This window comes from Streptomyces sp. NPDC086989, from assembly GCF_044745505.1.
Lineage (GTDB): Bacteria > Actinomycetota > Actinomycetes > Streptomycetales > Streptomycetaceae > Streptomyces.
Map to the genome: position 1 here is coordinate 338,808 of NZ_JBIVAL010000003.1, position 113,233 is coordinate 452,040.

At 71.2% G+C, this 113,233-nt stretch carries 104 protein-coding genes and 3 tRNA genes (2 of these 107 only partly in view); 50 read left to right on the forward strand and 57 right to left on the reverse strand.

Annotated features, from left to right (window positions below; all coding sequences use genetic code 11):
- The 3 genes in view from ACIPK4_RS08250 to pdhA (ACIPK4_RS08260) are tightly spaced (at most 31 nt apart) and all read right to left on the reverse strand, a layout consistent with a single transcriptional unit that may run on beyond the window.
- Positions 1-1,198, reverse strand: partial view of a dihydrolipoamide acetyltransferase family protein gene (locus ACIPK4_RS08250; protein ID WP_402310618.1) — the 5' portion only. Its footprint begins 278 nt before the window's first position; the window shows 1,198 of its 1,476 coding nt (coding positions 1-1,198); it begins with the start codon at positions 1,196-1,198; the stop codon falls past the left edge of the window.
- A gap of 31 nt (positions 1,199-1,229) precedes the next feature.
- Complete coding sequence (locus tag ACIPK4_RS08255) at positions 1,230-2,210, reverse strand: alpha-ketoacid dehydrogenase subunit beta (RefSeq protein WP_054227295.1); 981 nt, start codon at positions 2,208-2,210, stop codon at positions 1,230-1,232.
- A complete protein-coding gene (gene pdhA, locus ACIPK4_RS08260; RefSeq protein WP_054227294.1) occupies positions 2,210-3,424 on the reverse strand; it encodes a pyruvate dehydrogenase (acetyl-transferring) E1 component subunit alpha in 1,215 nt (404 codons plus the stop codon). The genes ACIPK4_RS08255 and pdhA (ACIPK4_RS08260) overlap by 1 nt, the downstream gene beginning before the upstream one ends.
- Before the next feature lie 325 nt (positions 3,425-3,749).
- Here pdhA (ACIPK4_RS08260) and ACIPK4_RS08265 point away from each other — a divergent pair, with 325 nt between their 5' ends.
- Positions 3,750-4,412, forward strand: a complete 663-nt coding sequence (locus ACIPK4_RS08265; RefSeq protein ID WP_402310163.1) for a response regulator — start codon at positions 3,750-3,752, stop codon at positions 4,410-4,412.
- Positions 4,413-4,635: 223 nt separating this feature from the next.
- Here ACIPK4_RS08265 and ACIPK4_RS08270 read toward each other — a convergent pair whose 3' ends face one another.
- Positions 4,636-6,228 (reverse strand): protein kinase, encoded by a 1,593-nt coding sequence (locus tag ACIPK4_RS08270; RefSeq protein ID WP_402310165.1) that lies wholly within the window; start codon positions 6,226-6,228, stop codon positions 4,636-4,638.
- A gap of 230 nt (positions 6,229-6,458) precedes the next feature.
- On the opposite strand from ACIPK4_RS08270, the gene ACIPK4_RS08275 reads away from it, so the two are divergent.
- From ACIPK4_RS08275 to ACIPK4_RS08320, 10 genes are all read left to right on the forward strand, one after another.
- On the forward strand, positions 6,459-8,153 hold the full coding sequence (locus ACIPK4_RS08275; RefSeq protein WP_402310167.1) for a protein kinase: 1,695 nt from the start codon (positions 6,459-6,461) through the stop codon (positions 8,151-8,153).
- 118 nt (positions 8,154-8,271) lie between these two features.
- Entirely contained in the window at positions 8,272-8,958 is a 687-nt protein-coding gene (locus tag ACIPK4_RS08280) for a hypothetical protein (RefSeq protein ID WP_402310170.1), read from the forward strand.
- Between the two features lie 108 nt (positions 8,959-9,066).
- Positions 9,067-9,726: a PadR family transcriptional regulator gene (locus tag ACIPK4_RS08285; RefSeq protein ID WP_402310173.1), complete on the forward strand. Its 660-nt coding sequence runs from the start codon at positions 9,067-9,069 to the stop codon at positions 9,724-9,726.
- 29 nt (positions 9,727-9,755) lie between these two features.
- Positions 9,756-10,538, forward strand: coding sequence for an ABC transporter ATP-binding protein (locus ACIPK4_RS08290; protein WP_376197018.1), 783 nt, complete (start codon positions 9,756-9,758; stop codon positions 10,536-10,538).
- A complete protein-coding gene (locus tag ACIPK4_RS08295; protein ID WP_402310177.1) occupies positions 10,535-13,357 on the forward strand; it encodes an FtsX-like permease family protein in 2,823 nt (940 codons plus the stop codon). Before ACIPK4_RS08290 ends, ACIPK4_RS08295 begins: the two co-directional genes overlap by 4 nt.
- A gap of 93 nt (positions 13,358-13,450) precedes the next feature.
- Positions 13,451-13,984, forward strand: coding sequence for a bacterial proteasome activator family protein (locus ACIPK4_RS08300; protein ID WP_054227285.1), 534 nt, complete (start codon positions 13,451-13,453; stop codon positions 13,982-13,984).
- 179 nt (positions 13,985-14,163) lie between these two features.
- Entirely contained in the window at positions 14,164-15,033 is an 870-nt protein-coding gene (locus tag ACIPK4_RS08305) for an NTP transferase domain-containing protein (RefSeq protein WP_402310180.1), read from the forward strand.
- Positions 15,030-16,343, forward strand: coding sequence for a molybdopterin molybdotransferase MoeA (locus ACIPK4_RS08310; protein ID WP_402310183.1), 1,314 nt, complete (start codon positions 15,030-15,032; stop codon positions 16,341-16,343). The genes ACIPK4_RS08305 and ACIPK4_RS08310 overlap by 4 nt, the downstream gene beginning before the upstream one ends.
- Positions 16,331-17,431 (forward strand): potassium channel family protein, encoded by a 1,101-nt coding sequence (locus tag ACIPK4_RS08315; RefSeq protein ID WP_376197007.1) that lies wholly within the window; start codon positions 16,331-16,333, stop codon positions 17,429-17,431. Before ACIPK4_RS08310 ends, ACIPK4_RS08315 begins: the two co-directional genes overlap by 13 nt.
- A 59-nt stretch (positions 17,432-17,490) precedes the next feature.
- Complete coding sequence (locus tag ACIPK4_RS08320; RefSeq protein WP_402310186.1) at positions 17,491-18,468, forward strand: NAD(P)H-quinone oxidoreductase; 978 nt, start codon at positions 17,491-17,493, stop codon at positions 18,466-18,468.
- Between the two features lie 104 nt (positions 18,469-18,572).
- On the opposite strand, the gene ACIPK4_RS08325 is transcribed toward ACIPK4_RS08320, so the two are convergent.
- From ACIPK4_RS08325 to pdhA (ACIPK4_RS08335), 3 genes are read right to left on the reverse strand one after another with little or no spacing between them, the layout of a single operon-like run.
- Complete coding sequence (locus ACIPK4_RS08325; RefSeq protein WP_402310189.1) at positions 18,573-19,904, reverse strand: dihydrolipoamide acetyltransferase family protein; 1,332 nt, start codon at positions 19,902-19,904, stop codon at positions 18,573-18,575.
- Positions 19,904-20,902, reverse strand: a complete 999-nt coding sequence (locus tag ACIPK4_RS08330) for an alpha-ketoacid dehydrogenase subunit beta (RefSeq protein WP_054227281.1) — start codon at positions 20,900-20,902, stop codon at positions 19,904-19,906. Before ACIPK4_RS08330 ends, ACIPK4_RS08325 begins: the two co-directional genes overlap by 1 nt.
- Entirely contained in the window at positions 20,899-22,035 is a 1,137-nt protein-coding gene (gene pdhA / locus ACIPK4_RS08335; protein ID WP_054227318.1) for a pyruvate dehydrogenase (acetyl-transferring) E1 component subunit alpha, read from the reverse strand. Before pdhA (ACIPK4_RS08335) ends, ACIPK4_RS08330 begins: the two co-directional genes overlap by 4 nt.
- A 202-nt stretch (positions 22,036-22,237) precedes the next feature.
- Between pdhA (ACIPK4_RS08335) and ACIPK4_RS08340 the strand changes: the two genes are divergently transcribed.
- Positions 22,238-22,804, forward strand: coding sequence for an Lrp/AsnC family transcriptional regulator (locus ACIPK4_RS08340; RefSeq protein WP_402310193.1), 567 nt, complete (start codon positions 22,238-22,240; stop codon positions 22,802-22,804).
- A gap of 35 nt (positions 22,805-22,839) precedes the next feature.
- On the opposite strand, the gene ACIPK4_RS08345 is transcribed toward ACIPK4_RS08340, so the two are convergent.
- Both ACIPK4_RS08345 and ACIPK4_RS08350 read right to left on the reverse strand, forming a co-directional pair.
- Complete coding sequence (locus ACIPK4_RS08345) at positions 22,840-23,430, reverse strand: TetR/AcrR family transcriptional regulator (RefSeq protein WP_054227280.1); 591 nt, start codon at positions 23,428-23,430, stop codon at positions 22,840-22,842.
- Positions 23,427-24,959, reverse strand: coding sequence for a 3-hydroxyacyl-CoA dehydrogenase (locus ACIPK4_RS08350; RefSeq protein ID WP_402310196.1), 1,533 nt, complete (start codon positions 24,957-24,959; stop codon positions 23,427-23,429). The genes ACIPK4_RS08345 and ACIPK4_RS08350 overlap by 4 nt, the downstream gene beginning before the upstream one ends.
- Positions 24,960-25,126: 167 nt before the next feature.
- Here ACIPK4_RS08350 and paaN point away from each other — a divergent pair, with 167 nt between their 5' ends.
- Positions 25,127-26,809 (forward strand): phenylacetic acid degradation protein PaaN, encoded by a 1,683-nt coding sequence (paaN, locus tag ACIPK4_RS08355; RefSeq protein WP_402310199.1) that lies wholly within the window; start codon positions 25,127-25,129, stop codon positions 26,807-26,809.
- On the opposite strand, the gene ACIPK4_RS08360 is transcribed toward paaN, so the two are convergent.
- The 3 genes from ACIPK4_RS08360 to ACIPK4_RS08370 are packed head-to-tail and all read right to left on the reverse strand — an operon-like array spanning position 26,806 to position 29,515.
- Entirely contained in the window at positions 26,806-27,549 is a 744-nt protein-coding gene (locus ACIPK4_RS08360; RefSeq protein WP_402310201.1) for a TrmH family RNA methyltransferase, read from the reverse strand. The genes paaN and ACIPK4_RS08360 overlap by 4 nt on opposite strands.
- Positions 27,546-28,781, reverse strand: a complete 1,236-nt coding sequence (locus ACIPK4_RS08365) for an HTTM domain-containing protein (protein WP_402310204.1) — start codon at positions 28,779-28,781, stop codon at positions 27,546-27,548. Before ACIPK4_RS08365 ends, ACIPK4_RS08360 begins: the two co-directional genes overlap by 4 nt.
- Positions 28,766-29,515, reverse strand: a complete 750-nt coding sequence (locus tag ACIPK4_RS08370; protein WP_402310206.1) for a DUF5819 family protein — start codon at positions 29,513-29,515, stop codon at positions 28,766-28,768. The genes ACIPK4_RS08365 and ACIPK4_RS08370 overlap by 16 nt, the downstream gene beginning before the upstream one ends.
- Positions 29,516-29,650: 135 nt before the next feature.
- Between ACIPK4_RS08370 and paaA the strand changes: the two genes are divergently transcribed.
- The 6 genes from paaA to ACIPK4_RS08400 all read left to right on the forward strand — a co-directional run bounded on the left by paaA (position 29,651) and on the right by ACIPK4_RS08400 (position 34,719).
- Positions 29,651-30,658, forward strand: a complete 1,008-nt coding sequence (gene paaA, locus ACIPK4_RS08375) for a 1,2-phenylacetyl-CoA epoxidase subunit PaaA (RefSeq protein ID WP_054227276.1) — start codon at positions 29,651-29,653, stop codon at positions 30,656-30,658.
- Positions 30,655-30,939 (forward strand): 1,2-phenylacetyl-CoA epoxidase subunit PaaB, encoded by a 285-nt coding sequence (gene paaB, locus ACIPK4_RS08380; protein ID WP_030857641.1) that lies wholly within the window; start codon positions 30,655-30,657, stop codon positions 30,937-30,939. The genes paaA and paaB overlap by 4 nt, the downstream gene beginning before the upstream one ends.
- A complete protein-coding gene (paaC, locus tag ACIPK4_RS08385) occupies positions 30,936-31,706 on the forward strand; it encodes a 1,2-phenylacetyl-CoA epoxidase subunit PaaC (protein WP_054227275.1) in 771 nt (256 codons plus the stop codon). Before paaB ends, paaC begins: the two co-directional genes overlap by 4 nt.
- On the forward strand, positions 31,700-32,245 hold the full coding sequence (gene paaD, locus ACIPK4_RS08390; protein WP_402310211.1) for a 1,2-phenylacetyl-CoA epoxidase subunit PaaD: 546 nt from the start codon (positions 31,700-31,702) through the stop codon (positions 32,243-32,245). The genes paaC and paaD overlap by 7 nt, the downstream gene beginning before the upstream one ends.
- Positions 32,246-33,373, forward strand: coding sequence for a 2Fe-2S iron-sulfur cluster-binding protein (locus ACIPK4_RS08395; RefSeq protein WP_402310214.1), 1,128 nt, complete (start codon positions 32,246-32,248; stop codon positions 33,371-33,373). It abuts the gene before it with no gap.
- Positions 33,374-33,576: 203 nt separating this feature from the next.
- Complete coding sequence (locus tag ACIPK4_RS08400; protein WP_402310216.1) at positions 33,577-34,719, forward strand: acyl-CoA dehydrogenase family protein; 1,143 nt, start codon at positions 33,577-33,579, stop codon at positions 34,717-34,719.
- A 46-nt stretch (positions 34,720-34,765) separates the two neighbouring features.
- Here the strand turns inward: ACIPK4_RS08400 and ACIPK4_RS08405 are convergent, their stop codons facing one another.
- The 6 genes from ACIPK4_RS08405 to ACIPK4_RS08430 all read right to left on the reverse strand — a co-directional run bounded on the left by ACIPK4_RS08405 (position 34,766) and on the right by ACIPK4_RS08430 (position 40,333).
- Complete coding sequence (locus ACIPK4_RS08405; RefSeq protein WP_215014523.1) at positions 34,766-35,110, reverse strand: rhodanese-like domain-containing protein; 345 nt, start codon at positions 35,108-35,110, stop codon at positions 34,766-34,768.
- Positions 35,111-35,181: 71 nt separating this feature from the next.
- On the reverse strand, positions 35,182-35,994 hold the full coding sequence (locus ACIPK4_RS08410; RefSeq protein WP_402310219.1) for a J domain-containing protein: 813 nt from the start codon (positions 35,992-35,994) through the stop codon (positions 35,182-35,184).
- Between the two features lie 97 nt (positions 35,995-36,091).
- Positions 36,092-37,558 carry a DUF2252 domain-containing protein gene (locus ACIPK4_RS08415; protein ID WP_402310221.1) on the reverse strand — a complete coding sequence of 489 codons (1,467 nt, stop codon included), beginning with the start codon at positions 37,556-37,558 and terminating at the stop codon, positions 36,092-36,094.
- Between the two features lie 67 nt (positions 37,559-37,625).
- The gene (locus tag ACIPK4_RS08420; protein WP_402310224.1) at positions 37,626-38,285 is read right to left on the reverse strand and encodes a response regulator; all 660 of its coding nucleotides are present in this window, start codon (positions 38,283-38,285) and stop codon (positions 37,626-37,628) included.
- Between the two features lie 8 nt (positions 38,286-38,293).
- Positions 38,294-39,958, reverse strand: coding sequence for a sensor histidine kinase (locus ACIPK4_RS08425; RefSeq protein WP_402310620.1), 1,665 nt, complete (start codon positions 39,956-39,958; stop codon positions 38,294-38,296).
- A gap of 292 nt (positions 39,959-40,250) precedes the next feature.
- Positions 40,251-40,333, reverse strand: a tRNA-Leu gene (locus tag ACIPK4_RS08430).
- Between the two features lie 292 nt (positions 40,334-40,625).
- Between ACIPK4_RS08430 and ACIPK4_RS08435 the strand changes: the two genes are divergently transcribed.
- From ACIPK4_RS08435 to pknB, 6 genes are all read left to right on the forward strand, one after another.
- On the forward strand, positions 40,626-41,438 hold the full coding sequence (locus ACIPK4_RS08435; RefSeq protein WP_402310226.1) for an FhaA domain-containing protein: 813 nt from the start codon (positions 40,626-40,628) through the stop codon (positions 41,436-41,438).
- 10 nt (positions 41,439-41,448) lie between these two features.
- Positions 41,449-41,952, forward strand: a complete 504-nt coding sequence (locus ACIPK4_RS08440) for an FHA domain-containing protein (protein ID WP_054227266.1) — start codon at positions 41,449-41,451, stop codon at positions 41,950-41,952.
- 141 nt (positions 41,953-42,093) lie between these two features.
- Positions 42,094-43,557 carry a Stp1/IreP family PP2C-type Ser/Thr phosphatase gene (locus tag ACIPK4_RS08445; RefSeq protein WP_054227265.1) on the forward strand — a complete coding sequence of 488 codons (1,464 nt, stop codon included), beginning with the start codon at positions 42,094-42,096 and terminating at the stop codon, positions 43,555-43,557.
- A gap of 34 nt (positions 43,558-43,591) precedes the next feature.
- Positions 43,592-45,016, forward strand: a complete 1,425-nt coding sequence (locus ACIPK4_RS08450) for an FtsW/RodA/SpoVE family cell cycle protein (protein WP_054227264.1) — start codon at positions 43,592-43,594, stop codon at positions 45,014-45,016.
- Positions 45,013-46,482, forward strand: coding sequence for a peptidoglycan D,D-transpeptidase FtsI family protein (locus tag ACIPK4_RS08455; protein ID WP_402310231.1), 1,470 nt, complete (start codon positions 45,013-45,015; stop codon positions 46,480-46,482). The genes ACIPK4_RS08450 and ACIPK4_RS08455 overlap by 4 nt, the downstream gene beginning before the upstream one ends.
- A 213-nt stretch (positions 46,483-46,695) precedes the next feature.
- Positions 46,696-48,720: a Stk1 family PASTA domain-containing Ser/Thr kinase gene (gene pknB, locus ACIPK4_RS08460; protein ID WP_402310234.1), complete on the forward strand. Its 2,025-nt coding sequence runs from the start codon at positions 46,696-46,698 to the stop codon at positions 48,718-48,720.
- Positions 48,721-48,801: 81 nt separating this feature from the next.
- On the opposite strand, the gene ACIPK4_RS08465 is transcribed toward pknB, so the two are convergent.
- The 6 genes from ACIPK4_RS08465 to ACIPK4_RS08490 all read right to left on the reverse strand — a co-directional run bounded on the left by ACIPK4_RS08465 (position 48,802) and on the right by ACIPK4_RS08490 (position 52,783).
- Positions 48,802-49,521: a class E sortase gene (locus ACIPK4_RS08465; protein WP_054227261.1), complete on the reverse strand. Its 720-nt coding sequence runs from the start codon at positions 49,519-49,521 to the stop codon at positions 48,802-48,804.
- A 13-nt stretch (positions 49,522-49,534) separates the two neighbouring features.
- Positions 49,535-50,209: a class E sortase gene (locus ACIPK4_RS08470; RefSeq protein ID WP_402310237.1), complete on the reverse strand. Its 675-nt coding sequence runs from the start codon at positions 50,207-50,209 to the stop codon at positions 49,535-49,537.
- A 131-nt stretch (positions 50,210-50,340) separates the two neighbouring features.
- Positions 50,341-50,979 carry an aminodeoxychorismate/anthranilate synthase component II gene (locus ACIPK4_RS08475; RefSeq protein ID WP_054227260.1) on the reverse strand — a complete coding sequence of 213 codons (639 nt, stop codon included), beginning with the start codon at positions 50,977-50,979 and terminating at the stop codon, positions 50,341-50,343.
- Complete coding sequence (locus ACIPK4_RS08480) at positions 50,976-51,152, reverse strand: hypothetical protein (RefSeq protein WP_030011120.1); 177 nt, start codon at positions 51,150-51,152, stop codon at positions 50,976-50,978. The genes ACIPK4_RS08475 and ACIPK4_RS08480 overlap by 4 nt, the downstream gene beginning before the upstream one ends.
- A gap of 91 nt (positions 51,153-51,243) precedes the next feature.
- Complete coding sequence (locus ACIPK4_RS08485) at positions 51,244-52,023, reverse strand: class E sortase (protein WP_402310241.1); 780 nt, start codon at positions 52,021-52,023, stop codon at positions 51,244-51,246.
- Positions 51,995-52,783, reverse strand: coding sequence for a DUF881 domain-containing protein (locus tag ACIPK4_RS08490; protein WP_376204790.1), 789 nt, complete (start codon positions 52,781-52,783; stop codon positions 51,995-51,997). The genes ACIPK4_RS08485 and ACIPK4_RS08490 overlap by 29 nt, the downstream gene beginning before the upstream one ends.
- A 91-nt stretch (positions 52,784-52,874) precedes the next feature.
- On the opposite strand from ACIPK4_RS08490, the gene crgA reads away from it, so the two are divergent.
- Positions 52,875-53,129, forward strand: a complete 255-nt coding sequence (gene crgA / locus ACIPK4_RS08495; RefSeq protein ID WP_030857683.1) for a cell division protein CrgA — start codon at positions 52,875-52,877, stop codon at positions 53,127-53,129.
- Between the two features lie 153 nt (positions 53,130-53,282).
- Here crgA and ACIPK4_RS08500 read toward each other — a convergent pair whose 3' ends face one another.
- Both ACIPK4_RS08500 and ACIPK4_RS08505 read right to left on the reverse strand, forming a co-directional pair.
- Entirely contained in the window at positions 53,283-54,158 is an 876-nt protein-coding gene (locus ACIPK4_RS08500) for a rhomboid family intramembrane serine protease (protein ID WP_402310245.1), read from the reverse strand.
- A 109-nt stretch (positions 54,159-54,267) separates the two neighbouring features.
- Positions 54,268-54,795: a peptidylprolyl isomerase gene (locus ACIPK4_RS08505; protein ID WP_376204797.1), complete on the reverse strand. Its 528-nt coding sequence runs from the start codon at positions 54,793-54,795 to the stop codon at positions 54,268-54,270.
- A gap of 175 nt (positions 54,796-54,970) precedes the next feature.
- Between ACIPK4_RS08505 and ACIPK4_RS08510 the strand changes: the two genes are divergently transcribed.
- The gene (locus tag ACIPK4_RS08510) at positions 54,971-55,663 is read left to right on the forward strand and encodes a DUF5324 family protein (RefSeq protein ID WP_402310248.1); all 693 of its coding nucleotides are present in this window, start codon (positions 54,971-54,973) and stop codon (positions 55,661-55,663) included.
- Between the two features lie 76 nt (positions 55,664-55,739).
- On the opposite strand, the gene ACIPK4_RS08515 is transcribed toward ACIPK4_RS08510, so the two are convergent.
- Positions 55,740-56,213 carry a LysM peptidoglycan-binding domain-containing protein gene (locus tag ACIPK4_RS08515; protein ID WP_402310251.1) on the reverse strand — a complete coding sequence of 158 codons (474 nt, stop codon included), beginning with the start codon at positions 56,211-56,213 and terminating at the stop codon, positions 55,740-55,742.
- A gap of 126 nt (positions 56,214-56,339) precedes the next feature.
- On the opposite strand from ACIPK4_RS08515, the gene ACIPK4_RS08520 reads away from it, so the two are divergent.
- Positions 56,340-56,864 carry a GNAT family N-acetyltransferase gene (locus ACIPK4_RS08520; protein WP_402310253.1) on the forward strand — a complete coding sequence of 175 codons (525 nt, stop codon included), beginning with the start codon at positions 56,340-56,342 and terminating at the stop codon, positions 56,862-56,864.
- 72 nt (positions 56,865-56,936) lie between these two features.
- Here the strand turns inward: ACIPK4_RS08520 and ACIPK4_RS08525 are convergent.
- Positions 56,937-57,009: transfer RNA gene (locus tag ACIPK4_RS08525), tRNA-Ala, on the reverse strand.
- 161 nt (positions 57,010-57,170) lie between these two features.
- On the opposite strand from ACIPK4_RS08525, the gene ACIPK4_RS08530 reads away from it, so the two are divergent.
- Together ACIPK4_RS08530 and ACIPK4_RS08535 are read left to right on the forward strand one after the other, a co-directional pair.
- Positions 57,171-57,719 carry a helix-turn-helix domain-containing protein gene (locus tag ACIPK4_RS08530; protein ID WP_402310256.1) on the forward strand — a complete coding sequence of 183 codons (549 nt, stop codon included), beginning with the start codon at positions 57,171-57,173 and terminating at the stop codon, positions 57,717-57,719.
- A 47-nt stretch (positions 57,720-57,766) separates the two neighbouring features.
- Positions 57,767-59,071, forward strand: a complete 1,305-nt coding sequence (locus tag ACIPK4_RS08535; RefSeq protein WP_402310258.1) for a serine/threonine-protein kinase — start codon at positions 57,767-57,769, stop codon at positions 59,069-59,071.
- Positions 59,072-59,119: 48 nt separating this feature from the next.
- On the opposite strand, the gene ACIPK4_RS08540 is transcribed toward ACIPK4_RS08535, so the two are convergent.
- From ACIPK4_RS08540 to dnaA, 11 genes are all read right to left on the reverse strand, one after another.
- A complete protein-coding gene (locus ACIPK4_RS08540; protein WP_402310622.1) occupies positions 59,120-60,424 on the reverse strand; it encodes a hypothetical protein in 1,305 nt (434 codons plus the stop codon).
- A gap of 121 nt (positions 60,425-60,545) precedes the next feature.
- Positions 60,546-60,680: a DLW-39 family protein gene (locus tag ACIPK4_RS08545; RefSeq protein WP_208809277.1), complete on the reverse strand. Its 135-nt coding sequence runs from the start codon at positions 60,678-60,680 to the stop codon at positions 60,546-60,548.
- A 144-nt stretch (positions 60,681-60,824) separates the two neighbouring features.
- A tRNA-Ile gene (locus tag ACIPK4_RS08550) sits at positions 60,825-60,898 on the reverse strand.
- A 94-nt stretch (positions 60,899-60,992) separates the two neighbouring features.
- A complete protein-coding gene (locus ACIPK4_RS08555) occupies positions 60,993-61,688 on the reverse strand; it encodes a DUF3566 domain-containing protein (protein WP_376196408.1) in 696 nt (231 codons plus the stop codon).
- Positions 61,689-61,691: 3 nt separating this feature from the next.
- Positions 61,692-64,295, reverse strand: a complete 2,604-nt coding sequence (gene gyrA, locus ACIPK4_RS08560; RefSeq protein WP_402310261.1) for a DNA gyrase subunit A — start codon at positions 64,293-64,295, stop codon at positions 61,692-61,694.
- 41 nt (positions 64,296-64,336) lie between these two features.
- A complete protein-coding gene (gene gyrB / locus ACIPK4_RS08565) occupies positions 64,337-66,358 on the reverse strand; it encodes a DNA topoisomerase (ATP-hydrolyzing) subunit B (protein WP_402310624.1) in 2,022 nt (673 codons plus the stop codon).
- Positions 66,359-66,765: 407 nt separating this feature from the next.
- Complete coding sequence (locus tag ACIPK4_RS08570) at positions 66,766-67,293, reverse strand: DUF721 domain-containing protein (RefSeq protein WP_054227248.1); 528 nt, start codon at positions 67,291-67,293, stop codon at positions 66,766-66,768.
- Positions 67,290-68,426, reverse strand: a complete 1,137-nt coding sequence (gene recF / locus ACIPK4_RS08575; RefSeq protein ID WP_402310264.1) for a DNA replication/repair protein RecF — start codon at positions 68,424-68,426, stop codon at positions 67,290-67,292. Before recF ends, ACIPK4_RS08570 begins: the two co-directional genes overlap by 4 nt.
- 114 nt (positions 68,427-68,540) lie before the next feature.
- Positions 68,541-69,476 carry a phosphogluconate dehydrogenase (NAD(+)-dependent, decarboxylating) gene (gnd, locus tag ACIPK4_RS08580; RefSeq protein ID WP_402310267.1) on the reverse strand — a complete coding sequence of 312 codons (936 nt, stop codon included), beginning with the start codon at positions 69,474-69,476 and terminating at the stop codon, positions 68,541-68,543.
- Positions 69,477-69,640: 164 nt separating this feature from the next.
- Positions 69,641-70,771 (reverse strand): DNA polymerase III subunit beta, encoded by a 1,131-nt coding sequence (gene dnaN / locus ACIPK4_RS08585; RefSeq protein ID WP_402310270.1) that lies wholly within the window; start codon positions 70,769-70,771, stop codon positions 69,641-69,643.
- An 887-nt stretch (positions 70,772-71,658) separates the two neighbouring features.
- A complete protein-coding gene (dnaA, locus tag ACIPK4_RS08590) occupies positions 71,659-73,443 on the reverse strand; it encodes a chromosomal replication initiator protein DnaA (protein WP_402310273.1) in 1,785 nt (594 codons plus the stop codon).
- 355 nt (positions 73,444-73,798) lie between these two features.
- Between dnaA and rpmH the strand changes: the two genes are divergently transcribed.
- The 9 genes from rpmH to ACIPK4_RS08635 all read left to right on the forward strand — a co-directional run bounded on the left by rpmH (position 73,799) and on the right by ACIPK4_RS08635 (position 80,243).
- Positions 73,799-73,936 (forward strand): 50S ribosomal protein L34, encoded by a 138-nt coding sequence (gene rpmH / locus ACIPK4_RS08595; protein ID WP_018547628.1) that lies wholly within the window; start codon positions 73,799-73,801, stop codon positions 73,934-73,936.
- Between the two features lie 21 nt (positions 73,937-73,957).
- Positions 73,958-74,332 carry a ribonuclease P protein component gene (gene rnpA / locus ACIPK4_RS08600; protein WP_082411060.1) on the forward strand — a complete coding sequence of 125 codons (375 nt, stop codon included), beginning with the start codon at positions 73,958-73,960 and terminating at the stop codon, positions 74,330-74,332.
- Complete coding sequence (gene yidD / locus ACIPK4_RS08605) at positions 74,329-74,610, forward strand: membrane protein insertion efficiency factor YidD (RefSeq protein ID WP_078613072.1); 282 nt, start codon at positions 74,329-74,331, stop codon at positions 74,608-74,610. Before rnpA ends, yidD begins: the two co-directional genes overlap by 4 nt.
- Positions 74,611-74,613: 3 nt before the next feature.
- A complete protein-coding gene (gene yidC, locus ACIPK4_RS08610) occupies positions 74,614-75,717 on the forward strand; it encodes a membrane protein insertase YidC (protein ID WP_376196414.1) in 1,104 nt (367 codons plus the stop codon).
- Positions 75,718-75,732: 15 nt separating this feature from the next.
- Complete coding sequence (locus ACIPK4_RS08615) at positions 75,733-76,245, forward strand: R3H domain-containing nucleic acid-binding protein (RefSeq protein WP_054227241.1); 513 nt, start codon at positions 75,733-75,735, stop codon at positions 76,243-76,245.
- 114 nt (positions 76,246-76,359) lie between these two features.
- On the forward strand, positions 76,360-77,100 hold the full coding sequence (rsmG, locus tag ACIPK4_RS08620; RefSeq protein ID WP_082411059.1) for a 16S rRNA (guanine(527)-N(7))-methyltransferase RsmG: 741 nt from the start codon (positions 76,360-76,362) through the stop codon (positions 77,098-77,100).
- Between the two features lie 246 nt (positions 77,101-77,346).
- Positions 77,347-78,432 carry an AAA family ATPase gene (locus ACIPK4_RS08625; RefSeq protein ID WP_402310278.1) on the forward strand — a complete coding sequence of 362 codons (1,086 nt, stop codon included), beginning with the start codon at positions 77,347-77,349 and terminating at the stop codon, positions 78,430-78,432.
- Positions 78,429-79,520, forward strand: coding sequence for a ParB/RepB/Spo0J family partition protein (locus ACIPK4_RS08630; protein WP_402310281.1), 1,092 nt, complete (start codon positions 78,429-78,431; stop codon positions 79,518-79,520). Before ACIPK4_RS08625 ends, ACIPK4_RS08630 begins: the two co-directional genes overlap by 4 nt.
- A 105-nt stretch (positions 79,521-79,625) precedes the next feature.
- Complete coding sequence (locus tag ACIPK4_RS08635; protein WP_402310284.1) at positions 79,626-80,243, forward strand: GNAT family N-acetyltransferase; 618 nt, start codon at positions 79,626-79,628, stop codon at positions 80,241-80,243.
- Positions 80,244-80,338: 95 nt separating this feature from the next.
- On the opposite strand, the gene trxA is transcribed toward ACIPK4_RS08635, so the two are convergent.
- The 7 genes from trxA to ACIPK4_RS08670 form a co-directional block, all read right to left on the reverse strand.
- Complete coding sequence (gene trxA, locus ACIPK4_RS08640; RefSeq protein WP_402310287.1) at positions 80,339-80,680, reverse strand: thioredoxin; 342 nt, start codon at positions 80,678-80,680, stop codon at positions 80,339-80,341.
- Positions 80,681-80,736: 56 nt separating this feature from the next.
- Complete coding sequence (trxB, locus tag ACIPK4_RS08645) at positions 80,737-81,696, reverse strand: thioredoxin-disulfide reductase (protein ID WP_376196418.1); 960 nt, start codon at positions 81,694-81,696, stop codon at positions 80,737-80,739.
- A 138-nt stretch (positions 81,697-81,834) separates the two neighbouring features.
- The gene (locus tag ACIPK4_RS08650; RefSeq protein WP_402310290.1) at positions 81,835-82,779 is read right to left on the reverse strand and encodes an anti-sigma factor family protein; all 945 of its coding nucleotides are present in this window, start codon (positions 82,777-82,779) and stop codon (positions 81,835-81,837) included.
- Entirely contained in the window at positions 82,776-83,477 is a 702-nt protein-coding gene (gene sigM / locus ACIPK4_RS08655; protein WP_402310292.1) for an RNA polymerase sigma factor SigM, read from the reverse strand. Before sigM ends, ACIPK4_RS08650 begins: the two co-directional genes overlap by 4 nt.
- 92 nt (positions 83,478-83,569) lie before the next feature.
- Positions 83,570-85,309: a protein kinase family protein gene (locus ACIPK4_RS08660; protein WP_402310295.1), complete on the reverse strand. Its 1,740-nt coding sequence runs from the start codon at positions 85,307-85,309 to the stop codon at positions 83,570-83,572.
- A gap of 117 nt (positions 85,310-85,426) precedes the next feature.
- Positions 85,427-87,601, reverse strand: coding sequence for a murein biosynthesis integral membrane protein MurJ (murJ, locus tag ACIPK4_RS08665; protein ID WP_402310298.1), 2,175 nt, complete (start codon positions 87,599-87,601; stop codon positions 85,427-85,429).
- A 46-nt stretch (positions 87,602-87,647) separates the two neighbouring features.
- Complete coding sequence (locus ACIPK4_RS08670) at positions 87,648-89,915, reverse strand: DUF6049 family protein (protein ID WP_402310299.1); 2,268 nt, start codon at positions 89,913-89,915, stop codon at positions 87,648-87,650.
- 184 nt (positions 89,916-90,099) lie between these two features.
- Here ACIPK4_RS08670 and ACIPK4_RS08675 point away from each other — a divergent pair, with 184 nt between their 5' ends.
- A complete protein-coding gene (locus ACIPK4_RS08675; protein WP_402310302.1) occupies positions 90,100-91,542 on the forward strand; it encodes a CCA tRNA nucleotidyltransferase in 1,443 nt (480 codons plus the stop codon).
- 53 nt (positions 91,543-91,595) lie between these two features.
- On the opposite strand, the gene ACIPK4_RS08680 is transcribed toward ACIPK4_RS08675, so the two are convergent.
- The 3 genes from ACIPK4_RS08680 to ACIPK4_RS08690 all read right to left on the reverse strand — a co-directional run bounded on the left by ACIPK4_RS08680 (position 91,596) and on the right by ACIPK4_RS08690 (position 94,702).
- On the reverse strand, positions 91,596-92,861 hold the full coding sequence (locus ACIPK4_RS08680) for an MFS transporter (RefSeq protein WP_402310303.1): 1,266 nt from the start codon (positions 92,859-92,861) through the stop codon (positions 91,596-91,598).
- 106 nt (positions 92,862-92,967) lie between these two features.
- Positions 92,968-94,050 carry an inositol-3-phosphate synthase gene (locus tag ACIPK4_RS08685; protein ID WP_054227229.1) on the reverse strand — a complete coding sequence of 361 codons (1,083 nt, stop codon included), beginning with the start codon at positions 94,048-94,050 and terminating at the stop codon, positions 92,968-92,970.
- 49 nt (positions 94,051-94,099) lie between these two features.
- Positions 94,100-94,702: a PadR family transcriptional regulator gene (locus tag ACIPK4_RS08690; protein WP_054227228.1), complete on the reverse strand. Its 603-nt coding sequence runs from the start codon at positions 94,700-94,702 to the stop codon at positions 94,100-94,102.
- Positions 94,703-94,976: 274 nt separating this feature from the next.
- Here ACIPK4_RS08690 and ACIPK4_RS08695 point away from each other — a divergent pair, with 274 nt between their 5' ends.
- Positions 94,977-97,568: a transglycosylase domain-containing protein gene (locus ACIPK4_RS08695; protein ID WP_402310306.1), complete on the forward strand. Its 2,592-nt coding sequence runs from the start codon at positions 94,977-94,979 to the stop codon at positions 97,566-97,568.
- An 87-nt stretch (positions 97,569-97,655) separates the two neighbouring features.
- Positions 97,656-99,116, forward strand: a complete 1,461-nt coding sequence (locus tag ACIPK4_RS08700; RefSeq protein ID WP_402310309.1) for a glycosyltransferase family 87 protein — start codon at positions 97,656-97,658, stop codon at positions 99,114-99,116.
- 27 nt (positions 99,117-99,143) lie between these two features.
- On the opposite strand, the gene ACIPK4_RS08705 is transcribed toward ACIPK4_RS08700, so the two are convergent.
- The 3 genes from ACIPK4_RS08705 to ACIPK4_RS08715 all read right to left on the reverse strand — a co-directional run bounded on the left by ACIPK4_RS08705 (position 99,144) and on the right by ACIPK4_RS08715 (position 101,808).
- Positions 99,144-100,175 carry an alanine racemase gene (locus ACIPK4_RS08705; RefSeq protein ID WP_054227225.1) on the reverse strand — a complete coding sequence of 344 codons (1,032 nt, stop codon included), beginning with the start codon at positions 100,173-100,175 and terminating at the stop codon, positions 99,144-99,146.
- A gap of 69 nt (positions 100,176-100,244) precedes the next feature.
- Entirely contained in the window at positions 100,245-101,363 is a 1,119-nt protein-coding gene (locus ACIPK4_RS08710) for a peptidoglycan bridge formation glycyltransferase FemA/FemB family protein (RefSeq protein ID WP_054227224.1), read from the reverse strand.
- Between the two features lie 130 nt (positions 101,364-101,493).
- Entirely contained in the window at positions 101,494-101,808 is a 315-nt protein-coding gene (locus tag ACIPK4_RS08715) for a hypothetical protein (RefSeq protein ID WP_054227223.1), read from the reverse strand.
- A gap of 249 nt (positions 101,809-102,057) precedes the next feature.
- Here ACIPK4_RS08715 and rpsF point away from each other — a divergent pair, with 249 nt between their 5' ends.
- The 4 genes from rpsF to rplI all read left to right on the forward strand — a co-directional run bounded on the left by rpsF (position 102,058) and on the right by rplI (position 103,753).
- A complete protein-coding gene (rpsF, locus tag ACIPK4_RS08720; protein ID WP_004950685.1) occupies positions 102,058-102,348 on the forward strand; it encodes a 30S ribosomal protein S6 in 291 nt (96 codons plus the stop codon).
- Positions 102,349-102,420: 72 nt separating this feature from the next.
- Positions 102,421-103,008 (forward strand): single-stranded DNA-binding protein, encoded by a 588-nt coding sequence (locus ACIPK4_RS08725; RefSeq protein ID WP_054227222.1) that lies wholly within the window; start codon positions 102,421-102,423, stop codon positions 103,006-103,008.
- Between the two features lie 43 nt (positions 103,009-103,051).
- Positions 103,052-103,288: a 30S ribosomal protein S18 gene (gene rpsR / locus ACIPK4_RS08730; RefSeq protein ID WP_005315025.1), complete on the forward strand. Its 237-nt coding sequence runs from the start codon at positions 103,052-103,054 to the stop codon at positions 103,286-103,288.
- A gap of 18 nt (positions 103,289-103,306) precedes the next feature.
- Positions 103,307-103,753, forward strand: coding sequence for a 50S ribosomal protein L9 (gene rplI / locus ACIPK4_RS08735; RefSeq protein ID WP_030292603.1), 447 nt, complete (start codon positions 103,307-103,309; stop codon positions 103,751-103,753).
- Between the two features lie 135 nt (positions 103,754-103,888).
- Here the strand turns inward: rplI and ACIPK4_RS08740 are convergent, their stop codons facing one another.
- Complete coding sequence (locus tag ACIPK4_RS08740; RefSeq protein ID WP_402310315.1) at positions 103,889-105,226, reverse strand: MATE family efflux transporter; 1,338 nt, start codon at positions 105,224-105,226, stop codon at positions 103,889-103,891.
- Positions 105,227-105,678: 452 nt separating this feature from the next.
- Between ACIPK4_RS08740 and dnaB the strand changes: the two genes are divergently transcribed.
- Positions 105,679-107,145 (forward strand): replicative DNA helicase, encoded by a 1,467-nt coding sequence (gene dnaB / locus ACIPK4_RS08745; protein WP_402310626.1) that lies wholly within the window; start codon positions 105,679-105,681, stop codon positions 107,143-107,145.
- 9 nt (positions 107,146-107,154) lie between these two features.
- On the forward strand, positions 107,155-108,540 hold the full coding sequence (locus tag ACIPK4_RS08750) for a serine hydrolase domain-containing protein (RefSeq protein ID WP_402310317.1): 1,386 nt from the start codon (positions 107,155-107,157) through the stop codon (positions 108,538-108,540).
- 60 nt (positions 108,541-108,600) lie between these two features.
- On the opposite strand, the gene ACIPK4_RS08755 is transcribed toward ACIPK4_RS08750, so the two are convergent.
- Both ACIPK4_RS08755 and ACIPK4_RS08760 read right to left on the reverse strand, forming a co-directional pair.
- Positions 108,601-109,062, reverse strand: a complete 462-nt coding sequence (locus ACIPK4_RS08755; protein ID WP_402310320.1) for a GNAT family N-acetyltransferase — start codon at positions 109,060-109,062, stop codon at positions 108,601-108,603.
- Positions 109,063-109,077: 15 nt separating this feature from the next.
- Positions 109,078-109,965 (reverse strand): GNAT family N-acetyltransferase, encoded by an 888-nt coding sequence (locus ACIPK4_RS08760; RefSeq protein WP_402310321.1) that lies wholly within the window; start codon positions 109,963-109,965, stop codon positions 109,078-109,080.
- Between the two features lie 91 nt (positions 109,966-110,056).
- Between ACIPK4_RS08760 and ACIPK4_RS08765 the strand changes: the two genes are divergently transcribed.
- Positions 110,057-110,704 (forward strand): HAD family hydrolase, encoded by a 648-nt coding sequence (locus ACIPK4_RS08765; RefSeq protein ID WP_402310323.1) that lies wholly within the window; start codon positions 110,057-110,059, stop codon positions 110,702-110,704.
- Complete coding sequence (locus ACIPK4_RS08770) at positions 110,608-112,029, forward strand: globin domain-containing protein (protein ID WP_402310326.1); 1,422 nt, start codon at positions 110,608-110,610, stop codon at positions 112,027-112,029. The genes ACIPK4_RS08765 and ACIPK4_RS08770 overlap by 97 nt, the downstream gene beginning before the upstream one ends.
- A gap of 46 nt (positions 112,030-112,075) precedes the next feature.
- Here the strand turns inward: ACIPK4_RS08770 and ACIPK4_RS08775 are convergent, their stop codons facing one another.
- Complete coding sequence (locus tag ACIPK4_RS08775) at positions 112,076-112,555, reverse strand: NUDIX domain-containing protein (RefSeq protein ID WP_054227216.1); 480 nt, start codon at positions 112,553-112,555, stop codon at positions 112,076-112,078.
- An 86-nt stretch (positions 112,556-112,641) separates the two neighbouring features.
- A protein-coding gene (locus tag ACIPK4_RS08780; protein ID WP_402310329.1) for a LysR family transcriptional regulator crosses the window boundary here: on the reverse strand, positions 112,642-113,233 show its 3' portion. Its footprint extends 314 nt past the window's final position; the window shows 592 of its 906 coding nt (coding positions 315-906); its start codon lies off the right edge, out of view; the stop codon is at positions 112,642-112,644.

A 113,233-nucleotide genomic window follows, 5' to 3' on the forward strand; every position in this document is an offset into this window, starting at 1 on the left:
CCGGGGACGTCTTGCCTTCGCGGGCCGTGGCGACCAGCTCGGACAGGGCCGTCGACAGCTCGGGCAGCGTCTTGGCGTGCGCGTCCTTGATGTTCGGGACGATCAGGCCGCGCGGGGTGGCCGCCGCGATGCCCAGGTTGACGTAGTGCTTGAGCACGATCTCCTGGGCCGCCTCGTCCCAGGAGGCGTTGACCTCCGGGTTGCGGCGGACGGCCACCAGCACCGCCTTGGCGATGAGCAGCAGCGGGTTGATCCGCAGTCCGGCCAGGTCGGGGTCGGCCTTGAGCTCCTGGACCAGCTTCATCGTGCGGGACACGTCGAAGGTGATGAACTCGGTGACGTGCGGCGCGGTGAACGCGGAGTTGACCATGGCCTGGGCGGTGACCTTGCGGACGCCCTTGACCGGGATGCGGGTCTCCCGCGCCGACGCCTCGCCGGCCGCCGCCGGGGCGACCGCGGCGGCCTGTGCCTGGACCGGCACCGCGGCGGGCGCCTGGGCGGCCGCGGCCTGCGGGGTGAGTGCGGCCGCCGCGGCGGCGTGCACGTCCTCGCGGGTCACGACCCCGCCCTCCCCGGTGGGCACCACGGAGGCCAGGTCGATCCCGAGGTCCTTGGCGAGCTTGCGCACCGGCGGCTTCGCCAGCGGACGCTCGCCGGCGCCGTGGCCGTTCCCGTTCAGCGCGGGGGCCGGGGCGGCCTCCGGCTGGGCCGGAACGGCGGGCAGCGCGGCCGGTGCGGCCACCGCGGCGGTGCCGTTGCGGTCGGCGCCGGTGCCGGGTACGGCCTTGCGGGGGCGGCGCTTGGTGGAGGCCTGGGAGACCCCGTAGCCCACCAGGACGGGCTGGCGCGCGGCGGGGGCCGGCTCCTCGGCGGGCGCCGGGGCCGCGGCGGGTGCCGGGGCCGCGGCGGGTGCCGGGGCCGCGGCGGGTGCGGCGGCCGGTGCGGCGACGGCCGCGGCCGGGGCCTCGGCCTCCGCCGGGCCCGTCTGCACCGAGATGATCACCTGGCCGACGTCGACCGTGGTGCCCTCCTCGAAGAGGAGCGCGTGCACGGTGCCGTCGAACGGGATCGGCAGCTCGACGGCCGCCTTCGCCGTCTCGACCTCGCAGACGACCTGCCCGTCGGTGACGGTGTCACCGGGCTGGACGTACCACTTGAGGATCTCGGCCTCGGTGAGGCCCTCGCCCACGTCGGGCATCTTGAATTCGCGGATGGTCACAGGGCTCTCCTCAGTACGCCAGCGAGCGGTCGACGGCGTCGAGCACCCTGTCCAGGCCCGGCAGGTACTCGTCCTCCAGGCGGGCCGGCGGGTACGGGGCGTGGAAACCGCCCACGCGCAGCACCGGCGCCTCCAGGTGGTAGAAGCACCGCTCCGTGATGCGGGCGGCGATCTCCGCGCCCGTGCCCAGGAACACCGGGGCCTCGTGGACGACCACGAGCCGGCGCGTCTTCTCCACGGAGACCTGCAGCCCGTCGAAGTCGATCGGGGACATCGAGCGCAGGTCCACGACCTCCACCGACTTGCCCTCCTCGGCCGCCGCGGCCGCAGCCTCCAGGCAGACCTTCACCATCGGGCCGTAGGCCGCCAGGGTGATGTCCGAGCCCTCGCGGGCGACCCGCGCCGTGTGCAGGGAGTCCGGGATCGCGTCGGTGTCGACCTCGCCCTTGTCCCAGTAGCGCCGCTTCGGCTCGAAGAAGATCACCGGGTCGTCGCTGAGGATCGCCTGCTGGAGCATCCAGTACGCGTCGCTCGGGTTCGACGGGGAGACCACCTTCAGGCCCGGGACGTGCGCGAACAGCGCCTCGGGGGACTCCGAGTGGTGCTCGACCGCGCCGATGCCGCCCGCGTAGGGGATGCGCACGACGACCGGCATCTTGACCTTGCCCAGCGCCCTCGCGTGCATCTTCGCGAGCTGCGTGACGATCTGGTCGTACGCCGGGAAGACGAACCCGTCGAACTGGATCTCCACCACGGGGCGGTAGCCGCGCAGCGCCAGACCGATCGCCGTGCCGACGATGCCGGACTCGGCGAGCGGGGTGTCGATGACCCGCTCCTCGCCGAAGTCCTTCTGGAGGCCGTCGGTGATGCGGAAGACACCGCCCAGCTTGCCGACGTCCTCACCCATGATCAGGACCTTCGGGTCCGTCTCCAGGGCCTTGCGCAGGGACTCGTTGAGCGCCTTCGCGATCGACATCTTCTCGACAGCCATCAGTGACCCTCCTCGAAGGACGCGAGGTAGGCGGCGAACTGGGCGCGCTCCTCGTCGACGAGCGCGTGCCCGTCCGCGTAGACGTTCTCGAAGATCGCCATCGTGTCCGGGTCGGGCATGGCGCGCACGACCTCGCGCACCCGCTTGCCGAGCGCCTCGCTCTCGGCCTCCAGGGCCTCGAAGAAGGCCTCGTCGGCGCCGCCGCTGGCCAGCAGGTAGGTCTTCAGGCGCAGGATGGGGTCCTTCGCCTCCCAGGCCGCCGTCTCCTCGTCCCGCCGGTACTTCGTCGGGTCGTCGGAGGTGGTGTGCGCGGCCATCCGGTACGTGAACGCCTCGACCAGGGTCGGGCCCTCGCCGCGGCGCGCCCGCTCCAGCGCCCAGCGGGTGACCGCCAGACAGGCCAGGACGTCGTTGCCGTCCACGCGGATGCCGGGGAAGCCGAAGCCCTGGGCGCGCTGGTAGAGCGGCACGCGCATCTGGCGCTCGGTGGGCTCGGAGATCGCCCACTGGTTGTTCTGGCAGAAGAACACCACGGGGGAGTTGTAGACGGCCGAGAAGGTGAACGCCTCGGCGACGTCGCCCTGGCTGGACGCGCCGTCGCCGAAGTAGGCGATCACCGCCGAGTCCGCGCCGTCCTTGGCCACGCCCATCGCGTAACCGGTCGCGTGCAGCGTCTGCGAACCGATGACGATCGTGTACAGGTGGAAGTTGTTGGTGTTCGGGTCCCAGCCGCCGTGGTTCACACCGCGGAACATGCCGAGCAGGTTGGTCGGGTCGACGCCGCGGCACCAGGCCACACCGTGCTCGCGGTAGGTCGGGAACACGTAGTCGTCGTCGCGCAGCGCGCGCCCGGAGCCGATCTGGGCGGCCTCCTGGCCGAGCAGCGAGGCCCACAGGCCCAGCTCGCCCTGGCGCTGGAGGGCGGTCGCCTCGCCGTCGAAGCGGCGGGTCAGGACCATGTCGCGGTACAGCCCGCGCAGGTCCTCGGTCGTGATGTCCTCGACGAAGGAGAGGAACTCCGCGGCGTCGGGATTGTCCGCTGCGCTGACCCGTTCCCCTTCGGGCGTCAGCAGCTGTACGAGCTGGGGCTCGGCGTTCTGCGCGGTGGCGGCAGCCTTGGCAGCGGGGGCCTTGGCGGCGCTCGCCGCGCCTGCCGCCCGCTTGGTGCCGCTGCTGCGTCGCGGCTTGCGCGCGGCAGTGCTCTCCACGGTCACGTGTTGCTCCTCCGTCGGTCCGGCTCCCGGGTTCTCCGGGGTCCAGTGCGGCTCACCCGTATCCGTACCAGCGCACGGGGTGGGTGCGCTTCGTGTGCGGATGCGAGCGTGACAGGTGCCCCGGCAAGTGCCCTGCGCAATGCACGTTACCCAGTACGCCGCATAACTGCGAAACCCCACTTGACCTGCGTTTTTGCTTGGATTTCCAAGTAAATGCACAGCGCGGGGAACAACCACTGGTCACAGCCTTGCAGGGGGCCGGAACAACGGCACGTTATCCCGGGTAACGACGGCAGGGAAGGGGTGAGTGTGTGAAACTGAGTTCGTGCGCGAAGACGGAAAAATCAAGGTATTCCTCCTGGACGACCACGAAGTGGTACGCCGCGGTGTCCATGAGCTCCTTTCGGTCGAAGAGGACATCGAGATCGTCGGCGAGGCGGGCACCGCCGCGGATGCCCTGGTGCGCATTCCCGCCACGCGGCCCGACGTGGCCGTGCTCGATGTGCGCCTGCCGGACGGCAGCGGGGTCGAGGTCTGCCGTGAGGTCCGCTCCCAGGACGAGGACGTCAAATGCCTGATGCTCACCTCGTTCGCCGACGACGAGGCGCTGTTCGACGCGATCATGGCCGGGGCCTCGGGCTACGTGCTCAAGGCGATCCGCGGAAATGAGCTGCTGGGCGCCGTACGGGACGTCGCGGCCGGCAAGTCGCTGCTGGACCCCGTCGCCACCGCACGGGTGCTGGAACGGCTGCGCGACGGCAAGAACGGCAAGGGCGACGACCGCCTGGCCCACCTCACCGAGCAGGAGCGGAAGATCCTCGACCTGATCGGCGAGGGCCTGACGAACCGCGTCATCGGCGAACGGCTGCACCTGGCCGAGAAGACCATCAAGAACTACGTCTCCAGCCTGCTGTCCAAGCTGGGCATGGAGCGCCGCTCCCAGGCCGCCGCGTACGTGGCCCGGCTCCAGGCCGAGAAGCGAGCCTGACCCGCCTCCGTTCGCGGAACTGTTCGGTCCGGTCCCGCATTTCCCGGACGGCGCGGTGTTCGACCCCGTCGACATGCGAATCGAGCCCCAGTTCGTCACCGTGCACCCGCTGGCAGGAAATCCGGACCGGGAGTACGAGCACGCCCTCTGAGCTGCTCGTACGCCGATACACGCGGACGGGCCCGGCGGAATCGAATTCCGCCGGGCCCGTGCGCGCCGCGCGTTAGTTCCCGTCGCCCAGCGGGTCGGGGGTGGACCCTCCCCCCGTGCCGCTCGACTTCGACGGCGAGGACGAAGGCGACTTCGAAGCCGACGGCGAGGCCTTCGAGGCGGACGGCGACGGCGAGAAGGACGGCGACGTCGAAGGGCTGGCGCTCGGCGTGAACTTGCTGCTGCGGGTCGGGTTCGGCGTGAAGTCGTCCGACGAATGCGTCGACGGCGTATCGCGCGACGGGGTGCTCTGCTGCTCGGACGGGGTGCTCTGCTGGCTGCTCGAAGAACTCTGGACGGTCTTCGGGGTCTTGTCGTCCGTGTGCTTGTTGGACACCGAGTTGACGGCGTAGGCCACGCCGCCCGCGATCGCGACGATCGCCAGCACCGCGAACAGCCACAGCTTCCAACGGCCGCCGCCGCGGTCCTCGTAGCCGTCGTAGCCGTCGCGGCCGCCCGGTCCACCGCCGTGGCCGTGGTTGTCGTACCCGCCCCCGCCGGGGAAGGCCGAACCGTCGTCGGGGTTCAGCGGCGGCACGATCGGCTGCTGGAACTGCGAGGTCGTGGCGTGCGCCGGATAGTTCTGCTGCCCGCCCGCCGGACCCATCGGCATGGCCGTGGTCTGGGCACCGCCGCGCCCGTGGGGCAGGGCCATGGTGACCGGGCCGGTGTTCCAGGTGCCCGTGTTCGGCCCCTGGTCGTGCAGCATCTGGAGCGCGTACTGGACCAGCCCGCGCATCTCCTCGGCGCTCTGGAACCGGTCGTCCGGGTCCTTGGCGAGGGAGCGCATGACGAGGCCGTCGAGCTCCTGCGGGATCTGGTGGCCCTCCGGCAGCTGCGAGGGCGGCACGGGCGCGTCCTGCACGTGCTGGTAGACCACCGAAAGCGGGGTCTCGCCGGTGAACGGGGGCCGCAGCGCGAGCAGTTCGTACAGCAGGCAGCCGGTCGCGTACAGGTCGGAGCGGTGGTCGACGGCCTTGCCCAGCGCCTGCTCGGGCGACAGGTACTGCGGGGTGCCCATGACCATGCCGGTCTGGGTCATCGTCGACTGGGCGCCGTGCAGGGCGCGCGCGATGCCGAAGTCCATCACCTTGACCGCGCCGGCGTCCGTGATGATCACGTTCGCGGGCTTGATGTCGCGGTGCACGATGCCGTGCTGGTGCGAGTACGCGAGGGCTTCCAGCACGCCCGAGACGATGATGAGCGCCTGCTCGGGGCCCGGGGCCTCGGCGCTGATCAGCAGGTCGCGGATGGTGCGGCCCTCGACCAGCTCCATGACGATGTACGGCACCGTGTTGGGGCCGACCTTGTCCTCGCCGGAGTCGTACACGGCGACGACGGCGTGGTGGTTGAGCCCGGCGACCGACTGTGCCTCACGCGTGAAGCGGGCCTTGGAGACCGGGTCCTCCGCGAGGTCGGCGCGCAGCAGCTTCACCGCGACGGTCCGGCCCAGCCGGACGTCCTCGGCGGCGAACACCTCCGCCATGCCGCCGCGGCCCAGGCGGTGGGTGAGCCGGTAACGGCCGTCGCCGACCAGACCGCCGGCGCCCCAATGCTCAGGACCGTCGGCCATCCCGGCGCCGTTTCCCTCGGGTTCGGGTGCCATCAGTCCTCGCCGTCGTCTCTCTCGGCCGCCGCTTCGCGGTAGGTCCTTTTTCCGTGTGCTCCGATGAACGCTACAGCCTCGCAACAGGTCGCCGTCCGGACATCCGCATGTGTACGGGTGTGGTCACGGAACGGGTACCCGGCTTGACGTGTGCTTGCCCTCCGGCAGACTGGGCGCGACATGCGCTCAGCCAGACGCGTAGGGACACATCCCGAGGGGAAGCAACAGTCATGAGCCAGGACGGCACTCAGGGCCAGTACGCAGGCGGCTCTCTGGCCGGTGGCCGTTACCAGCTAAGGGACTTGCTCGGTGCGGGTGGCATGGCATCCGTCTACCTTGCGTACGACACCGCGCTCGACCGCCAGGTCGCCATCAAGACCCTGCACAGCGACCTCGGCCGCGAACAGTCCTTCCGCGAGCGCTTCCGCCGCGAGGCCCAGGCTGTAGCGAAACTGTCGCACACGAACATCGTCTCGGTATTCGATACGGGCGAAGGAGAAGTGACGTTCAGCGGTCCCGGGGCGGGCGACGCCGCGGTGATGCCGTACATCGTCATGGAGTACGTCGAGGGACAGCCGCTCGGCTCCGTGCTGGAGGCGGACATCCGCCAGTACGGCGCGATGCCCGCCGACAAGGCGCTGAAGGTGACGGCCGACGTACTGGCCGCGCTGGAGGTCAGCCACGAGATGGGCCTGGTCCACCGCGACATCAAGCCCGGCAACGTGATGATGACCAAGCGCGGCGTGGTCAAGGTCATGGACTTCGGCATCGCCCGGGCCATGCAGTCGGGGGTCACCTCGATGACGCAGACCGGCATGGTCGTCGGCACCCCCCAGTACCTCTCGCCGGAGCAGGCGCTGGGGCGCGGCGTGGACGCCCGCTCCGACCTGTACTCGGTCGGCATCATGCTGTTCCAGCTGCTGACCGGCCGGATCCCGTTCGACGCGGACTCCCCGCTGGCCATCGCCTACGCCCACGTACAGGAGGAGCCGGTCGCCCCGTCCTCCGTCAACCGGTCGGTCAGCCCGGCGATGGACGCCCTGGTGGCGCGGGCGCTGAAGAAGAACCCGAACGAGCGCTTCCCCACGGCCGCCGCCATGCGCGACGAGATCGCGCGGGTGCTGGCGGCCGGCCAGACCGGCGCCCCGGCCATCGTCCCGGGCGCGCACACCGGGTCGAGCGGCGCGGGCGTCGGCTCGGCCGTGTTCCCGCCGGTGGACTCCGGGTTCCAGGCGCCGCCGGCGCACTCGCTGCAGCAGCCGTACGCGCCGACCCCGACGCCCTCCCCCTACGCCCCGCAGACCCCGCCGCCGGTGGCCCAGCCGCACGGTCAGGGCGGGTACGCGTACCCGCCGCAGCAGCAGGTCGCGCACCAGCAGCAGTACGCGCCGCAGACGCCTCCGCCGTTCACCATCTCGCCGTCGGCCGGCACGGGCCCGTCCACCCAGGGCGGCCGGGCCGGCGCAGCCGGCGACAAGCGGAACATGCCCGTGGTGGTCGGCGCGGTCCTGGTGGCGCTGCTGGCGGTCGGCGGTCTGATCGCGGCCATCGCGTCGGGCGGCGACGACGACAAGGACAAGGCGGGCGGCGGGGGCGCCTCGCCCTCCACCTCGGCGTCGGCCTCGGCCAAGGGCGGCTACAAGGGTCCGGACACCTCGCGCACGATCGACTCGGCCAAGTGCAAGGACCCGGTCAAGTACTTCAGCGACGCGACCAAGTACACGGCGCCCGACCTGCGCTACAAGAACCTGCTCTCGGTAAAGGAGTGCATCCAGGCCTCCGGCGGCAAGTACAAGATCGTCGAGAAGGACGAGGCCGTGTACGGCAAGGACACGGTCCTCGACCAGAACCCGCGGCCCGGCGACAAGATCGACAAGGAAGGCACGGAGTACACGCTGACCGTGTCGACCGGCAATCCGGAGTAGTCCGCGCGACACACCCGGCATCCCGGGCGACCCTGATGGGGCGCCCGGGATGCCCGCTTTGCCCCATTATGTAAACCTGAGCAGAACATCTCGGCTGCTCGGGACGGGAGGGGCCCCCGTGACTCAACGCCTCCGCGCGCAGCGCTGGCTGGCCGGGGCCGCGGTGGCCGCCGCGCTGTCCTCCGCCGCCCCCGCCGCGTCCGCCGCCGCGTCCCCGGCCGGCCGGGCGACCACCGTCCGCCCGCTCTCGCCGGCCGCCCCGGCCGCTCCGGCCGCCTCCGTCGCGGCGCGCGGAAGAGCCCCCGGCAGGGCCCCCGCGAAGACCCCCGACACCGCGCCGCGGACCGACGACGCCGACACGGACCCCCTGGCCGACGTACCCCACGAGGCGTACGAGGAACTCGCAGGCAGCGCCGCCGGGGTCGGGCGGGAGCGGCCCGGGCGGCCGGCGGCGGAGCCCGCGAACCCCGACACCGTGCTGGCCGCCCGCCCCGTCCTCCCGGCGCGCCCGCAGCACCTTCCGGCCGAGCCCGGCCGGGTGCCGCGGAACCGGCAGGACCCGCAGGTGCCGCGGATGCCGCGGGTTCCGCAGGTGCCGCAGGTGCCGCCGCCCCAGCGGGTCCCGCCGGTTCCGCCCGTTCCGCGGGACCCGCAGAGCCCGCCCCCCGTGGTCACCGCGATCGGCACCGGGCCGAACGAGCGGGCCGCCGACCTGGCCGCGCACCTACTGCCGCTGGGCACCGGGTTCGCCCTGATGGGGCTGGGTCTGGGCTATCTGGGGATGCGGCTGCGCAAGGGCCTCTGAACCCCGGCCCGCCGCCTCCCGCCGCCGCACCCGAGGCGGCCTCTCCCCCTTGCGGCCTACGTCCCAGGATGGTTGCGCGGTCGGACATACTCGGTATACATACTGAGTATGTCTATCCGCCACGGCCTTCTCGCCCTGCTGGAAAGGGGTCCTCGGTACGGCTCACAGCTGCGTACCGAGTTCGAATCCCGCACCGGCTCCACCTGGCCGCTCAACGTCGGGCAGGTGTACACCACCCTCGCCCGCCTGGAGCGCGACGGCCTCGTCGCGCCCGGTGGCGAGGACGCCGCCGGGCACACCCTCTACGCCATCACCGGCTCCGGACGCGCCGAGCTGTACCAGTGGTACGAGCGTCCGGTGGACCGCACCAACCCGCCCCGCGACGAGCTGTCCATCAAGCTCGCCATGGCCGTCGGCGCCCCCGGCGTGGACATCCGCGCCGTGATCCAGGCCCAGCGGCACGCCACCATCAAGGCGATGCAGGACTACACCCGGCTCAAGGCGCAGGCGCTCGCCGCGATCGAGAGCGGGAAGACCCGCGAACGCGACGACGTGGCCTGGCTGCTGGTCCTGGAACAGCTGATCTTCCAGACCGAGGCCGAGGCCCGCTGGCTCGACCACTCGGAAGCGCGCCTCGTACGGCTCTCCCTGCCGGCCGACCGGAGAGCCGAGCCGGAACCGCCCCAGGCCGCCGAAACCATCTCCGACGCCGTCCCCGACGCCGTCACCGCACCGCGGCGCCGCTCCTTCCGCGCTCCGCGGAGCTGACGCCACCACCGTTCCCAGGGGGGATCCCCATGCCTGACCAGCAGTCCGCACCCCACATACCGCCCGCTCAGCCGGACCGGTCCGCACGACCCGTCCTCCAGCTCGACAAGCTCGTCCGCACCCACGGCAGCGGTGCCACCGAGGTGCACGCCCTGCGCGGCATCGACCTGGCCGTGCACCCGGGCGAACTCGTCGCCGTCATGGGCCCCTCCGGTTCGGGCAAGTCCACGCTGCTCACCCTGGCCGGCGGCCTCGACACGCCCACCAGCGGCCGCGTCGTCGTCGAGGGCACCGACATCACCGCTGCGAGCCGCAGGGAACTGGCCGCACTGCGCCGCCGCAGCATCGGGTACGTCTTCCAGGACTACAACCTGATCCCGGCCCTCACCGCCGCCGAGAACGTGGCCCTGCCCCGTGAACTCGACGGGACCTCCGCCCGCAAGGCCCGCGCCTCCGCGCTGGCCGCCCTGGAGGAGATGGGCCTCGGACAGCTCGCCGACCGCTTCCCCGACGAGATGTCCGGCGGCCAGCAGCAGCGCGTGGCCATCGCCCGCGCCCTCGTCGGCGACCGCCGCCTGGTCCTCGCCGACGAACCGACCGGCGCCCTCGACTCCGAGACCGGCGAATCCGTCCTCGCCCTGCTGCGCTCGCGCTGCGACGCCGGCGCCGCCGGGATCCTCGTCACCCACGAACCGCGGTTCGCCGCCTGGGCGGACCGCGTGGTCTTCCTGCGCGACGGCAGCGTGGTCGACGAAACCCTGCGCAGCAGCGGCGCCGACTCCCTGCTGTCCGGTCAGGCGGGCGGCCGGTGAAGTCCTCGTACCACGCATGGGTCGCGGCGATCCGGATCGCCCGCCGCGACGCCTGGCGCGCCAAGGGCCGCAGCGCCCTCGTCCTCTCGATGATCGCCCTGCCGATCATCGGCGTGAGCGCCGCCGACCTCACCGTGCGCAGCGCCGAGCTCTCGCCCGGACAGAGGGTGACCCGTCAGATCGGTGCGGCGGACGCCCGGCTGAGCGGATCCCAGCTCACGGGTCCCGTCTACCAGGACGTCGAGGGCAGGAACGCCGTGCCCGTCGGCGGCTTCGACAAGTACACCCCCGCCGCGGAGCCGGACCCGAACGTCCTGGCCTCCGCGATCCCGGCAGGCGCGCAATCCCTCAAGGACAGTACGGCGCACACCAAGATCCGCACCCGCTACGGCCTGCTGGACACCGACCTGCGGGAGATCGACTCGGCCAGCCCGCTGGTCAAGGGCATGATCGAACTGAAGCGGGGACGGCTGCCGCAGGAAGCGGGCGAGGTCATCGCCACACCCGCCTTCCTGGAGGAGTCCGGGTTCTTCGTGGGCTCCGAGTTCCGCGCACGCGGCTCGGAGACGTGGTACCAGATCGTGGGCGCCTACGAGCTGCCCTCCGAGCTGAAGAAGACCGAGGTCATCGCCCCGCCCGGCACCCTGCTGGCCCCGCTCGACAAGGCCTTCCAGGCCGCCGGGGTCCCCGGGGTGGTCGCCACCGACAGCTACCTGGTCAAGGTCGGCGGCGACGGTTTCACGTGGAACACGGTCAAGGCACTCAACGCGAAGAGCGTGCAGGTGGTCTCCCGCGCGGTGTACGTCGACCCGCCCGCCGAGTCCGACGTGCCGTACATCGCCCAGCAGAAGGAGCTGGGCTACTACTCCCCGCACAACGGGCTCCCGACCACCGAACTGGCCGTCCTGGCCACGGTCGTCGGCCTGGCGATGCTGGAGATCTGCCTGCTGGCCGGACCGGCCTTCGCCGTCGGCGCCCGGCGCTCGCGCCGCCAGCTGGGCCTGGTCGGCGCCAACGGGGGCGACCGGCGCCACATCCGGGCCGTCGTGCTCTCCGGAGGACTGGTCATCGGCGCCGCGGCCGCCCTCAGCGGCACCGTCCTCGGCATCTCCCTCACCCTGGGGCTGCGGCCGGTGCTGGAGGAGTACCTGGGCGCGCGCTTCGGCGGCTTCACGTTCCGCCCGCTGGAAATCCTCGGCATCGCCCTGCTCGCCGTCGTGACCGGCCTGCTGGCCGCGGTCGCCCCGGCCGTCACCGCCTCCCGGCAGACCGTGCTGGCCTCGCTGACCGGCCGCCGCGGGGTCCGCCGGGCCAACCGGGTGCTGCCCGTCCTCGGCCTGATCGCGCTCGCCGCCGGCGCCGCGATCGCCCTCTACGGCACGGCCTCCCGGATGGGCTCCACCGTCGTCGCGGGCGGCAGCGCCATCGCCGAGCTCGGCATCGTCGCCCTCACCCCGGTGCTGGTCGGCCTGTTCGGGCGGCTCGGGCGGTGGCTGCCGCTGTCGCCGCGGCTGGCGCTGCGCGACGCCGTCCGCAACCGGGGCCGTACGGCCCCCGCCGTGGCCGCCGTGCTGGCCGCCGTCGCCGGCACCGTCGCCGTGGCCACGTACCAGCACAGCTCGGAGATCCAGGCGCGCCACGAGTACGTCGCCGACCTCCCCGACGGGGTGGGAATGGTGGCCGTCCACGAGCTCGGCCGCAGCAAGGACATGGGTGCCGTCCGCGAGGCGGTGACGCAGGAACTCCCGGTGTCCGTACGGGCGGACGTGGGCTACATCTCGTACGGAAAGCCCGGGTGTGAGCGGTTCACCGGCACCGAGGGCTGCGGCCGGGTCGACATCATGCGTCCCAGGGAGCAGCGCTGTCCGCTGTACGAGGCCAAGGACGGGATCGACTCGTTCAGCGCCGCGCAGCGCAAGGAGCTGCGCAAGGACCCGCGTTGCGCGTACAACCGCCACCCCGTGCAGTTCACCGCGGTGGTCGCCGACGAGAAGCTGCTGACGGCGCTCGCGGTCACCGATCCGGGCGCGGTCTCCGCCCTGAAGGAGGGCAAGGGCGTCTCGTTCGACCGGCGCAACGTCAAGGACGGCAAGGTCACCGTCCGGCTGATCGACAACAAGCACGACGTCTTCGAGCCGGGCGTCGATCCGCAGGGGGAGGACAAGGTCTTCGCCGTCCACCAGGCACCCGACACCGCCGAGGGGTACGGTCTGGAGCTCATCCTGCCGCCCGCGGCGGCACAGAACGCCGGACTCACGGTCCTGCCCTACGCCTCGTACTTCACCCTGGACGGCACGGCCACCAGCCGGCAGAAGCAGCGGGTGGCGGCGCGGATCGACCAGATCGGTGTGGAGGCCCCCGTCACCATCGAGGCCGGCTACCAGGCCGAACCCGACATCACGGGGCTGGCCCTGACCGTCTTCGCGGGCCTGGTGACCATCGGCGCGGCCGGCATCGCCACCGGACTCGCGCAGGCCGATGCCGAGGCCGATCTGAAGACCCTGGCGGCGGTCGGCGCCCCACCGCGGGTGCGGCGCACGCTCAGCGGCTTCCAGTGCGGCGTGGTGGCCCTGATGGGCGTGGTGCTGGGTTCGGCGGCGGGCATCCTCCCCGGGGTGGGCCTGCGGCTCGTCCAGCGGCGGGAGACCGAGCACCTCATCGCGGTGTCCGGCTTCGCGAACGACTCGGTGTACGTGCCGATCGCGATGCCGTGGGGGACCCTCGCCGGGCTGCTCGTCGTCGTCCCGCTGGGCGCGGCCCTGCTGGCCGCCCTGGTCACCAAGTCCAGCGGCGCCGTGGCGCGGCGCGAGGCGGGCTGACGGTCACGGTGCGTTCTCGCCCCCGTACAGGGTGGATCACGCCCGTACGGGGGCACACCGAGTGAGTACGACGGTGTGCGAGAGAATGACGGCATGGAGATGCCGAGGAGTGAACGGTCGCAGGACAGCCCCCCGAACGGCCTGATCGTGGGACAGGACGGGATGCCGGTCGGCGGCGCCGATGACGAGTCGCGCGAGGTCCCGGTGACGGAGATGGTCGAACAGCCCGCCAAGGTCATGCGGATCGGCAGCATGATCAAGCAACTGCTTGAAGAGGTGCGCGCCGCACCTCTGGACGAGGCCAGCCGGGTCCGTCTCAAGGACATCCACGCAGCGTCCGTGAAAGAGCTGGAGGACGGTCTGGCCCCCGAACTGGTCGAGGAACTGGAGCGCCTCTCCCTGCCGTTCACGGAGGAGGCCATCCCGTCCGAGGCGGAACTGCGCATCGCGCAGGCCCAGTTGGTGGGCTGGCTCGAGGGACTGTTCCACGGCATCCAGACGGCCCTGTTCGCGCAGCAGATGGCCGCGCGGGCCCAGCTCGAACAGATGCGCCGGGCCCTGCCGCCGGGCGCCCCGACGGACGAGGAGGACGGTCACGGGGCCATCCGCTCCGGCCCGTACCTGTAAGCAGTGCCCCCACCCAGGGCCCGGCGAGGCCGGGCCCCGGGCGCGCCTCCGCCAGGGTCCGGACATGCCTCGGACGGGCGCCGGACGTGCCCCGCGGCGTGCCCCCGGACGCCTCTCCGGACGAGACCCCGGTAAATGCAGTGCCCCGCAGGGGACATGGCCCGCGCATACTCGGGGGTATGACCTACGACGCGATCGTCCTGGCCGGCGGAGCGGCCCGCCGCCTCGGAGGCGCGGACAAACCCGCCCTCCACGTGGGCGGCCGCGCCCTGCTCGACCGCGTCCTCGACGCCTGCACCGACGCCTCGACCACCGTCGTGGTCGGGGGCCGCCGCCCCACCGCGCGCCCGGTCCACTGGACCCGGGAGGACCCGCCCGGCGCCGGCCCGGTGGCCGCCCTGGACGCCGGTCTGCGCGCGACCACCGCCGAACTGGTCCTCGTGCTCTCCGCCGACCTCCCGTTCCTCGACCGGGCCACCGTCGAGGCCCTCCTGCGCGCCCCCTCCCCCGCCGGCGACGGCGCTCTGCTGCGCGACCCCGACGGCCGCGACCAGCCCCTCGTCGCGGCCTACCGCGCCGAACCGCTGCGCCGCGAGATCGCCCTTCTGGCGACCGAGCACGGCGGCCTCTCCGGGCTCCCCCTGCGCGCCCTCACCGCCGAGCTGGAGCTGGCCAAGGTGACCGATACTGCGCCACTCGCCTCCTTCGACTGCGACACCTGGGACGATCTCGCCGTCGCCCGAGCCCGGATCAGGGAGCATGGAAAAGTGCTGGACCAATGGATCACCGCCGTCAAGACCGAGCTGGGCATCGACCTCACCGTCGACACCAAGACCCTGCTCGACCTCGCCCGTGACGCCGCACACGGCGTCGCCCGGCCCGCCGCCCCCCTGACCACCTTCCTGGTCGGATACGCGGCGGCCCGGGCCGAAGCCACCGGCGCCGACCCCGTCGCCGCCGTCGCCGAGGCCTCCCGCAAGGCCGCCGACCTGGCCCTGCGCTGGGCCGCCGAGGCAGCGCCCGAAGCCCGAGAGAACGGCTCAGGATGACCCCCACCGACGCCGACCACGCCCTCCGGGCCCTCGACGAGGCCCTGGCCCTGGTCAGCCGCGACCCCCGCCCCGGAGCAGCCGGAGCCCACCGCGCCGCCTCCTGGCCGGACGCCCGGGAGACCGCCGCGCGCGCCGGATCCGCCGGCCTGCCCCGCACCCACCGGGTGCCCTTCGCGGACGCGCTCGGCGAGGTGCTGGCCCAGCCCCTGGAGGCCCTCACCGACCTGCCGTCCTTCGACACCTCCGCCATGGACGGCTGGGCGGTCGCGGGCCCCGGCCCCTGGACCGTGCGCCCCGGCGGCGGGGTCCTGGCCGGCTCCGACCGCCCCGAGCCGCTGGCCGACGGCGAGGCCGTCCGGATCGCCACCGGCGCCCGCATCCCCGCCGACACGACCGCCGTGATCCGCAGCGAGCACTCCCACGAGTCCGGCACCCAGCTCCACGCCGACCGGGCCGTCCTCACCGGCCAGGACATCCGCGCGCGGGGCCAGGAGTGCCGCTCGGGCGACCTGCTGCTGCCCGCCGGCTCGCTCGTCACCCCCGCCGTCCTGGGCCTCGCCGCGGCCGCCGGGTACGACGAGCTCACCACCCGGCCCCGGCCCCGCGTGGAGATCCTGGTGCTCGGCGATGAACTGCTCACCGAGGGCCGCCCGCACGAAGGCCTGATCCGTGACGCCCTGAGCCCCATGCTCGGCCCGTGGCTCACCCGGCTCGGCGCCGAGGTCACCGCCACCCGGCGGCTCGGCGACGACCCGGCCGGAGCCAAGGCCCTGCTGGACGCCGTCACCGGCTCCGACGCCGATCTGGTCGTCACCACCGGCGGGACCGCCTCCGGCCCCGTCGACCACGTCCACCCCGTCCTGCACGAGGCCGGTGCCGAACTGCTGGTCGACGGGGTCGCCGTACGCCCCGGACACCCCATGCTGCTGGCCCGGCTCGGGGGCGGGACCCCCGGCCGGGACGCCGTCCGCCACCTCGTCGGACTGCCGGGCAACCCGCTCGCCGCCGTCTCCGGGCTGCTGACCCTCGCCGAACCGCTGCTGCGCGCCCTGGCCGGCCGCCGCCAGCGCCCCCGGTACACGGTCCCGGTCCAGGGCGACGTGCCGGGCCACCCGTACGACACCCGGCTCGTGCCCGTCCTGCTGACCGACGAACACGCCGTGCCGCTGCGCTACAACGGTCCGGCGATGCTGCGGGGCGTGGCCGCCGCCGACGGCCTGGCCGTCGTACCCCCGCACGGTGCGCGCAACGGGCAGGACCTGGAGATCCTCGATCTGCCGTGGGTCTCCGGAGGATGTTTCACGTGAAACTGCACGGCCAGGACGCGATGGCCCGCGGCGCCGACGAGAAACTCGTCTCACGGCGCATCAAGCTGCCCAAGCGCGTCGTGGAGAAGCCCCTGCGGCAGGTCGGCAAACGCCTGCTGATGGCGCTGTTCGTGCTGTTCCTGACGGTCCTGATCGTGTGGCTCGACCGCGACGGCTACCACGACAACGCCAACGAGCAGGTCGACCTGCTCGATTGCGTCTACTACGCCACGGTGACCCTGTCGACGACCGGCTACGGCGACATCGTCCCGTACAGCGACAGCGCACGGCTGACCAACATCCTGCTGATCACCCCGCTGCGCGTGCTGTTCCTGATCATCCTGGTCGGAACCACCCTGGAAGTCCTGACCGAGAAGACCCGGGAAGAGTGGCGGCTGAACCGCTGGAGGAAGAACTTGCGCGAGCACACGGTCGTCGTCGGCTTCGGCACCAAGGGGCGCTCGGCCCTCCAGACGCTGCTGACCACCGGCCTCCAGAAGGAGCAGGTCGTCATCGTGGACCCGAGCGCCAAAGTGATCGACATGGCCAACGCGGAGGGCTTCACCGGGGTGGTCGGCGATGCCACCCGCTCCGACGTCCTGCTCCGCGCCGAACTCCAGAAGGCCCGTCAGATCGTCATCGCCACCCAGCGGGACGACACCGCCGTGCTGGTCACGCTGACGGCCCGGCAGATGAACCGGGGTGCGAAGATCGTCGCGGCGGTCCGCGAGGAGGAGAACGCCCCGCTGCTGCGCCAGTCGGGCGCCGACGCGGTCATCACGAGCGCGAGCGCGGCGGGCCGGCTGCTGGGGCTCTCCGTGCTGAGCCCCAGCGCGGGCACGGTGATGGAGGACCTGATCCACCAGGGCAGCGGACTGGACCTGGTGGAGCGGCCCGTGCGGAGGGCCGAGGCCGGCAAGGGCGTACGGGAGACCGAGGACCTCGTGGTGAGCGTGCTGAGGGGCCACCGGCTGCTCGCGTACGACGACCCGCACGCGAGCCCGCTCCAGCTGACGGACCGTCTCATCACCATCGTGCGGGCGTCACCGCCCTCGTCCCCGCCGGTGACCCTGGGACCCGCCGACTGAGGACTGGCCCGACATCCGGTAGCCCGGCCGTCGGCATGCGGTGGCGTAACCTCCGGGCCATGCATGCGATCACCATCGAAGAGCCCGGCGGCCCCGAGGCCCTCGTCTGGGCCGAGGTACCCGATCCGGTGGCCGGGGAGGGCGAGGTCCTCGTCGACGTCGCGGCGAGTGCCGTCAACCGCGCCGACATCCTCCAGCGCCAGGGGTTCTACGACCCCCCGCCCGGCGCCTCCCGCCACCCCGGCCTGGAGTGCTCGGGACGGATCGCCGCCCTCGGGCCGGGGGTGTCCGGCTGGGCGGTGGGCGACGAGGTCTGCGCCCTGCTCGCCGGCGGCGGATACGCGGAGCGCGTGGCCGTCCCCGCGGGCCAGCTGCTGCCGGTCCCGGCCGGCGTGGACCTCGTGGCGGCGGCCGCGCTGCCCGAGGTGGCCTGCACCGTGTGGTCGAACGTGTTCATGGTGGCCCACCTGCGCCCCGGCGAGACGGTCCTGGTGCACGGCGGCTCCAGCGGCATCGGCACGATGGCGATCCAGCTGGCCAAGGCGGTCGGCGCGACGGTGGCCGTGACCGCCGGCGGCCCGGAGAAGCTGGCCCGCTGCAGGGAGCTGGGCGCGGACATCCTGATCGACTACCGCGAACAGGACTTCGTGACGGAGCTGCGGGCCGCGACGGGCGGCGCCGGAGCGGACGTGATCCTGGACATCATGGGCGCCAAGTACCTGGCCCGGAACCTGGACGCGCTGGCCGTGAACGGGCGGCTCGCGGTGATCGGGCTCCAGGGCGGCGTGAAGGCCGAACTCAACCTGGGCGCACTGCTGTCGAAGCGGGCGGCCATCACGGCGACCTCGCTGCGCGCACGGCCCCTGGAGGAGAAGGCGGCCATCGTCGCGGCGGTACGGGAGCACGTGTGGCCGCTGGTGGCGGCGGGCCGGGTCCGCCCGGTCGTGCACGCCGCGTTCCCGATGCGGGAGGCGGCCGAGGCGCACCGGACCATGGAGTCGAGCACCCACGTGGGCAAACTCCTGCTGACCACCTGACGGTCTGACCACCTGACGACCCTGACCGTCTGGCCGTCCGGCCGCGTGATCGCCGGACCGCCCGGTCCGGGGCCCCCGTGCCACCGGGGCCCCGGACCGGTGGGTCACAGGGAGCGCAGCAGGACCGCCGGGGACTCCACGCAGTCGGCGACGTACCGCAGGAAGCCGCCGGCCGTGCCGCCGTCGCACACCCGGTGGTCGAACGTCAGCGACAGCTGTACGACCTGCCGGACGGCCAGCTCGCCCTGGTGCACCCACGGCTTCGCCACGATCCGGCCCACCCCGAGCATCGCCGCCTCCGGGTGGTTGACGATCGGCGTGGACCCGTCGACGCCGAACACCCCGTAGTTGTTCAGGGTGAACGTGCCGCCCGTCAGGTCCGCCGGGGCCAGCTTCCCCGTCCGGGCCAGCTCCGTGAGCCGGGCGAACTCCGCCGACAGCGATTCCGGGTTCCGCGTCCCGGCGTCCCGGACGACCGGGACCACCAGGCCGCGCTCGGTCTGCGCCGCGAAACCCAGGTGTACGGACGGCAGCCGCACGATCTCGTTGGCCGCGAGGTCCACCGTCGAGTTCAGCTCCGGGTACTTCGCGAGCGCGGCCGTGCAGATCCGGGCCAGCAGTGCCAGCACCGAGATCTTCGGCCCGCCCACGGCGTTCATCGCGGCCCGGGCCGCCATCAGCTCGGTCGCATCGGCGTCGACCCAGCACGTGGCGTCCGGGATCTCCCGGCGGCTGCGCGACAGCTTCTCGGCCACCGCGCCCCGCAGGCCCTTCAGCGGGATCCGCTCACCGGCCACCGCGCCGGCCACGGGGGCGGAGGCGACGGGGGCGGCCGCCGGCTGCGGCGCGCGCAGCGCCGCCTCGACGTCGGAGCGCAGGATCAGACCCTCGGGCCCGGAACCGCGCAGCGCGCGCAGGTCGATCCCGTGGTCCCGGGCGATCTTGCGCACCAGCGGCGAGATCACGGCCACCGGACCGGCGGTCGCGGCGGGAGCCGCGGCAGAACCCGCGACGGGAGCCGCGGCAGGTGCGGCGACGGGAGCGGCCGTGGGTGCGGGAGCCGGGGGAACCGGCGCTGCGGAGCCAGGTCGCACCCGCCTCCGACGCGCCGTGCGCGAGTGGTCCGTCCCGTAGCCGACCAGGACGTTGCCGGAGCCGGAATCCCCGGACTCCGCCGCCTCGTCCTCGCCCGCACCCACCGCCACCGTGATCAGCGGTGCTCCGACGGGGAGTTCCGTGCCCTCCTCCCCGAACCTGGCGGTGACCACACCGCCGTAGGGGCACGGCACCTCCACCATCGCCTTGGCCGTCTCGACCTCGACCACCGGCTGGTCGACGGCGACGACGTCGCCGACCGCCACCAGCCAGCGGACGATCTCGGCCTCGGTCAGTCCCTCCCCGAGGTCGGGGAGCTTGAACTCCATTACCTGCGGCATCAGTTCTCCCACTGCAGGCGGGCCACGGTGTCCAGGATCCGGTCCACACCGGGCAGATGGTGCTTCTCCAGCATCGGCGGCGGGTACGGGATGTCGAAGCCCGTCACCCGTAGCACCGGCGCCTCCAGGTGGTGGAAGCACTTCTCCTGGATGCGGGCAACGATCTCCGCGCCCGGCCCGGCGAAGCCGCCGGCCTCGTGGACCACCACGGCGCGCCCGGTTCGGCGTACGGAGGCCACGACCGTGTCCTCGTCGAACGGGACGAGCGAGCGCAGGTCCACGACCTCCAGGTCCCAGCCCTCCTCGCGCGCCGCCTCGGCCGCCTCCAGGCACACCGGCAGGGAGGGGCCGTAGGTGATCAGCGTCGCGCTGGTGCCGGTACGCCGGACGAGTGCCTTCCCGATCCCCGGCACGGCCGCCGGCGTCTGCGGGTTCCACTGCGCCTTCGACCAGTACAGCCGCTTCGGCTCCAGGAAGACCACCGGGTCGTCGCTCGCGATCGACGCGCGCAGCAGCCCGTACGCGTCCTCGACGGTCGCCGGGGTCACCACGTGCAGGCCGGGGGTGGCCACGTAGTACGCCTCGGAGGAGTCGCTGTGGTGCTCCACCCCGCCGATTCCGCCGCCGTACGGCACCCGGATGGTGATCGGCAGCGGCATGGCGCCGCGCGTGCGGTTGCGCATCTTCGCCACGTGCGAGATCAGCTGTTCGAACGCCGGGTACGCGAACGCGTCGAACTGCATCTCCACGACCGGCCGCAGCCCGTACATGGCCATGCCCACCGCGGCGCCCAGGATCCCGGCCTCCGCGAGCGGCGTGTCCGTGCAGCGCTCCTCGCCGAACTCCTTCGCGAGGCCGTCCGTGATCCGGAAGACCCCGCCCAGCGTCCCGACGTCCTCGCCCATGACGTGGACCGTCGGGTCCTCCGCCATCGCGTCGCGCATGGCCCGTCCCAGGGCCTGCGCCATCGTCGCCGGCTTCACGGCCACCGTGGTCACGACTGCTCCTCCGCCTCGAGCTCGGCGCGCAGCATCTCCGCCTGTTCGCGGAGCCGGCCGGTCTGCTCCGCGTAGACGTTCTCGAACAGGTCCATCGGGTCGAGCACGGGCTCGGCGTTCATCCGCTCGCGCAGCGTCGCCGCCATCGCCTCGGCGGCGTCCTTGGCCTCCTGGACGCCTGTCGCGTCCAGGATCCCGCGGGCGGTCAGCTCGCGCTCCAGCAGATCCACCGGGTCGTGCGCCTTCCATGCCTCGACCTCGGCGTCACCGCGGTAGCGGGTCGCGTCGTCGGCGTTCGTGTGGGCCTCGATGCGGTACGTGACCGCCTCGATCAGCGTCGGCCCGCCACCGGACCGGGCCCGCCGGACGGCCTCGGACAGCACCTCGTGCATGGCCGCGACGTCGTTGCCGTCGACGAGACGGCCGGGCATCCCGTACCCGACGGCCTTGTGGGCCAGGGTGGGGGCGGCGGTCTGCTTGGCCAGCGGCACGGATATCGCGAAGCCGTTGTTCTGGACGAGGAAGACCACCGGGGCCTGCCAGACGGCGGCGAAGTTCAGCGCCTCGTGGAAATCGCCCTCGCTGGTGCCGCCGTCGCCGACCATGGCGAGCGCGACCACGTCGTCGCCGCGCAGGCGGGCCGCGTGCGCCAGACCGACCGCGTGCGGCAGCTGGGTGGCGAGCGGGGTGCTCAGCGGTGCGATGCGGTGCTCGCGCGGGTCGTACCCGGTGTGCCAGTCGCCGCGCAGCAGCGTCAGTGCCTGGACGGGGTCGAGTCCGCGCGCCACGGCCGCGAGGGTGTCGCGGTAGCTCGGGAAGAGCCAGTCCTGCTCCTCCAGGACCAGGGCGGCCGCGATCTCGCAGGCCTCCTGCCCGACGGTGGAGGGGTAGACCGCGAGGCGGCCCTGCCGGGTCAGGGCGGTGGCCTGTGCGTTGTAGCGGCGGCCGCGCACCAGCTCGGCGTAGCAGCGGCGCATCAGCTCGGGATCGAGCTTCTCCGCGGCCGGCGTGCCCAGCACCCGGTACGGCTCGGGGTCCGGGAGCAGCGGAGCGGCATCCGTACGGGGCCTCCAGGCGGGCGGCGGGGTGGATCGGTGGGACGCACCGGCACCGGGCAGCTCTTGGACCGTCATGGCGGCGTACACCTCCTCGTGGGAAGCGGGCAGGGCGGTGCCTGGGGGTCCCGCCGACGGTGGCCGGGGGAGTGAGGCGCCTCACCAACCGATTGTTCGGTCGATGGCGCAATTTGGCTACAGGCGGCTCCAGGCTGTGGACAAAGTGGCGCCGGGGCCCTGGGATGGGTGCAGGACGTCCAGGAGAGGGAGGCAGTGGGCAATGCCGGATGAACAAATGGCCGCATCGGGTTCCACGCCGGGATCGGCGCCGGTGCCGGCGGGCGGCGCGCCGTGCGCCCCACAGGCACCACCGCGCCCCCTGGACCCCATCGACCGTTCCATCATGCGCTTGCTCCAGGCGGACGGCCGCGCGTCGATACGGTCGGTGGCCGAGCAGGTCCACGTGTCCCGCGCGAACGCCTACGCCCGGATCAACCGGCTGATCGACGACGGGGTGATCCGCGGGTTCACCGCCCGCGTCAACCACGAGAGGGCGGGCCAGGGCGCCTCCGCGTACATCACCCTGAAGATCGTCCAGAACTCCTGGCGCACGGTCCGGGAGAAGCTCCGCGAGCTGCCGGGCGCGGCCCACATCGCGCTGGTCAGCGGCGACTTCGACGTCCTGCTGCTGGTCCACACCCCGGACAACCGCACCCTGCGCGAGCTGGTCCTGACCCGCCTCCAGTCCATCCCGGAGGTCCTGTCGACCCGCACGCTCCTGGTCTTCGAGGAGACGGACCTGCTGGCACCGGGCCCGGGCAGCGGCCCGGCCATCTCCGAGGAGTAGCCGCGCCGCGTCCGCCGGGGACTGCGGGACGGCCCTCAGCCGCGGACGGTCCGCAGACCGTCCAGAGCCATGTGGACGACCGCGTCGGCCAGCTGGTCCGCGGTCGTGCCGGGGTGCGGGCGGTACCACTCCACCAGCGAGTTCACCATCCCGAACAGCAGGCGGGTGGCGAGCCGGATGTCCACGTCCGCCCGCAGGTCCCCGTCCGCGGCCGCGGCCTTCAGCAGCTCCGCGACCTGGTGGTCGAACTCGCGGCGCCGCTCCAGGGCCCAGCGCTCGGTCCGGGTGTTGCCCCGCACCCGCAGCAGCAGCGTCACGTACGGGAGCTCGGCGACCAGGACCTCGACCGTGCGGCGCGTGACGTACTCGACCCGCTCTACCGCCCGGCCGCGTACCGCGCCCGGCTCCTCCAGTACGGCGAAGAGCCCGTCGAGCGCACGGCTGACGGCGCGCTGCAGGAGCTCCTCCTTGCCGGCCACGTGGTGGTAGATCGAGGACTTCGAGATGCCCGCCGCCTTGGACAGGTGCTCCATGGAGGTGCCGTCGTAGCCCCGCTCGTTGAAGACCTGGACGGCGACGGACAGCAGGGTCTCGGGGGTGTAGGTGTCCCGCCTGGCCGTCGTCATTCGGTCTCCTCCACGGGGCTCTCGTCGCCCTCTTCTCCACCCTCGGCGTAGCCGAGCTTGAAAAGCGCCAGCGAGGGCGCGTAGCGGCCGCCGGGACAGCGCTCGTCGAGGTGGTGCAGCAGGTCGTACGCCCAGTCCCGGCCGAGCCGCTCGTGCCATTCGGACGGGCCCAGCGGGTAGTTGACGCCGAGCCGCATCGCCGTGTCGATGTCCTCGGCGGTGGCCGCGCCGCGGGCGACGGCGTCGGCGGTCAGGTCGATCAGCATCGCGACCGTACGGGCCACGATCATGCCGGGCACGTCGCCGATGACGGAGACCTTCTTGCCGAGCTTCTGGAACAGGCCGACCGCCTCGGAGAGCGTCCGCTCGCTGGTGTCCTCGCCGGCGGAGAGCGCGATCCGGGTGGCGCCGCGGTAGTCGAGCGCGAGGTCGAAGTAGACGACGTCGGCGAACTCGATCGAGGTCTTGCCGTCCGCGAGCACCAGCTGGCCCTCGCCGGGCAGCTGGATGTACGGGCCCCCGTGCTCTGTCTCCGTGACGGCGATCCCGGCCTCTTCCAGGAGCTCGACCAGCCCGGCGGCCGGACCGAGGTCGCCGACCACGGTGACCTTGTCCGGAGCGGCCTCGGGACCGGCGGTGTGCGGGGCCGCGGCCTCGGCGTCCGGGCCGTACGGGAACCAGCCGTGGCCCGTCTTGCGGCCCAGGCGGCCCGACTGCACCAGCCGGCGCTGCGCGAGCGACGGGGTGAACTTGGGGCTCCGGAAGAACGACTCCCAGACGGAGCGGGTGACGGCCTCGTTGACGTCCTGCCCGATCAGGTCGGTCAGCTGGAACGGGCCCATCTTGAAGCCGCCGCTCTCGCGGAGCACGGCGTCGATGGTGGCCGGGTCGGCGCCCTGCTCCTCGTAGACCGCGAAGGCCTCGGCGTAGAAGGGGCGGGCGATCCGGTTGACGATGAAACCGGGGGTGTCGGCGCAGCGGACCGGCGTCTTCCCCCAGCCCAGCACGGTGCGGTACGCGAGCTCGGCGGCCGCCGGGTCGGTCGCGAAACCGCTGACCACCTCGACGAGCGGGAGCAGCGGAGCCGGGTTGAAGAAGTGCAGGCCGAGGAAGCGGCCGGGGTGCGCCAGGCCGGCGGCGAGCTCGGTGACGGAGAGGGAGGAGGTGTTGGTCGCCAGCAGGGTGTCCGGCGCGACCACGCCTTCGAGGGCTTCGAAGACCGCGCGCTTGACGGCGACGTCCTCGACGACGGCCTCGACGACGAGGGCGGCACCGGCGAGGTCGGCGACGGCGGAGGTCGCACGGATCCGGCCGATCGCGTCCTCGGCCGCGGCTCGGTCGAGGCGGCCCTTCGCGACCATGCGGTCGACGCGGTCCTGGACGATGGCGACGCCGCCGGTGGCCAGGTCGTCGCTGATGTCGTAGATCAGCACCGGGTGACCGGCGAGGAGGGCGACCTGGGCGATGCCCTGCCCCATGGTGCCGGCGCCGACGACCGCCACAGTGCGGGACCGCTCGATTGCTGTCATGTCCTGATCCTCCCGCACCGGGTTGTCCACAGGTCCGCCGGGCCCTCTTGTCCCGACCGATCGTTCGGTTACTCTAACTCCAGTCTGCTCTTCTTCACCCGCCCCTGCCTGATCTCAGTCTGCGACCCAGCCTGATCTTGCCCGGCTCAACGAGGAGTTGGTCCCTGATGGCCGCCGAGCTCACCGTCCCCCAGCTGTCCGACAAGCACAGCTCCACCCTGGAGCAGGCCCTGGCGGCCATCCGCAGCCGCGCCTACTGGTCCCCGCATCCCGAACACCCCAAGGCCTACGGCGAGAGCGCCCCGGCCGACGGGCTCGCCGCGTTCGAGGCCGTCCGCGGCACCCGCCTCGACCTGGGCCAGCCCGGCACGGACGGCTGGACCGGCGCGGAGGTGTCCCCCTTCGGCCCCGAGCTGGGCGTCGAGTACCCGCACGTCGACCCCGACGTGCTGCTGCCCGCGATGAAGGCCGGCATGGGCGCCTGGCGCGACGCCGGACCCGAGGCCCGCGCCCTGGTCTGCATCGAGATCCTGGCCCGTATCGGTGCGCGGACGCACGAGTTCGCGCACGCGGTCATGCACACCAGCGGCCAGGCCTTCATGATGGCGTTCCAGGCGGGCGGCCCGCACGCACAGGACCGCGGCCTGGAGGCGGTGGCGTACGCGTACGCGGAGCAGACCCGCGTCCCGGCCAGCGCCGACTGGTCGAAGCCGCAGGGCAAGAAGGACCCGCTGGAACTGGGCAAGACCTTCACCGCCGTCCCGCGCGGCATCTCCCTGATGATCGGCTGCAACACCTTCCCGACCTGGAACGGCTACCCGGGCCTGTTCGCCTCGCTGGCCACGGGCAACGCGGTGCTGGTCAAGCCGCACCCGCGGGCCGTGCTCCCGCTGGCGCTGACCGTGAAGGTGGCCCGCGAGGTCCTCGCCGAGGCCGGGTTCGACCCGAACCTGGTGGCGCTGGCCGTCGAGCGGCCGGGCGAGGGCATCGCCAAGACGCTGGCCGTCCGCCCCGAGATCAAGCTGATCGACTACACCGGCTCCACCGAGTTCGGCGACTGGCTGGAGACCAACGCCCGCCAGGCCCAGGTGTACACGGAGAAGGCCGGCGTCAACACGGTCGTCGTCGACTCCACCGACAACTACAAGGGGATGCTCTCCAACCTGGCGTTCTCGCTGTCCCTCTACAGCGGCCAGATGTGCACCACCCCGCAGAACCTCCTGATCCCGCGGGACGGCATCGAGACGGACGCCGGCCACAAGTCGTACGACGAGGTCGTCGCCGACCTCGCGGCGTCGGTCGGCGGCCTGCTGGGCGACGACGCCCGCGCCAACGCGCTGCTGGGCGCGCTGGTCAACCCGGACGTCAAGGCCCGCCTGGAGGCGGCCGCCGCCCTCGGCGAGGTGGCCCTGGCCTCGCGCGAGGTGGCGAACCCGGAGTTCCCGGACGCGGTGGTCCGCACCCCCGTCATGGTCAAGCTGGACGCGGCCAAGCCGGACCCGGAGGCCCCGTACCTCTCCGAGTGCTTCGGCCCGGTCTCCTTCGCGGTGGCCGTGGACTCCACGGCGGACGCGCTGGAACTGCTGCGCCGCACGGTGCGCGAGAAGGGCGCGATGACGGTCGGCGCGTACACGACGTCGGCGGACACCGAGCGGGCCATCGAGGAGGTCTGCCTGGAGGAGTCGGCGCAGCTGTCGCTGAACCTCACCGGCGGGGTCTACGTCAACCAGACCGCGGCGTTCTCGGACTTCCACGGCTCGGGCGGCAACCCGGCGGCCAACGCCGCCCTCTGCGACGGTGCGTTCGTCTCGAACCGCTTCCGCATGGTGGAGATCCGCCGCCAGGCCTAGTCGGCCCGGGGCCCTCCCCAGTGGAAGAGGGCCATGGCCACGCTCGTGGCCAGGTTGTAGCTGGACACCTGCGGCCGCATCGGCAGGGACACCAGGTGATCGGCCCGGGCGCGCAGCTCGGGGGAGATCCCGTGCCGCTCCGAGCCGAAGGCCAGCAGGGCGTCGTCCGGGAGGGTGAGGGCGCGGATGTCCTCGCCCTCCGGGTCGAGCGCGTAGAGCGGCCCGGCGGGCAGGGTGTCGAGCTCCACCCGGTCCACGGTGGTGGCGTAGTGCAGCCCGGCCCCGGCCCGGACCACGTTCGGGTGCCAGGGGTCGAGGTCGCCGCGGGTCACCACGCCCGTGGCACCGAAGCCCGCGGCCAGCCGGACGACGGCACCGACGTTGCCGAGGTTGCGCGGGTTGTCGAGCACCACGACGGGCGCCGTCCGCGGCTGCCGGTCGAGCCGGGCCCGCCCCGCGGCCCGGTCGGGCCGCACCGCCAGCGCCGCGACCCCGGTGGGGTGGACGCGGGGCAGGAGCGTGCGCAGGTCGGCCCTGCGCACCAGCCGCCCGACCTCGTCCGCGACGTCGGGAGCCAGCTCGCCGGCCAGGGCCCGCACGGCGTCCGGATCACCGGCGACCACGTCCCGCACGTCCGCCCCGAAACGCAGGGCGTGCTTCAGGGCGTGGAACCCGTCGAGGACCACGAGGTCCCCCCGCTCGGCCGCGCCCTGCCACTCCCGCCCGCTCAGCTCACTCATACCGCCGAGCCTACGGTCCCCCGGCCTGCACCTTCCCCGCCCGGCCGACCCGGTTCCCCCGCCTCCGGGGCGGGCCGCGCACCGGCAGCCGCGGGGGCCGCGGCCGGGGCCGGCACGGCCGCCCGCACCCGGCCGGCGGCCTTGGCGCCGAGCCAGACCAGGAACCCGGTCGGCAGGAACACCGCGTCGGCGGCGATCATCGCCATGGAGAAGAACGGCAGCCCCAACAGCACCGCGATCCCCGCGTGCTCCATCATCATCAGCGCCAGCAGCACGTTCTTCACCCGCCGGTTGAACACCGTGAACGGAAACGCGACCTGCACCACCACCGTCCCGTAGGACAGCAGCATCACCAGCGTCCCGCTCCCCGCCAGCACCGCCGACAGCCCCGGCCACGGCGTGAAGTAATCCAGTCCGAGCGGGTAGTACAGCGCGGTCCCGTCCTGCCACCGCGTTCCCTGGATCTTGTACCAGCCGGCCGTCGCGTAGATCAGGCAGACCTCCGCCATGATCACCAGCATGCCCGCGTTGTGCACCAGGTTCGCCAGGACGTCGAGGACCGCCCGCCCCTCCCCCTTGGGCTCGTACCGGTCCACCATCCACCACACCGCCGACACGACCCACAGCGCCGCGAACGCCGCCAGCCAGCCATAGCCGAACGACGCGGTCACCGCCCCGTACGCGAACACCGCGCCCAGCACGACCCACAGCACCGGTCCGGCCGCGCCCTCCGAGGCCGACCCCCGCAGCCGTGCGCGGCGCGCGTCCAGCGACCACACCTGCGCGCACCGGGTCAGCACCAGGTACATCGCCATCAGGTGGATGACGTTGTCCCCGCCGTCTCCCATGAACACGCTGCGGTTCTGGAGGGACAGCACCCCGATCATGAACACGACGGACGTCGCACGCGTCCGCCAGCCCAGCATCAGCAGCAGACCGGAGAGCACCGACACCGCGTACACGGTCTCGAACCAGAGCCGCGAGTCGGACCACATCAGCACCGTGAAGGCGTGGTTCGAGGCGATCAGCCGCTCCGCCAGCGCGAAGCTCCAGGGTCCGTGCGGCCCGTACAGCTCGCCGCGGTTCGGGAACTCCCGCAGCAGGAAGAGCAGCCAGGTCGCCGAGAAGCCGATGCGCACGACGGCGCTCTGGTGGGGGCCCAGCGCCCGCCCGCTGACCTGCGCGACCGCCCGGCCGGCGGCGGCGCGCGCCCGCCTCAGACCGTCCACCACGGCAGCTCCCGGTAGTAGGTCCTGGTGTCGGTCTTCTCGTCGCTCCACGGCGGCGCCGGCACCGCCCGCGTCGCCGAGCGCAGCTGGATCCGCACGATCTCGCCCCGCACGCCCCCGTCCTGCGTGAGCCGCCTCAGCGCGATCCGCCGCAGGTACTGCTCCGACAGTTCGCCGCGCTCGCCGATCGGCCTGTTGTCCTCGTCGTGTGAGCCGGTGAAGAAGTCCCAGGCCCGCCGGAGCTCGTTCTGGCGGGTGTGGCTCGGCAGCAGGCCGTGCCGGATCTGCGCGGCGTCCTGCGCGGAGAGGTCGTGCCAGTCGCCGGAGACCGGCTCGCCGCCGGGGGCCGAGCGGGTCTCCGCCCGCGCCTCCACCGCGATGTTCTGCTGGAGCGGGTTGGGTGCGAAGAGCTTCCAGTTCTGTTCGAACTCGGGATAGATCCAGTCGTCGACCGTCTGCGCGTGCTGCTTGCTCACCGTGTTGGACGGGGCGACGTGCAGGAAGACCAGGGCCAGGTGTCCGCAGGCGGCGAGGCCCACGGCGGCCAGTGCGAGGGCCGTGACGACGCGGTACGGGGCGGACAGACCGGCTATTCCGGGAGCCCGCTGCGCCGCCGGGCGGGCCGCGGGACCGGCCGGCGGATCGACGGGACCGGCCGGCGGAACGACCCGCGGAACGACCGGCGGAACGACCGGCGGAACAGCGTCTTCCGCGGGCTCGCGCTCGTTCGAATCCATCCCGCCCCGATCGTCCGGCGTCCACAGGGTCCACCTCAGAGGTTGACACCCTACGGGCCGCCGACCCACCATTGAAGAGTACGAACCGAACGATCGGTCGGTCGGGCGGTCAACAATCTCTGGCAGGGGGCCGGGATGGTGGCAGTGACCCCGGAAACGGGGCAGGACTCAGGCCTCGGGGCTGACCTCGGGGCACAGCTCGCGGCAGCCTTCGACGCCGCCGTGGCGGCCGACGAGCGCGTCGAGCCGCGTGACTGGATGCCCGAGGCGTACCGCGCCTCGCTCGTCCGCCAGATGGCCCAGCACGCCCACTCCGAGATCATCGGCATGCAGCCCGAGGCCAACTGGATCACCCGCGCGCCCTCGCTGCGCCGCAAGGCGATCCTGATGGCCAAGGTGCAGGACGAGGCCGGGCACGGCCTCTACCTGTACAGCGCCGCGGAGACCCTCGGCACCAGCCGCGACGAGCTGCTCGACAAGCTGCACTCCGGCAAGCAGAAGTACTCCTCGATCTTCAACTACCCCACGCTGACCTGGGCCGACGTCGGTGCGATCGGCTGGCTCGTGGACGGCGCGGCGATCACCAACCAGGTGCCGATCTGCCGCTGCTCGTACGGGCCGTACGCCCGCGCGATGGTCCGGATCTGCAAGGAGGAGTCCTTCCACCAGCGCCAGGGCTTCGAGCTCCTCATGGCCCTGTCCAAGGGCACCGAGGCGCAGCACGCGATGGCGCAGGACGCGGTGAACCGCTGGTGGTGGCCCTCCCTGATGATGTTCGGCCCGCCCGACGACGAGTCGGCGCACTCGGCGCAGTCCATGGCGTGGCGGATCAAGCGGCACTCCAACGACGAGCTGCGCCAGCGCTTCGTGGACATCGCCGTTCCGCAGGCGGAGGCCCTGGGCCTGACCCTGCCGGACCCGGACCTGAAGTGGAACGAGGAGCGCGGGCACCACGACTTCGGCGCGATCGACTGGGCCGAGTTCTGGGACGTGCTCAAGGGCAACGGCCCCTGCAACGAACAGCGGATCGGCCAGCGGCGCCGGGCGCACGAGGAAGGCGCCTGGGTCCGCGAGGCGGCCGCGGCGTACGCGGAAAAGCACAGTGCACAGAGCACGGCGAGGAACGAGGAGGCACGGGTATGACGCAGAACTGGCCCCTGTGGGAGGTGTTCGTGCGTTCGCGCCGCGGCCTCTCGCACACGCACGCGGGCAGCCTGCACGCACCCGACGCGGAGATGGCTCTGCGCAATGCTCGCGACCTCTACACCCGGCGCAACGAGGGCATCTCGATCTGGGTGGTCCCCTCCACCGAGATCACCGCGTCCTCCCCGGACGAGCGGGACCCGTTCTTCGCCCCCTCGGCGGACAAGCCGTACCGGCACCCGACCTTCTACGAGATCCCCGAGGGGGTGCACCACCTGTGAACGGCACCGATGTCACGGCTTCCGATGTCACGGCTTCCGGCGTCACGGCTTCCGATGTCACGGCGTCGGCGGCCCTCGCGCTGGGGGACGACGCCCTGATCCTCTCCCACCGCCTCGGCGAGTGGGCGGGCCACGCCCCCGTCCTGGAGGAGGAGGTCGCCCTCGCGAACATCGCGCTCGACCTGCTCGGCCAGGCCCGCCTCCTGCTGTCCATGGCCGGCGACGAGGACGAGCTGGCGTTCCTGCGCGAGGAGCGGTCCTTCCGCAACCTCCAGCTGGTCGAGCAGCCGAACGGGGACTTCGCCCACACCATCGCCCGGCAGCTCTACTTCTCCTTCCACCAGCACGAGCTCTACGCGCAGCTGGCCGCCGGTGACGGCCCGTTCGCCCCGCTGGCGGCCAAGGCCGTCAAGGAGACCGCGTACCACCGCGACCACGCCGAGCAGTGGACCCTGCGGCTCGGCGACGGAACGCAGGAGAGCCGCGCCCGCATGCGGACCGCCCTGGACGCCCTGTGGAAGTACACCGGCGAGATGTTCCAGCCGGTGGACGGGATCGACGGCGTCGACTGGGCCGCCCTGGAGGAGCGCTGGCTGGCCGCCGTGGGCGGCGTCCTGGAGCGGGCCGGGCTCGCACTCCCCGAGGGCCCGCGCACCGGAGCCTGGGCCGCCGGAGCCGGCCGCCAGGGCCTGCACACCGAGCCCTTCGGCAGGATGCTCGCCGAGATGCAGCACCTGCACCGCAGCCATCCGGGGGCGTCATGGTGACGGACGCGCCCCGCGCCACGGCCCCGGCCGGCGACCCCGCGGCCACCGAGGCCGTGACCCGCCTGGAGGCGGAGCTGGCCGCGATCGCCGGCTCCGTGCCGGACCCCGAGCTGCCCGTGCTGACCCTCGCCGAGCTCGGCGTGATGCGCGGCGTGCGGATGTACGAGGACGGCCACGTCGAGGTCACCCTGACCCCGACCTACACGGGCTGCCCCGCCATCGAGGCCATGTCCGCCGACATCGAGCGGGCCCTGACCGGCCACGGCATCCCGGACGTGCGGGTGCGCACCGTCCTGGCCCCCGCCTGGTCGACCGACGACATCAGCGCCGAGGGGCGGCGCAAGCTGGCCGAGTTCGGCATCGCCCCGCCGCGCCCGCACGCGGCCGGCGGGCCCGTCCCGGTCGCCCTCTCGGTCCGCTGCCCGAACTGCGGGTCGACCGAGACCGAACTGCTCAGCCGGTTCTCCTCCACCGCATGCAAGGCGCTGCGCCGCTGCACCGCCTGCCGTGAACCGTTCGACCACTTCAAGGAGCTGTAGATGGCCGCGTCCACGCCGTCGCCCACGTCGGGCTCCGGGCGCCCCGGGCGCCACGGCGCCTTCCACCCGCTGACGGTGGCGGCCGTCGACCGGCTCACCGACGACTCCGTGGCGCTGACCCTGCGCGTCCCCGAGGAGCTGCGCGGCGAGTACCTGCACGCCCCCGGCCAGCACCTCACGCTGCGCCGGCGCACCCCTGAGGGCGTGGAGGTCCGCCGTACCTACTCGATCTGCTCGCCCGCCCCGGATCCCGCGGGTCCGGGTCCGGCGGCGCTGCGGGTCGGTGTGCGGCTGGTGGAGGGCGGCGAGTTCTCCACGTTCGCCCACAAGGAGATCGCCGCCGGGGACGTGCTGGACGTGATGGTCCCGGCCGGGCGGTTCGTGCTGGAGCCGGCCGCCGCCCCGGCCGCCGGGCACTACGCGGCGATCGTCGGCGGCAGCGGCATCACCCCGGTGCTGTCGATCGCCGCGACGCTGCTGGCGGCGCGTCCCGACGCCCGGTTCTGTCTGGTCCGCAGCGACCGGACGGCCGCCTCGACGATGTTCCTGGACGAGGTCGCCGACCTCAAGGACCGCTTCCCGGACCGGTTCCAGCTGGTGACCGTGCTGTCCCGCGAGGAACAGGAGGCCGGGCTGCCCTCCGGCCGGCTCGACGAGGAGCGGCTGAAGGCCCTGCTCCCCGCGCTGCTGCCCGTCGCGGAGGTGACGGGCTGGTTCCTGTGCGGCCCGTACGGGCTGGTCATCGGCGCGGAGCGGGCGCTCGGCACCCTCGGCGTGGTCCGGACCCGGATCCACGAGGAGATCTTCCACGTCGAGGACACCGCTCCGCCGGCCCCGGCCGCGGCGCCGTCCCACGTCCGGGTCACGGCCCGCCTCGACGGCCGCTCCGGGACCTGGCCCGTCCAGGACGGCGAATCCCTGCTCGACGCCGTGCTGCGCAACCGCGCGGACGCCCCGTACGCCTGCAAGGGCGGGGTCTGCGGCACCTGCCGGGCGTTCCTGGTCACGGGCGAGGTCCGGATGGACCGGAACTTCGCGCTGGAGGCGGAGGAGACGGAGGCCGGGTTCGTGCTGGCCTGCCAGTCGCACGCGGTGACCGAGGAAGTGGAGATCGACTTCGACCGGTGAGGCAGCGCCGACTCCGGCGCACGGCCTTCCCCGGGCGCGGCGTTGCCGGCGCACGGCGTTCCCCGGGCGCGGCGTTCCGGCGCACGGCGTTCCCGGGGTCGTGCCGCTTCGGGCTGTGCTTCTTCCCCAACCTGCTCTATCTTGACGCACCGTCAGGTCCGGACGGGACCTGACGGCATCCGGTGCGCGCGGGAGGACAGGCAGTGGACTTCACCTTCACCGAGGAGCAGCAGGCCGCCGTCGAGGCGGCGCAGGCCGTCTTCGCGGACGTCGCCCCGGACGGCGTCCCCAGCCCCGCCCTGACCCCGGGGGCCGTCGCCGAGGACTTCGACCGGCCGCTGTGGGCCAAGCTCGCCGCGTCCGACCTGCTGAGCCTGGTCCTCGCCGAGGAGCACGGCGGCGCGGGCCTCGACGCGATCGCCCTGTGCCTGGTGCTGCGCGAGGCGGCGAAGGTGCTGGCCCGGGTGCCACTGCTGGAGCACTGCGCCACCGCCATGGCCGTCCAGGCCCACGGCAGCCCCGAACTGGCGGCCGCCCTGCTGCCCGGCGCCGGGCGCGGCTCGCTCGTCCTGACCGCCGCCGCCCACGGACGCAGCGGCCACGATCCCGCCGAACTCGCCGTCACCGCACGACGCGAGGGCCCGCTCTGGATCCTCGACGGGGTCCAGACGGCCGTCCCGTGGGCCCACGGCGCCGACTGGATCGCCGTACCGGCCCACGCCGGCGAGGGGGAGGCCGTCCTCGCCCTCGTCCCGCGCACCGCCGAGGGCCTCACCCTGGCCGGCCAGGTCTCCACCAGCGGGGAGCGGCTCGCCGAACTCGCCCTGGACGGCGTGCGGGTGCCCGCGACGCACCTCATCGACACGGCGGACGCCTGGGAGCGGCTCCACCGGCTCCTCACCACCGGGACCTGCGCCCTGGCGCTCGGGCTCGGCGAGCAGGTTCTCACCATGACCAGCCAATACACCGGCAGGCGCGAGCAGTTCGGATTCCCCGTGGCCACGTTCCAGGCCGTCGCCGTCCAGGCCGCCGACCGCTACATCGACCTGCGCGCCATGGAGGCCACCCTCTGGCAGGCCGCCTGGCGGCTCGACGCGGCGACCGGCGGGGCCGGCGGCCCGCTGCCGGTCGCCGGGGACGTCGCCGTCGCCAAGATCTGGGCCTCGGAGGGGGTGCGCCGGGTCGTACAGACGGCCCAGCACCTGCACGGCGGCTTCGGCGCCGACACCGACTACCCGCTGCACCGGTACCACGCGTGGGCCAAGCAGCTGGAACTCCAGCTGGGCCCGGCCGCAGCGCACGAGGAGGCGCTGGGCGACCTGCTGGCCACCCACGCGCTCGCCTGACGCTCCGGGACCGGCGCCCGGCACGACCGGCACGACGGGACGGGCCCTAGAGCACGAAGGCCGGGTTCCCGCTGTCGGTCACCATCGGGCGCCCGGCGCCGTCCCAGGCCTGCATGCCGCCGTCGATGTTCACGGCGTCGATGCCCTGGCGCACCAGGTACTGGGTGACCTGCGCGGAGCGCCCGCCGACCCGGCACATCACGTGCACGCGGCGGCCGTCCTCAACGGCCTCCGTCAGCTCACCGAAGCGGGCCACGAAGTCGCTCATCGGGATGTGCAGGGCACCCTCCACGTGTCCGGCAGCCCATTCGTCGTCCTCACGGACGTCGAGGACAAAGCCTTCGGAGGGCACCGCGGCGGCGTCCACCGAGGGAAGCGGTCCGAAGTTCATACGTCGCCTTCTCTCATCGCAGATCTGTCTCCCAACCTATCGGACGGCACCCGCGGCGCGGCCGCACCTGATCACTGAGCGGCCAGATCCGCCAGCTCCGCCTCGCGCTTCGCGACATCCGCGAGCAGCTGCTCCGCGATCTCCTCCAGCAGCCGGTCCGGGTCTTCGGGCGCCATCCGCAGCATCGATCCGATCGCGCTGTCCTCCAGCTCCCGGGCCAGCACCGACAGCAGTTCCTTGCGCCGTGCCAGCCACTCCAGCCGGGCGTAGAGCTCCTCGCTCTCGTTCAGCTGCCGCACCGCCTCCGGTACGGGACCCGCCGCCCACTCGTCGGCCAGCTCGCGCAGCAGCTGCTCGTCGCCCCGCCCGTAGGCCGCGTTGACCCGCGCGATGAACGCGTCCCGGCGCTCGCGCTCCGCGTCGTCCCGGGCGAGGTCCGGGTGCGCCCGGCGGACCAGCTCGCGGTAGAGGCGGCGGACCTCCTCCGTCGGCCGCACCCGCTGCGGGGGCTGCACCGGGCGGTCGGTGAGCATCGCGGACGCGTCGTCGGAGATGCCGTCCGCGTCCATCCAGTCGTGGAACAGCTCGTCCACCCCGGGCATCGGCATCACCAGCGAACGGGCGTCATGGGCCCGGCGCAGGTCCTCGGCATCGCCGCTGCGCGCCGCCTTCGCCTCGGCGATCAGCGCGTCCAGCTCGTCGAGCCGCGAGTACATCGGGCCGAGCTTCTGGTGGTGCAGCCGGGAGAAGTTCTCGACTTCCACCCGGAAGGTCTCCACCGCGATCTCGAACTCGATCAGCGCCTGCTCGGCTGCCCGTACGGCCCGCTCCAGGCGCGCCTCGGGACGCTCGTCGCCCGTCTCTTCAGTCTGCTGCTCGCTCACCCGGCCACCCTAAGGCCGGTCGGCCCGGATCGGCGTTTCACCGGGGCACCTCCCGGCGGTGGCCGGGGGAGGGACACCGACCCGGGCCCGCGACCGCTCAGACCCCGGCCTCCGCCGCGATCCGCCCGGACTTCACCGCCGCCACCAGGTGGGCGTGGTCGGCCTCGCTCCGGTCGGCGTACGCCACGGCGAACGTGGCCATCGCCTCGTCCAGCTCGTCGTTCTTGCCGCAGTACCCGGCCAGCAGCCGCGGATCGGCGCTGTGCGCGTGCGCCCGGGCCAGCAGGGCACCCGTCATGCGCCCGTAGTCGTCGATCTGGTCGGCGGCCAGCGCCGCGGGGTCCACGCTGCCCTTGCGGTTGCGGAACTGCCGCACCTGGTACGGCCGCCCCTCCACGGTGGTCCAGCCCAGCAGGATGTCCGAGACCACCTGCATCCGCTTCTGGCCCACCACCACCCGGCGGCCCTCGTGCTCCTCGGCGACCGTCTCGAAGCCCAGCGCGGCCAGGTGCGGCAGCAGCACGGACGGCCGCGCCTCCTTCACCTGGAGCACCAGCGGCTCGCCCCGGTGGTCCAGCAGCAGCACCACGTACGAGCGGGTGCCGACGCTCCCGGTGCCCACCACCCGGAAGGCCACGTCGTGGATGGCGTACCGGGCCAGCAGCGGCAGCCGGTCCCCCTGGAGGGTCTTCAGGTACGGACCCAGCGAGGCCGCCACGGCCGCCGCCTCCGCGTCGCCGACCCGGCGCAGCACCGGCAAGGCGTCCACGAAGCGGCGCCCCCCGTCGGGGCCGGCCTCGGTGGACTTGGCCGCGAACCGCGCCGACGTGTTGTTGCGGGCCTTCTCCGAGACCCGCTCCAGGGTGCCCATCAGGTCGTGGGCGTCGGCGTGCGAGACGAGCTCCTCGTCCGCGATGGCGTTCCAGGCGTCCAGCGCCGGCAGCTTGGCCAGCAGCCGCAGGGTCCGCCGGTACGCGCCGACCGCGTCGAGCGCGGCCGCCCGGCAGGTGTCCTCGTCGGCGCCGGCCACCCGCCCGGCCAGGACCAGCGAGGTCGCCAGCCGCTTCACGTCCCACTCCCACGGCCCGAACACGGTCTCGTCGAAGTCGTTCAGGTCGATCACGAGCCGGCCGCGGGCATCGCCGTACAGGCCGAAGTTCGCCGCGTGGGCGTCGCCGCAGATCTGTGCGCCGACTCCGGTCACCGGGCCGGCGGACAGGTCGTGCGCCATCAGCCCGGCCGATCCGCGCAGGAACGCGAACGGGTTCGCGGCCATCCGGCCGACCCGTATCGGCGCGAGCTCGGCGACCCGCCCGACGTTGGACTCCTCCACGGCCCGCACCGCGTCCGGCCGCCCGGCCGGAGCCTCGAAGTGCGCGTGCGCCGAGCGCGGCACCCGCAGGCGCAGGGCCTTGCCCGCCTCCTTGGGGGAGCCCGCCACGACCCGCGGCGCGTATCCCTCGACGACCGGGATGCGCCCGCCGCCCGCCGGGGCCACCGCGCCCGTCGTCCCGCCCGTGCCCGCTGCCGGCTCCGCCACCCGCTGCTCCGGTACCGCCACCATGCGCGCCGCCCCCGCCCGTGCCCGTCGGACCGTCCGGTCCGACAACATCAATTCGGGCTGACCGTATCTACAGCCCGGCGTCCCTGGCCAGCAGGGCGGCCTGAACCCGGTTCTCGCAGCTCAGCTTCGAGAGGATCCGGCTCACGTACGTCTTCACCGTCGCCTCGCTCATGTGCAGCCGCCGGCCCGCGTCCGCGTTGGACAACCCCTCGCCGAGCAGCGCCAGCACCCCGCGCTCCCGCTCGCTCAGCTCCGCCACCCGCCGCCGGGCCTCCTCGCCGCGCGCCGCGCCCCGCCCCGAGGCCAGCTGGTCGACCACGTGCCGGGTCGCCCCGGGCGACAGGTAGGCGTCCCCGGCGGCCGCCGCCCGCACCGCGCCGATCAGCTCGCCCGGCGCCGAGTCCTTCAGCAGGAACCCCGCTCCGCCCGAGCCCAGGGCCCGCAGCACGTTCTCCTTCTCGCCGAACGTGGTCAGGATCAGCGCCCGGACCTCCGCCGCCGCCCGCCCCAGCTCACCGAGCGCGGTCAGACCGTCCATCACCGGCATCTGGATGTCCAGCAGCATCACGTCCGGCGCGTGCGCGCGGGCGAGGTCCACGGCCTCGCGGCCGTTCGCCGCCTCCGCGACGACCTCGATGTCCGCGGCCGAGGTCAGGATCATCCTGATCCCGGCCCGGATCAGCGGCTCGTCGTCAGCGATCACCACTCGGATCACCTTGGCTGTCACCCGTGCTCCTACTGCTCGGCCTCGTACGACTGCTTTTCGACGAGCTTGCCGTCCTTGAAGCAGAACCGGAAAACGGTACTGGTGGTCAGCTGCGAGTCCTCCGACGACAACAGCGCCAGACACCGCGTGCCCTCGGGCCGCTCCGGGCCCTTGCGGTCCAGGCCCGCGGTCATGAAGCTCTCGCCGTCGGGCAGCCGGTTGCGGACCGCCTCCTCCGAGTCGCCCACCCGCACCTTGTCGTAGTCCTCCCGGCTGATCATCGCGTTGCCCGCCGAGCCCACCAGCAGGACCATCCCGGCGCCGATCACGATCACCAGCAGCACCACCGCCGCGACGGCTATGCCGCAGCCCATCGCCACGCCCCCGGCCCGGCCCCGGGCCCGTACCGCCAGCTCCCGGTCCAGCGCGGCCCAGTCCATCGCGGGCGCCGCAGCGGAACCCGCCTGCGCCTGCGCCCGCTGCCCGAAGTCGTCGGCTATGTCCTGCGCCCCCGCCGGCTCCGCCCCGTACGGGAGCACGCCGGCCACCCGGAACCCTCCGCCCTCGGTCGCGCCCGCGTGCACCATCCCGCCGACCAGCCGGGCCCGCTCCCGCAGCCCGGTGAGCCCCTGCCCGCCCGACACGACGTCGCCGACGCCCGGCCCGGCCGCCGGACCGTTGGCGATCTCCACCACCAGCGAGTCCTCCTCGTAGCGCAGCGCCACAGCGATCGGCGCTCCCGGGGCGTGCTTGTACGCATTGGTCAGCGCCTCTTGCACGATCCGGTACGCCGCGTGGTCGCACGCCGCGACCAGCGGCCTCGGCCGCCCCGACACGGTCATCCGTACGTCGGGCCCCGCGCTCCGCGCCGCCTCCACGATCCCGGCGATCCCGGCCACCCCGCGCGCCGCCGGCCCGGCCTCCTCCACGGGCACCGGCGCCTCGACGCCGTCCCGCAGGATTCCGACGACCTCGCGCAGCTCGTGCATCGCGGCGACCGAAGCCTGCCGCAGGACGCCCACCGCGTCGCGCTGGCGGTCGGTGAGCTGCGGATCGACCTCCAGGGCTCCGGTGTGCACGGCGATCAGCGCCAGCTGGTGCCCCAGGCTGTCGTGCATGTCCTGGGCGATCCTCTGGCGTTCCCGCAGCCGGGCCTGCCCGGCGACCATCGCGCTCTCCCGCATCAGCTGGCCGTTGCGCTCCTGGAGGGCCTGGAGCAGGGTCCGGCGCTGTGACCAGTAGCGGCTGGCCAGACCCGGCATCACCGTCGTCGCGAGGAACATCAGCGTGGAGAACACGATCACCAGCACGGGCCGCTGGTCGGACCACGCCTGCAGCACGCCGAAGCCCACCGAGGCGAGGAAGGCCAGGACGAACGCGGTCAGCGCCCGGCCCACCCCGACGATCCGGCGCCCCGCGGACCAGCCCAGCAGGATCATGGCCAGGAACGATCCGGGCAGGAACGGGGAGACCGCCGCGGCCGTGATCAGGGTCGTCGCCGGCAGCCGCCGCCGCAGCAACGTGAGCAGCACCACAGCCACGACGCTGCCGGCCGTCCGCTGCGCGCTGCCGTTGTCGAGCTCCTCGACCCCCAGCCCGATCAGTGCGAGCACCGCGGCGAGCACCAGGTCCCCCGCGAGCGCCCGCCGGGTCCAGGGCTCGGGGCCCTTCAGCCAGTCCCAGCCCGCCCGCATCCTCGCCGTCGCATCCACGCGACCGACCCTAGACACCGCCGCCGCCGGCCGGCCGTCCCCTTTCGTCGCGGCCCCGCCGACGAAAGTCGTCCCCCGCCCCTCAGGACCGGCCGTTCGAAGCCGGAACGGGCGGGCGGCGACGGCGGGTTCCCCGACGGCCGGATCCGCCGGTCCCTCAACTGGTCCCGTATTGCGGACCGTTGCGGCTTCGGCCGGACAACCCGAGGGCGTAGGGACCGGGAAACACGAAACGGCCGCCACCGCTTTCGCAGTGACGACCGTCTCGTCGATGTGGGCGAGGGGGGATTTGAACCCCCACGTCCCGAAGGACACTGGCACCTGAAGCCAGCGCGTCTGCCGTTCCGCCACTCGCCCGAGCAGCGCCCCAGTGGATCTTCCCTTTCGGGCCGTTCCCCTGGCGACGTCGAAACATTAGCACGTCGGACGGGGTGGATTCACATCGCTTTCCCCGCACCCCCGGTCCCGGCTCACAACGCCCCTCCCGCAGTGCACTCCCGGTGCGGGACACTGTCCCCTGAGCGCCCCTACGATCCCTTGTGAGTACCAACACTCATGCGCATGGGACCCAGGGGGAACCAGCCGAATCCGCCACGCGTGGATACGATCAGTAAGCAGTACAGGGCGACAACGACGGAGGAGGTGCCCCATGGGAGTCCTGAAGCGGTTCGAGCAGCGACTCGAAGGTCTGGTGAACGGCACCTTCGCCAAGGTGTTCAAGTCCGAGGTCCAGCCCGTCGAGATCGCCGGCGCCCTCCAGCGCGAGTGCGACAACAACGCGACGATCTGGAACCGCGAGCGGACCGTCGTCCCCAACGACTTCATCGTCGAGCTCAGCGCCGGTGACTACGAGCGCCTGAGCCCCTACTCCGGCCAGCTCGGCGACGAGCTCGCGGGCCTCGTCCGCGACTACGCCAAGCAGCAGCGCTACAGCTTCATGGGCCCGATCAAGGTCCACCTGGAGAAGGCCGACGACCTCGACACCGGGCTCTACCGGGTCCGCAGCCGCACGCTCGCCTCCAGCACCTCCCAGGCGCAGCCGCAGGCTCCCCAGAACCAGCAGGGCGGCTACGGCTACCCCCCGGTCGCCGCACCGCCGATGCCCGCCGGACCGCCCCCGGGCGCGGCCGCGCGCAGGCCGGGCGGCGGCGGACCGGCTCCCGTACCCACCGCAGGCGCCACCCGGCGCCACTGGATCGAGATCAACGGCACCCGCCACCAGATCTCGCGCCCCACGCTCGTACTCGGCCGAAGCACCGAAGCCGACGTGCGGATCGACGACCCCGGCGTCTCGCGCCGGCACTGTGAGATCCGGACCGGAACGCCCTCGACGATCCAGGATCTCGGGTCCACCAACGGCATCGTGGTGGACGGGCAGCACACCACCCGCGCTACGCTCCGCGACGGCTCGCGGATCGTCGTGGGCAGTACCACCATCATTTACCGGCAAGCCGAAGGGTGAAGCGGGGGCAATGTCAGAGCTGACCCTGACGGTCATGCGGTTGGGTTTCCTGGCCGTTCTGTGGCTGTTCGTCATCGTGGCCGTCCAGGTCATCCGCAGCGACCTCTTCGGTACGCGCGTCACGCAGCGCGGCTCGCGCCGCGGCAGCGCCGCCGCCGGGGCGCCGGCGCAGGCCGGCCGCCAGGCCGCCGCGCCACCGCAGCAGCGCCAGCGCCGCGGGGCGCCGACCAAACTCGTCGTCTCCGAGGGCACCCTCACGGGCACCACGGTCGCCCTCGCCGGGCAGACGATCACGCTGGGCCGCGCGCATGACTCCACCATCGTGCTGGACGACGACTACGCCTCCAGCCGCCATGCCAGGATCTACCCCGACCGTGACGGCCAGTGGATCGTCGAGGATCTCGGGTCCACCAACGGCACGTATCTCGACCGGACCCGGCTGACCACCCCGACGCCCATTCCGCCGGGCGCCCCGATCCGCATCGGCAAGACCGTCATCGAGCTGCGGAAGTAGTACGAGAATGAGCGAGCGGAGCGAGCGAGCCGCGGCAGTCCGGCCCATCCGGGACACGGATCCGAGCGCGCTCCCGACCGGAGGGTGGGCAGTGTGGCTCGAGACCGGTTGTACCCGGAGGAATCGACTGGGCAGGTGCGCATGAGTCTGTCCCTGCGGTTCGCCGCCGGATCCCACAAGGGCATGATCCGCGAGGGCAACGAGGACTCCGGCTACGCCGGTCCCCGTCTCCTCGCCGTGGCCGACGGCATGGGCGGCCAGGCCGCCGGCGAGGTCGCCAGCTCCGAGGTGATCTCCTCCCTCGTGCAGCTCGACGACGACGTCCCGGGCTCCGACATCCTCACGTCGCTGGCCACGGCGGTGCAGCGGGCGAACGACCAGCTGCGCGTCATGGTCGAGGAGGACGCCCAGCTCGAGGGCATGGGCACCACCCTGACCGCGCTCCTGTGGACCGGCCAGCGCCTGGGACTCGTCCACGTCGGCGACTCCCGCGCCTACCTGCTGCGCGACGGCGTCCTCACGCAGATCACCCAGGACCACACCTGGGTGCAGCGCCTCGTCGACGAGGGCCGCATCACCGAGGAGGAAGCCACCACCCACCCGCAGCGCTCGCTCCTCATGCGGGCGCTCGGCAGCGGTGACACCGTCGAGCCCGACCTCTCGATCCGCGAGGTCCGCACCGGCGACCGCTACCTCATCTGCTCCGACGGGCTGTCCGGCGTCGTCTCCCACCAGACCCTGGAGGAGACCCTCGCCGACTACCACGGCCCCCACGAGACCGTGCAGGCCCTGATCCAGCTCGCCCTGCGCGGCGGCGGACCGGACAACATCACCTGCATCGTCGCGGACGTCCTCGACACCGACAGCGGCGACACCCTGGCCGCCCAGCTCAACGACACCCCGGTCGTCGTCGGCGCGGTCGCCGAGAACCAGCACCAGCTCTTCGACGGCGGCAACGCCATGCAGACCCCGGCGGGCCGCGCCTCCGGCCTGGGCCGCCAGGTCCCCCCTCCGGCGGGCGCGTTCGGGCCCCCCGGCAGCGGTGACGCCCCCGGCTACGGATACCCCGACCAGGGCCAGGGCGGCGGCGCGTACGGCACCTTCGGCGAACCCGACCCGTACGACGACGACTCCCGCTACGAGGACACGTACGACAAGCCCCGCCGGCGCCGCGGCAAAGGGCGCAAGTGGACCACCCGCACCCTGATCCTGCTGATCGTCGCCGGTGTCGTCGGCGGCGGCCTGTACGCCGCGCACCGCTGGACCCAGACGCAGTTCTACATCGGCGTCAAGGGCGAGCACGTCGCGCTGTTCCGCGGTATCAGCCAGAACCTCGGGCCCCTGGAGCTCTCCAAGGTGGAGACCGACCGGCCCGACATCGAACTGAAGTACCTGCCGCCCTTCAAGCGCAAGCTGGTCGAGGCCACCATCACCGAAACCAGCCTCGACGGCGCCCGTCAGAAGATCGACGAACTCGGCGTCCAGGTCACCGCCTGCAAGAAGGACGGGGAACGCCGCGCCGCGGAAGCGCAGAACCCACCAGCACCCGGCCCCAGCCTGACTCCCTCGGAGCAGTCGCTGGTCGGCCTCTGCGGCAAGCAGTAGTAGACACCCGCGGGCACAGGGGGCCTGCCACACCATGAGCGTTGTCACCAACACGACCACCATCGGCGCCATCGAGCTGCCGAGCCGGCGGAACACCGAGCTCCTGCTGCTCGTCTTCGCCGTGGTCATCCCGATCTTCGCCTACGCCAACGTGGGCCTGTCGATCCACGGCAAGCTGCCGCCCGGCATGGTCGCGTACGGAGGCGGCCTCGCCGTGCTCGCCGGCATCGCCCACGTCGTGGTGCGCCGCTACGCGAAGTACGCCGACCCGCTGCTGCTGCCGATCGCCACGCTGCTCAACGGACTGGGCTGCGTGCTGATCTGGCGCCTCGACCAGTCCGAGCGGTTGCAGAACCTGGCCAAGCGGAGCTTCGGCCAGTTCTCCGAGTCGGCCCCCCGCCAGATGATGTACACCGCGGTGGCCATCGCCCTGTTCGCCGGTGTGCTGCTGCTGCTCAAGGACCACCGGACCCTCCAGCGGTTCACCTACATCTCCATGGCCGCGTCGCTGGTCCTGCTCATCCTGCCCGTGGTCCCGGGCCTCGGCGCGGACGTCTTCGGCGCGAAGATCTGGATCAGCGTCGCCGGTTTCTCCATCCAGCCCGGTGAGTTCGCGAAGATCGTCATCGCGATCTTCTTCGCCGGCTACCTGATGGTGAAGCGCGACGCCCTCGCCCTGGCCAGCCGCCGCTTCATGGGCCTCTACCTGCCGCGCGGCCGCGACCTCGGCCCGATCCTGATGATCTGGGCGATGAGCCTGCTCGTCCTCGTCTTCGAGAACGACCTCGGCACCTCGCTGCTCTTCTTCGGCATGTTCGTGATCATGCTGTACGTGGCCACCGAGCGCACCAGCTGGATCGTGATCGGCCTGGTCATGAGCGTGGCCGGTGCCGCCGTCGTCGGCGCGACCGCCAGCCACGTCAAGGCCCGCGTCACCGCCTGGCTCGACCCCTTCGCCTGCTACTCCAAGTCGGGCGCCTGTGAGCAGGTCGGCCAGTCGATCATGAGCTTCGGCTCCGGCGGGGTCCTCGGCACCGGCTGGGGCCAGGGCAACTCCGACCTGATCGGTTTCGCCGCCAACTCCGACTTCATCTTCGCCACGGTCGGCGAGGAGCTCGGCCTGGCGGGCGTCATGGCCTTCCTGCTGCTCTACGGCCTGATCATCGAGCGCGGCGTGCGCACCGCCCTCGCCGCCCGCGACCCCTTCGGCAAGCTCTTCGCCATCGGCCTCTCCGGCGCCTTCGCGCTCCAGATCTTCGTGGTCGCCGGCGGAGTCATGGGCCTCATCCCCCTGACCGGTATGACCATGCCGTTCCTCGCGTCCGGCGGCTCGTCCGTCCTCGCCAACTGGGCCCTCATCGGGATCCTCATCCGGATCAGCGACACCGCGCGCCGTCCCGCGCCGGCCCCGGCACCGTCCCCCGACTCCGAGATGACCCAGGTGGTCCGTCCGTCATGAACAAGCCCCTGCGTCGCATCTCGATCTTCTGCGGGCTGCTCGTCCTCGCCCTGCTGATCCGCACCAACTGGCTCCAGTACGTCCAGGCCGACGAGCTCAGCACCCGCAAGGAGAACCGCCGGGTCCAGATCGCCCAGTACGCCACCCAGCGCGGCAACATCATCGTCGCGGGCGGCCAGGCCATCACCGGCTCCGACACCACGGACGGCAGCGACTACAAGTACAAGCGGACCTACATCGACGGCCCGCTGTGGTCGCCGGTGACGGGCTACGCCTCCCAGGCCTTCGGCTCCACCCAGCTCGAATCCCTCGAAGACAAGATCCTCACCGGCAACGACGACCGGCTGTTCTTCGACCGCACCATCGGCATGTTCACCGGCGAGAAGAAGGCCGGCGGCAACGTCGTCACCACGCTGATGCCCGACGCCCAGAAGGCCGCCTTCGACAAGCTCGGCGACAAGACCGGCGCCGTCGCCGCGATCGACCCGCGCACCGGCGCCATCCTGGCCCTGGTCAGCACCCCGTCGTACGACCCGACCAGCTTCGCCGGCAACTCCAAGACGGACGAGAAGGCCTGGGTCGAGCTGAAGGACAGCCCGGAGAAGAAGCTCGTCAACCGCGCCCTGCGCGAGACGTACCCGCCCGGTTCGACGTTCAAGGTCGTCACCGCCGCCGCCGCGCTGGAGCACGGCGTCGTCACCGACATCAACGCGCCGACGGACACCCCCGAGCCGTTCCTGCTGCCGACGACGCAGACCCCGATGGTCAACCACGCCAAGGGCTGCGAGAAGGCGAGCCTGAACTTCGCCCTCCAGGTCTCCTGCAACTCCGTCTTCGCCAACGTCGCCGACAAGGTGACCAAGGACAAGATGCTGGAGACGGCGCAGAAGTTCGGCTTCAACAACGACAAGATCGACACCCCGGTGCGGGCGTTCGCCAGCGTCTACGACAAGAACATGAACCGGCCGAGCAACTCGCTCTCCGCGATCGGCCAGTACAACACCGCCGCCACCCCGCTCCAGATGGCGATGGTCGCCGCGGCCGTCGCCAACGACGGCAAGCTGATGAAGCCGTACATGGTCGACCAGCTCACCGCCCCCAACCTCGACGTCATCGAGAAGCACGAACCGCAGGAGATGAGCCGCCCGCTCTCCCCGGCCAACGCGCAGAAGCTCCAGCAGATGATGGTGAACGTCGTCGAGAACGAGAACGGCACCGGCGGCAAGGCCAGGATCAAGGGCGTCACGGTCGGCGGCAAGACCGGTACCGCCCAGCACGGCGAGAAGAACGCCAAGCGCCCCTACGCCTGGTTCATCTCCTACGCCAAGACCGACAAGGGCTCCCCGGTCGCGGTCGCCGTCGTCATCGAGGACAGCGACGCCGACCGCGAGGACATCAGCGGTGGTGGTCTCGCGGCCCCCGTCGCGAAGGCCGTCATGGAAGCCGTCCTGAAGAACCAGGGCTGAGGGGACAACGCAGGGGCCCACAGGGGCGCAGGAGCCGAACTGGCGTGATCCACATCACTGTTCCCGCCCGGATCCGAGCGTACGGTACCGGTCCGGTATCAGCCTGTGGTCACGAACCGATCACCGACGATCGGCCGGTAGCCTTTGCGCGAACAGCACACCGCCGGACCACACACGGGTGCGGTCGGGACTGACGGAGAGGGCTGCAACGTTATGGAAGAGCCGCGTCGCCTCGGCGGCCGGTACGAGCTGAGCCACGTGCTCGGCCGCGGTGGCATGGCCGAGGTCTACCTCGCCCACGACACCCGGCTCGGCCGTACCGTCGCCGTCAAGACCCTGCGCGCCGACCTCGCCCGCGACCCGTCCTTCCAGGCCCGGTTCCGGCGCGAGGCCCAGTCGGCCGCGTCGCTCAACCACCCGGCGATCGTCGCGGTCTACGACACCGGCGAGGACTACGTCGACAACATCTCCATCCCGTACATCGTGATGGAGTACGTCGACGGCTCCACCCTGCGTGAGCTCCTGCACTCCGGCCGCAAGCTGCTGCCCGAGCGCACCCTGGAAATGACCATCGGTATCCTCCAGGCGCTCGAATACTCGCACCGCGCCGGCATCGTGCACCGTGACATCAAGCCCGCCAACGTCATGCTCACCCGCACGGGCCAGGTCAAGGTCATGGACTTCGGCATCGCCCGCGCCATGGGCGACTCCGGCATGACCATGACGCAGACCGCGGCCGTCATCGGCACCGCCCAGTACCTCTCCCCGGAGCAGGCCAAGGGCGAGCAGGTCGATGCGCGTTCCGACCTCTACTCCGCGGGCTGCCTGCTGTACGAGCTGCTCAGCGTCCGGCCGCCGTTCATCGGCGACTCCCCGGTCGCGGTCGCGTACCAGCACGTACGGGAGGAACCGCAGCCTCCGTCGAACTTCGACCCCGAGATCACGCCCGAGATGGACGCCATCGTCCTGAAGGCACTGGTCAAGGACCCCGACTACCGCTACCAGTCCGCCGACGAGATGCGCGCCGACATCGAGGCCTGCCTCGACGGCCAGCCCGTCGCCGCCGCGGTCGCCATGGGCGCCCCCGGCTACGGCTACCCCGACCAGGCGGGCGGCTACGGCCCGCAGGGCTACGACCAGCCCACCACCGCCCTGCGCGCCACCGAGGCCGGGCAGACGTCCATGATGCCGCCGATGCCCCCGGGCGACGGCGGGTACGGCTACGGGGACCAGGGCCAGGGCGGCTACGACCAGGGCGGCCACGGCCGCCGGCCGCAGAAGAAGAGCCGGGCCTCGACGATCCTGCTGGTGACCGCGGGCGTCCTCGTCCTGGTCGGGGCCATCCTCATCGGCCGCTCCCTGTTCAGCGGCGGCGCCGACAATCGCCCCAACGTGCCCAAGCTCATCGGCCAGACCCTCGAGCAGGCCCAGAAGACCGGCGACAACGTCGGCCTCAAGGTCGCGAAGGAAGCCGACGAGCCCTGCGACAACCAGCCCAAGGGCAGCATCTGCTCGCAGAACCCGGCGCCGGACACCAAGGTCGACAAGGGCTCGACGGTCACGGTCAAGGTCTCCTCGGGCGCCCCGAACGTGCCGGTGCCCAACGTCCTCAACCTCAAGTTCGAGGACGCGGAGAAGCTGCTCAAGGACAAGGGCTTCGCCGTCGAGAGGAAGCCCCAGGAGTCCGACCGGGCCGTCGGCACCGTCCTGGACCAGGACCCGAAGAGCGGCACGGCCCAGAAGGGCTCGACCGTGACGCTGACGGTCGCCAAGGAGCAGGCGAAGTCCGATATGCCAGACCTCCTCGGCAAGACCCGGGAAGCGGCCGTCAAGGCGCTCACCGACGCCAAGCTCAAGCTCGGCAGCACCACGGAGGTCGACTCCCCCGGCGCCCCGCCGAAGACGGTCGTCCAGCAGCAGTACCAGCCGGGCGAGCAGCTCGCCGTGGGCACGACGGTCAACATCCAGATCGCCAAGGCCGGTGCGCAGACCCAGGTCCCGCAGCTGATCACCAAGACCGTCGCCCAGGCCAGGGCCGACCTCGCGAGCCGGGGCCTGAACCTCCAGGTCATCGCGGGGCCGACCGACGACAGGGCGATCGTCATGGTCACCGACCCGCCGGCGGGCACCCCCGTGGAGGCGGGCCGGGTCATCAACGTCACGACGGTCGCCGGCCAGCAGGACGGCGGCAACAACGGCGGAGGGATCTTCGACGGCCTGACGGGCGGCCGGCGCTAGCCGGCGGCCCTCCGGGTACCCGGAGGCACGCACAAGCCCCTGTGGGCGGCTCTGAGGCCGCCCACAGGGGCTTTCTGCGGCTCAGCGCAGCTCGACCGGCGGCGTGCGCTTCGCGTCCACCTTCTCCGTGCGCACCAGCTCGCCCCACACCACGTACCGGAACTTCGAGGTGTACACCGGCGTGCAGGTCGTGAGCGTGATGAAGCGGCCCGGCGCGGTCCGGCCGGACTCCTTCGGGACCGCGGAGATCACGTCCACGTTGTACTTCGACGTCTGGCGCAGCTCCGCGAACACCTTGTAGACGTACCAGGTGTCGCGGGTCTCGAAGACGACCGCGTCGCCGTTCTTCACCTTGTCGATGTCGTGGAACTTCGCGCCGTGCCCGTCCCGGTGCGCCGCCAGGGAGAAGTTCCCCGAGGCCTCCCACGGCAGGGCCGCCTTCACCGGGTCCGTGTAGTACCCGGCGACACCGTCGTTGAGGACGTCCGGCGCCGTGCCCCTCTTGACGAGGACCTCGCCGTTCCTCATCGCCGGCACGTGCAGGAACCCGATGCCGTCCTGGGTGTCCAGCGCCCCCGGCGCCTCGGGCGCGCTCGTGCCCGGGGCGGCGGTCTGCCACTGCCGGCGGACCTCGTCGCCGCGCGCCGACGCCTGCCGGTCCGCGAGCACGTTCGTCCACCACAGCGAGTACGCGACGAACAGGCCCATGACCAGGCCCACGGTGATCAGGAACTCGCCCAGCAGGCTCAGGAACCCGGCGAGCACACTGCGGCTCTGGGGCGACGGCGCGGCACGTGACACTGCTTGTTCGTCCTTACGGGCTGGTCAGCGCGGGCGGAGCACCCTGGCTGCGGGGGCGTTCGTCGGTCATCCTGCCCCATACGATCATCCGGTAGGTGCTCGTGAACTCCGGGGTGCAGGTCGTCAGCGTGATGTACCGGCCGGGGGCGGTGAAGCCCGAGCCCTCCGGCACCGGTTTGATCACCGACACGTTCGTGGGCGGCGTCTGCGCCAAGGACGAGGTGATCTCGTACGTGTAGTACGCGTCCTGCGTCTCGACCACGACGGGATCCCCTGGCGCCAGCCTGTTGATGTAGCGGAACGGTTCGCCATGGGTGTTGCGGTGGCCCGCCAGCGCGAAGTTGCCCTGCTTGTCGGCCGGCATCGCCGTCTTCAGCGCGCCGTCCCCGTAGTGCCCGACCATCCCCTTGTCGAGCACCTTCGGCTTGCTGATCCCCTCCGCCACCGGGACCTTCACGTCCAGCTTGGGGATGTGGAGGATCGCGAAGCCCTGCCCCGGCTCGAACGCCGAGACGGGCGGGGCGGCGGCGCCGCCGCGCTCCCAGCCCTGCCGCAGCGATCCCGCGGCCCCGTTCGCCGTCCGCTCCGCCAGTACGTTCGTGTACCAGAGCTGGTAGGCGACGAACAGCAGCATCACCACGCCCAGCGTGATGAACAGCTCCCCGGCGAGCCGGCTCGCGACGACCACCGGGCCTCCCGACGCGGGCCGCCGCCGGCGACGGCCGCCGCCGCCCCGCCTCCGCGGGCGCTTCGCGGCCTCCTGAGCTGCCCTGCGGCGCGCGGCCCGGCCCTCCGTGGGCACGGACGGCGCGACCGCGGTCACGCGACGGCCTTGCCCACCACCGGGGCCAGCCCCACCGAGCGCCCGACGGCCCCCGCGTCCCCGCAGCGCACCAGCCAGTTCGCGAGCATCCGGTGGCCGTGTTCGGTCAGCACCGACTCGGGGTGGAACTGCACACCCTCGACGTCGTGCTCCCGGTGCCGCAGCCCCATGATGATCCCGTCCTCGGTGCGCGCGGTGACCTCCAGCACGTCCGGCAGGTTCTGCGGCTCGGCCGCGAGCGAGTGGTAGCGGGTCGCGGTGAACGGCGACGGCAGGCCCGCGAAGACGCCGAGGCCCTCGTGCACGACCGGCGAGGTCTTCCCGTGCAGCAGCTCGGGCGCCCGGTCGACGACGCCGCCGTACGCCACGGCCATGGACTGCATGCCCAGGCACACGCCGAAGACCGGGACCCCGGTGTCGGCGCAGTGGCGGACCATGTCGATGCAGACGCCGGCCTGCTCCGGGGTACCGGGTCCCGGCGACAGCAGTACGCCGTCGAACCCGTCCTGCGCGTGGGCGAGTTCGACCTCGTCGTTGCGCAGCACCTCGCACTCGGCGCCGAGCTGGTACAGGTACTGGACCAGGTTGAAGACAAAGCTGTCGTAGTTGTCGACAACCAGAATGCGCGCGCTCACGGAGTGGCTCCCGATCCCTCGTCCACCGTCACGTCGTTGAACGGGAGGAGCGGCTCGGCCCACGGGAAGACGTACTGGAACAGCACGAAGACCACTGCGAGGACCAGTACGAGAGAGATCAGCGCGCGCACCCACGCGTTGCCCGGCAGATGCCGCCAGATCCAGCCGTACATGCCGTCTGCTTCCTTTGTCCGTCCACGATCGACCCACGCACCGCGGGGGCGGTACGCGAACAGACTAAAGCCACCGGCCGTGACGGGTGGGTCAGCTCGGCAAACCCTCCGGCCGGCCCTGTGCGACCGTCCGGGTCCCGGTCAGCTCCGCCCACACGACCAGCCGGTGGCTGTGGCCCCACTCCGGATCGCAGGTCGTCAGCGTCAGGTACCGGCCGGGTGCGGTGAACGGCGACCCGTGCGGCACGGGGTCGACCACCCCCACGTCGGTGGGAACGGTCCGCAGCGGCCCGCCCCGGACCGTGTACGTGTACCAGGTGGTCGCGTCCTTGAGGATCACGGCGTCGCCGGGGCGCAGCTCGGGGAAGTCCTTGAAGGGGTCGCCGTACGTCCGCCGGTGGCCGGCCACCGAGAAGTTCCCGGTGGCGCCGGGGCGGGCCGTGCCGGGGTAGTGGCCGAGGCCCCTCTTGAGCAGCTCCGTGCCGGTGCCCTCCAGGACCGGCTTGTTCCAGTCCGGGCCGAAGCGCGGGATGTACATCTCGGCGAAGGCCCGGCCCGGCGGGTACGCGGCCTCCTCCCGCTCCGACGGTGCGGGGCCCGGCTGCGGCGCGGCGGCCGGCCCGCCCGGGGGTGCGGTGGAGGGCCCGGCCGGGGGTGCGGTGGAGGGCGCGGCGGACGGTGCCGCGGCCCAGCGGTCGCGCATGCGGGCCATCTCCCCGTCCATGGCCCGGTCGGCCTCGACCCCGGTCCACAGCAGCACGTATGCGACGAACAGCACGATCAGCGTGCCCGCCGTCAGGCAGACCTCGCTGAACGTCCGCACCACCAGGCGCAGTACGACGTCACGGCGTACTGGTCGCGGAGGTGGCATCCAGCGGCTTCGCATAGTGGAGGTCCACTGTGCCGGAGTAGCCGGGGAGTGTCAGCTCCCTGTGCTCGTCCACTTTCCAGCCGAGCCCGTACGCCGTCACGTACAGCTGGTAGTTCTGCAGGGCCGGGGAGGCCGCGAGCGCCTTGCGCAGCGCGGCGGGGTCGCCGACCGCCGACACCTTGTACGGGGGCGAGTAGACGCGCCCCTGGAGGATCAGCGTGTTGCCGACGCAGCGCACGGCGCTGGTGGAGATCAGCCGCTGGTCCATGACCTGGATGCCCTGGGCGCCGCCCCGCCACAGGGCGTTCACCACGGCCTGGAGGTCCTGCTGGTGGATCACCAGGTCGTTGGGCTGCGGCTCGGGCACGTTGGGGATGCGGGCGGTGGCGTTCGGCGGGGCGTCGTTCAGGGTGACGGTGAGGCCCTTGCCGGACAGCGGCTCGGTGCCGGAGGCGACCCGCAGGGCGGCCAGCTTGGCGTCCTCGGCCTTGGTGCTGCCGTCGTCGCGCTCGGCGAGGGCGTCCACCCGGCCGCGGACGGCGGCGGTGCTCTGTTCGAGCAGCGCGTTGTTCTGGCTGCGCTCGTGGATCAGGTCGGACAGCTTGAGGAGCGAGGCGTCCGTCCGGATGTTCGTACCCTTGGACGTGTTGAAACTGGTGACGAAGATGAGGCCGGCCAGGGCGAAAACGGCGGCCGTCAGGAGCCGGACCGGTCTGGCCCGGCGACGGGGACCCGCGGAGGAGTCGTCGGAATTGCTCAACGTACCCTTCTCCTTCAACGCCACAGGTCCACTACGCTAACGGACGCCCGGGGCAGGCAAGGTCCCCAGCGCATCGACAGGAGAGCCCCTCGTGCCGAAGTCACGTATCCGCAAGAAGGACGACTACACGCCGCCGCCGGCGAAGCAGGCGCAGCAGATCAGGCTGGGGAGCCGCGGCTGGGTCGCCCCGGTCATGCTGGCGTTCTTCCTGATCGGTCTCGCGTGGATCGTCGTCTTCTACGTGACCGAGACCCAGCTGCCGATCGAGGCGCTGGGCAACTGGAACATCGTGGTCGGATTCGGCTTCATCGCGGCGGGCTTCGGCGTGTCCACGCAGTGGAAGTAGCCGGGCCCGGAGCGGGGCCCGGAGTGGGCGCCTGAGAGCACAGTCGCACCCGTCCGACAAGCTCTCCCCAGGAGTTATCCACAGCGTCATCCACACCTGAGGAAAAGACAGAAGATCTGTGGATAACTCTGTGGAGTGTTGACGCCGGTGTGATCAGGTGAGTTCGGCCGTCCGGACCATGACCACCGCCGCTGCCAGCAGGAACACCGCCGCGCAGGTCCCCCACTGGACCAGCGCGCGCTTCCTGCCGGCGGCCGGTCCCACCATGCCCAGACCGACCAGCAGACCGGTCACCAGGCCGCCGATGTGGGCCTGCCAGGACACGGACAGGCTGCCGCCGAAGGGCACGAAGGTCAGCACCAGCATGAGCACGACCATGGTGATCACCGGCCGCATCTCGTAACGCAGGCGGCGCACCAGGACGACGGTGGCGCCGAGCAGGCCGAAGATCGCGCCGGAGGCGCCGAGGGTCGGTGTGTTCGGCGCGGTCAGCAGATAGACGAGGGCGCTTGCGCCCAGACCCGCCAGCAGGAACACGGCGAGGTAGCGGGCCCGGCCCAGAGCCGCCTCCAGCGGGCCGCCGATCACCCACAGGGCCAGCATGTTGCCCCCGATGTGCCACCACTCCACGTGCAGGAACACCGAGCTCAGGAGCCGGTAGAACTGGCCGGTGGAGACCCCCTCGACGGGGCCGCCGAAGTATTCGACGTACCGCCCGAGCAGCTCCAGCTGCACGACGACCGCCGGTGCGAGCAGTCCCACCAGGAACACCGCCGCGTTGATCCCGATGAGGATCTTGGTGACGAGGTGGGGATCGGCGGCGACCGCGCCGCCCGCGACGGTGCGCGGTACGTTCGCCGCCGGGCGGTGGCCCGTACCGGAGCCCTCACGGACGCAGTCGGGGCACTGGAAGCCGACGGAGGCGCTGATCATGCACTCGGGGCAGATGGGGCGCTCGCAGCGCGTGCAGCGGATGCCCGTGTCGCGGTCCGGGTGGCGGTAGCAGCCCGGCAGACGGTCGGTGTCCATCGGTCCCCTCGATCAGCGGCGGGGCACGGCCTGCGCCCCGCCGGTCCGGTGTGCCCCGTCGGTTCGTACGCATGCAGGACGGACGGGCGGGGAGGAAAGGTTCCCGGGGTCAGCGCCTCTCGATGACGACGGACCGGATGATCACGTCGTCGAGGGGGCGCTCGGTGCGCGGGTTCGTGGGCATGCCGGCGATGTCGTCCACGATCTTCTGGCTGGCCTTGCCGGTGACCTCGCCGAAGATGGTGTGCTTGCGGGTCAGCCACGCGGTGGGGGCCACGGTGATGAAGAACTGCGATCCGTTGGTGCCCGGGCCGGCGTTGGCCATGGCGAGCAGGTACGGCTTGGTGAAGGCCAGGTCGGGGTGGAACTCGTCGGCGAACTGGTAGCCCGGGCCGCCGGTGCCGTTGCCGAGCGGGTCGCCGCCCTGGATCATGAAGCCGCTGATGACGCGGTGGAAGACGGTGCCGTCGTACAGCGGATCGGTGGTCTTCTGGCCGTCCGTGGGACGGGTCCACTCGCGGGCGCCGGTGGCCAGCTCCACGAAATTGCGGACCGTCTTCGGCGCGAAGTTCTCCAGCAGCTCGATCTCGATGTCGCCGTGATTGGTCTTCAGGGTGGCGTAGAGCTTCTCGGCCACGGATCTGCCTTCCATAGTCATCACTGTCGGTTCCAGATCCTCCCACGGAGGGCCGCACGGGACGGAAATCCTCCACCCGTATGCCCTGTCACGCATGCCGCTCGACGGTATGGCAGGCATGATCCGACAAAGGGTGGAAAGGTGAACTGTGTCCGCCACCGAGGAGGAGGATCCTGTGACCCGCAAGGACAGCGTGCACCTGGCCGCCGAGAGCGCCAGGGACACGGTGAAGCACGCAGCGGAAGCGGTGGCGCCGTACGCAGCAACCGCCAGGGAAGCCGCTGTGCACTATGCGACCGAGGCGAACGAGCGGCTGGCGCCGAAGGTGTCGTACGCGACCGCGGAGGCGGCACGGCATGCCCGTACGGCGTACGACTGTCACGTGCACCCGCGGATGAGGGCTGCGCGCGCGCATGTGCCCCCGAACGTGGACCGGGCGGCGACGATGGCGGTGGAGCAGACCCGCCGGGCGGCGCGGCAGGCGGCCGACTACACGCAGCCGAGGCTGGAGAGCGCGCTGGCGGCGGCCCAGCCGGTGGCCGAGGAGGCCGCGTCCCGGTCGACGGCGGCCCTGGCGGCGCTGCGCGGCCAGGTGTCGGCCAAGGAGGTGCAGCGGCTGGTGAGGCGCCACGAGCGGCAGGCGCGCTGCGGGCGGGCGTTCAAGGTCGTCGCCGTGGTCGGCGTACTGGCCGTCGGCGCGTACGTGGCATGGCGGTGGTGGGACCAGCAGTCCAACCCGGACTGGCTCGTCGAGCCGCCGGCCGCCACGGAGCTGTCAGGGGAAGGCCAGCCCGCCAGCTTCGACGACGAGCTGGCGGCGAAGGAGCGCGAGTCCTCCTCCGGTCCGGCGGACGAGGAGCAGCCCTGACCCGCCGGGCATCACGCGGGCGGAGGGCCCGGATCCAGTGGATCCGGGCCCTCCGCCCGTCCGGCCGCCCGGCACCCTAGTGCGGGAGCGTGAGCACCTGGCCGGGGTGGATGAGGTCGGGATTGGAGCCGATGACCCCCCTGTTCATGGCGTAGAGCTCACGCCAGCGGGCCTCGTTGCCCAGCTCCCGGCGGGCGATCGCGGAGAGCGAGTCCCCCGACCGCACGGTGTAGGTGCGCTTCGGGGCGGCCGGCGCCGGCATGGGCGCGGGAGCCGCGGGAACCGCCTTGTGCGCGGCGGACATGGGGGTGGGCGTGTGCTGCGGATGGGCGGCCGCGCCGGGCCTCGACGAGGCCGGGGGCGCGGCGGCCGCCCTCGGGGGGGTCGTGGGCTTCGGCGGAGCCGCGGCGGCCATCCGCTCGGCGGCGGCCTTGGTGGCCGCGACGGCGTCGGTGTACTTGGCCGCGTAGTCGGCGGACGCGCTCGCCGCCGCCTTCTGCTCGGCCTCGTGCTTCTTCTTGTCGGACTTGAGGAAGTCGAAGAGTCCCATGGTCTGTACGCCTCCGGCGTGGTCTCGCCCCCCGGCTCGGTGCCTTCCCCCACTGTCGGACAGCCCGGGCCGCCCGGCCCCCGTGACGGGGCCAACCGGGGGAGGTCCTGCTGTTACTGTCCTCGGATGCCCGAGCTCGTGTTCCCCTCCCCCCGCCTGCACGCCTCCTGGCTCGCCGCACGCGGGGAGTGGGGCCCCGACGCCCACATGGACGGGGCCGGCCTCGGCTCGGACGACGACGTGGACAGCCCCGCCGGGTTCGCCGCCTGGACGGAGCGGCTGCGCGGGTACGGGGACCGCACGCGGCCGGTCGAGCAGGGCCGCGTCCACGCCACGTACTGGTGGATCGCCGAGGGCGACACCTATCTGGGCGCCATCGACCTGCGCCACTACCTCAACGGGTTCCTCCTCGACGCCGGCGGCCACATCGGCTACGGCGTCCGCCCCTCGGCCCGCCGGCGCGGCCTGGCCGGCTGGGCCCTCGGACAGGTCCTGCACGAGGCCCGGCTGCTGGGGATGGACCGGGTCCTCCTGACGTGCGACCCGGGCAACACGGCCTCGGTGCGCACGATCGAGGGGCGCGGCGGCGTCCTCGAAGACGTCCGCGACACCCTCGTAGGACCCAAGCGCCGCTACTGGATCGACCTCTAGCCCCGCCCCCGGCAGCAACGAGAAGAGGCCCTCCGACCTGCGTTTCCGCTGGTCAGAGGGCCTCTTGCGCTGTGGAGCTTAGGAGATTCGAACTCCTGACATCTGCCTTGCAAAGGCAGCGCTCTACCAACTGAGCTAAAGCCCCGAAAAGACGGACGCGACCGACTCCCGTGAAGGTGAGGCCGTTCCGCAGAACAGAGTACCGGGTGTTCCCCCGCATCTCGCAAAATGATGGGGACTCCCGCCGTGCGACCACTCTCCGTAAGATGCTCGCGAGGTTCGCACCAGCGAAGGGGAGTAGTAAGAGTGGACGCTGTTCAGCAAGAGGCCACGGCCAGAGCCAGAGAGCTTCAGCGCAGTTGGTACGGGGAGCCGCTCGGCGCTCTCTTCCGCCGGCTCATAGATGACCTCGGCTTGAACCAGGCCCGCCTCGCTGCGGTCCTCGGGCTGTCGGCGCCCATGCTCTCCCAGCTGATGAGCGGCCAGCGGGCCAAGATCGGGAACCCGGCCGTGGTGCAGCGCGTGCAGGCCCTCCAGGACCTCGCGGGCCAGGTGGCGGACGGCAGCGTCAGCGCGGCCGAGGCCACCGACCGGATGGACGAGATCAAGAAGACCCAGGGAGGCTCCGTCCTCAGCAACAGCGGCCAGGGCACGCCCAGTTCGGGCGCGCCCACCGTCAAGCGCGTCGTCCGCGAGATCCAGTCGCTGCTGCGCTCGGTCTCGGCGGCCGGCGACATCATCGACGCGGCCGACTCCCTCGCCCCCAGCCATCCCGAACTCGCGGAGTTCCTCCGGGTCTACGGCGCGGGCCGGACCGCCGAAGCGGTCGCCCACTACGAGTCCCACCAGAACTGACACCACGGACGCACGCACACGGCGGGGGACGGGGGACGGGCGCAGCGATGGGTGAGGTCTTCGCCGGCCGGTACGAGCTGATCGATCCGATCGGGCGCGGGGGCGCGGGTGCCGTGTGGCGGGTCTGGGACCACCGGCGCCGCCGGTACGTCGCCGCCAAGGTCCTGCGGCAGAGCGACGCCCACACCCTGCTCCGGTTCGTCCGCGAGCAGGCCCTGCGCATCGACCACCCGCACGTGCTGGCCCCGGCCGGCTGGGCGGCGGACGACGACAAGGTCCTGTTCACGATGGATCTCGTCGCCGGCGGTTCGCTCGCCCACGTGATCGGGGACTACGGCCCGCTGCCGCCCCACTTCGTGTGCACGCTGCTCGACCAGCTCCTGTCGGGACTGGCCGCCGTCCACGCGGAGGGCGTCGTCCACCGCGACGTCAAACCGGCCAACATCCTGATGGAGGCCACCGGAAGCGGACGGCCGCACCTGCGGCTGTCCGACTTCGGCATCTCGATGCGCAAGGGCGAGCCGCGCCTGACCGAGACCGACTACGTCGTGGGCACTCCCGGCTACCTCGCCCCGGAACAACTGCTCGGCTCCGAACCCGACTTCCCCGCGGACCTCTTCGCCGTCGGGCTGGTCGCCCTCTGCCTGCTCAAGGGCGGCAAGCCCGATTCCCGGGCCCTGGTGGAGCACTTCCTCGCCCATGGCACCCCCGGCGCCCCCGAAGGCGTCCCGGCGCCCCTGTGGGACGTCATCGCGAACCTCCTCCAACCGGACCCCGGGAGCCGGTTCCGGACCGCCACAGGGGCCCGCAAGGCCCTTGCCGAGGCCGTGCAGCTGCTCGCGCCGCTCCCTCCGGACGAGGATCCGGTGGAGGTGTTCGACCAACTCGGGCCGCTCCCCGCCGGTTTCGGGCCCCGGGGGCCGCTGGGCACGGCCGCGGTGACCCCCGAGTCGTCCACCGCGGCGGGGAGCCCGCTCCGGCCGTCCGCCACACCGGCCGGGCCGCCCGCCGTGGCGCCCGCCGTGTCCGCGGCCCCCGTCACGCCCACCACCGTCGCGCCCGGCGTCGCGCCCGGCGTGTCCGCGGCCCCCGCGCAGCCGGCCCCGGCGGGGTTCGGGCCGCCCCCGGCCGGGGAGTCCGGTCCCCCGGAGACCGGGAGCTTCCACCTCCGGCCGCCGGAGCGCCCCGGGACCCCCGGCGCCAGCGCCACCGCCACCGCCGTCGCACCGGCGTCCGCGCGGCCCGTACGGACCGGCCGGATCGCCCCGCCTCCGGCGAAGGTCACGGCCGCGATCCTCACCGCCGCGCTGCTGTGCTTCGCGGTCGGCGTCTGGGCGCTGACCCGGATCTGATCCGCCCGCCGGATCTGATCCGCCCGCCGCCCGCCACCCGCCGCGGAGCTACGCCGTGCGCCCGCGGCGCGCCAGCAGCAGCCATCCGCCGAGCACGAGCAACAGCACCGTCCCGGCGGAGAGGCCCACGGCCGCCACGACCCGCATCACCGAGCGGCTGCCGGCGGCCTCCGCCGCCTCGGGGGCGGTGAGCCCGTCCCGAGCCGCGGCCCTGTCGTCGGACCCGACCCCGAATCCGGCGGCGGTCAGGCTCCCCTCGTACCGGGGCGCCCCGGCCGGGCCGCCGGTGACCTCCATGCGCAGGGTCAGCGGGACCGGCGTCGCGTCCTCGGTGAACTCGGCCACCTTGCCGCCCAGGGTGACGGCGACGTAGTACCAGCCGGCCAGCCGGACCCCGCGCACCGCGTCGGTGTCCGCGAAGCGGTTCTCGTACGCCACCGGCGCCGTCTTCGGCAGGGTCAGGCCCGCCTGCTTGCCCCCGTACGCGATGTCCTTGTCCTCGACCAGGCCCCGGTACGGGCTGTACAGCGCGACGGTGAGCCCGGCGGAGGCGGACCCGTACGGCTTGGTCATCCTGGCGTCGGAGAGCTCAGCGCTCAGCCCCAGCTGCTGTCCCCAGTCGAGCGGCACCCGGTAGAAGCGGGTCTGCCCGGGCCGCAGGTCGTCCCGCCAGACCCCGGTGCCCAGCGCGCGGGCGTCGTTGAACCCGGTGCCGCCGGTGCGGTCCACGGGCTCGGTGCCGGGCAGGGTCGGCGAGGCGGAGGGCCAGACACCGGGCGCGGTGGTCGGGGCGCTGCCGGCGGTGAGGGCGGGTTCGCGCAGGAGCAGGAGTTCCACCGGCCACGCGCTCTGGTCGGAGTCCCTGGCGGCGGTGCGGGTGACCTTCGCGAAGTACACGCCGGCTCCCTGGCAGTCGGCGTCCTCCTCCAGCCGCCGGACGGCGACCGCACCGAGCGGGACCGGGTCGCGGCCGAAGCCGGCCCGGCCGGGGTTGTTCGGGCAGCGCGCGCCTTCCCGGCTGATGATCTCGACTTCGAGGCCGTCGGAGTACCCGACCTTCGCACCGCGCGGCGGCTGGACGACGGCGGAGAAGTACACGCTGGAGGCGTCGTCGAGGTTCAGCCGGTAGACGCGCTCGCCCGGGCCCATCGTGTCCGCGTAGACCTGGCCGGGGGCCACGAGCGGGGCGTCCGCGCTGGTGGGCCTGCCCTCGATCCGCTTTGCGCCCTCGGCCGCGCGGTACCCCGGCGCGGGCTGCGGCGGCGCCGTGGCGGCCTGCGCCGCCCCCGGCAGGCACAGGGCCAGCCCCAGGGCCGCCGCCCCCGCCAGAGCCGTCGTCCGCACCCGACCCATCACGTCACCCCGATTTTGCTAACGCAAGCCAAATCTTTGCATAACGTAACTCTTTGTCACAGAACAGCACAAAGCCCCGGCCGCAGCGGCAACCGGGGCTTCGTGAGATCGGCTTTCGGCCTCACACACCGGAACCAGAAGGCACGGAGTCGGTTGCCTCCGTCCACAGGTCCTGCTCGGCGCGGTCCGCCTGGATCTGGCGGTACACGAGGAGCCCGCCGATGGCGGCCAGTGCGACCAGGAGCAGCTTCTTCACCGCGCGACCTCGTCTTTCATTGACGTTGGGGACTTCTGACGGCCAACAATACACACGCACCGATACCGTTCGGTGACCTGGGAACCCGCAACTGACCATACGAAGAAGACCCCCGGGCCGATGGCCTGGGGGTCTTCTTCACTGTGGGGCTAACAGGATTTGAACCTGTGGCCTCATCCTTATCAGGGATGCGCTCTAACCAACTGAGCTATAGCCCCATCCGCGCTGCGCGCTGACTCCTGAAGATTAGCGCACAGACACGGTCCCGCCAAAATCCGTTCCTCCGGGCAGTCCCCGCAGGTCAGTCAGCGGTCATTCGTCCTCGGCGAGCGTGAGCTCCACACCGCCGACGAAGCCCGCCGACAGGTTGTAGATGAACGCGCCCAGCGTCGCCAGTGCCGTCGCCAGCACCACGTCGATCACCGCGATGACCGACGTGAAGATCAGAACGCGCGGCAGCGACAGGAACGACTGGAGGTCGAATCCGTTGCTCTCGTTCGACCCGGTCGCCTCGCTGATGGTGCCGCCCACGGTCGAGAAGACGCCCATGGCGTCCATGACCATCCACAGCACGGCCGCCGCGACGACCGTGCACACGCCCAGCGCGATCGACAGCAGGAAGCTGACCTTCATCACCGACCACGGATCGGCCTTGGCCACCCGCAGCCGCGCCTTGCGCGTCCTGGGCGTCGTACGGGCACCCGTACGCGGCTTGCGCTGCGCACCGGTGTCCCCGGCCGCCCGCGGCACACCCGGAGCGCCCGAGGGCGCCGTGTAGGCCTGCGGCGGGTGGTACGGCTGCTCCGGCTGGCGGCCGGCGGCCGGCGCCGCGGTCGCGGCTGCCGTCGCGGCCGCCGGGGCGGCCTTCTCCTTCTTGGGCTTGCGGGTGTCCGTCACGGTCCTCCCCCTGTCCCCGGCTTCGGCGCCCCCGCCCTGGGATTCCGCGGCGGGGCCACGGGCACCGTCCTCCCCAGTCTTGGCCGGTCCGGCGCCCGTGGCTCCACTCACGACTTACTCCTCGTGCTCCCCGGCCGAGGGCTGCGTGCCCTCGGCGGCCTCGACGGCCTGTCCTTCGGCCGCCTCGGTCTCCTCGACCTCGTCAGCTTCCTGACCGGCCTCGGCGTTCCGAGCGATGCCGACCACGGCATCGCGCTTGCCCAGGTTGATCAGCTGGACGCCCATGGTGTCACGGCCGGTCTCCCTGACTTCGTTGACTCGCGTACGAATCACACCACCGCCGAGCGTGATGGCGAGAATCTCGTCCGACTCGTCCACCACGAGCGCCCCGACGAGCGACCCGCGGTCCTCCACGATCTTGGCGGCCTTGATACCCAGACCGCCACGGCCCTGGACGCGGTACTCGTCGACCGGCGTCCGCTTGGCGTAACCGCCGTCGGTCGCGGTGAAGACGAACGTACCCGGCCTCACAACGCTCATCGACAGCAGTTCGTCACCCTCGCGGAAACTCATGCCCTTCACACCGGAGGTCGCGCGGCCCATCGGGCGCAGCGCGTCGTCGGTGGCCGTGAAGCGGATCGACTGCGCCTTCTTGCTGATGAGCAGCAGGTCGTCCTCCGCGGACACCAGCTCGGCGCCGATCAGCTCGTCGTCGCTGCCGTCCTCGGTCTCCCGGAGGTTGATCGCGATGACACCGCCCGCGCGCGGCGAGTCGTAGTCCTTGAGCGCCGTCTTCTTCACCAGGCCGCCCTTGGTGGCCAGGATCAGGTACGGGGCGGCCTCGTAGTCGCGGATCGCGAGGATCTGGGCGATCTTCTCGTCCGGCTGGAAGGCCAGCAGGTTCGCCACGTGCTGCCCGCGGGCGTCGCGGCCGGCGTCCGGCAGCTCGTACGCCTTCGAGCGGTAGACCCGGCCCTTGTTCGTGAAGAACAGCAGCCAGTGGTGCGTGGTGGACACGAAGAAGTGGTCGACCAGGTCGTCCTGCTTCAGCTTCGTGCCGCGCACGCCCTTGCCGCCGCGCTTCTGCGAGCGGTAGTCCTCGGTCTTGGTGCGCTTGACGTAACCGCCGTGCGTGATCGTGACGACGATGTCCTCTTCGGCGATCAGGTCCTCGATGGACATGTCCCCGTCGAAGGGCACCAGCTTGGAGCGCCGGTCGTCGCCGTACTTCTCGACGATCGCCGCCAGTTCCTCGCTGACGATCGAGCGCTGCTTCTCCGGCGACGCCAGGATCGCGTTGTACTCGTTGATCTTCGCCTGGAGCTCGTCGTGCTCGGCGACGATCTTCTGCCGCTCCAGGGCCGCCAGGCGCCGCAGCTGCATCTCCAGGATCGCGTTCGCCTGGATCTCGTCGATCTCCAGCAGGCCCATCAGGCCCTCGCGCGCGATCTCGACGGTGTTGCTGCGCCGGATCAGCGCGATGACCTCGTCGATGGCGTCCAGCGCCTTGAGCAGGCCGCGCAGGATGTGCGCCCGCTCCTCCGCCTTGCGCAGGCGGAACTTCGTCCGCCGGACGATGACCTCGATCTGGTGCTGCACCCAGTGACGGATGAACGCGTCGATCGACAGCGTGCGCGGCACGCCGTCCACCAGCGCCAGCATGTTCGCGCCGAAGTTCGTCTGGAGGTCGGTGTGCTTGTACAGGTTGTTCAGCACGACCTTGGCGACGGCGTCGCGCTTGAGCACGATCACCAGGCGCTGGCCCGTGCGCGACGAGGTCTCGTCACGCACGTCGGCGATGCCGCCGATCTTGCCGTCCTTCACCAGGTCGGCAATCTTCTGCGCCAGGTTGTCCGGGTTCGTCTGGTACGGAAGTTCCGTGACCACCAGGCACTGGCGGTTCTGGATCTCCTCGACCTCGACCACCGCGCGCATCGTGATCGAGCCGCGCCCGGTCCGGTACGCCTCCTCGATGCCCTTGCGGCCCACGACCAGCGCGCCAGTCGGGAAGTCGGGGCCCTTGATGCGCTCCAGGAGCGCGTCCAGCAGCTCCTCGTGCGTGGCGTCGGGGTGCTCCAGCGCCCACTGCGCGCCCGCCGCGACCTCGCGGAGGTTGTGCGGCGGGATGTTGGTCGCCATGCCGACCGCGATACCGGCGCTGCCGTTGATCAGCAGGTTCGGGAAGCGCGCCGGCAGGACCGTCGGCTCCTGGTTGCGGCCGTCGTAGTTGTCCGTGAAGTCGACGGTCTCCTCGTCGATGTCCCGGAGCATCTCCATGGCCAGCGGCATCAGCTTGCACTCGGTGTAGCGCATCGCGGCGGCCGGGTCGTTGCCCGGGGAGCCGAAGTTGCCGTTCGAGTCCACCAGCGGCATGCGCATCGACCACGGCTGGGCCAGACGGACCAGGGCGTCGTAGATGGAGCTGTCGCCGTGCGGGTGGTACGTGCCCATGACGTCGCCGACGACGCGGGCGCACTTGTAGAAGCCCTTCTCGGGCCGGTATCCGCCGTCGTACATCGCGTACAGCACGCGGCGGTGCACCGGCTTGAGGCCGTCGCGCACGTCCGGCAGGGCGCGCGAGACGATGACGGACATCGCGTAGTCGAGGTAGGAGCGCTGCATCTCCGTTTCGAGCCCGACGGGCTCGATGCGCAGCACCGGCTGCTCCTCCGCGGCGTTCTCGGCGTTCTTTGCGGGCTGGGTGGTTTCGTCGGCCATTGCTGGTCAGAAGTCCTTTCAGGCGGTCAGCGGAGACCGACTCAGATGTCGAGGAACCGAACGTCCTTGGCGTTGCGCTGGATGAAGGAGCGCCGCGCCTCGACGTCCTCGCCCATCAGCACCGAGAACAGGTCGTCGGCCTGGGCCGCGTCGTCCAGGGTGACCTGGCCGAGCACGCGGTGGTCCACGTCCATGGTGGTGACGCGCAGTTCCTCGGCGTTCATCTCGCCCAGACCCTTGAAGCGCTGGATCGAGTCTTCCTTGATCCGCTTGCCGTTCTGCTTGCCGAGCTCCACCAGTGCGTCGCGCTCGCGGTCCGAGTACGCGTACTCGAAGTCGTCCCGGCCCCACTTGATCTTGTAGAGCGGCGGGCGCGACAGGTACACGTGGCCGGCCTCGACCAGCGGGCGCATGAAGCGGAACAGGAAGGTCAGCAGCAGGGTGTTGATGTGCTGGCCGTCGACGTCGGCGTCGGCCATCAGGATGATCTTGTGATACCGGAGCTTCTCGATGTCGAAGTCCTCGTGCACACCCGTGCCGAAGGCGCTGATCAGCGCCTGGACCTCGGTGTTCTGGAGGATCTTGTCGATACGGGCCTTCTCGACGTTCAGGATCTTGCCGCGGATGGGCAGGATGGCCTGGTACATCGGGTTGCGGCCGGACTTCGCGGAGCCGCCGGCGGAGTCACCCTCGACGATGAAGATCTCGCACTTGGTGGGGTCGTTCGACTGGCAGTCGGACAGCTTGCCGGGCAGCGAGGCGCTCTCCAGCAGACCCTTGCGGCGCGTCAGATCGCGCGCCTTGCGGGCCGCGACGCGCGCCGTGGCCGCCTGGATCGCCTTGCGGACGATGTCCGCGGCCTCGACCGGGTTGCGGTCGAACCAGTCGTTGAGGTGCTCGTGGACGACCTTCTGCACGAAGGTCTTCGCCTCCGTGTTGCCCAGCTTGGTCTTCGTCTGGCCCTCGAACTGGGGCTCGCCCAGCTTCACCGAGATGATCGCCGTCAGACCCTCGCGGATGTCCTCGCCGGCGAGGTTGTCGTCCTTCTCGCGCAGCAGCTTCTTGTCGCGCGCGTAACGGTTCACCAGACCCGTCAGCGCGGCGCGGAAGCCCTCCTCGTGGGTGCCGCCCTCGTGCGTGTGGATCGTGTTCGCGAAGGAGTAGACGCCCTCGGTGTACTGCGAGTTCCACTGCATCGCGATCTCGACCGAGAGCATGCGCTCCTTGTCCTCGGCCTCGACGTCGATGACGGTCGGGTGGATCAGCTCGCCCTTGCGGGAGTTGAGGTACTTCACGAAGTCGACGATGCCGCCCTCGTAGTAGTACTTCACCGTGCGCGCCTGCGGCTCGGCCGCCTCGGCGTCGGGGTCGTCGGCGCCCACCGTGGCCTTCGCCGACTCGCGCTCGTCGGTCAGCGTCAGGGTCAGGCCCTTGTTGAGGAAGGCCATCTCCTGGAAGCGCCGCGACAGCGTCTCGAAGGAGTACTCGGTCGTCTCGAAGATGTCGCCGTCGGCCCAGAAGGTGACCGAGGTGCCGGTCTCGGCCGTCTCCTCGTTCTTGGCCAGCGGGGCCGTCGGCACGCCGAGCTTGTAGTCCTGGGTCCAGCGGTGGCCGTCCGTCTTGACCTCGACCGCGACCTTGGTCGACAGGGCGTTCACCACGGACACGCCGACGCCGTGCAGACCGCCGGAGACGGCGTAGCCGCCGCCGCCGAACTTGCCGCCCGCGTGCAGGACCGTCAACACGACCTCGACGGCCGGCTTCCCCTCGGACGGAACGATGCCGACCGGGATACCGCGGCCGTTGTCCACCACGCGCACCCCGCCGTCGGCGAGGATCGTCACGTCGATGGTGTCCGCGTGCCCGGCCAGGGCCTCGTCGACCGAGTTGTCGACGACCTCGTAGACGAGGTGGTGCAGACCACGCTCACCCGTCGAGCCGATGTACATACCCGGCCGCTTGCGGACCGCGTCCAGGCCCTCGAGGACCTGGATCGCACTGGCGTCGTAATTCTTCTCGTTGGAGTCGCCGGAATCGGCCACGAAGCGCCCTTTCTGGCACAGCGCAGCCCGTACTCCGGACCAGCATGTGCGCCGGGGGAGCGGCCGCGTCGATCTGCGTGTGTCTGCGTTGTTCGGTGTCACCCCGCGAACGGGCGGGATTGTCTCCAGTCTACCGGTACCACTGACATGGATGGGGGTTTGCCGGTACCTGAGTCCGCATGTGCCGCCCTGAACCTCCTCTCTCCGACTCCCCATATCCGGGGAGGGGCTCAAAGAGGCTCACACGGGCCTCCAGCGCTTCGGCCTGTCAACCTCTCGCTACCGTGAGGGACGCCGCATTCGGAGGAGGTCGCTCCAGCCCCGCCGGGCCCGCTCCGGGGCGTCGGCGTTCGAGGCGCGGGGTCCGGGACGGAGCCCCGGGGCCCGGCCCGGGCTCCCGACACCGGGCCGGGCCGCGGGACGCCCCGTCAGCCCCAGGTGTCCCCGGGACCGCTGCTGCCCGGCGCCCGCAAGGGCCCGTACCGCTTCGGCCGCCCGCCCGGGCCCTGGACCTTGATCATCCGGACCGTGCCCTGCCCCAGGTCGGCGTTCAGCCGCGCCACCAGCTGCGGAGCCAGCAGCTTCAGCTGCGCCGCCCACGCCGAGGAATCACACCGCACGACCAGTTCACGGTCCTCGTACCGGTCCGGTTCACAGTGCGCCGCGATCTCCGGGCCGACGATCTCCGGCCAGCGCTCCATCACGCCCGCCACCGCCATCGGCATCTCCCAGCCGCGCTCCGTGCGCAGCCGGTCCAGCGCCGCCATCAGCGGCATCGGATCCCGGCCGTCCGCGCGCGCCCCCGAGCGCAGCCCCGGCTGACGGCCCCCCTTCTTCCCCGCCGCCGCATTGCCCCGGGCCCGTGCCTGCTCCCGGGCCGCCGCCAGCGCCTGTCGAGCGAGGTCCACGCCCGAGGGCTCCGGGACCTTGCGGGGTCCTTGTGTGTCATCGCTCACAACCGGGTCACCTCACCGCCGGACACCCCGAACCGCGTCCCCGCCAGCACGCCCGGGACATCGTCGTCCACCGCCGCCGTCACCAGTACCTGCTCGCCCGGAGCCACCAGCTCCGCCAGCCGCTCCCGGCGGCGCGCGTCCAGCTCCGCGAACACGTCGTCCAGGATCAGCACCGGCTCGGCGCCCTCCGAGCGCAGCAGCTCGTACGAGGCCAGCCGCAGCGCCAGCGCGTACGACCAGGACTCGCCGTGGCTCGCGTACCCCTTCGCCGGGAGGTCGCCCAGCCGCAGCAGCACGTCGTCCCGGTGCGGGCCCACGAGGGTCACGCCGCGCTCGATCTCCTGCTTGCGCACCTCGGCCAGGGCCGCCAGCAGCACCTCGTACAGCGCCTCGCGGGTCCGCGCCTCACCGCTGTCCACCGGCTCGCCCGCCGAGGCCCTGTACGCCAGCCCCAGCGGGCCGCCGCCCGGCGCGAGCTGCTCGTACGCCTTGTCCGCCAGCGGCAGCAGCGTCGCGATCAGGTCGAGGCGCTGCGCCAGCAGCTCCGCGCCCGCGCGCGCGAGGTGCTGGTCCCAGACGTCGAGGGTGGACAGGTCCATGGAGCGGCCGCCGTGGCGGCGGGCCATCGCCGCCGACTTCAGGAGGGTGTTGCGCTGCTTGAGCACCCGCTCGTAGTCCGACCGGACCCCCGCCATCCGCGGGGAGCGGGCCGTGACCAGCTCGTCGAGGAACCGACGGCGTTCCCCGGGGTCCCCCTTCACCAGGGCCAGGTCCTCCGGCGCGAACAGCACCGTCCGTACGATCCCCAGCACGTCCCGCGGCCTGACCTGCGAGGACCTGTTGATCCGGGCGCGGTTGGCCCGCCCCGGGTTCAGTTCCAGCTCCACGAGCTGCCGGCGCTCCCCGTGGGTGACGGCGGCGCGGATGACCGCCCGGTCGGCGCCCATGCGCACCAGCGGCGCGTCCGAGGAGACCCGGTGGCTGCCCAGCGTGGCCAGGTAGCCGATGGCCTCGACGAGGTTCGTCTTGCCCTGGCCGTTGGGGCCCACGAAGGCGGTGATGCCCGGGCCGAGCTCGACCTCGGCCCGGGCGTACGAGCGGAAGTCGGCCAGTGAGAGATGCGAGACGTGCATACGGCGCCGACCTCCCCCGGCTTCCTGCTGCTCTGCTCCGTGCTGCTGTGGAGCGGTTGTGCACTGCTGTGTACTACTGCGTCCTGCTGTGGATCACGTACGCCCTGCTGTGGATCACGCCTTCTCGACCGCGTGGCCGCCGAACTGGTTGCGCAGGGCGGCGATCATCTTCATCTGCGGGGAGTCGTCCTGGCGGGACGCGAACCGCGCGAAGAGCGAGGCGGTGATCGCGGGCAGCGGCACGGCGTTGTCGATCGCCGCCTCCACCGTCCACCGGCCCTCGCCCGAGTCCTGCGCGAAGCCGCGCAGCTGCTCCAGGTGCTCGTCCTGGTCCAGCGCGTTCACCGCGAGGTCCAGCAGCCACGAGCGGATGACCGTGCCCTCCTGCCAGGACCGGAACACCTCGCGGACGTCGGTGACCGAGTCCACCTTCTCCAGCAGCTCCCAGCCCTCGGCGTAGGCCTGCATCATGGCGTACTCGATGCCGTTGTGGACCATCTTCGCGAAGTGGCCCGCACCCACCTTGCCGGCGTGCACGGCCCCGAACTCGCCCTCGGGCTTGAGCGCGTCGAAGACCGGCTGGACCCGCGCGACGTGGTCCTTCGCGCCGCCGTACATCAGCGCGTAGCCGTTCTCCAGGCCCCAGACGCCGCCCGAGACACCGCAGTCGACGAAGCCGATGCCCTTGGCCGCGAGCTCCTGCGCGTGCTTCTCGTCGTCGGTCCAGCGCGAGTTGCCGCCGTCCACGACGACGTCGCCGATCGAGAGCAGCTCCCCGAGCTCGTCGATGGTCGACTGCGTCGCCGCACCTGCCGGGACCATCACCCACACGACGCGGGGGGCCTGCAGGCTGTCCACAAGTTCCCGCAGGCTGTGGACATCGGCGAGGTCCGGGTTGCGGTCGTATCCGATGACGGTGTGGCCTGCGCGGCGGATGCGCTCGCGCATGTTGCCGCCCATCTTGCCGAGACCGACGAGACCAAGCTCCATCAGGTGGTTCCTTAAGCGTTGTGGCCGTCTGTGCCGGGTTCCCGGCTTCCCCGGGGGCACCCCGGCTCCGAGCCTACGCCGGGCGGTGCCGCCGGGCCCCACGGGCGCTCCCTGGAGGGCCTACGGGCCGGAGCGGTACGGGCGGGGCGGTACGGGCCGGGGGTGCGAACGCCGTCGAGCCCGGCCCCGCAGCCTTGCGAGACCGGGCCCGACGTCCGCGTGCGTCAGCCGGACAGGCGCACCGGCATGATCAGGTACTTGTAGGCCTCGTCGGCTTCGGCGTCGACCGCGGGGCGGCCGCTGAGCAGCGCCGGCTTGGTGGACGTGGTGAAGCTCAGCTGCGCGGCCGGCGAGTCGATCGCGCTCAGACCGTCCAGCAGGAAGGTCGGGTTGAAGGCGATCGAGATGTCGTCGCCCTCGAGCTTGGCGTCCACACGTTCCACAGCCTGTGCATCGTCGGAGGAGCCGGCCTCCAGGATCAGCACCCCCTGCTCGAAGCTGAGGCGGACCGGGGTGTTGCGCTCGGCCACCAGGGCCACGCGCTTGACGGCCTCGACGAACGGGGCCGTCTCGATCACGGCGACGGAGTTGAACTCCGTCGGGAACAGCGTGCGGTACTTCGGCAGGTCGCCTTCGAGGAGGCGGGTCGTGGTGCGGCGGCCGGCGCCCTCGAAGCCGATGAGGCCCTCGCCCGCGCCGGAGCCGGACAGCGCCAGGGTGACGGTGTCACCGCTGGTCAGGGACTTGGCGGTGTCCAGGAGCGTCTTCGCGGGCACCAGGGCCACGGCGGAGGCGTCCGGGTTCTCCGGCTTCCACAGGAACTCGCGGACCGCGAAGCGGTAGCGGTCGGTGGAGGCGAGGGTGACGCGGTCGCCCTCGATCTCGATGCGGACACCGGTGAGCACGGGCAGCGTGTCGTCGCGGCCGGCGGCGATGGCGACCTGGGCGGCGGCGGAGGCGAAGACCTCACCGGGCACGGTGCCGGTCGCGGTCGGCATCTGCGGCAGGGCCGGGTACTCCTCCACAGGGAGGGTGTGGAGTGTGAATCGCGAGGAGCCGCAGACCACGGTCGCCCGTACACCGTCTGTGGAAATCTCCACCGGGCGGTTGGGGAGGGCGCGGCAGATGTCGGCGAGCAGCCGGCCGGAGACGAGGACGGTGCCGTCCTCCTCGACGTCCGCCTCGACGGAGACGCGGGCGGAGACCTCGTAGTCGAAGCCGGAGAGGGACAGGGTGCCCTCCTCGGCCTTCAGCAGCAGGCCCGCGAGAACGGGCACCGGCGGCCGGGCCGGGAGGCTGCGTGCAGCCCAGGCCACCGCCTCCGCGAGTACGTCGCGCTCCACCCGGATCTTCACCGGAACCGCCTCCTGCTGTTGCTCGCTCGTCTGCCGGCCTTCGTCGTCGGCTCGTCGATGCCTCGACCGATGCCGGGGACCAGTCTGACGTACGGCGCCGACAGTCGTTGCTGCCGCCGGTCAAATCGGGAGCGAGGTGTCGGGGAGGGCCGCCCACCGAGTTGTGCACAGGACCTGCTTGAAAACCGAAACCGGCCTAACTCTCTATGGGGGTAGTAGTAGGGCCTGTGGAAACGGTGGATAACCCGGTTCTCGCAGGTCACCTGCCGTTTTTTATCCCCACACCCTGTGGGTGGCACCGGTGGACAACACGGTGCGTCTGTGGAGAACGAAAACTTCTGCACAGGCCATCCCCAGGTGACCCCGACTACTCCACAGGTGTGTCCCCAGCTTTCCCCAGGTACTCCACAACCCAAACGTCGACTTCCGTGTGACGGCTTTCACTCCGGGCGGTGACCGGGGGTGCGATGTTGCCGAACAGTGGACAGCGATGTGGGTAACCCGCCGCATCCTGTGCACAGGATGCGGGAACCTGTGGGTCGGCGGTGGACAGAGGCGTGGACGAGCCTGTGGACGAAAGTTCTGTCCACAGGCTGTGGATGACGCTTGCGCACAATTCCACAGGGGGCTGACCAGCTCTGATGGTGCCTCACCCCCGGGCCCTGTGGACAGATTGTGGGTGACGGGGGCCGTCCCCACCCTGTGGACGGAAGAAAGTCGCGGAATCTGTGGATGAGTTGCTCCACAGGGGGCGTATTCGAACAGGTCAGGGGCGCACGCACGAAGAAGGGCGCCCCCGGAGTACCCCGGGAGCGCCCTCTGGATGCGTTTGGAGAGGCCTCCGCGGAGGCTCCGCAGCCTCTGCCGGCCCGTCTGCCGCCGCCGGTTCAGCCGTTCTTGATGCGGTTGGTGAGCTCGGTGACCTGGTTGTAGATGGAGCGCCGCTCCGCCATCAGGGCGCGGATCTTGCGGTCCGCGTGCATGACGGTCGTGTGGTCGCGGCCCCCGAACTGGGCCCCGATCTTGGGCAGGGAGAGGTCCGTGAGCTCACGGCACAGGTACATGGCGATCTGCCGGGCCGTGACCAGGACGCGGCTGCGTGAGGAGCCGCACAGGTCGTCCACGGTGAGGCCGAAGTAGTCGGCGGTGGCGGCCATGATGTCCGAGGCCGTGATCTCGGGGGCCGAGTCCTCCCCGCCGGGGATCAGGTTCTTGAGGACGTCCTCGGTCAGGCCCAGGTCCACCGGCTGCCGGTTCAGGCTCGCGAAGGCAGTGACCCGGATCAGCGCCCCCTCCAGCTCGCGGATGTTGCGCGAGATGCGGGAGGCGATGAACTCCAGTACCTCCGGCGGGGCGTTGAGCTGCTCCTGTACGGCCTTCTTGCGAAGGATCGCGATACGGGTCTCCAGCTCGGGCGGCTGGACGTCGGTGATCAGGCCCCACTCGAAGCGGTTGCGGAGCCGGTCCTCGAGGGTGACCAGCTGCTTGGGCGGCCGGTCGGAGGACAGCACGATCTGCTTGTTGGCGTTGTGGAGCGTGTTGAAGGTGTGGAAGAACTCCTCCTGCGTCGACTCCTTGCTCGCGAGGAACTGGATGTCGTCGACGAGCAGGATGTCCATCTCGCGGTAGCGCTTGCGGAACGCGTCGCCCTTGCCGTCCCGGATCGAGTTGATGAACTCGTTGGTGAACTCCTCCGAGCTCACGTACCGCACGCGGGTGCCGGGGTAGAGGCTGCGCGCGTAGTGCCCGATGGCGTGCAGCAGATGCGTTTTGCCCAGGCCCGACTCCCCGTAGATGAAGAGGGGGTTGTACGCCTTGGCGGGTGCCTCGGCGACGGCCACCGCGGCGGCGTGCGCGAAGCGGTTGGAGGCGCCGATGACGAAGGTGTCGAACAGGTACTTGGGGTTCAGCCGGGCGGTCGGCTCCAGCGGGCCCGAGGTCGAGCCGCCCGACGGGGCCGGCGGCGGTGCGGGCCGGCCGGGCGCGGGGCGCGCGGCCGGCTGCTCGTACTGCTGCTGCTCGTACGGGTGGGACTGCTGCGGGGGGCGGGGCTCGTACGGCTGCTGCTCGTACGGCTGCTGTTCATAGGAGCCCTGCTCGTAGCCGCCCGACTCGGGCTGCTGGAGGTAGCCCGGCTGCGGGGAGGCGTACGGATCGCGCTCGGGGAAGCCGCCGAGGCGCGGCTGCTGCCAGCCGTAGTCGTCCTGCTGGCCGCCGCGCGGCCAGGAACCGGGCTCGGGGCGCGACTGCTGGTAGTCCGGGTAGGCGGGGCGGGCGGTCGGGAGCTGGTCGTCGGACGGGCCGCCGGGGCCGGTGTGGCCGCCGTTGCGCTGGCCGCCGTACGGCTCGTAGGACTCGGAGCGCTGCTGCCCGGGCGCGGCCAGGGGCGCGGGCTCGCCGGCCGAGTCGTCCACGGTGATGGCGATGCGGATGGGGCGGCCGCACTCGCGGCTGAGCGCATCGCTGATCAGCGGGGCGAGCCGGCCCTCCAGGACGCGCTTGCCGTACTCGTTGGGTACGGCGAGCAGTGCGGTGTCGGCGACGAGGGCCAGGGGCTGGCAGCGCTCCACCCACTGCTTGTCCTTGGGCTCGATCGCCTGCTGTCCCTCCCCGAGGAGCTTTTCGAGCACCCTTGGCCACACTGCGGCAAGATCGGCAGGTACGTCAGCCACAGAGCACGCTCTCTCACAGGGGTCCCACGAATGTGTGGTTCTTTGGGACGGTCGGGACAAAAAATCCGGGATCAGACAACGGTAGTCAGCCCGACGGGTACGGTTCAAGTCGTTGTCCACAGCCTGTGCACAGTGTGGGGGCACGTCGCCTCGGTTTGACCGGATGGCGTAGCCGCGCGTACCGTAACGAGGTCGAGTTGTCGATGGCTGCTGCCGCCTGCCTACCGATGGGCGAAGATCACCTTTTGTGATCGTTTAGCGGTGCCACTCGGGCGAACACGCGAGTTTCCTCGTGGGCGCACGGTGACAGCCAGGCGATGTCCCGCCACAACGATTCATTCTCTGGAGCCCCCGAGTGAGCAAGCGCACCTTCCAGCCGAACAACCGCCGTCGTGCCAAGACCCACGGCTTCCGCCTGCGGATGCGTACCCGTGCCGGTCGCGCGATCCTGGCGAACCGCCGCAGCAAGGGCCGCGCCGCCCTCTCCGCGTAACAACGCGCAGGTCGTGACGTCGTGCTGTCTCCCGAAAATCGGCTGAGGCGGCGCGAGGACTTCGCGAGCGCGGTGCGTCGAGGTCGTCGGGCAGGTCGCCCGCTCCTCGTCGTCCACCTACGTACCAGCGGTGCAACGGACCCGCACGAGCCGGGGGAGATCGATCCCTCGACGCGTGCGGGTTTCGTCGTCAGCAAGGCCGTGGGTGGCGCTGTCGTACGTAACCGGGTCAAGCGCCGTTTGCGTCACCTTGTCCGCGAGCGGCTCTGCCGCCTGCCCGCCGGTAGCCTGGTGGTGGTGCGGGCGTTGCCCGGAGCGGGTGACGCCGGCGTCGACGAACTGGCCCGGGACCTGGATGCCGCTCTGACGCGGCTCCTGGGAGGCGTGGCTCGATGAAGTACCCGCTGCTCGCATTGATCAAGCTGTACCAGTGGACCATCAGTCCGCTGCTCGGGCCGGTGTGCCGTTATTACCCCTCGTGCTCGCACTACGGGTTCACGGCCATCGACCGGCATGGTGCGGTGAAGGGGACGGTTCTGACCGGCTGGCGGATCCTGCGGTGCAATCCGTGGTCCGCCGGTGGTGTCGACCATGTCCCACCCCGTAAACGCCCGCGTTGGCACGAGCAGCTGCGCAGTGCGTTGCGTAGATCTCGCAATGCTCAAGGAGCCTGATTAGTGGACACGATTGCCAGTCTGTTCAGCTTTATCACCACGCCCGTCTCGTGGGTCATCGTCCAGTTCCACAGCTTGTACGGTGCGATCTTCGGACCGGACAGCGGCTGGGCCTGGGGCCTGTCGATCGTGTCCCTGGTGGTCTTGATCCGTATCTGCCTGATCCCGCTCTTCGTGAAGCAGATCAAGGCGACGCGTGGCATGCAGGCGCTCCAGCCGAAGATGAAGGCGATCCAGGAGCGCTACAAGAACGACAAGCAGCGCCAGTCCGAAGAGATGATGAAGCTGTACAAGGAGACGGGTACCAACCCGCTCTCCTCGTGCCTTCCGATCATCGCGCAGTCCCCGTTCTTCTTCGCGCTGTACCACGTGCTCTCGGCCATCGCCAACGGCAAGACCATCGGCGTGATCAACGAGTCGCTGCTGGAGAGTGCCCGCCAGGCGCACATCTTCGGTGCCCCGCTGGCGGCGAAGTTCACGGACAGCGAGGAGAAGGTCGCCGCGCTCGGCGCCTCCCTGACCGACGTCCGGATCGTGACCGCGGTCATGATCGTCCTGATGTCGCTGTCGCAGTTCTACACCCAGCGTCAGCTGATGCAGAAGAACGTCGACCTCTCGGTGAAGACGCCGTTCATGCAGCAGCAGAAGATGCTGATGTACATCTTCCCGCTGATCTTCGCGTTCATGGGCATCAACTTCCCCGTGGGTGTTCTCGTCTACTGGCTGACCACGAACGTGTGGACCATGGGCCAGCAGATGTACGTGATCAACCAGAACCCGACGCCGGGCAGCAAGGCGCAGGACCAGTACCTGACCCGTCTGCTGAAGCACGTGACCACGCACGGCGAGGTCAAGGGTCGGGGCAAGAAGAAGATCGTCGCGGCGATCGTGGCCAAGGGCCCGGACCGCAACGACAACGAGCGCAAGTTCATCACGGCTCTCACGAAGCAGGGTCTGGCTGCGCAGGCGGACGGGTCTGTGATCAAGAGCGCCGAGGCCACGGCGGATTCGGACGCGGCGAGCGGTGGTGCCGCCAAGCGGCAGCAGCCGAAGCGGCAGACGAAATCGCAGCGTCAGACGCCCCCCAAGCCCTCTTCCAAGAAGTAAGAAGGAGTCCCTCCCGTGACGGAAGGCACCACCACGGCCGCCGCTGAGAGTGGCGACACCCTCACCCGCCTCGAGCAGGAGGGCGAGATCGCGGCCGACTACCTCGAGGGTCTGCTGGACATCGCCGACCTGGACGGGGACATCGACATGGACGTCGAGGCCGACCGGGCCGCGGTGTCCATCGTCAGCGACTCGGCCAGCCGCGACCTCCAGAAGCTCGTGGGGCGCGACGGTGAGGTCCTGGAGGCGCTCCAGGAGCTGACCCGCCTCGCCGTGCACCGCGAGACCGGTGACCGCAGCCGGCTGATGCTCGACATCGCAGGCTTCCGCGCGAAGAAGCGCGAGGAGCTGGCGGCGCTGGGCGCCAAGGCGGCCGCGGACGTGAAGGCGTCCGGCGAGCCCCTGAAGCTGGCGCCGATGACGCCCTTCGAGCGGAAGGTCGTCCACGACGCCGTGGCGGCTGCGGGTCTGAAGAGCGAGTCGGAGGGCGAGGAGCCGCAGCGCTTCGTCGTCGTGCTCCCGGCCTGACCCCAAGCCCGAGTGTGTTCGGCCCCGTCTGTGTCGCAGACGGGGCCGATGTTTGTCAGCCTGGCAGTGCCTGTCTGGGCGGTGCCAGTTCGTGCAGTGCGTTTTCAACGATCCATGCGGTACGGAAGGACGGTCCCCGTGACGGAGGCAGCGGAGCTTCCCCCGGCGCCTGAAGAGGCGCGCGCGGTGTTCGGCGAGTTTTTCCCGGAAGCTGTGCGGTATGCGGAGCTGCTGGCGGACGCCGGGGTCAAGCGGGGGCTGATCGGCCCGCGCGAAGTGCCCCGGCTGTGGGAGCGGCACCTGCTGAACTGCGCGGTGCTCTCGGAAGTGGTGCCCGAGGGCGTCACCGTGTGCGACGTGGGCTCGGGGGCCGGCCTGCCCGGCATTCCGCTGGCCCTGGTGCGGCGGGATCTGAAGATCACGCTGCTGGAGCCGCTGCTGCGGCGGACGACTTTCCTGCAGGAAGCCGTGGAGCTGCTGGGCCTGGACCACGTCACGGTGGTGCGCGGCAGGGCCGAGGAGGTTCTCGGCAAGGTGCAGCCGGTGCACGTGGTGACGGCACGGGCCGTGGCACCCCTGGACCGGCTGGCGGGCTGGGGCGTCCCCCTGCTGCGTCCGTACGGGGAGATGCTCGCCCTGAAGGGCGACACCGCGGAGGAAGAGCTGGTGGCGGCGAAGGTCGCGCTGGCGAAACTGGGTGTGGTGAAGACCTCGGTGCTCCAGGTGGGCGAAGGGGTCGTCGATCCCCTGTCCACGGTCGTCCGGGTCGAGGTCGGAGAAAGCCCCGGTGGGGTGAGGTTCGCGGCCAAGCGGGCTAAGGCCGCTCGCACCAGCCGGACCCGCCGCCGTCGCTGACGACGGGTGCGTTGCGCCCTATAGGTATGGATTTCGGAGTGTCGTAGCGGCCCGAAGACCCTGTCCGGGCGCTGTCCGGGCATCGTGTTTCACGTGAAACGTCGCTCTCTGCTGCACGGAATCATCAGCCGCGGCCGTGCGGCTGCGTCCCCCCGTCACCGTACGGAGAAAGGGGGGACGGAGTTGTCCACAACGGTGGATTCATCCACAGGAGTACGGGCCCCGCTGGTTCGCGACCCCGGTGGCATGGCAGGCTCTGTTCATCGCGAGCCTGATGTCGAGGAGAGTGACACCGTGCGGTCCGACGCCAACCTCGCGGGGCCGATGGCCGACCCGGTCCCCGGTCCCCGCTCTGAACCGGCGGGCGACGATGTTTCACGTGAAACATCGTCGCCCCTTGTAGACAACGACACGCCCATCGGCCGTGCCGCCCAGCTGGCCGTCGAGGCGCTGGGGCGTAGCGGTGAGAAGCTGCCCCGCCCGGACCAGACCCGGGTCATCGTGGTCGCCAACCAGAAGGGCGGCGTGGGCAAGACCACGACGACCGTGAACCTGGCGGCCTCACTGGCTCTGCACGGGGCGCGGGTCCTGGTGGTCGACCTCGACCCCCAGGGCAACGCCTCCACGGCGCTGGGCATCGACCATCACGCGGATGTGCCCTCGATCTACGACGTGCTCGTGGACAGTCGGCCGCTGCTGGAGGTCGTCCAGCCGGTGGTGGACGTCGAGGGGCTGTTCTGTGCGCCGGCCACGATCGACCTGGCGGGCGCCGAGATCGAGCTGGTGTCGCTCGTGGCGCGCGAAAGCCGGCTCCAGAGGGCCATCCAGGCGTACGAGCAGCCGCTGGACTACATCCTGATCGACTGCCCGCCTTCCCTGGGGCTGCTCACGGTGAACGCCCTGGTGGCCGGCGCCGAAGTGCTGATCCCGATCCAGTGCGAGTACTACGCGCTGGAGGGACTGGGTCAGCTGCTGCGCAACGTCGACCTGGTGCGCGCCCACCTGAACCCGACGCTGCACGTGTCGACGATCCTGCTGACGATGTACGACGGCAGGACCCGGCTGGCTTCCCAGGTGGCGGAGGAGGTGCGCACCCACTTCGGCAAGGAGGTGCTGCGCACGAGCATCCCGCGATCGGTGCGTATTTCCGAGGCCCCGAGCTACGGCCAGACGGTGCTCACGTACGATCCGGGTTCCAGCGGCTCCTTGTCCTACTTGGAGGCGGCGCGTGAGATCGCGCTGCGGGGGGCCGGAATGTCGTACGACGCCCAGCACGCCCACTCGGGCGCGGGCCTGAACAGCACGCAGAGTGTGGCGGAGGGGATCCAGTGAGTGAGCGACGTAGGGGTCTGGGGCGGGGGCTCGGTGCGCTGATCCCCGCCGCTCCTCAGGAGAAGACACCGCCGGTGATCGGTGCGGGCTCGACGTCTCCGTCGGCCGTACCGCTGTTGCCTTCGGAGCGCGGGGTCGCCGCGGCGAAGCTGGCGGCCTTGGCGCAGCCGGATGTCGCACGTGAGGCACCGGTCGCGGTGGCCGTGGCGGAGGAACCGCAGACGGCGGAGCCCCAAGCCCAGGTGGTCGCCGGGGCGACGTTCGCGGAGCTTCCGATGGACGCGATCACGCCGAACCCGCGCCAGCCCCGCGAGGTGTTCGACGAGGATGCACTGGCGGAGCTGGTGACCTCGATCCAGGAGGTGGGTCTGCTCCAGCCGGTGGTGGTGCGGCAGTCCGCTCCGGACCGCTACGAGCTCATCATGGGCGAGCGTCGTTGGCGGGCGTGCCGCGAGGCGGGGCTGGAGCGCATTCCTGCGATCATCCGCGCGACGGACGACGAGAAGCTGCTGCTGGACGCCCTCCTGGAGAACCTGCACCGGGCGCAGCTGAACCCTCTGGAGGAGGCGGCCGCGTACGACCAGCTGCTCCAGGACTTCAACTGCACGCACGACCAGCTGGCCGACCGGATCGGGCGTTCGCGTCCGCAGGTGTCGAACACGCTCCGCCTGCTGAAGCTGTCCCCGCCGGTGCAGCGCCGGGTGGCCGCGGGTGTCCTGTCCGCCGGCCATGCGCGTGCGCTGCTGTCGGTGGAGGAGTCCGAGGTACAGGACCGGCTGGCGCACCGGATCGTGGCCGAGGGCCTGTCGGTGCGCGCCGTCGAGGAGATCGTGTCGCTGATGGGCTCGGAGCCTTCGGCGGCCGTCAAGCCGAGGGGTCCGCGGGCCGGTGCCCGGGTGGCTCCGGCTCTGAGTGAGCTGGCGACGCGGCTGTCGGACCGGTTCGAGACCCGTGTGAAGGTGGATCTGGGCCAGAAGAAGGGCAAGATCACCGTCGAGTTCGCCTCGATGGAGGATCTGGAGCGGATTCTGGGCACGCTGGCACCGGGCGAGGGCCGGGTGCTGGAGCAGGGACTGTCCGGGGAGTGAGTCCCCGGCCGCCGAGGGGCGGGTCGTGCCGGTGCGAACCGGCGCGGTCCGCCCCTTTGCCTTGTTGCGGTTTCGCCTGTTTCGGGCTGTGGATACGATGCGCTCATGGGGCGTCGGTTGGTACCACTCACGCTGGACAACCTCCAGGATCTGCCTCGGCGTTGCCGGTCCTGTGTGTTCTGGGAGTTGGATCCGGTCACTGGTGAGGCCGCCGTGAAGGCGGGGACTTCGGCGCTGGAGAAGGAGGCCTGGATCTCCGCCGTCCTGCTGGAGTGGGGTTCGTGCGGCCGCGTGGTCTATGTGGATGAAGTCCCCGTGGGATTCGTGCTGTACGCGCCGCCGGCCTATGTTCCGCGGGCCACGGCCTTTCCCACGAGTCCGGTGTCTCCGGATGCGGTGCAGCTGATCACGGCCTGGATCATGCCGGGCTATCAGGGGCAGGGTCTGGGGCGGGTGATGGTTCAGACGGTGGCGAAGGATCTGCTGCGGCGCGGGTTCCGGGCGATCGAGGCTTTCGGGGACGCGCGATGGGAAGGTCCGGCGTGCCTGCTCCCGGCGGAGCACCTGCTGGCCGTGGGCTTCAAGACGGTGCGGCCGCATGCCGTGCATCCGCGGCTACGGCTGGAGCTGCGCTCGACGCTCTCGTGGAAGGAAGACGTGGAGCTCGCGCTGGACCGGTTGCTCGGTGCGGCTCGGAAAGAGCCCGCGCTACGCCCGCTGTGATGTGCGAACGGGGCCGCCCCTTGGAGGGGCGGCCCCGTTTCACGTGAAACACTCCCGGCTGCCGCCAGGTGGCGTTTCCGACCGTCGTGCAACCGTCAGACGGCCTTGACCTCGATGAACTCGTTGAGGTCGCGCAGGATGGCGGCCTTGGGCTTGGCACCGACGATGGTCTTGGCCACCTGGCCACCCTGATAGACGTTCAGGGTCGGGATGGACATGACGCCGTACTTGGCGGCCGTGTTCGGGTTCTCGTCGATGTTCAGCTTGACGATCTCGATCTGGTCGCCGTACTCGGCAGCGATGGCCTCCAGGGACGGGGCGATCTGGCGGCACGGACCGCACCAGGCCGCCCAGAAGTCCACCAGGACGGGCTTGTCGCTCTTCAGGACCTCGGCGTCGAAGTCGGCGTCGGTCACGTTCTTGAGGGTGCCGGCCACAGCGGCCTCCTAATTCTTCCTGCGGGGTGTGGGGTGTGGGGGGTGAGCGTGGGGGGTCAGACCGCGGCGTGGGCCTTCTCGGCGTCCGCGAGGGCGGAGAGGAAGCGCTCGGCGTCCAGGGCGGCGGAGCAGCCGGTGCCCGCGGCGGTGATGGCCTGACGGTACGTGTGGTCCACGACGTCGCCGGCGCCGAACACTCCGGTGAGGTTCGTGCGCGTCGAGGGGGCCTCGACCTTCAGGTAGCCCTCCTCGTCGAGCTCCAGCTGGTCCTTGAACAGCTCGGTGCGCGGGTCGTGGCCGACGGCGATGAACAGGCCCGTGACGGGGAGCTGGGAGGTCTCACCGGTCTTGGTGTTGCGCAGGGTGAGGCCGGAGAGCTTCTGCTCGCCGTGGATCTCGGCGACCTCGCTGTCCCAGGAGAACTTGATCTTCGGGTCGGCGAAGGCGCGGTCCTGCATGGCCTTGGAGGCGCGCAGGGCGTCACGGCGGTGCACGATGGTGACGGACTTGGCGAAGCGCGAGAGGAAGGTGGCCTCCTCGATCGCGGTGTCACCGCCGCCGACCACGGCGATGTCCTGGTCCTTGAAGAAGAACCCGTCGCACGTGGCGCACCAGGAGACACCGCGGCCCGAGAGGGCGTCCTCGTTCGGCAGGCCGAGCTTGCGGTGCTGCGAGCCGGTGGTGACGATCACGGCCTTGGCGCGGTGCACGGTGCCGGCGGTGTCGGTGACCGTCTTGATGTCGCCGGTGAGGTCCACGGACACGACGTCGTCGGGCACGAGCTCGGCACCGAAGCGCTCGGCCTGGCCGCGCATGTTGTCCATGAGATCCGGACCCATGATGCCGTCCTGGAAGCCGGGGAAGTTCTCGACTTCGGTGGTGTTCATCAGCGCGCCACCCGCGGTCACGGCGCCTTCGAAGACCAGCGGCTTGAGCGAAGCGCGTGCGGTGTACAGGGCGGCGGTGTAACCGGCCGGCCCGGAACCGATGATGATCACGTTTCGTACGTCGCTCACGGGTTTCTTCCTCGTCTCTGTGGACTACGCGCTTGTTGCCGGGGCCTGCTTGCCGGGGGCCGGTGCGGACTCTCACCCCACCCAACGGATCCTACGGCGCATGCATTCCCGGCCCGGTCCCGCGCCGACCCGAAGGTGTCAGCTCCGCGGGTAGGTCCGGGTCAGCAGGGGGCGTCCGGCGCCCGCCGGCGAGGTGTCCGCGCAGCCGGCCCCGACGAGGTAGGCGTCCACCCGGGCCGAGTCGCCCGGATGCGGCAGGACGAGGAGATAGACGTCGGTGCCCTGGTAGCTGCCGCGCTCGGCGGCGAGCGGGGCATCGGGGTGTCCGGTGGCGTCCCGGACACAGGACGGGACCGAGGAGGTCTTCGCGTGCTCGTCCCCGGGAGCGCGCTTCGGGGAGGGCATGGTGTCCTCCAACCCGTACGTGTTGTTCTGCTGTTCCTCCTGGGGGGCCGTTCTGGCCCCTTGCCCGGCGGCGAGGAGCCGCTGCACGTTGTCCTGGAGGCCCTGTGCCGTGTAGGTGCCGTCCTTGGGTGCTTCGGCTGCCGCGCTCGTCCCGGACTTGCGGGCGGCGGTGTCCGGCGAGCCCGTCCCCAGCAGGTTGCCCGTGAAGAAGATGCCGAGGGCGCAGGCAGCCGCCCCGGCCAGACCGGCGATGACGGTGATCCGGCGGCGGGCGCGCCGACGGCCCGGTCCGGTTGCGCCGGTCGGGTGACCGGAGGGCCGCCGGGGGCCTTGGCCCGCAGGTGCGGCAGGCGATGTTTCACGTGAAACATCGCGCTGGACGGTGGGCCCGGCGGCAGGGGCGGCCTCGGTCCTGGGTGCGGTGGAGTCGAGGAGTGCCTCGGCGGCGAGGGCCGCGTCGATGCGCCCGGCGATGTCCGCAGGCATCCGGGGCGGCCCCGGCAGGGTGCCGAGGAGGGACCGGATCTCCTCCAGGGAGGCGTGGACGTCGGCGCACAGCGGGCAGTCGTCCAGATGGCGGCGTACCTCGGCGCTCCTGGCCGGGGAGAGGAGGCCTTCGGTCAGGTCGGAGATCTCCGAGACGTCCGGGTGCCGGATCGTGCCGGTTGTGGGAGTCACGTTCGTCCACCTCCGCCCTTCACCGTGTCTGCGTCTGGGGCTGGCTGACTGGGGTCTGCCGCTGGTGGGACGGGAGTCCCCGGCGTCCGGTTCCTTCCCCGCTCGGTAGCGGTGTTATCCACGGCATTCGAGCGCAGATGAGTGAGCATCGGGAGGAGTTTCGCCCGGCCGCGCGCGCACCGGCTCTTCACCGTTCCGGTGGGGACGTCGAGGATACGGGCGGCCTCGGCGACGGGGTAGCCCTGCATGTCGACGAGGACGAGGGCGGCCCGCTGGTCGGCCGGGAGGGTGCTGAGGGCGGCCAGGAGCTGGCGGTGGAGGTCCCGGCGCTCGGCAGGGGCCTCGGCGGACTCGTGGGGCTCCAGGAGCCGCTCCAGGCGCTGCGTGTCCTCGATCGGCGAGGTCTTGCGGGAGGCGGCCTTGCGGGCCCGGTCGAGGCAGGCGTTGACGGTGATGCGGTGCAGCCAGGTGGTCACGGCCGATTCGCCCCGGAAGGTGTGGGCGGCCCGGTAGGCGGACACGAGGGCGTCCTGTACGGCGTCGGCGGCCTCCTCACGATCGCCGAGAGTCCGCAGGGCCACGGCCCACAGCCGGTCGCGGTGGCGCCGTACGAGCTCCCCGAAGGCATCGGGATCCCCTGCGACGTGCAGGGCGAGCAGGTCCCGGTCACTGTCCCCGCCGGTGGTTGCGTCGTGCATCACACCTCCCTCCCGGAGGGAGCGTACGGGGCGGGCGGGACGAATACGAGGGTCCGCTGAGCCGTCGGCTCAGCGGACCCGGGACGTACCGATCAGGAAGCCGGCTGGTCGCCGGTACCGAGGACCTTGATCTCGTTGATGCCGCCGCGGAAGCCGTCCCCACCGCCGTCGGAGGGCAGCGCGGTGATGTGCACGAGCACGAAGCGGGTGTTGATCGGGGTGTCCCGCGTGGCCTCCAGCTTCTTCCCCGCGGTACCCGGTTTCACCAGTTCCTGGGGGAAGTCGGAGATGGTGCGCGGGGAGGACGCCCCCGGGGCGGCGGCGCGGACCTCGACCACGTGCCCGGCGGCCCGCATGTCCACGTCGATGCCCGTCACCTCCTGGAGGCTGCCGAGGTCGACGATGATGCCGCTGCCGTCGTCGTAGCTGTCCAGGTTGCCGAACTTGCCCTCGTAGCCGTAGAAGTTCAAGGTGACCCACCCGGTGTCGGGATTGCCGTCGATGGCCTTCCCGGCGTCTGCGGGCTTGATCGGTTCCTTGCCGAAGACGGATGCACGGGAGAGGTGCAGCGGCTTGCTCTCCTTGGGCTTCTTCTCGTCTTCCTTCGTCTTGGTGGACTGCGAGTTGCTGGTGCCGCCGCCGTCGCCCTTGACGCGGTCCAGGAGGGTGTCGGCGAGCTGCCAGCTGCCCAGGCCCAGGGCGGCGATGAGCAGGGCGGCCACGCTCCACTTCAGGACACGACCGGTGCGGCTCTGCAGCGGGGGCGGCGGGACGGCGATGGGACGGGCGACCGGCGCGCCGGGGTGCGTCGGGGGCCGTCCGTAGCTCCCCTGCTGGTAGGTGGTCTGCTGGTACTCGGGCGGTGCGGTGAACGCGGGCTCCGGCGGCCGGATGCGGGGCATCGCGGCAACTGCCTTGGCCAGTTCCTCCGGGGTGGTGCAGGCGGGCTCCTGCCGGGATGCGGTGGCCCCGTCGTTGGCGAGGGCGCGCATGGCGAGCTCCCCCAGGCCCCGGTGCACCCCGGCCCGGACCTGGTCGGGGGCGAGCAGGCCCACGCCCTTGGGCAGGCCGGTGAGGCCGTACGCATCGTTCTCGTAGGGCCAGCGCTGGGTCAGTGCGGCGTACAGGAGTGCGCCGATGGCCTCGGTGTCCGCGCGCTGCGGGGTGTCGCTGGTGATGCCGCGCAGGGCGGCGTTCACGGCGAGCCCGCGGATGCGGTACTGGCCCGTGGAGGTGCGCAGTATCGCGCTGGGTGTCAGGCGCAGGTGCGCCAGGCCCTCCCGGTGCGCGGCGGCCATGGCCTGGGAGACCTGGGTGACGAGCTGATAGGCCTCGTGGGGCTCCAGGGGGCCCGAGGCGAGGATCGCGGTCAGCTCGGTCGCGTCGGGCAGCCACTCGTGGACGACGTAGACGAGGTCGTTCTCCTCCACCGCGTCGAGGACGTGGACGAACCGGGGATCGCCGAGCAGCGCGGAGGAGCGGGCCGCGGCCAGCACGGCACGGGCCCGCGGGTGGTCGGCGGGCAGCAGGTGGACGCCCACGGCACGGCGCAGCTTCTCGTCCATCGCGCGCCAGCTGCTGAATCCGTCCAGACGGGTGACGCACTCTTCGAGGCGGTAGCGCCGGGCGAGCTTGTGGCCGCTGTGGAGTTCGGGAGCGGCAGCAGGGGCCGCCTTTCTGCGTTCGCCGTCCTTTTCTGGCATGGGTCCGTCCGCGGCTCGTCCGTTCTGGGTGTCCACCCCGTCGGCCGTGGCCCTTGCCGCATCTGCGGCCGGCGGCTCATTGCCGCCGTTGTCGGCCACGTCGACGGCAGCCGTGCTACGTTCCGCCACCGTCGTTCCTGCCTCCCCATCCGTTACGCGCTGTCGGCCAGTCTGCGAAGCCATGCCAATTGTGCCCACAGTCTGGCGCTATGCACGACACGCGAAGGGGTCCGACGGTTGTGCGCATCAGCGCCCCAGTCGTCCGCGGACCATTCCGACCATGGCGTTGAGCTCTTCGATCCGCATCCGCTTGGCCGCCACGAGGAACACGGCGGCAAGCGCGACGCCGCCGGCGACCAACGCGGCAGCGGAGCCTGCGACTCCGCTGCCGAGCCACTGGGTGACCGCGTAGGCGGCTGCGCCCGCCACGGCGGCGGCGGGTACGCAGGCGCCGGTGAGACGGGCGTAGGTGCGCATCACGTGGGCGCCGTCGAGGTCGCCGCCCAGCCGGGTGCGCAGACGCCGCCAGGCGACCCCGACGCCGACGGTGTAACCGAGGCCGTAGGCGGCGGCCATGCCGACGACCGCCCAGCGTGCGGGGAGCACGAAGAACGCGGCGGTGGAGACGGCCGCGTTGACGGCGGCGACGATGACGGTGTTGTAGAAGGGCGTCCGGGTGTCCTCGTACGCGTAGAACCCGCGCAGGACGACGTACTGGACGGAGTAGGGGATCAGCCCGAGGCCGAAGGCCATCAGCACGTAGCCGATGTTCTGGGCGCCGGAACCCGAACCGGCGTACAGCAGCGTGGCCATGGGGACGCCCAGGGCCAGGAATGCGAAGGCGCACGGCACGATCGCGACGGCCGAGGTGCGCAGGCCGTAGGAGATGTCGTCACGGACGGCGGCCGCGTCCCCGTCGTGGGCGGAGCGGGAGATGCGGGGCAGTACGGCCGTCATGACGGAGACGGTGATGATGGCCTGCGGCATCTGCCACAGCAGGAGCGCGTAGTTGTAGGCGGTGATGCCGGTGCCGGGGTGGCCCTGCTTCTCGGCGACCGATCCGGACCAGGTCGCGAGCTGGGTGACGACGACGAGGCCGATCTGGTTGGCGAGGACGAAGAAGAACGTCCACTTGGCCAGGCGGGCCGCCTTGCCGAGGCCGTGGCCCCTCCAGTCGAAGCGCAGGCGCGGCCTGAAGCCGGCGTCGCGCAGGTAGGGCAGCATCGCCAGGGCCTGGACGGTGAGGCCCAGGAGGGTCCCCAGGCCCAGCAGGCGGACACCGTCGGCGGTCACGGTGGTCGCGCTGACACCGGAGGTGGTGAAGCCGCCGAAGGCCCAGATGAAGGCCCCGAACGTGGCGATGACGACGATGTTGTTGAGGACGGGGGTCCACATCATCGCGCCGAACCGGCCGCGTGCGTTGAGGATCTGACCGAGGACCACGTGCACGCCCATGAAGAACATGGTCGGCAGGCAGTAGCGGGCGAAGGCGACCGCCACCTCCATCTGCTGCGGGTCGGACGCGAGCTTCGGCGACATCATCGTGATGAACACCGGCGCGGCGAGCACGCAGATCGTGGTGATGGCGGCCAGCAGCACGACGACCAGCGTCAGGAGGCGGTTGGCGTACGCCTCGCCGCCGTCGTCGTCCTGCTTCATGGCCCGGACCAGCTGCGGGATGAAGACGGCGTTGAGCGCGCCGCCGCCGACCAGCACGTAGATCATCGTCGGCAGGGTGTTCGCGATCTGGTACGTGTCGTTGAACGTGCCGACGCCGATGGCACCGGCGATGACCAGGGTCCGCATGAAGCCGGTGATGCGGGAGACGATCGTGCCGGCGGCCATGAGGGCACTGGACTTGAGGAGGCTGGAGGCCCGGCCGGCGGGCTTGCTCGGCGCCGGAGCGGCGACGGGGGCGTCCTCCGCGGGGGTGCCGGGATTCCCCTGCTGGTCCCGGTAGAGGTGCGCGAAGGCGTCGGGCTCGGACGTCTCGTCCGCCGCGTTGGTGACCAGGGAGTCCACCCCGACGAACTGGGTGGTCGTCGCGCGGTCGCCGTACGGCAGGTGCCGGGAGGGACCGTCCGGCTCGGGCGGCGGGGTCTGCGCCCAGACCTGCGGGTCGGGGGCGTGCACGGGCGCCTGCGGCGCCGCGTACAGCGGGCCGGGCTCCTGGTAGGTGCCGGGCGGCGGCGGGGGGTGCGAGGCCCTGTCGTAGAGGACCTCGGCGACGGGGTCCTGGGCCGACAGGTCCTGCGACCGGTAGGGGTCGTAGTCGTAGGCGTCCTGGACATACGGGTCGCGGTCCGGCGCGGGCGCAGGCACGGCGACCTGCCCGGGCACCGGAGTGCCCGGGGCAGTGCCCTGTGCGGGCGCGGGCCCACCAGTGCCCTGCGCGCGGTCACCGTCGTACGGCGCGTTCATCGAAACCCCACCTCATCGTCCCCAGGCCGACCGGCCACGGCATCGCTCAACGGTCCACTGTCTCACCCGTGCCGGACGGCCCGGTGCTTTGCGCTCCGGTGTCCGGCGTCCCGTCACTCGGCTGCGTGCTCTCCTCGGCGGCCGCCCGGGCCGCGACGCGCTTGCGGCTGGCGTACATCTTGATGCCCGCCAGGACGAGCAGGAGCACGCCGCCCGCGATGACGAGCATCACGGTCGGGGTGATCTCGGTGGCCTCGACGGTGAACTTGCGGGCCTTGCCGTAGGGCACGCCGTCGGTGGTGAAGAGCTGGGCGGTGACCTCGACGGGACCGCTCGCGGTGGCGTTGGCGGTGAACTTGACCGTCTGGCTGTGTCCGCCCGCGACGGTCACCTCCTGCTCGGCCTGACCGTTGTCGCCGAACATCAGGCGGGTCGGGTTGGCGGACTTCACCCGCAGGACCAGGTTGTGGACGTCCTGGACGAGGCTGTTCTGGACGCTGACCGGGATGGTGGCGCTGTGGCCGGACAGGGTGGCGTCGGACTTGGGGACGACCTTGACCTTCTCGGTCAGGCCGATCAGGTACTCCTGCACCTGTTCCCGGTAGAGCCGGGCCTCCTCGGGGCGGCCGCGCCAGGAGGTGGACATCTCGCGGTTGGTGGTGTTCCCGAAGGGGATCTCCACACGGTCGGGGGCGCTGAGGATGACCTTGAAGTGGTCCAGGGTGTTCTGGGTGGTGCGGATCTTCTCGAAGGCGGCCACCGGGAGCTCCGTCTTGCGCAGCGCCTCGGGGTACTGGCCGGCACCCGGGACCTGGGTGTTGACGCCCGGGTCGGGCTTGGCGGCGGCCGCGGCCTCCAGGTCGGCCGGCTGGGTCCAGCGGCCCGCCTGCAGGCCGCGTATGGCGGCCGCCATCGACTGCGCCTGGCTGGTCGACGGCATCCGCTGCGGGGTGACGACGAAGCTGCGCTGTTCGTCGGTCTTCTGCAGGTTCAGGGCGAGGCTCTGGGCGAGGAAGCGCTGCACGGCCAGCGTGGCGTTGCCGGCGTTCAGCATGTCGCCGTCGAAGGCGGTGGAGAGGTCGGCGTCCGCCACGACGGCGGTGGCGCCCGCGCCGATGGGACGGGCCGCCGAGGGCGTGTAGCCGAGGGAGCCGGTCTCCTGGAGGCTGTCGCTGCGCGCGAGGACGTTGTGGGCGCCCGCCGAGGTCGCCACGTTGACGATCGACGGGTCGATGGCGCCGCTGACGGGCCAGGAGAAGTCGGTGGACGGGGTGACGTGCAGGACGGTCTCCACGGCCTGCTTCGCCTTGTCGGTGGCCGGCCGCAGCTGGCCCAGGGTGCCCGAGACGTCCTTGCCCTGGTGGGCGAGGGAGGCGATGTCCGGGTCGGCGAACGGCAGCGCGACGATCTTCTTGCCCTGGACCGCGGTCTCCAGGGCGCTCAGCCACTGCTCGGCGACGGCCTTGTTCTTGCCCTGGACGATCCGGCCGTCCGGCGTGCGGTAGCGGTAGCCCTTGGTCATCGCGTCGACCGTGTAGAGCAGGTCGGGGTCGATGACCCAGGTGACGGGCAGGTCCTTGCCGAGGGCGACCATCTGCTGGAGGCGGCCGCCGGACTTGAGCTCCTCGGCGAGGGAGTCGTCGAGGAAGACAGGGGTCTGCAGCTCGTCCGAGCCGGTCTCGGCGGTCAGGTGCGTGGTGGAGATCAGCGGCCACAGGTACGTGATCTGGGAGCGCTTGGCGGCGGCCTCGGGCTGCCAGGGCAGGAAGGTCCGCCTGATGCCGAGGACCTGCTCGTACTGGCGGCTCTCGGTCTCGCCGGAGAGCGAGACGCCGAGCTGGTAGACGCCGTCCTTGTCCAGCTCCAGCTTGTTCACCGGGACGGTGAGGGTGAAGTCCTGCTTCGCCTTCGACGGCAGCGAGGGGATCTTCGCGGCGAAGGCCTGGTCGATCTCACCGGGATCCGTGCCGGCCCGGAAGCCCGCGCGCTCCGCCGCCTCGTCGATGGACGCCCGGTCGCCGAGGGCGGGCCCCACCCGCAGGCCCACGTGCGCGCCGGTGATCGTCTCGCGGCCGTTGTTGACCACGGTGCCGGAGATCGTGAGCGTGTCGCCCTTGACCGGGGCCGTGGGGGCCATCTCGTTGAGCTGCACGTCGACCGTCCCCGCCTCGGCCGCCTGGGCGGTCTGGGGGGCGGGCGAGTAGACCAGAGCGGCGAGCACGGGGGTCCCCGCCAGCAGTACGACGGCGCGCCGCAGCCACCGGCGCCGGGCAGGAGCGGGGTATGCCCCCTGGATGTCTGCCGCCTCGGCCACGCGCTAGCCCGTCCCTCGAAGTGTCAGTGGTCGTCGTTCGTGCGTCCACAGATGGTAACGAGACCCGCTGTGCGCGAGTGCCGCGCCTTGCTCCACATGATCGGCTCCGCTTCCCGGCCGCCGGGGGGCGGGGTGCCGGAAACGGGGAAGCCCGCGCCGGGCCGGGCACGTACCCTTTTCTGTTGTGCCGAACGCCAACGAAGACAATCCCAGTGCCCTGAGTCAGGTGCAGCACCGCGCGGTCAGTGAACTGCTGCGGGTCGCCCCTGTCGCCGACGAGCTCGGCCGCCGGTTCCAGGAGGCCGGCTTCCGCCTTGCCCTGGTCGGCGGGTCCGTACGCGATGCGCTGCTCGGGCGTCTCGGCAACGACCTCGACTTCACCACCGACGCCCGCCCCGAGGACGTTCTGAAGATCGTCCGGCCGTGGGCCGACTCGGTCTGGGACGTCGGCATCGCCTTCGGTACCGTCGGCGCCCAGAAGAACGGCTTCCAGATCGAGGTGACGACCTACCGTTCGGAGTCGTACGACCGCACCTCCCGCAAGCCCGAGGTCTCCTACGGCGACTCGATCGAGGAGGATCTGGTCCGCCGCGACTTCACCGTGAACGCGATGGCGGTCGCGCTGCCGGAGAAGGAGTTCGTGGACCCGCACGGCGGCCTGGAAGACCTCCAGGCGGGCGTTCTGCGCACTCCCGGCACCCCGGAGGACTCCTTCTCCGACGACCCGCTGCGGATGCTGCGTGCGGCGCGTTTCGCCGCCCAGCTCGACTTCGAGGTCGCCCCCGAGGTCGTGGCGGCGATGGAGGCGATGTCGGAGCGGATCGAGATCGTCTCGGCGGAGCGGGTGCAGGGCGAGCTGAACAAGCTGCTGCTGTCCGCGCACCCCCGCAAGGGCCTGGGCCTGCTCGTGGACACCGGGCTCGCCGACCACGTGCTGCCCGAGCTGCCCGCCCTGCGCCTGGAGAGTGACGAGCACCACCGGCACAAGGACGTCTACGACCACTCGCTGATCGTGCTGGAGCAGGCCATCGCGCTGGAGCAGGACGGCCCGGACCTGGTGCTGCGGCTGGCGGCCCTGCTCCACGACATCGGCAAGCCGCGCACCCGTCGCTTCGAGACCGACGGGCGGGTCTCCTTCCACCACCACGAGGTGGTGGGCGCGAAGATGACCAAGAAGCGCATGACCGCGCTGAAGTACTCCAACGACATGGTCAAGGACGTCTCCCGGCTGGTGGAGCTGCACCTGCGCTTCCACGGCTACGGGGACGGCGAGTGGACCGACTCCGCGGTACGGCGCTACGTCCGCGACGCCGGCCCGCTCCTGGACCGTCTCCACAAGCTGACCCGGTCCGACTGCACCACGCGCAACAAGCGCAAGGCCAATGCCCTCTCCCGGACCTATGACGCGCTGGAGGAGCGCATCGCGCAGCTCCAGGAGCAGGAGGAGCTCGACGCCATCCGGCCCGACCTGGACGGCAACGAGATCATGGAGATCCTGGGCACCGGCCCCGGTCCGGTGATCGGCAAGGCTTACGCCTTCCTGCTGGAGCTGCGGCTGGAGAACGGTCCGATGGAGCACGACGCCGCAGTCGCCGCGCTCAAGGAGTGGTGGGCCGCGCAGGCCTGAGACGGGTGAACCCGGAGCGATGTTTCACGTGAAACATCGCTTCGGGTGATGCATCACACGCACGCGCTCTGCCGCCTCAGGCAGGCCGCGTTCACCGCGTAGAGCAGGGCCACGCTCACGATCAGCAGCACCGACTGCCCGTCCGGGGGGAGCATGAGGGCGGCCACCGCGGCCGCGCCGACGAACGCGATGTTGAACAGCACGTCGTAGACGGAGAACACCCGGCCGCGGAAGTCGTCGTCCACATGGGACTGGATGGCCGTGTCGGTGGAGATCTTGGCGCCCTGGGTGGCGAAGCCGAGCACGAAGGCCGCCACCAGCATCGGTCCGGGCTCGAAGAACAGGCCGAGCGGGGGCACCAGGACCGCGGCCCCGGCGGAGCAGGCCGTGATCCAGCCGCGGGTGCCCAGTCGGCCCACCAGCCAGGGCGTGACGACGGCAGCCGCGAAGAACCCCGCCCCGGAGACGCCGACCGCGATGCCCAGCAGGGCGAGGCCGGCGGACTCGTCGCCCGACCACGCGTAGCGGCAGAGCATCAGGAGCGTCACGAACAGGGCGCCGTAGCAGAAGCGCATCACGGTCATGGCGGTGAGCGTCTGGGCCGCCTCGCGCCGGGAGGCCAGGTGCCGCAGCCCTTCGGCCATGCCCCGGACGGTCAGGACGGCCCCCTCGGCGACCGACGGGTGGAGCCGGCCGGCCGGATGGTCCGGGCCGAGCAGGCCCACGGCCAGACGCAGCGAGACCAGGGCCGCGCAGAGGTAGAGCCCGGCTCCCAGCAGCACCACCAGGGCGTTGGAGTCGGAAGCCAGCAGCTGCACGAGGAAGGCGAGTCCCCCGCCGGCGACCGCGGCGAGCGTCCCGGCCGTGGGTGAGAGCGAATTGGCGGTGACCAGCTCGCCCGGGCCGACGACATGGGGCAGCGATGCGGCCAGCCCGGCCAGGACGAAGCGGTTGACCGCGGTCACGGACAGGGCCGAGGCGTAGAAGAGCCAGTCGGGGACGTGCGCGACGATCAGTACGCCGGTGCCGCAGGCCAGGAGGGCGCGCAGCAGGTTGCCGTAGAGGAAGACCTGGCGGCGGCGCCAGCGGTCGAGCAGCACCCCGGCGAAGGGGCCGATCACCGAGTAGGGCAGCAGCAGCACGGCCATGGCCGAGGCGATGGCCGCGGGCGACGCCTGCTTCTCGGGGGAGAACACCACGTAGGTGGCGAGTGCCACCTGGTACACGCCGTCGGCGGCCTGGGAGAGCAGCCGTACGGCGAGCAGGTTGCGGAAATCCCTCAGGCGCAGGAGTACGCGCAGATCACGTACGACAGGCATGAGGGCAAGGGTCACATACGCGGAGGGTCCCCGGGCACATTGCCCGGGGACCCTCCGCGGAAGAACAGCCGAAGACCAGGTGTCCGAAGACCCGTGGGGTTCCGACTTAGCGCTCGACCTCACCCTTGATGAACTTCTCGACGTTGGCCAGGGCCTCGTCGTCGAAGTACTGCACCGGCGGGGACTTCATGAAGTAGCTCGAAGCCGAGAGGATCGGGCCACCGATGCCGCGGTCCTTGGCGATCTTCGCGGCGCGCAGGGCGTCGATGATGACACCGGCGGAGTTCGGGGAGTCCCACACCTCGAGCTTGTACTCGAGGTTCAGCGGGACGTCGCCGAAGGCGCGGCCCTCGAGGCGGACGTAGGCCCACTTGCGGTCGTCGAGCCACGCGACGTAGTCGGACGGGCCGATGTGGACGTTCTTCTCGCCGAGCTCGCGGTCCGGGATCTGCGAGGTGACGGCCTGCGTCTTGGAGATCTTCTTCGACTCCAGGCGGTCGCGCTCCAGCATGTTCTTGAAGTCCATGTTGCCGCCGACGTTGAGCTGCATGGTGCGCTCGAGACGGACACCGCGGTCTTCGAACAGCTTCGCCATCACGCGGTGCGTGATGGTGGCGCCGACCTGCGACTTGATGTCGTCGCCGACGATCGGGACACCGGCCTCGGTGAACTTGTCGGCCCACTCCTTGGTGCCGGCGATGAAGACCGGGAGGGCGTTGACGAAGGCGACCTTGGCGTCGATGGCGCACTGCGCGTAGAACTTCGCCGCGTCCTCGGAGCCGACGGGCAGGTAGCAGACCAGAACGTCGACCTCGCGGTCCTTGAGGACCTGGACCACGTCGACGGGGGCCTCGGCGGACTCCTCGATCGTCATGCGGTAGTACTTGCCCAGGCCGTCCAGGGTGTGGCCGCGCTGCACGGTCACGCCCTTGTTGGGGACGTCGCAGATCTTGATCGTGTTGTTCTCGCTGGCGCCGATGGCGTCCGAAAGGTCGAGGCCGACCTTCTTCGCGTCGACGTCGAACGCGGCGACGAACTCGACGTCACGCACGTGGTAGTCGCCGAACTGGACGTGCATCAGACCGGGGACCTTGGCCGCCGGGTCGGCGTCCTTGTAGTACTCGACGCCCTGCACCAGCGAGGCGGCGCAGTTGCCCACGCCGACGATGGCTACGCGAACCGAACCCATTCCGGTTGCTCCCTGTTTGTTCTCGGACGAGGCCTGCGAGATGCAGGCCTCACTTTGCAGTTTCGTCGGGCGGACCGGATCGTCTCTGATCCCGTCCCGCCCGCTCACTCTCGATGAGCTCGTTCAGCCAGCGCACTTCACGCTCCACGGACTCCATTCCGTGCCGCTGCAGCTCAAGCGTGTAGTCGTCGAGGCGCTCCCGCGTCCGGGCGAGGGAGGCGCGCATCTTCTCCAAGCGCTCCTCCAGCCTGCTGCGGCGGCCCTCCAGGACCCGCATGCGCACGTCCCGCTCGGTCTGGCCGAAGAACGCGAAGCGCGCGGCGAAGGACTCGTCCTCCCAGGCGTCCGGGCCCGTGTGGGACAGGAGCTCTTCGAAGTGCTCCTTCCCCGCTGCCGTCAACCGGTAGACGATCTTGGCGCGGCGCCCTGCGAGTGAAGTGGCGAGAGCGTCTTCCGGGGCGTTGCCCGGTTCTTCGATCAACCAGCCGTTGGCGACCAACGTCTTGAGGCAGGGATAGAGCGTTCCGTAGCTGAACGCCCGGAACACCCCCAGCGAGGTGTTGAGCCGCTTGCGTAGCTCGTACCCGTGCATGGGGGATTCGCGAAGCAGGCCGAGGACGGCGAACTCGAGGATGCCTGAGCGCCTGCTCATCCGCCTGCCTCTCCCTCGCCCCTGAGTTTTATACCGAGCTGATGTATCGGCTCGATACATCCAGACGATAGAACGGGCCGTCTTCGGCGACAAGGGGTGACGTAGTGACCGGCGTCACATCACCAATTCGTACCAGGCGAGTTGCCTGATTTGGGGTGAACTTCGGCACTGTTCGGGTTTTGAGCGTGCGTAGTCTGTGGGCCATGACAACGGGGGGAACCGGAATTCGCCTGCCGCTTCCAGGCCACTCGCCTGCCCGAGGAGTAGTCGTTCGATGAGCGAGCACCGCCGCAAACCGTCGCAGCCCGAGGGCGGCGGTGGACGTGCCGCGGCCCGCCGGGCCGCCCAGCAGCGCCCCGGCCGGGGCGCCGGTCCCGCACGTGACGTTCCCACCGCGTCCCACAGCGGACCGTACGCAGAGCCGCCGGGCCCCGGTGGCCGCGCGGGGGCGCGCCGGTCCGCTCCCCGGGGATCCGGAGGCCGTGGACGGGGCGCCGGCGGTGCCGGCCGAGGCGCGGGCCGCCCGGACAAGCGGCTGATCAACTACCCGCGCTCCGACAGGGACGGCTGGAAGCGCTTCCTTCCGTCCTGGAAGCTGGTCTGCGGCACGGCCCTCGGCTTCTTCGCCCTCATCACGGCGGGCGCCGGCATCGGCATCGCCTCGGTGAACAAGCCCGACCCGAACAAGGCGGCCCAGGCGCAGAACAACGTCTTCTACTGGGCGGACGGCACCCAGATGGTGGCCACCGGCGGTTCGATGAACCGCCAGATCGTGCCCATCGACAAGATCCCCAAGTCCATGCAGAACGCCGTGATCTCCGCGGAGAACGAGTCCTTCGAGACGGACAAGGGCGTCGACCCGATGGGCATCGCCCGCGCCGTGTGGAACATGGCCAAGGGCGGATCCACCCAGGGCGGCTCGACGATCACCCAGCAGTACGTGAAGAACACGTACCTGGACTCCAACCAGACGCTGAAGCGCAAGGTCACCGAGCTCTTCATCTCGATAAAGCTCGGTGTGTCCGAGGAGAAGGACACGATCCTCGCGGGCTACCTCAACACCGCGTACTACGGCAGGGACGCCTACGGCATCCAGGCGGCCGCGCGGGCCTACTTCGGCAAGGACTGCAAGGACCTCACGCCGTCCGAGAGCGCCTTCCTGGCCTCCGTGCTCAAGGGCCCCAACCTCTACAACCCCGACGGCGGCATCGGTTCCGCCGCCACCCCGGAGAAGAACACCGAGCGGGCCAAGGAGCGCTGGGCCTGGGTCCTGGACCGCGAGGTCGCGGTGGGCCGGATGCAGAAGTCCGAGCGGGCCCAGTTCACCGAGTTCCCCAAGCTCATCGACTCCGAGCAGGCCCGCAGCCTGTCCGGGCAGACCGGCTACCTGGTCGAGACGGCCAAGCAGTACGTGATGAAGGTCACGAACAGCACGGCCGACGAGATGGCCCGCGGCGGCTACCAGATCAAGACCACCTTCCAGAAGCCGAAGGTGGACGCCCTGGTCAAGGCCGTCGAGGAGACCCGCAACGACTTCCTGGACGAGAAGGCCCGCCCCGAGTACGACACCTTCGTCCAGTTCGGCGCGGCCTCCGTGGATGTGAAGACCGGGGCGATCGTGGCCCTGTACGGCGGCCCGGGCATGGACAAGAAGTACTTCAGCAACAACGCCAACACCGTCGGCGTCCCGGTCGGATCGACCTGGAAGCCGTACGTCCTGGCGGCCGCGATGGAGTACGGCACCCAGAACTCGAACGGCCAGGGCATCTCGGCCGACAGCAAGTACAACGCGAACGACCTGACCGTGATCAACAACCGCGACGGCAAGCCGCTGCGGGACGCGTCCGGCAAGCCGTTCAAGCAGAAGAACGAGAGCACCTACCCCTACGGATACGTGACCCTCAACGAGGCGATGGAGAAGTCCATCAACGTGCCGTTCGCGCAGCTCGTCTTCGACGTCGGCCACAACAAGGTCCGGGAGGTCGCCGCGTCCACGGGCATCCTCAAGGACTCGATGAACCCGAACAACGACGCTTCGTTCGCCCTCGGCACCTCGACCCCGAGCGCCATCCGCATGGCCGACTCGTACGCCACGTTCGCGGCCTCCGGCACCCACCGCGAGCCGTTCTCCGTGACGAGCGTCGAGAAGGACGGCAAGGAGCTGCCCGGCTTCGGCGCCCCCAAGGAGCAGAGGGCGATGGACAACTCCATCGCGGACAACGTCACCAAGGTGCTGGAGAACGTCGTCGACAACGGCACCGGCACCAAGGTCAGGAAGCTCGGCTTCACGCGGCCCGCCGCCGGCAAGACCGGAACCACCGACCAGAACAAGTCGGCCTGGTTCGTCGGTTACACCCCGGAGCTGTCCACCTCGGTCGCCCTGTTCCGCACCGACCCGAACTCGGCGGACAAGAAGCTGATCTCCATGAACGGTGTGGGCGGCGTCGACTCCATCCACGGTGGCGACATCCCGGCCGCCATCTGGACCGAGTACATGAAGGAAGCGCTCAAGGGCACCCCGGTCAAGGACTTCCCGGAGGCCGAGAAGATCGGCGTCACCGCGGACGCCTCCGGCGCCCCCTCGCCGTCCCCGTCCTTCTCCCCGTCGCCGTCCCCTTCGATGCCCTCGCCCTCGGCGAGCTCCTCGCCGCCGGTCTCCCCGTCCCCGTCCAAGGGCGGCAAGCCGACCTGCAAGCCGTGGGAGCTGTACTGCATCCCGGACCCCAGCGGAGGCAACACCAACGGAGGCAACACCAACGGCGGCCCCGGCGGCGGATCCACCGGATCACCGTCGCCCACGCCGTCGGGCAGACCGGGCCGCCCCGGCGGTACCAGCTGGGGGACCAGCATGGGGACCTCCGGCTGATCCGCCTTCTCCCTGCTCCTACGAGGGCCGTCGCACACCGTGCGGCGGCCCTCCCGCACGCCCGGCCCGGTACGGCAGGATGAGCGCATGACGAAGGTGCACGAGGACCGGCCCGTACTGCCCACCCAGCAGGACGAGGTCGCCGCGGCCGGCAGCGAGTTCCTCGGCGGCCCCATGGGCCGCTACGCCCGGCTGGGCGGCCACTGGCTGACCCCGGTCCGTGTCGTGGTCCTGGTCGCCCTGGGGATGTTCGCGCTCGGCATGGTGCAGAAGCTGCCCTGCTACGACTGGGCGTGGTTCCGCGGAGCCGGCTCCCAGTACACGCACGCCTGCTACTCCGACATCCCGCACCTGTTCTCCGTACGCGGTTTCGCCGACGGGCTCACGCCCTACTTCGACCGGCTGACCGGCGACATGGAGTACCTGGAGTACCCGGTGCTCACCGGGCTCTTCATGGAGGTGGCGTCCTGGTTCACCCCCGGCGGCGGCTCCCTCCAGCACCGTGAGCAGATGTACTGGATGGTCAACGCGGGGATGCTGATGGTCTGCGCCGCGGTCATCGCGGTGTGCGTCGCGCGCACCCACCACCGCCGGCCCTGGGACGCGCTGCTGTTCGCCCTGGCGCCCGCCTTCGCGCTCACCGCCACGATCAACTGGGACCTGCTGGCCATCGCCCTGACCGCCGCGGGGATGCTCATGTGGTCCCGGGGCCGCACCCTGCTCTTCGGCGTCTTCATCGGCCTGGCCACCGCCGCCAAGCTCTATCCCGTCCTGCTGCTCGGCGTGCTGTTCGTGCTGTGCTGGCGCGCCGGGAAGTGGCGGGCGTTCGGTTCCGCGGCCCTCGGCGCGGCCGTCTCCTGGCTCGTGGTGAACCTGCCCGTCATGATCTTCGCCTGGGACGGCTGGAAGAAGTTCTACACCTTCAGCCAGGAGCGCCCGATCGACTTCGGCTCCGTGTGGCTGCTCATCTCCCAGCGCTCCGGGAACCCCCTGCACGACGCGAACACGTATGCGACGGGCCTGACGCTGCTGCTGTGCGCCGGCATCGGAGCGCTCACGCTGACCGCCCCGCGCCGCCCCCGCTTCGCCCAGCTGGCGTTCCTGGTCGTGGCCGCCTTCATCCTGGCCAACAAGGTCTACTCGCCGCAGTACGTGCTGTGGCTCATCCCGCTGGCCGCGCTGGCCCGGCCGCGCTGGCGGGACTTCCTGATCTGGCAGGCCGGCGAGGTGGTGTACTTCCTCGGGATCTGGCTGTACCTCGCCTACACGACCAGCGGGGACAAGCACCAGGGCCTGCCCGTGGAGGGCTACCAGCTGGCGATCACCGCCCACCTGCTGGCGACCCTCTACCTGTGCGCGGTCGTCGTCCGCGACATCCTGATGCCCGAGCGGGACGTCGTGCGCCGTGACGGATCGGACGACCCGTCCGGCGGTGTCCTCGACGGGGCCGAGGACGTGTTCGTCCTGTCGGACGCGGCGAGGGCGCCGCAGGATGCGGCGCCCTCGCAGGGACAGCGGGTCGAGTGGGGCACGGCCCCCGGGAACTGACCGTCCCCGTCAGCGGCCGGGTGCACGTCAGGCGTCGAGCACGCGGTCGAACTGCGTCGTGGTGTGGCGCAGGTGCGCCACCAGCTCGTCGCCGACCTTCGGCTCGGGGGCGTCCGACGGCACGAACAGGATCGACACCTGCATGTGCGGGGGCTCCGCGAACCAGCGCTGCTTGCCCGCCCACACGAACGGCGAAAGGTTCCGGTTCACGGTGGCCAGACCGGCCCGCGCCACGCCCTTGGCCCGCGGCATCACGCCGTGCAGGGCCTTGGGGGCCTCCAGGCCCACCCCGTGCGAGGTGCCGCCGGCGACCACGACGAGCCAGCCGTCGGAGGCGGCCTTCTGCTGTCGGTAGCCGAACCGGTCGCCCTTCGCGACGCGCGTGACGTCCAGGACGGCACCGCGGTACTCGGTGGCCTCGTGGTCGCCCAGCCACAGCCGGGTGCCGATCCGCGCCCGGAACCGGGTCTGCGGGAACTGCTGCTGGAGCCGGGCCAGCTCCTCGGCCCGCAGGTGGCTGACGAACATGGTGTGCAGCGGCAGCCGGGCCGCGCGCAGCCGGTCCATCCAGCCGATGACCTCCTCGACGGCGTCAGATCCGTCCGGGCGGTCCAGCGGGAGGTGCAGGGCGAAGCCCTCCAGCCGCACGTCCTCGATCGCCGCGTGCAGTTGGCCCAGGTCCTGCTCGGAGATGCCGTGGCGGCGCATCGAGCTCATGCACTCGATGACCACGCGGGCGCCGACCAGGCCGCGGACACCGTCCAGGGAGGACACCGAGCGGATCACCCGGTCCGGCAGCGGCACCGGCTCCTCGCCCCGCCGGAACGGGGTGAGGACGAGCAGGTCGCCGCCGAAGAGGTCCTTGATGCTGGCGGCCTCGTACGTGGTCCCGACGGCCAGCACGTCGGCGCCCAGCCGGGTCGCCTCCTCGCACAGCCGCTCGTGGCCGAAGCCGTATCCGTTGCCCTTGCAGACCGGGATCATCCCCGGGAACCGGTCCTGGATCTGCTTCTGGTGCGCACGCCAGCGCGCGGTGTCGACGTAGAGCGTGAGCGCCATGCCCGTCCGGAGCCTCTCTCGAAAAAGCTGCCTGTGCAGCGATGCGGTGTGTGGGGGTGCGGCAGCAGGTCAGCGGCGCGACATGTAGATGTCGAGCGCCTTGTGCAGCATCTTGTTCAGCGGGAAGTCCCACTCGCCGACGTACTCGACGGCCTCGCCGCCCGTACCGACCTTGAACTGGATGAGGCCGAACAGGTGGTCGTTCTCGTCCAGCGTGTCACTGATGCCGCGCAGGTCGTAGACGCTGGCGCCGAGCGCGTACGAGTCGCGCAGCATGCGCCACTGCATCGCGTTCGACGGCCGGACCTCGCGCTTGTGGTTCGCGGAGGCGCCGTACGAGTACCAGACGTGCTGGCCGACGGTGAGCATCGTGGCGGCGGCCAGCGGCTCCCCCTCGTGCTTCGCGATGTACAGCCGCATCCGGTTCGGGTCCTCGGAGTTGAGGGCCGTCCACTGGCGCTGGAAGTAGCTGAGCGGGCGCGGGCGGAACTTGTCGCGCTCGGCCGTGATCTCGTACAGCTCCTGCCAGACCGGCAGGTCCTCGTAGCCGCCCTGGACGACCTCGACGCCGGCCTTCTCGGCCTTCTTGATGTTGCGCCGCCACAGCTGGTTGAAGCCCTTGAGGACGTCGTCCAGCGAGCGGTTGGCGAGCGGTACCTGGAAGACGTACCGGGGCTGTACGTCGCCGAAGCCGGCGCCGCCGTCCTCGCCCTGCTGCCAGCCCATGCGGCGCAGCTTGTCGGACACTTCGAAGGCGCGGGGCTCGATGTGCGAGGCCTCCACGTCGCGCAGCCGCTTGACCTCCGGGTCCTGGATGCCCGCCTTGATGGCGGCGGCGTTCCAGCGGCGGATGACGACGGGCGGACCCATCTTCACGGTGAACGCACCCTGGCGCTTGAGGTGGGCCAGCATGGGCTGGAGCCACTCCTCCAGGTTCGGGGCGTACCAGTTGATGACCGGCCCCTCGGGAAGGTACGCGAGGTACCGCTTCACCTTGGGCAGCTGCCGGTACAACACGAGGGCGGCGCCGACCAGTTCGTCGTTCTGGTCGAACCAACCGAGGTTCTCGGAGCGCCACTCGTTCTTCACGTCGGCCCACGCCGGGACCTGGCAGTGGCTAGCCGAGGGCAGGGTCTGGAGATATCCCAGATGCTGCTCTCGGCTGATGGTCCTCAGGGACAGGCTCATGCGGGGCGTCTCCTCGGCGGCTTCGCTGGCTATGGCGCGAAGCCTACTGCGACAAGGGCGCCACCCTTCTGGGGGCCGGGCCCGGCCGGGCCCGTCGAGAAGTCGGCGCCCTGTCGCGGAGGGGCCCCGGTCAGCCAGCCCAGCCGCCGAACAGACCGCCGTGCGCCATGCCGAGGTAGAAGCCCACGCCTGCGGCCCCAAGCCCGATGATCAGTGCGAAGCGCTCGCGTGTCGTCTCCGAGATGAACTGTCCGTACGCGCCGGTCAGGATGCCGACGAGCCCGGTCCACGAGCTGAGCAGGTGCAGATTGTCGAAGAACCCCGTGACGAACGCCACGAGGCCGAGGACCACCGTGGCCACCACGAGGGTGTCCTGCAGCGGGTGGGATTTGCCGTCGGTCGCGAAGAGCGAGATGGAGGACTGGGGTCGCATTGCCTGTGCCATCGGAAGGCACCTCCTGGCTGACGCAGAGCGGTGCTGCGGGGCCGCCGCCGACTGGGCCGGGGGCGTGGCACCGAGCACACCCGATGAGTACAGAGTGTGGCCCCTTCCTGCCGGATTTCAACCGGAAGGGGCCGAGCAGGTAGTCTGTACAGCTGCGCGGTGTCTGCTTTCGGACGCCGTGCGCACGCATCACGACCCTCCTGCCACGGAACGACCGTGGCCGCTGAGTCCAAAGGAGGTGGGTTCCACATGCGTCACTACGAAGTGATGGTCATCCTCGACCCCGATCTCGAGGAGCGCGCTGTCTCCCCGCTGATCGAGAACTTCCTCTCCGTCGTCCGTGAGGGCAACGGAAAGGTCGAGAAGGTCGACACCTGGGGCCGTCGTCGTCTCGCTTACGAGATCAAGAAGAAGCCCGAGGGCATCTACTCGGTCATCGACCTCCAGGCCGAGCCTGCGGTCGTCAAGGAGCTTGACCGACAGATGAACCTGAACGAGTCGGTTCTCCGGACCAAGGTCCTTCGCCCCGAGACCCACTGAACTCCGGTTCAGCGGTAATCGGGACCGAGTAGCACAGCAGCCCAGCAGCAATCCCCGCCGAGAGGTTCATCCATGGCAGGCGAGACCGTCATCACGGTCGTCGGCAATCTCGTCGACGACCCCGAGCTGCGCTTCACCCCCTCGGGTGCGGCGGTCGCGAAGTTCCGTGTCGCGTCCACCCCCCGCACCTTCGACCGTCAGACCAACGAGTGGAAGGACGGCGAGAGCCTGTTCCTGACCTGCTCGGTGTGGCGGCAGGCGGCCGAGAACGTCGCCGAGTCCCTTCAGCGGGGCATGCGCGTCATCGTGCAGGGCCGGCTGAGGCAGCGGTCGTACGAGGACCGTGAGGGTGTCAAGCGCACGGTCTACGAGCTGGACGTCGAGGAAGTCGGCCCCAGCCTGAAGAACGCCACGGCCAAGGTTGCCAAGACCACCGGTCGCGGTGGCCAGGGCGGGTACGGCGGCGGCCAGCAGCAGGGTGGTGGCGGCGGCTGGGGCGGAGCCCCCGGCGGCGGCGCCCCGCAGGGCGGCGGAGCTCCCTCCGACGACCCGTGGGCGTCCAGCGCGCCGGCCGGCGGCCAGCAGCAGGGCGGCGGGGGCGGCTGGGGCGGAAGCTCCGGCGGCTCCAACGGCGGCTACTCGGACGAGCCCCCCTTCTAGGGAAGCTCGCATCCCCACTTCTTGATCACACAGGAGAGACACCATGGCGAAGCCGCCTGTGCGCAAGCCTAAGAAGAAGGTCTGCGCGTTCTGCAAGGACAAGACCGCGTACGTGGACTACAAGGACACGAACATGCTGCGGAAGTTCATTTCCGACCGCGGCAAGATCCGTGCCCGCCGCGTTACCGGCAACTGCACGCAGCACCAGCGTGACGTCGCCACGGCCGTGAAGAACAGCCGTGAGATGGCGCTGCTGCCCTACACGTCCACCGCGCGATAAGGAAAGGGTGACCGACTAATGAAGATCATCCTGACCCACGAGGTTTCTGGCCTCGGTGCCGCCGGCGATGTCGTCGACGTCAAGGACGGTTACGCTCGCAACTACCTGGTCCCGCGTGGTTTCGCGATCCGCTGGACCAAGGGTGGCGAGAAGGACGTGGCGCAGATCCGCCGCGCCCGCAAGATCCACGAGATCGCGACCATCGAGCAGGCCAACGAGGTCAAGGCCAAGCTCGAGGGCACGAAGGTCCGTCTGGCCACCCGCTCGGGTGACGCCGGTCGTCTCTTCGGCTCCGTGACCCCGGCCGACATCGCCACGGCGATCGAGGCTTCCGGTGGTCCGAAGGTCGACAAGCGCCGCGTCGAGCTGGCTGCCCCGATCAAGACCCTCGGTTCGTACCAGGTCTCCGTGCGTCTGCACGCCGAGGTCGCCGCGAACGTGGGCGTCGAGGTTGTCGCCGCCTAAGTGCTGCACACGAAGGGCCGCACCCCTCAGGGGTGCGGCCCTTCGTCGTTGCCGGGTATCGCCGGAGATGTTTCACGTGAAACGGCCCCGGGCCGTTCTCCGTGTTTCACGTGACACACCGCCGGGATCAGCGGATCAGCGGGTCGCCCCCGCGACCAGCCATCGTCCGGAGCGGGCGCGCAGCTGGAGGGTGGCCATCCGGACCAGCATCATCAGCGCCATGGCCCACCAGAGCGTGGTCAGGCCGCCGCCGAGGGTCGGGACGAGCAGGGCGGCCGGGGTGAACACGGCGAGCGTCACGAGCATCGCCCAGGCCAGGTAGCGACCGTCTCCGGCGCCCATCAGGACCCCGTCGAGCACGAAGACGATGCCGGACACCGGCTGGGAAAGAGCCACGACCAGCAGGGCGGGCAGCAGAGCGGCCTCGACTGCGGGATCGCCGGTGAAGAGCGGGATGAACAGCGGGCGGGCCACGATCACCAGCGCGCCGAGGACGATCCCCGAGGCGATCCCCCACTGGACCATGCGACGGCAGACGGCCTTGGCGCCCTCGGTGTCGGCGGCGCCCAGGTAACGGCCGATGATGGCCTGCCCGGCAATGGCGATCGCATCGAGCGCGAAGGCGAGCAGGCTCCACAAGGAGAGCAGGATCTGGTGGGCGGCGACGTCCGCGTCGCCGAGTCGCGCCGCCACGGCGGTCGCGATGATCAGGACGGCGCGCAGGCAGAGGGTACGCACCAGCAGCGGTGCGCCGGCCTGGGCGCAGGCCCGGATTCCGGCGGCGTCGGGGCGCAGCGAGGCGCCGTGCCGACGGGCTCCGCGGACGACCACGAGGAGGTAGACGCCGGCCATGGCGCACTGGGCGATCACCGTTCCCCAGGCGGAACCGGCGATGCCGAAGCCGGCGCCGTACACGAGGGCGCCGTTCAGGCCGGCGTTGAGGGCGAAGCCTCCGATGGCGACGTACAGCGGGGTACGGGTGTCCTGGAGGCCCCGGAGGACGCCGGTGGCAGCGAGCACCATCAGCATGGCCGGGATACCCAGGGCGGATATCCGCAGATAGGTGACCGCGTACGGGGCGACGGTGTCGGACGCTCCGAAGAGGGAGATCAGCCAGGGCGCTGTCGGCAGCACGACGGCGACGACGACGGCGCCGATCAGGAGGGCGAGCCAGATGCCGTCCATGCCCTGGCGGATGGCGGCAGGGAGGTCTCCCGCGCCGACCCGGCGGGAGACGGCCGCGGTGGTGGCGTAGGCGAGGAAGACGAAGACACTGACGGCGGTCGTCAGCAGGGCGGCGGCGATACCGAGTCCGGCCAGCTGGGGGGTGCCGAGGTGTCCCACGATGGCGCTGTCGGCCATCACGAACAGGGGCTCGGCGACGAGCGCGCCGAACGCCGGGACGGCGAGTGCGAGTATCTCGCGGTCGTGCCGTCTCGGGGCACCCTTCAGCGGGGCGAGGGCCTGTGTCATGCGCTCAATCTAATCTTCCACAGGTAATAGACGCAACCGTCTTTGGAGCCTTACCGGTGAGTTGACTTGCGCGTTCTGGGCACCCCGTTGGAGGCGATCTCGGAACCGGGGCCAAGAAATTTCTCCCCCACAGCCGGTGGAGGAAGAATTCGCAGGTCAGATGGGGTGGGTGGGTAGGGCAGGTGATTTTGTCCACAGCGCCGTCCCCCGGTCCGTGCACAGCTTCCGGCGACTTACCCACAGCATTGGGTCGGTCATCCACATCTCATCCACACAGCCTGTGGATAACAAGATTGGCTGACGTCGCTCCCGGCCCTACCGTTGTGCGTTGCCCGACTCGCCGAGTGCGGATTCGGGTGCCCCAAATGTCAGAGCCGTGTCGTAGAAAGAGTGGCACGGCGAGGTCCGCGTTGCGGACGGGAGGAGGCGGCCCGGTGAGCATGCCCGAGCCCATGGACGACCCCTGGGCCGACAGCGGTCCGGGTGACCGTCTGCCCGCCCGTTCGCGCCGTAACAGCGACAACCGCGGCCGCGGGGACGAGCAGCACGACCGGGGCCGCGAGGGCGGCTCCTGGGACGGCGGCGGTGGCGGCGGCTTCGAGCGCGTACCGCCGCAGGACCTGGACGCCGAGCAGTCGGTGCTCGGCGGCATGCTGCTCTCCAAGGACGCCATCGCGGACGTCGTCGAGGTCATCAAGGGCCACGACTTCTACCGGCCCTCCCACGAAACGATCTACCAGGCGATCCTCGACCTGTACGCCAAGGGCGAGCCGGCCGACCCGATCACGGTCGGCGCCGAGCTGACCCGTCGCGGCGAGATCAGCAAGGTCGGCGGGGCCTCGTACCTGCACACGCTCGTCCAGTCGGTGCCCACCGCGGCGAACGCCGAGTACTACGCGGAGATCGTCCACGAGCGGGCGGTGCTGCGCCGCCTCGTCGCCGCCGGCACGAAGATCACGCAGATGGGATACGCGGCGGACGGCGATGTCGACGAGATCGTCAACAGCGCCCAGGCCGAGATCTACGCCGTCACCGAGCAGCGGACCTCCGAGGACTACCTGCCGCTCGGAGACATCATGGAGGGCGCGCTCGACGAGATCGAGGCGATCGGCTCGCGCAGCGGCCAGATGTCGGGCGTCCCGACCGGTTTCACGGACCTCGACTCGCTGACCAACGGCCTGCACCCCGGCCAGATGATCGTCATCGCGGCCCGCCCCGCCATGGGCAAGTCCACCCTCGCACTCGACTTCGCCCGCGCCTGTTCCATCAAGAGCAACCTGCCGAGCGTGATCTTCTCCCTCGAAATGGGCCGCAACGAGATCGCGATGCGCCTCCTTTCGGCGGAGGCCCGGGTGGCCCTGCACCACATGCGCTCCGGCACCATGACGGACGACGACTGGACCCGGCTCGCCCGCCGGATGCCGGACGTCTCCGCCGCCCCCCTCTACATCGACGACTCCCCGAACCTGTCGATGATGGAGATCCGGGCCAAGTGCCGGCGCCTGAAGCAGCGCAACGACCTCTCGCTCGTGGTCATCGACTATCTCCAGCTGATGCAGTCGGGCGGCTCCCGCCGTCCCGAGAGCCGCCAGCAGGAGGTCTCGGACATGTCCCGAAACCTCAAGCTGCTGGCCAAGGAGCTCGAGGTGCCGGTGATCGCGCTCTCCCAGCTGAACCGTGGTCCCGAACAGCGCACGGACAAGAAGCCGATGGTCTCCGACCTGCGTGAGTCCGGCTCCATCGAGCAGGACGCCGACATGGTGATCCTGCTGCACCGCGAGGACGCGTACGAGAAGGAGTCGCCCCGTGCGGGCGAGGCGGACCTGATCGTGGCGAAGCACCGTAACGGCCCCACGGCGACGATCACCGTCGCCTTCCAGGGCCACTATTCGCGGTTCGTGGACATGGCCAACACGTAGCATCCGATCATGGATGCCGTATCTGAAGACCTGGAGCTGCTCCCTGCCACCCGGCGTGCGCTGAGGCACCGGATCGCCGTCGCGCAGAGCGAGGGCCGGGCGCCGTCGGTGGTGGCGGCCGTGGCCCGCGGCGGCGAAATCGTCTGGGAGGACTCCCGGACCTCCGTCGAGGGACACGGTCCCGACGGGAACGTGCAGTACCGGATCGGGTCGATCAGCAAGACCTTCACCGCCGTTCTCGTGCTGCGCCTGCGCGACGAGGGCCTGCTGCGGCTCGAGGACCCGCTGGAGCAGCACCTGCCGGGAACGGGCGTCGGCGAGGTGACCATCGCCCAGTTGCTCGCCCACACCGGCGGGTTGGCGGCGGAGACGCCGGGCGAGTGGTGGGAGCGCACCCCCGGGGCGCTGCGGCCCGAACTCGCGGACGTGCTGGGTGAGGAGCCGTACCGGTTCCGGCCCGGCCGACGGCACCACTACTCCAACCCGGGGTACACGCTGCTGGGTTCGCTCGTGGAAGCCGTGCGGGGCAAGCCGTGGGCAGAGGTGCTGCGCGCCGAGGTGCTGGAGCCGCTGGCGCTGGACCGTACGACGGCACAGCCGCAGGCTCCTCACGCGGGCGGCTGGGCGGTGCACCCGTGGGCCGACGTGATGATGGCCGAACCGCTGGAGGACCTGGGGCTGATGGCCGCGGCGGGACAACTCTGGTCCACGACCCGGGACCTGGCCCGGTTCGCCACGTTCCTCGCCCGGGGTGACGAGCGGGTGCTGAGTGCGGAGTCGGTACGGGAGATGCGGACGTCAGCGGCCCCGCCGGAGCCCGGTCTCGCCGAGTTCGGTTACGGACTCGGCATGCAGCTGGTGGACGCCCGCGGGCGCAGGCTCGCCGGCCACAGCGGTTCGCTGCCGGGGTTCGTCGCAGCGCTGTGGCTGAGCGAGGCGGACGACGTGGCGGCCGTGGTGCTGGCGAACTGCACGTCGGGGCTGCCCGCCTCGGCGGTGGCCGCGGACCTGGTGGCGATCGTCGCGGAAGCGGAGCCGCCGTTCCCACAGCCGTGGCGCCCGTTCCGGGAGGCCGATCCGGTCGCCCTGGAGCTGTGCGGCCCCTGGTACTGGGGTACGTCGGCCCATGTGGTGCGGTTGACGGCGGACGGGCTGCTGGAGCTGGGCCCGGTCGGCGCCATGGGCCGGTCGGCCCGCTTCCGGGCAGAGCCCGACGGGAACTGGACCGGGCTCTCCGGCTACTACGCGGGGGAGACGCTGCGGGCGGTCCGGCGCGGGGACGGCTCGGTGAGCCATCTCGACCTCGGCTCGTTCGTGTTCACGCGTGAGCCCTACGACGCGCAGGCCCCGGTGCCCGGCGGACCGGATCCGCAGGGCTGGCGCGGCATCGGCTGAGGCCCGTACTCCCGCTCGTGGGCCGGGCCGCCGAGACGGGCCCGGCCTGCGTACGGGAGATCAGAGGGACAGCTTGAACCCGACGTGGGAAGCGGTGAACCCCAGCTGCTCGTAGAAGCGGTGCGCGTCGGTACGGGTCGTGTCCGAGGTGAGCTGTACGAGTTGGCAGTGCTCCCGGCGGGAGCGGTCGATGGCCCACTGGATGAACCGGGTGCCCAGGCCGGCGCCCCGTTCGTCGGCGTGGACCCGGACGCCTTCGATGATCGAACGGGTGGCGCCCTTGCGGGAGAGGCCGGGAACGATGGTGAGCTGGAGGGTGCCCACGACGCGATCTCCGCGGACCGCGACGACCACGTGCTGGTGGGGGTCGTCGGCCAGGCGCCTGAACGCCTTCATGTACGGCGTGAGGTCGTCAGGCGATTCGCGGGTGGCGCCGAGGGGGTCGTCCGCGAGCATCGCGACGATGGCGGGCAGGTCCTCCTCGGTGGCGGGACGGATCACGGGCTGGTCGGGATCGGTCATGGCGGCGCTCCTCTCTCAGCCCGCGGCCACGGTGAGCGGGGCCCAGCGGCGGGTCCAGTCGCCTGGGAGGCCGGGGACGCCGCGGGTCATGACGGCGTTGAACGCGATGGAGCCCAGGCCGCGGTCCTTGAGCCAGGCGAGGAGCTCCTCGTGGCGGACGTCGATGTCGGTGCGCAGCGGCCGGTCGGTTTCGGCCGCGAGCGCGGTGACGAGTGCCTGGGCACCGGCCGTGTCACGGGCGATCAGCGGCCCGATCACATGGGTCTCCATGTTGGGCCAGATCGCGGCGTAGCCGACGAGTTCACCCCGGTCGTCCTCGGCGACCAGCAACCGGTCGGCGAAGGCGGGAAGCCTCGCGATCATATGGGTCCGGTCGGTGCCGAAGACCTCGGTGTCCAGGCGGACGATCCGCGGGATGTCCTCGCCGGTCGCCGGCCGGACCGACGCGGAGTCCGCCTCCGTATCGGCGGGCTGGCCCCGGAACGTGCCGCGGAGCATTTCGGCGCGGCCCGTGGTGTCGAAGCCGAGCTCCTCGTAGAGCGGCCGGCCGTAGGGAGTGGCGTGGAGGGTGAGGGGGACGCCCTTGAGGACGTCGTCGCAGACGTACACCATCAGGCGACGCCCCAGGCCTTGGCGGGCATAACGCTCGGCGACGAGGACCATCCCGATGGCGGCCAGCTCCGGCCCGGCATGGGTGTGCCCGTACGAGGTGACGACGCAGGCGGCTGCGAGCCCCTGGCCGTCGGGGGCGTCGATGCCGTAGCCGGTGCCCGCGGCGAGAAGCAGCCCCCACTTGTGGTCCTCGCGCGGCCACCCGCGGTCTTCGGACAGGTCGGCGCATGAGCGGAGATCATCCACGGTCAGCGCACGGATCGGCAGGTCGGTGAGGTGTGGTGGTGTCACGGCCCCAGACTGGATCATCAGCCGGAGGGCGTCCAGAGGATTTGGGGGTGGATGTTTCACGTGAAACATCCCACGGGCTAGCCTCGCCGCCATGAGCCTCCTGCACCTCTTCGATCTCGACGGGACCCTGATGTACGGCTCGGCGGCGCCGGTCGAGATCTCCCGGCAGCTCGGCCTGAGCGCGGAGATCGCCGCGTTGGAGCGGGCGTTCGGTGCGCGGGAGATGGGGCCCCACGAGTTCTCGGTTGCGGCGCATGCGCTGTGGGCGGAGCTGACGCCCGCGCACGTCCGGGCGGCGTTCGAGGGGGCCCCGTGGCTGACGGGAATCCGCGAGGTGTGGCGGGAGATCAGGGAGCGCGGGGACTACTGCGCGGTGATCTCGCTGTCACCGTCGTTCTTCGTGGAACTGCTGCTGGAGTGGGGCGCGCACGCCGCACACGGCTCGGTCTTTCCCGAGGTGCCCTTCACCCGGCCGGTGGACGCGGCCGGGATCCTGACTCCTGAGGGCAAGGTCGCGGTGGCGGACCGGCTGTGCGCGCAGTTCGGGGTGGGCCGGGCCGACTGCGTCGCGTACGGGGATTCGGTGACCGACGCGTTGTTGTTCGAAGCGGTTTCGGTGTCGGTGGCGGTCAACGCGCCGCCGTGCCTGGCGGAGCGGGCGACGCACGTCTACGAGGGCCGGGACCTGAGAGAGGCCTACCGGCTCGTGGAGGCACGTCCGGAAGTCCAGGCATCTTAAGGGGACGGCGGATTCGAAACGCGGACTTTCCGTGTTTCCCCGCGGGTGGTTGGGGCGGCTGGCAGGCTTTGAGGCCCGGAACCACGGATTCGAAAGCCGTGGCGTGCTCACCGACCGAGATGTTCGAAGCGAGGCACCGCATGGACGCTCCGCCCACCAGATCGGCCAGACGGACGGCCCGGATACCGTCCGGGGGCGGTGCGGCCGAGCCCTCCCCCGATGCTCTGCTCATCCGCCGGACCCTGGAAGAGATCGGACCCGTCGCCGACCGGGTGACCTCGTACTTCTACGCCCTGGTCTTCACCGGGCACCCGGAGGTGCGGGGCATGTTCCCGGCCGCCATGGACGCACAGCGCGACCGGCTGCTGAAGGCGCTGCTGACCGCCGCCGAGCACATCGACAACCCCGACGTGCTCGTACCGTATCTGCGCCGGCTGGGCTCCGGGCACCGCAAGTACGGCACGATGGCCGGCCACTACCCGGTGGTGGGCGAGGCCCTGATCAGTGCTCTGGCCCGGTACGCGGACCGGAGCTGGGGACCGGAGACGCAGGCGGCGTGGGTGCGGGCCTACACCGCGATGTCCCAGATCATGATCGACGCGGCGGCCGAGGACGAGGTGAGGAGCCCCGCCTGGTGGCATGCGGAGGTGGTCTCGCACGACCTGCGCACCCCCGATATCGCCGTACTGACGGTCCGCCCCGACCAGCCGTATCCCTTCCTCGCGGGCCAGTACACGAGCCTGGAGACGCCCTGGTGGCCACGGGTGTGGCGGCACTACTCCTTCGCGTCGGCGCCGCGTGCGGACGGGCTGCTGTCCTTCCACGTCAAGGCCGTTCCGGCCGGCTGGGTCTCCAACGCGCTGGTACGGCACGCCCGGCCGGGCGACGTGCTGCGGCTCGGTCCGCCGGCCGGGTCGATGGTGGTCGACCACACCACCGACAACGGGATGCTGTGCCTGGGCGGCGGCACCGGCATCGCCCCGATCAAGGCACTGATCGAGGACGTGGCGGAGCACGGTGAGCGCCGCCCGGTGGAGGTGTTCTTCGGGGCGCGCAGCGACGGCGACCTGTACGACAAGGACAACCTGCTGGGCTTGCAGCGCTCGCATCCGTGGCTGTCGGTGCGCCCGGTGGTCTGTGAGGGCCTGGCGGGGCAGCTGCCCCAGGCGGTCGGCGAACACGGGCCCTGGAGTTCGTACGACGCCTTCATCTCGGGGCCGCCCGCGATGATCCGCAGCGGTGTGAACGAGCTCAAGCGGATCGGGATACCCGGGGACCGGATCCGTTTCGACGCGGTGGAGGAACTGGTCGCCGTCGCCGGCTGAGACCCGGGCCGGGATCAGCCCGGGCCGGGATCAGCCCGGGTCCGGATCAGCCCAGGTCGGGGGCGTGCATGGCGCGCACGCCCTCGATGTTGCCGTCGAGGTAGTGCCGTAGGGACAGCGGGACCAGGTGGACGGCGGCGATGCCCACGCGGCTGAAGGGCACGCGGACGATCTCGTACTCGCCCTCGGGTTCTTCGATTTCGGGGCCGTGCCGCTGGCTGGGGTCCATGGATTCGAGGTGGCAGACGAAGAAGTGCTGCACCTTCACCCCGGTCACCCCTCCGTCGGCGATGTGCTCGACGGTGTCGACGAAGCAGGGCACCACATCGGTGATCTTCGCGCCGAGTTCCTCGTGGAGTTCTCTGTGGAGGGCGTCGACGACGGTGGCGTCCGAGGGCTCCACTCCGCCGCCTGGGGTGAGCCAGTACGGGTCGACGCCGGGCTTGGTGCGCTTGATGAGGATCAGGTCGTCACCGTCGAGCAGGATCGCGCGGGCGGTGCGTTTGACCACGGGACGTTCGGTCATGGGAGAAGAGTGGCCCGCACCGCGGTGTCTGAAACGCGTGGGGGGAAAACGGTCCGCACGCCGGAAGCGGAGGCCCGCCCGGGCACTCACCAGTGGGCCGCGGCGTGCAGCAGCCGCTCGTGCGCACGGGCGAGGTGGGCGAGTGCGAGACTGCCGGCCCGTACGACCAGGAACCAGGTCCGCAGCGGCGGTACGGGCGGCTCCAGCAGGGCGACGATCTGCCCGCGGTCGAGGGCGTCCTGGCACAGGTACCTGGGCAGGACGGCGAGTCCGGCGCCGGCCCGGACGCATTCCAGTACGGCTCGCAGATCCGGGGCGACGACGGTGGCCGCATCGGGCCGGGTGCCGGGCCGGGTCTCGAAGACCGAGGCCCAGTAGCGCGCGACGAGCGGCAGCGTCTCGTGGACCTCGACGAGCGGAATGCCGTCGAGGACGGCGGGGCCGGACTCGCGCAGCCGGTCGGGGTCGACGAGCGCCGCCCAGTAGGGCGCGGCGACCAGCACGTGCTCCTCGTCGCACAGGGCGGTCGCCGTGAACAGCCCGCCGCGCGGGCGGGCGGTGGTGACGACGAGGTCGTGGTGGCCGGCGGCGAGCCCGTCGAGGACTTCCTCGGCGCCGGCCCGCAGGACGGTCCGCAGGGTGTGGCCCTGGCCGACGAGCGGTGCGAGGGCGGGCAGG

Excerpts from the sequence above, each read along its gene's own strand:
- ACIPK4_RS08255 (WP_054227295.1), bottom strand. The coding sequence starts at position 2,210 with ATGGCTGTCGAGAAGATGTCGATCGCGAAGGCGCTCAACGAGTCCCTG.
- ACIPK4_RS08270 (WP_402310165.1), bottom strand. The coding sequence starts at position 6,228 with ATGGCACCCGAACCCGAGGGAAACGGCGCCGGGATGGCCGACGGTCCT.
- ACIPK4_RS08275 (WP_402310167.1), top strand. The coding sequence starts at position 6,459 with ATGAGCCAGGACGGCACTCAGGGCCAGTACGCAGGCGGCTCTCTGGCC.
- ACIPK4_RS08285 (WP_402310173.1), top strand. The coding sequence starts at position 9,067 with ATGTCTATCCGCCACGGCCTTCTCGCCCTGCTGGAAAGGGGTCCTCGG.
- ACIPK4_RS08290 (WP_376197018.1), top strand. The coding sequence starts at position 9,756 with ATGCCTGACCAGCAGTCCGCACCCCACATACCGCCCGCTCAGCCGGAC.
- ACIPK4_RS08300 (WP_054227285.1), top strand. The coding sequence starts at position 13,451 with ATGGAGATGCCGAGGAGTGAACGGTCGCAGGACAGCCCCCCGAACGGC.
- ACIPK4_RS08305 (WP_402310180.1), top strand. The coding sequence starts at position 14,164 with ATGACCTACGACGCGATCGTCCTGGCCGGCGGAGCGGCCCGCCGCCTC.
- ACIPK4_RS08310 (WP_402310183.1), top strand. The coding sequence starts at position 15,030 with ATGACCCCCACCGACGCCGACCACGCCCTCCGGGCCCTCGACGAGGCC.
- ACIPK4_RS08315 (WP_376197007.1), top strand. The coding sequence starts at position 16,331 with ATGTTTCACGTGAAACTGCACGGCCAGGACGCGATGGCCCGCGGCGCC.
- ACIPK4_RS08320 (WP_402310186.1), top strand. The coding sequence starts at position 17,491 with ATGCATGCGATCACCATCGAAGAGCCCGGCGGCCCCGAGGCCCTCGTC.
- ACIPK4_RS08325 (WP_402310189.1), bottom strand. The coding sequence starts at position 19,904 with ATGCCGCAGGTAATGGAGTTCAAGCTCCCCGACCTCGGGGAGGGACTG.
- pdhA (WP_054227318.1), bottom strand. The coding sequence starts at position 22,035 with ATGACGGTCCAAGAGCTGCCCGGTGCCGGTGCGTCCCACCGATCCACC.
- ACIPK4_RS08340 (WP_402310193.1), top strand. The coding sequence starts at position 22,238 with ATGCCGGATGAACAAATGGCCGCATCGGGTTCCACGCCGGGATCGGCG.
- ACIPK4_RS08345 (WP_054227280.1), bottom strand. The coding sequence starts at position 23,430 with ATGACGACGGCCAGGCGGGACACCTACACCCCCGAGACCCTGCTGTCC.
- ACIPK4_RS08350 (WP_402310196.1), bottom strand. The coding sequence starts at position 24,959 with ATGACAGCAATCGAGCGGTCCCGCACTGTGGCGGTCGTCGGCGCCGGC.
- paaN (WP_402310199.1), top strand. The coding sequence starts at position 25,127 with ATGGCCGCCGAGCTCACCGTCCCCCAGCTGTCCGACAAGCACAGCTCC.
- ACIPK4_RS08360 (WP_402310201.1), bottom strand. The coding sequence starts at position 27,549 with ATGAGTGAGCTGAGCGGGCGGGAGTGGCAGGGCGCGGCCGAGCGGGGG.
- ACIPK4_RS08370 (WP_402310206.1), bottom strand. The coding sequence starts at position 29,515 with ATGGATTCGAACGAGCGCGAGCCCGCGGAAGACGCTGTTCCGCCGGTC.
- paaA (WP_054227276.1), top strand. The coding sequence starts at position 29,651 with ATGGTGGCAGTGACCCCGGAAACGGGGCAGGACTCAGGCCTCGGGGCT.
- paaB (WP_030857641.1), top strand. The coding sequence starts at position 30,655 with ATGACGCAGAACTGGCCCCTGTGGGAGGTGTTCGTGCGTTCGCGCCGC.
- paaD (WP_402310211.1), top strand. The coding sequence starts at position 31,700 with ATGGTGACGGACGCGCCCCGCGCCACGGCCCCGGCCGGCGACCCCGCG.
- ACIPK4_RS08395 (WP_402310214.1), top strand. The coding sequence starts at position 32,246 with ATGGCCGCGTCCACGCCGTCGCCCACGTCGGGCTCCGGGCGCCCCGGG.
- ACIPK4_RS08405 (WP_215014523.1), bottom strand. The coding sequence starts at position 35,110 with ATGAACTTCGGACCGCTTCCCTCGGTGGACGCCGCCGCGGTGCCCTCC.
- ACIPK4_RS08415 (WP_402310221.1), bottom strand. The coding sequence starts at position 37,558 with ATGGTGGCGGTACCGGAGCAGCGGGTGGCGGAGCCGGCAGCGGGCACG.
- ACIPK4_RS08425 (WP_402310620.1), bottom strand. The coding sequence starts at position 39,958 with ATGCGGGCGGGCTGGGACTGGCTGAAGGGCCCCGAGCCCTGGACCCGG.
- ACIPK4_RS08435 (WP_402310226.1), top strand. The coding sequence starts at position 40,626 with ATGGGAGTCCTGAAGCGGTTCGAGCAGCGACTCGAAGGTCTGGTGAAC.
- ACIPK4_RS08440 (WP_054227266.1), top strand. The coding sequence starts at position 41,449 with ATGTCAGAGCTGACCCTGACGGTCATGCGGTTGGGTTTCCTGGCCGTT.
- ACIPK4_RS08445 (WP_054227265.1), top strand. The coding sequence starts at position 42,094 with ATGAGTCTGTCCCTGCGGTTCGCCGCCGGATCCCACAAGGGCATGATC.
- ACIPK4_RS08450 (WP_054227264.1), top strand. The coding sequence starts at position 43,592 with ATGAGCGTTGTCACCAACACGACCACCATCGGCGCCATCGAGCTGCCG.
- ACIPK4_RS08455 (WP_402310231.1), top strand. The coding sequence starts at position 45,013 with ATGAACAAGCCCCTGCGTCGCATCTCGATCTTCTGCGGGCTGCTCGTC.
- pknB (WP_402310234.1), top strand. The coding sequence starts at position 46,696 with ATGGAAGAGCCGCGTCGCCTCGGCGGCCGGTACGAGCTGAGCCACGTG.
- ACIPK4_RS08480 (WP_030011120.1), bottom strand. The coding sequence starts at position 51,152 with ATGTACGGCTGGATCTGGCGGCATCTGCCGGGCAACGCGTGGGTGCGC.
- ACIPK4_RS08485 (WP_402310241.1), bottom strand. The coding sequence starts at position 52,023 with ATGCCACCTCCGCGACCAGTACGCCGTGACGTCGTACTGCGCCTGGTG.
- ACIPK4_RS08500 (WP_402310245.1), bottom strand. The coding sequence starts at position 54,158 with ATGGACACCGACCGTCTGCCGGGCTGCTACCGCCACCCGGACCGCGAC.
- ACIPK4_RS08515 (WP_402310251.1), bottom strand. The coding sequence starts at position 56,213 with ATGGGACTCTTCGACTTCCTCAAGTCCGACAAGAAGAAGCACGAGGCC.
- ACIPK4_RS08520 (WP_402310253.1), top strand. The coding sequence starts at position 56,340 with ATGCCCGAGCTCGTGTTCCCCTCCCCCCGCCTGCACGCCTCCTGGCTC.
- ACIPK4_RS08535 (WP_402310258.1), top strand. The coding sequence starts at position 57,767 with ATGGGTGAGGTCTTCGCCGGCCGGTACGAGCTGATCGATCCGATCGGG.
- ACIPK4_RS08540 (WP_402310622.1), bottom strand. The coding sequence starts at position 60,424 with ATGGGTCGGGTGCGGACGACGGCTCTGGCGGGGGCGGCGGCCCTGGGG.
- gyrA (WP_402310261.1), bottom strand. The coding sequence starts at position 64,295 with ATGGCCGACGAAACCACCCAGCCCGCAAAGAACGCCGAGAACGCCGCG.
- recF (WP_402310264.1), bottom strand. The coding sequence starts at position 68,426 with ATGCACGTCTCGCATCTCTCACTGGCCGACTTCCGCTCGTACGCCCGG.
- yidD (WP_078613072.1), top strand. The coding sequence starts at position 74,329 with ATGAAGTACCCGCTGCTCGCATTGATCAAGCTGTACCAGTGGACCATC.
- rsmG (WP_082411059.1), top strand. The coding sequence starts at position 76,360 with ATGCGGTACGGAAGGACGGTCCCCGTGACGGAGGCAGCGGAGCTTCCC.
- ACIPK4_RS08625 (WP_402310278.1), top strand. The coding sequence starts at position 77,347 with ATGGCAGGCTCTGTTCATCGCGAGCCTGATGTCGAGGAGAGTGACACC.
- ACIPK4_RS08635 (WP_402310284.1), top strand. The coding sequence starts at position 79,626 with ATGGGGCGTCGGTTGGTACCACTCACGCTGGACAACCTCCAGGATCTG.
- sigM (WP_402310292.1), bottom strand. The coding sequence starts at position 83,477 with ATGCACGACGCAACCACCGGCGGGGACAGTGACCGGGACCTGCTCGCC.
- murJ (WP_402310298.1), bottom strand. The coding sequence starts at position 87,601 with ATGAACGCGCCGTACGACGGTGACCGCGCGCAGGGCACTGGTGGGCCC.
- ACIPK4_RS08680 (WP_402310303.1), bottom strand. The coding sequence starts at position 92,861 with ATGCCTGTCGTACGTGATCTGCGCGTACTCCTGCGCCTGAGGGATTTC.
- ACIPK4_RS08685 (WP_054227229.1), bottom strand. The coding sequence starts at position 94,050 with ATGGGTTCGGTTCGCGTAGCCATCGTCGGCGTGGGCAACTGCGCCGCC.
- ACIPK4_RS08690 (WP_054227228.1), bottom strand. The coding sequence starts at position 94,702 with ATGAGCAGGCGCTCAGGCATCCTCGAGTTCGCCGTCCTCGGCCTGCTT.
- ACIPK4_RS08695 (WP_402310306.1), top strand. The coding sequence starts at position 94,977 with ATGAGCGAGCACCGCCGCAAACCGTCGCAGCCCGAGGGCGGCGGTGGA.
- ACIPK4_RS08700 (WP_402310309.1), top strand. The coding sequence starts at position 97,656 with ATGACGAAGGTGCACGAGGACCGGCCCGTACTGCCCACCCAGCAGGAC.
- ACIPK4_RS08705 (WP_054227225.1), bottom strand. The coding sequence starts at position 100,175 with ATGGCGCTCACGCTCTACGTCGACACCGCGCGCTGGCGTGCGCACCAG.
- ACIPK4_RS08710 (WP_054227224.1), bottom strand. The coding sequence starts at position 101,363 with ATGAGCCTGTCCCTGAGGACCATCAGCCGAGAGCAGCATCTGGGATAT.
- ACIPK4_RS08715 (WP_054227223.1), bottom strand. The coding sequence starts at position 101,808 with ATGGCACAGGCAATGCGACCCCAGTCCTCCATCTCGCTCTTCGCGACC.
- rpsF (WP_004950685.1), top strand. The coding sequence starts at position 102,058 with ATGCGTCACTACGAAGTGATGGTCATCCTCGACCCCGATCTCGAGGAG.
- ACIPK4_RS08725 (WP_054227222.1), top strand. The coding sequence starts at position 102,421 with ATGGCAGGCGAGACCGTCATCACGGTCGTCGGCAATCTCGTCGACGAC.
- rpsR (WP_005315025.1), top strand. The coding sequence starts at position 103,052 with ATGGCGAAGCCGCCTGTGCGCAAGCCTAAGAAGAAGGTCTGCGCGTTC.
- rplI (WP_030292603.1), top strand. The coding sequence starts at position 103,307 with ATGAAGATCATCCTGACCCACGAGGTTTCTGGCCTCGGTGCCGCCGGC.
- ACIPK4_RS08740 (WP_402310315.1), bottom strand. The coding sequence starts at position 105,226 with ATGACACAGGCCCTCGCCCCGCTGAAGGGTGCCCCGAGACGGCACGAC.
- dnaB (WP_402310626.1), top strand. The coding sequence starts at position 105,679 with ATGGACGACCCCTGGGCCGACAGCGGTCCGGGTGACCGTCTGCCCGCC.
- ACIPK4_RS08750 (WP_402310317.1), top strand. The coding sequence starts at position 107,155 with ATGGATGCCGTATCTGAAGACCTGGAGCTGCTCCCTGCCACCCGGCGT.
- ACIPK4_RS08755 (WP_402310320.1), bottom strand. The coding sequence starts at position 109,062 with ATGACCGATCCCGACCAGCCCGTGATCCGTCCCGCCACCGAGGAGGAC.
- ACIPK4_RS08765 (WP_402310323.1), top strand. The coding sequence starts at position 110,057 with ATGAGCCTCCTGCACCTCTTCGATCTCGACGGGACCCTGATGTACGGC.
- ACIPK4_RS08775 (WP_054227216.1), bottom strand. The coding sequence starts at position 112,555 with ATGACCGAACGTCCCGTGGTCAAACGCACCGCCCGCGCGATCCTGCTC.